Consider the following 115,343-nt stretch of genomic DNA (forward strand, 5'->3'; position numbering starts at 1 on the left):
CTTATTTTAACAAGGGAGCCGACTCTGTGGTACGCTTCCCTGTTTAAACTATGGGCGGGGATGACTAACAGCAAATACCACGTGCAGAACCACGTTAAAAGCATTAGGGAGAGACACTATGATTACCATGTCACAGTCGTTTAAAAATTTTTGGAAGAACTATTTTAATTTCACGGGCACTGCAACTCGTGCAGAATATTGGTGGATGGCTCTTTGGTCAATTATTATTAGCATTGTTTGGTTCATCGCAACAATAATAATCACTGTATTTTCTATCGCTAGCCAAGGTCATACAAATATAGAATTCAATACATTTACTGAATTCATCCGCCATATTCCAGTTGTTTTAATAGTATGGTGTTTGCTATCTTTGCTTATATTACTAGCGTTTGTTATCCCGACGTTATCTCTTTCAGTAAGACGTTATCGTGATAGCGGTTTAAACGAAGTATCAGTGTGGATACTATTTGCATTATCATTACTTTCAGGATGGGGTACACCATCAAATGATTCTTCAAATACTTTCTTTTCTATTTCATTTTCAATTATGGGAATCGTATCTATAATTGAACTTATCATCACTGTATTACCAACTAGTCAACTTGCGAACAAAAAAGTTATCGGTAAAAACAAGTAATATCAAAACAGCTAACTACAAGTTGGCTGTTTTTTAATGCGAAAAAATGTAGTATTTGGTGGGACTTTTTACTCATTGAGGAAAAAACTCCAAAAAGTACGCGAAGGTCGTAACACTAAACGTAACCTTTTTTGTAACAAGGTTTGTAACGCCTTGCGTAGTTATTTATAGCAATGGTTACACGCTTATGTATGTAAGTATTTTTTGGTATTTACATGCTAGTAAATGCTAGTATGAATGTTGGAAAATGTTGGAGTTGCATGCTGACATTTGCTAACATTTTTGTAACCTTTAATGCTTGCTTTTGCTTGCATATTTGTACCATTGGATATTGTCAATTCATCCCCATATATAATAAAAAACCACGTTCTAGGTTTAATCTATGTCGTGGTTTTTTATTATTAACTTTTTTTGTGCGTGGCTAACAGTAGATACATAACAGCCAATGTGGTAACTAAAGAAACAAAATATGTAATATCAACATTCCTCTTAACTAAGAGCCATAATATAAATACAGAAACATATAACAAGTAATCCCACCAAGCTAGTTTTACATTGCTATACTTATGATTTTTATAAATCAACAAAGCACCAACTAAAATCAATATTACAACAACTAGCCAATAGATAATATTCAACATCATAATACTTTCTTACTCACAATTTTATTCTTAATACAGTATACATTAAAATTTACCTCTACTGAATGCTGTGAGAGCCATTTTAAGCGTTGTTAATTGTTTTAGTATAAATATACCCGTTTATATATTAAACTCTATACTTAACCCAGCGTGCGTTGAATATCAGCAAATATACTATACAGACGTGTTCGGGTGAGAGTGCTGTTTTGAAGAATATATAAAAACCCACACTTTATATACGGTGTGGGTTTTTGTTTACTTATCTTTTTGTACAATATCTTTTGTTGCTTTAATCTGTTTATCTTTCCATTCAACAACACCTTTGATAACAAGTTTTTCTATCGAGCAAATATAGTGATTAATAAATTCATAGTCCGGTTGCTTGTCAGATTTAACAGGAAGTTTGATAGTAAAGTTTAATGTTTTTGAACTCCGTAGTTTATGACCATAATCATACTTACCAGCTAATGCTTTACCAATCGCGGTTCCAAAATAGAGCATAGTGAATTTTGATAATTCATTCTTTTCATTCCAATAAGCGCCAGTATCATCTCCCATACCATATATGTAGTTTCTATAGAATACCGAACCAAAAATATCAATGGTTAAACTGTTTTTCGGAAAAATCCGTGTATCATTACCAATATTGCCGACAATTCCACTATTAGTTGTACCTGACATGACGAATGGGAGATTGCCAGCAATTTGGTCATCTTTTTTCAGGCGACGACCCTGCACGATATGGTCGAATAAGTCTTTGTAGGCAAAATCGCGAAACTCAATATTGTTATTTCGAAAATCAGCAAGTACTTTTTCTTCCTCAGCATTCAATACATAATCATCTAATCCTGTAGCGACTAAGTAAGCTTCAAGCTCCTTGATGCGTTCAGCTTCAAGCTCCTTGATGTAGGCTTCCATGTAGTCAAAAGCAATCATCCCGTTTGAACTAAATGGTAGATCGATATCCAACTTTTTTAATTTGGCAACTGAAACAGGATTATTATAACCAAAGGGTCCCATTTTTTTATTAATTGCGCTTGCTAAATATAATCCTTGACTATCAGTAATTTGAAAATCACTTTCCAAAACTAATACACCATCAGTAGTCATAAACGTCTCAGGTTGATAGTAAACCCAGCCAGTTTGCCTACCAATAATAATTGATTGCGCTTTAAAGATTCGGTTCTCGCCTAGTTCAAAGTTTCCTGAATAACCGTTATCTACATTTTTTTGAACAATTAGATTTACTCCATTTTTGGATGGGACTAAATCTTTCTGCCGAGATATGTTTCCACGACCAATTTTATTAAATATCTGTTTCAATAGAATCTTCTTAATCTCAATATCAGGATACTTAGCCCTAACTCTTTTCTCAACATCCGAATTAGGGCTACTTAAAAATCCTGATTTTCTCCTTTAAGAATTTGTGACACTTCCCAACTCAAATAGTCACTAACCGTTTTCTTAAAATCTGCTTCTATTGGTGTAGTATCAATCTTCTTGCTGTAATTCCAATCTTTCCCGCTGTTTGGGTCGATAGTGCCTTTGTAATAGTTATCGTTTTCTATAAAGTAATTGGTTTTCTTAGCTTTATCTAAAATAATGTCAATGACTTCTTGATAATGTCCCTTGGCATCATTTGAATTGAACAGGTTATTTTTTGCTTTTTTGCGATTAGTACGTGTATAGCCGTCTTCACGTAGGTCAACAAAATAAACATTGTCATCAGCCTTATGTGGTTTTCCTACTTCAAATAAGTAAATAGATGTTTGTACACTGGCTTTAAATAAATCAATCGGCATTTTTATACTAGCTTTTAATCGATTGTTTTTTAAAATCCGTTTGTTAATTTCTGTGGCTTTACCACTACCTGCACTATCTTGTATAATGACAGCACCATAACCCTTACATTGCTTTTCAAAAGCCTTCTCAACGAATATCATGCCATTACCCTCAGCTGAGTATGGCGGGTTTAATAAGAATACATCAGCAGGGAAAGGGTCCTCATTGTAAGCATATTTACCTTCATAATGAGTCAAAGAGTTGTCATTAACAATATTTGATGAACCATCCCCCATGAGTATCATGTTCAATACGGCTAACATATAAACATTTGATAATAATTCTACACCAAGTAGTTGTTTTGTTTTAATACTTTCAATTTTTTCATATTGCTTGGTTAAATTATTGGCATAATGAGTCTGTGCGTCCTGTATCATCAAGTTCATAGCACTAATTAAAAAGCCTCCTGATCCAAGCGCCCAATCCCACACATAACTATCCTGATTAGTTTGTGTCAATTCTGCCATAAAATTAGTGATATATCTTGGTGTTAATACAACATCATTAGCGCCCCCATCAGGTACATCTACCCAAGCATTCATGACGTTAAATAATTTACCCGTAAAGTCGTTAATACCTGTCACATCATAGATTGGTATTAGTTTTTCATATATTTCTTGATAAATCGTTTTAATAGGTGTTTGCGTTTCTTTAGCTGTTTTATGATTTAAGTTGTTGTCGACAAAATTACTACGTAACACATTCAAAATTTGTCTTTGCTTTGGCTCAGGTAACTGTCTGTTTTTCAAAAAATTCTTAATTTTGTTAATGATTTTTTCGCCATCAGTGTTGCCATCCTCTGCTGAACCTAAAAGGTCTGATGGCTTTAATCTGGAAACTATCCAATCACCTTCAATGTTTTTAACACCGACCGCTGCCATTAATGATCCCGCTACAATGTTAATTCTTTGACTAGGTATGATTTGGTGTTCATCGTGAATTTTTTGGTTTAATTCTTGTAATACAGCCTCAATCTTTGCATCATCACGTATTGCTCTTTGTTCTAATTCTTTAGGGTCTGTTTGAACATCGGCTATTTTGTTAAACAATCGTGTTTTCTGTTGCTCACTGTTTTTTAAAAAATCAAAGTCGGGATAAGTTCCTAAATCAATCGGTAATTCCGAATCACTTTTGTTTAACACATAAGCATGTATTTCATATTGGATTTCTCCACTACTATCCTCACTACCGTTAACCCCTACCGCTATAGCTTCTTGATAGTTGGTATCTTTCACAACGTTCATCGCATAATAAGACGCACCGTTAACAGCATATTTTGGAATAGCTAGTTTAAAATCAAACTCGCCATAATCTGTGCGCAATACAACCAAACCTTGCTTATCAAGTTTTTCAAGTTTACCCTTAGAGCCCTTATATTCAATAAATACCGGAATTGTTTTATCTCCATCAGAAACAATAACAGTATAATCTGGTCTACCACCACCAGTACCACCCGATTTTGAAGGATTGTTTTTAAGTGATTCATCAATAACTTTATCAGCAGTTTCATTCTCGGAAGCAATGATTTGCCAACCTAATTGACGAATTTTATCATCTGCCCATTGCTTAACACTTGTTTCTATACTAGCAACCATAATATTTACCATCCATATTTTTACATAACTTCTTCTATAATCACATATTTTTAGATATAACGGTTATTTTTATAAAAAAATTATGTCTTATTTAATTATTGTATATGTCTTACTTATTTTGCTTATTTTAGCGCTGTGACAGCCGTTTTAAGCGTTATTAATTGTTTTAGTATAAATGTACCCGTCTATATATTAAACTCTATATTTAACCTAGCGTGCGTTGAATATCAGCAAATATACCATACAGACGTGTTCGGGGATGAAACTTATTAAATGTATTACGATTCAATATGAACAACCGTAGTTTTACCTACACTGCTCGCTGTCAATCTGATTGACCTCGCTATCAATTATATTGATAACGGATTTCGTTATCGTTTCAAACGATAGCGAGTAGTTTGCTAATCAGGTTAGCTAAATACAAAATACCCCCGCCCTTGTTCGTCAAATTAAAGAGCGCTCACATATCGTCGTCTCATAAAAATGTTGAATTTTGAAAACTTTTTTATAGGGGGGCTATGCCACAAACGTTGATATAATAGCGTTTATAAAATCTACTATGAAATACAGAAATGCCTTTATATCAACGTTTACAGCTTACTTATTTCTAAAACGGGCACAGTTTGACACTACAGCCACAAGGGTTTAAGACACTTTACACGCAAACTACCGTAAAAAGTACCCCTTATTCCTACCCTACTTTTACAACTATGTGCGTCATCCTCTAAACAAAAAGTTATATCAAAATCAATAATTTAGTGGTATGTTTGTGCTACCCTTAAACGCCTATTTTTGATTAGAAATACAGTTATATCAACATTCTATATTCAAAAAATGACCCTATAAAAAGTTTTGATTTCTGCATTCGTAAGACTTCAGGACGCCACCTTGTGACGCTCCCTCCCACAGCATAGGGGCGGGGGGGTTTTTATTGTAAACAAAAAAGCACTACGCTTGTAATGCTTACTGTGTAGCTATAACATTGCGTGATAGCGATTTCCTTGTCGTTCACGACGATCACGAACTATGCTATGCGTATAAACGTTGTTTTGGGCGTTCTATCTTGCTGACTAATGCGTTTAATTCTTTGTTTAAAGCCATAACCAGTCGGTGCTACAACATTGTAAAACTCTATAAACGGCTTATTATCTCTATACTTAGCTACATACATATTCTTTAACTCTGGCGTTAGTTATTTACAGAACTCATCCAGTACTCGCTTAATCTCTTGAACAAATACCATGTTCTCATGTCTATATTTATTGGCACGCTCTGAGTCCTGTTCTATTAACTCACATTCTAAATCTGTCATCCCCCTAAAATAGCTTTTTAATATTTCACGATTAGTCCATGTGGTCGCCATATACGCTCCTATTTATCTTTTATGTATATATGCAATTATAACAACTATTTATGCGTATATTAACTGTTAATATGCAATTAATACAGAGATATGACTTTATGTACTGTTTTTGTACCTTTTCTCCAAATAAAAAACGGCTTAAATGCCGTTACACTGCCTACTTGCCTATTTAAAATGTTTCCCTAAAAGTTTCCCATTTTGTGTGAAATGCTATGAAATACAGTGCAACGTTTTTCATAAGAAAAGGCGCTACATCAAGGCTTTTAAGACCTTATGCAACACCTTGAAATACTTAATAGCGCTAGAGGGAGTCGAACCCTCGATTTCGGCCTGAGAAGCCGACGTCTTAACCACTTGACCATAGCGCCATAACAAGATATAAGTATACAGAAAAAAATACTTTTCGTCAACAAATAAAATAATAAGTAATCTATTTAATATTAGTAAAACGACCAACATCAATCATATAATGTTGGTCGTTTTATTAAAAAACTGTAGTGGTTTAATGTAAAATCTGTTCTACTTCTACCTTAATTTCATCCCCACTCATTGTTTTAAAGGCATTCATGTGCTTCAAAGTTGATAAGGTATCCTTATGGCTTTCATTCATATAATGATTCCATAAGACATCACGTAATGGGGTTTTGTCCTCACTCCAATCAAACACTTCATTCATCGGAAGATCTAACATTTGATATTTTTCATCTGCCATTTTTGTGGCCCCCTTTTTTCTTACACCTCTGTTATAGTTCTTTTCGTTAAAAATTACAATCATCAATGAGATTAAAGTGGTAATTTTACTTTTATTGTACAGCCTGCTATACTTAATTTTGTAAAGTAAACTATACTTTATGATGATAAAATCGAGGTATATTTATGAAAACGCGGATTCAAGAACTTCGAAAAGCGCGTCACATGACTCAGGCTGATTTAGCTAAAGCATTAAAAGTCACCAGGCAAACAATTATTTCTTTAGAAAAAGAAAAATATAATGCTTCATTATTTTTAGCTTATGACATTGCACATTTTTTTGGTTTGTCAATTGAAGAAGTTTTTATTTTTGATAAAGGAGTAATACATGAGACAAAAAATCCTCACCAAGATTACACCGAAAATGCCTGATTAGCCTTATCAAGAAATAATTCTTGAGATATTATTTATCGTATGCGATATTTTAATGATTATTAGTAAAAATATCATGACGCATTACTTTGTTGGTTCTAATTTAATCTTTCTATCCAATACATTAAGAGCCACTCTGCGCTTGTTACTCAAAAAATTACTATAAGGAGACTAAAATGATTCAACTCACTAACCTTAACAAAACATTTGGTGATAAAATTGCCGTTAACAATTTAAATATGACATTAGAACCAGGTAAAGTCATGGGGTTAATTGGCCAAAATGGCGCTGGTAAAACCACAACTTTTCGGATGATTTTAAACTTTATTGCACCAACATCTGGATCTATTACATGGAATGGTCATCCCATTACACAAAACGACAAACAAAAGATTGGTTTTTTACCAGAAGAACGTGGTCTCTATCAAAAATTAACCATTGAAGAACAAATTTTATATTTTGCTGAATTGCATGGTATGTCTCGTAGCAACGCTAAAAGTGCTTTGACTGATTGGTTAAAGAGACTAGATGTTGTGGGTAAAGCTACAGATAAAGTGCAATCTTTATCCAAGGGTAATGCTCAAAAAGTTCAAATGATTGCATCACTGATTTTTAATCCCGAATTTATTATTCTAGACGAACCTTTTTCTGGTTTGGATCCAGTGAATACCAGTGTGATAATGTCAGAAATTACGCGTATGCGTGATCAAGGTGCAATGATTATTTTCTCAAGTCACGATATGAATAATGTCACTAAGATTTCTGATAATTTGACAATGCTAAAACAAGGTCAGGTTGTACTACAAGGTGGGGTTCAAGAAATCAGAGAGCAATTTGGTCGCACAAAAGTCTACGTTGAAGGTCCCTTCTCGTTGAATGAGTTAGCACATTTAGAGGGCGTACTCAATGTGAATGTCCAAGGTGCTGGATTTAATTTAACAATAGCAGATGACAAAACTGGTCATGCAATATTCAAATACGTGACACGAAATGGCTACATTCCTGCTTTTTCACAGCAACCACCCACACTCGATGATATTTTCCGACAGGAGGTCGCCCATAATGTCTAAACAACTCATAATTGTCATCAAACAAACTTATCGCTCACATTTTAAATCACGAGGCTATTGGTTACTCGTTTTATCCCCACTCATTATCTCTATGGTCATTGGTTCTGTGACTTATGGTATCTCAAAAATGCAAGGCAATACAACACCAACAATAGCCATCGTTGGTGACCCATCTGTTCGTACTATTTTAAAACAGCAAGAAAAAGCATTAGATCTACATGTTTCTAAAATAACAGAAGCAAAAGAAGCAAATCAAAAACTGTCAAATCATGACTTAGATGGTGTTTTATTAATTCAAAACAATTCATCAACGTTGACAACTCAACCTAAAAGCAACACGATAAATAAAACAGCACTTTCGGCTATTTTAGGTGATTTATATCGAAGTCAAAAGGCTAGTGGCTATGGTTTAACTGCTGAACAAACTCAGACACTCATCAAGCCTTATAATTTAAAAACAGTGGTTAAACAATCAGCAAATAAATCGACAGATGGTGATAATTCAAGTATGTCCAATTATGGTATTGCTGTAGCCATTGGTGTGATTACAACGATGATTGTGATGTGGTATGCTTCAATGATTGCAACTGAAATCGCTAACGAAAAATCTTCCCGTATCATGGAAACATTATTGGCTGCTACCTCATCAAATATTCAATATTTTGGAAAAATAATTGGTATTTTTGCACTAACTCTGACACACATTGGTTTATACGTTGTTGTTGCAAGCATCACTTATTTTAGTTTTAAAACCAATGCTATTGTGATTAGTTTATCTAAAAATTTCTCAGGTTTAACTTTAAGTTTCAGTATTTATGCAGTTAGTTTTATATTAATTGCAGTAGCTTTGTATCTCGTTTTGACAGCACTCATTGCATCATTAATTAATGATAATTCTCAAGTACAACAAGCTGTACAACCAATTACATTTCTTGCTATGGTAGGCTACTTATTTAGTTTTATTATGACTAGCATGCCTAATAACTTAGCAATTAAGATGTTAAGCTATGTGCCATTCATTTCACAGAGTATGATGCCGGTACGACTTGTTACAAAAGTTGAAACATGGCCATCAGCCATCATTTCACTATTAATTTCAGTATTTACCTTAATTTTACTAGCTTGGTTTGGTAAAAGGATATATGCCAAAAATGTTTTGTCATACAGTGATGATAAAATTCTATCTCAGTTTGTTAAAAATATTAAAAACAAGAACTAATTCATAAAGGTCCCTATAATTATGACAGATACACCGCTTTTCTTAACTAACTCAAAATGGTATCACTACGAAGAAAGACAAAACAAAGATGGTGTTTATTTTCAGAGATTTGAACTGACTAATAAAGCGCCGAAAGCTGCAATTGATAGTTTTAAAACAACGATGATTATGATTGGCCCCGATTGCAAAATAGACCCAAATAACTTAAACCGCTTTCAACAAGCATTAGGGTTTGCTGCACGACAACATTTTTTCAGTGAACAACATGGATTAAGCAATAATGATTTATCAAAAGAACTGGTATTTATCAGTTATGCCATTCGTTCTTATCAACTGTTAGATGATAATTTGTCAGCACCTAACACATTAATTTTCAAAAAACGCATTGCTACCTTATATCGTAAATTTTTAAAAGAACATAAAACACGTATAAACGATGAAGCACTTAATCAATGGATTGTTGAACAAGATAACAAAATATCATAAAAAAAACGATGAATTTATCATCGTTTTTTTATTCATACCAACTATTTGCTAACTTCTGATGTGACTTTAACCAGTCGTTAGCAGCATCTTCAGGTGACTTACCATTTTGAATAGCAAACATAACACTTTCCATGTCATCTTTGCTCCAATGGAAGTTTGCCAAAATCTTTGAAAGCTTTGGATCATCTGATTTCAAACCTTTTCGAGCAAAAGTTTTTATATTTTCACCTTTACCCATTGTCTGTTTTGGATCTTCAAGATACTTTAAATGATACTTACTAAACATCCAATGTGGTGACCAACCTGTGACAATAATATCCTTTTTAGCTTTATAAGCCTTGTCTAAAGCAATAGCCATTGCTCCTGATGATGAGTCTTGCAACTGCCACCCATCTAAATTAGCATAACTAGCTAGCGTCTTCTTTGCTGAAGCCATCTCTCCAGCACCAGGCTCGATACCTGTCACTGTTTTATCTGCTTCATTTGTTAAATCAGCAATTGAATTGACTTTCATATAATCTGGGACAACCAGTCCTGTCTTTGCACCAGTTAAATTTGTACCTAAAATATCTACATCATTTTTAAACTTGTCATATAACACTTTGTGAGTATAGGGTAACCAAGCACTAACCGAAGCATCTACTTGTCCCTTAGCAATAGATTGCCACAAAACAGCAACATCAAGTGGGGTCATAGTAACATTGTATCCATGCTGTTTTAAAGATTGTGCTAGAACGTTTGTTGAGGCAACTTCAGAATCCCATTCAACATACCCTAAATTTATACGTTGCCCTGAGTCTTTTTTAGTCGTAACAGCATTGACGATACCACCACCAATCATAACAATCACTGTCGCCATAATGGTCCAACGTTTCCAAGGTTTCGTTTTTGTTTTCTGTCCTGGCTTAGTATTTAACTTTTGCGTAAAACGATCAATAATAATCGCTAAAATGACTAATCCTAATCCGTTAACAAAACCTGAACCAATATTAGCGTGTTGCACGGCTGAAAGTACACCACGTCCAAGTCCCGGTGCGCCAATCATCGATGCAGTTACGACCATTGATAATGCCAACATTATGGTTTGGTTAGCACCAGCCAAAATAGTATTTCTAGCATTAGGCAGTTCCAGTTTGATTAATTTTTGCCAGGTTGTTGACCCAAATGAGTCTGCAGCCTCAACTAGCGCTACAGGTACTTGACGAATACCCAAATCTGTCATGCGTACCATAGGCGGTAAAGCAAATATAATTGAGGCAAATACCCCTGGTACCACACCGATACCAAAGAATGCAACTGCCGGAATTAAATAAACGAATCCAGGCATGGTTTGCATAAAGTCCAAAATGGGTTTAACTACCGCAGCTGTTTTGGGTGACTTAGCAGTGATAATCCCTAAAGGTATACCGATAATTAATGAGATAACTGACGCCATGATAACTAATGTCAGTGTATTCATCAAATCATCCCATAAATTTTGGTTAGCAATTAAAACCAGTCCAATGAACGTAAATATTGGGAAACCATACTTTTTAGGGGTTGTTAACACAGCAATCAACGTGATACCCAAAATCATTAAAGGCATTGGAATAGCAACTAACCCATTTGTTATCCCGTCCATTACTGACTGCCCAATATGTTGAATTAAACTAAATAGTCCAGACAAGTTGTTTGTGAGCCAATTAACTACCTTTGTTACAATATCTTCTAATGGTAATTTGGGTATATTAAGCATTTTCAACCTCTCCTTCCGTATCTGCCAATGCCTCAATTACTGCACCACGAATAATAACACCTCGAACACGATTGTTATTATCAGTCACAGCAACTGGTGTTTGAGAATCATAAATAATTGGCATAATATCAGCAATTAGTGTATCTAGTGACACAGTTGGCATTTCTGCTACAACATCAGACAAAGGCTTATGTTCACGTCGTGCAGTAACAGCAGCATCAGATGATAAATAGCCTAAAAGTTGACGACTACGGTCAACTGCCACTAAACCAGAAACCTCTTCATCAGACATCTTGCGCAAAGCAACTGTTGGACCGTCTGCAGATACATTAGTTGTTAATGCGGGAATCATAATACTTTCGGCAGTCAACACTTTCGTACGATCAACACCACCGATAAATGTTTCAACATAGTCATTTGCTGGATTGGTTAAAATTTCTTCACCAGTCCCAACCTGTTGAAGTTGACCATCTTTCATGATTGCAATATGATCACCTATATGTAACGCTTCATTTAAATCATGAGTAATAAATATAATTGTTTTTTTAACATTAGCCTGCAGTTCTAGTAATTCTTCTTGCATTTCACCACGAACTAACGGATCTAGTGCAGAAAACGCTTCATCCATCAATAAAATATCAGGATCATTAGTTAATGCACGAGCTAATCCTACACGTTGTTGCATACCACCAGATAATTGACTTGGATATTGATCTTTGAAACTTAGAAGCTTTGCATTATCTAATGCTTTTTCAGCACGTTTACGACGTTCAGCCTTATCAACACCTTGTATTTCTAGACCATACTCCGTATTTTCTAACAATGTTCTATGTGGAAAAAGTCCAAAATTTTGAAATACCATGCTCATTTTTTTACGTCGAATATCCAGCATTTGTTTTTTTGTCAAATGTGTAATTTCTTCACCGTCGATAAACAATTGACCATCAGTCGGTTCAATTAAACGATTTAATAATCTAATAAGTGTTGATTTTCCGGAACCTGATAGACCCATAATAACGAAGATTTCGCCTTCATCAATAGTCATATTAATGTCATAGACACCTACAGTACTTCCAGTTTTTTCAACAATTTCATTTTTACTTTTGTTTTGTTTCACCATTTTTAGCGCTGTTTTAGGGCGCTTTCCAAATATTTTTGTGAGATGCTTAATCTCTACCTTAGCCATGAAATCCTCCACTTCGTTTAAAATAGGTTATAAAATAGACTAAACTTGAATTATTCCCTACTTCCCATTGACTCTGTTTACGATTTATTTTATACTTCAAAGTGACCACTTGTTATAAAAAACAAATTGCCTCTTAAGTGGTGTCTTATATTTTTTCACAAGTTGTCACTTTTGTCAAATCGTCATATTGATGGAGAAAATTTATGAAGACAATTAGAGAACCGCGATATCGAAAAATTGCTTACGATATCGCTCAAAAAATTGCTGATAATGATTATGCTGTGGGTACCAAACTCCATGCAAGATCAACGTTATCAGTTGCTTTTGGAGTTTCATCAGAAACTGCAAGAAAGGCTGTAAGTTTACTGGCTGACTTAGAAATCGTAAAACTAGTGCATGGTAGTGGTGTCGAGGTATTGTCACGAGAAAAAGCCAAAAACTTTTTAAGCCAATCAGAAAAAAGTTCTAACATTAAAACTATCCATGCCCAAATAAACGACACGCTACAGCATCAAAAAGAAGATATGAAAACATTAGAAAATGCATTATCTTTATTATTTGATCAGACCCAAAGAATTCAAACGCACAGCCCACTAAGTCCATATGAACTTCAATTGACAAAAGAAAGCGACAAATTTGGACAATCTATAGGTAACTTAAACTTGTGGCAGTCAACTGGTGGCACGATTGTTGCCATCTTACATAATGAAGAACTCGTTGTTTCACCAGGCCCCTACGCGGTGATTGAGCAAGGCGATACCTTATACTTTGTTGGTAACGAAACAGTTGTTCAAATGATCGAAAATTTTTTTTACGAAACTTAAAGCTGATTACAAAAGTAGTCAGTTTTTTTTATTGACAAGTTTCTCAAAGGATCGTAAACTTATTCAAGTAAAAAAGTTTACAAAAGGAAGAATTATGAAAACTCAAAAATTAACTGTCTCTGTTGCGGTAATTGCTATCATCATCGTTATGGCATATATACCATCTATTCCAGTGGGTATTGTCCCTATTGTCGTTCAAAATATGGGAATAATGTTAGCCGGTGCGCTATTAGGTGGTCGTAATGGCTTTGTAGCTATTGTCGTCTGGTTATTAATGGCGGCAGTCGGTCTACCAGTTTTGGTCGGTGGCGCTGGTGGTTTTGCACACTTTTTCGGTGCGACTGCCGGTTATCTATGGTCATATCCATTCGCAGCCTTATTTATCGGTCTAACAGTTCAATATCTTGATCGTAATCATTATCTTAATTTCGTCACACTATTGTTAACAATTATTCTTTTCGGTGTGATATTGATTGATGTTTCTGGCGCCTTTGGTTTGCATATTGTTACCCACATGCCTTTATCAAAAGCATTACTCATGCAATTAACTTTTATCCCTGGTGATATTGTTAAGACAATCTTAGCAACTATTATTACATTGGCACTACGCAAGCGTTTTAGTATTGTTCACAATGCCTAAAATTAATGGTATTAATGTAGATGATTTTGGTCGATGCTCTCACTGGCATCAAGAGTTTGATGTTATTGCTAATAAATGTAATCAGTGCCAACATTATTTTGCTTGCTATCTATGTCATAACAGTACATGTGATCATGAATTTGTACCTGCACCTCACTCAAATATTAGTGTCATGTGTGGTGTATGTCACTTAGAGATGTCCGGTAGCACTTACCAAACACTATCACAATGCCCTAATTGTCAACATGCATTTAATCCGCGGTGTCATTTACATCAAGATATCTATTTCTGCTAAAATAAAAGCATGACAACAACAGCAGAAAAACTTCTAAATATTTTTATTTCCAATGAAAATCAGTGGGTGTCAGGTGAATCTTTAGCTCACGAATTGTCTGTCACACGAGCAGCTGTTTGGAAAGCCATTAATAAATTAAGCGATCTTGGTTTTAAAATAGAAAGTCAACGTGGTCTTGGTTATCGTTACACCGCAAATGAAAAAATGAGTGTTAAAGGTATCCAGCATTTATTAACATCCCCTTTATCTATTCGTGTTTTTGACACACTAGAATCAACTAATAAACAAGGTAAAATAGGATTAGTATCTGGTGATATTACTGAGCCAACAGTCATTATTTCAAATATTCAGACACATGGGGTGGGTCACTTAGGTCGTACATTCTTTTCTCCAAGCCAAACTGGTTTATACATGAGCATCGCACTGCCAGTTAGTGTTCAAACCCAAGTAATGCCGAATTTACTGACACTTGGTACAGCTATTTCGGTTGCTAAAAGCATCCATAATTTATTTGGTAAAACAATTCAATTTAAATGGATGAATAACTTATGTTTAGAAAACAAAAAAATTGGTGGTATTTTAACTGAAGGTATGATTAGTTTTGAAACAAATACTTATTCTGGTATTGTGGTCGGCATAGGTTTAAATTTAGTCCCAACTCATGAAATATCGTCAACAAAAATTAACGCCATTACGGATAAACTCACAATATCTCGTAATCAGATTGCTGCTACTATCATCCAAGATTTTTTCGATATGTATAATGATTATAAGACAGGCTACTTTTTAACGGATTATCGGCAAAAACTGATTGGCTTAGGTCAGTTCGTTTCTATTCAAACACCAACTGGTGAAATTAGTGGTACACTTTCAACAGTCACTAATGAAGGTACCCTTATATTAGAAACAAAAGATGGCACAATCACCTTTAATAACGGCGAAATGCTTTAAAAAAAACTCAGATGAATTCATCTGAGTTTTTTTAATAGTTTTCAGCTAAAGTTACTGTGTTTTCTAGTAATGTTGCAATTGTCATTGGCCCAACACCACCAGGAACCGGTGTAATGAAGCTCGCAATCTCTTGTACTGATTCAAAATCAACATCACCAACTGCTTTTCCATCAACATAATTCATACCAACATCAACAACGACAGCACCTTGCTTAAGATCTGAACCTTGAATAAAGTTTGGAATACCAACACCGACAACGACAATGTCAGCATTTTTAAGATATGCTTTTAAATTTTCTGCCGGTGTATATCGGTGTGCTAAAGTTACTGTTGCATCTGCGTTGTTTAATAGCGCAAACATTGGACGTCCAAATAGTTGAGAGCGCCCAACAACTACAGCTTGTTTCCCATAAGTTTCAATATTGTAATGTTTTAACAACGTCATCACGCCTTGTGGTGTTGCAGCTACTGTATACTCTTCTAATGCATCTGCAAAAAGCATCCCTTGTACTGTAGCGCCTAAACCATCTGCGTCTTTATGTGGTGCGACTGCAGAAAAAATTTGACGTTCTTTAACACCTTTTGCCAAGGGGCTTTGAACTAAAATGCCAGTAATCGACTCATCATTATTTAATTCTTCTACTATTTTGAGGACGCTCTCTGTTGTTGCGTTTTTATCCGTTGGGATGTCTTTTGTCTGAATACCTAATGCAGCAGCCTTTTTGGACTTCATACCCACATATAAACGACTACCATCATTTTCTGGATCATAAATGACAGCTAATGTCACCGGTTTCTCTAATTTCGCCACGCGTTCAGCAGTTTTTTCATTAGTTAGTTTAGCAACTGCTGCACCATCAAGTAATTCAGTCATCAAAAGCTCCTTGTGTGTTCATAGTTATGTGTCTGTGTTATATTTTTCTTAGTAATAATTTTATTGGAGTCTAAATATGTCAGAAAACCGTATCAGTTGGGATCAATATTTTATCGCTCAAGCTGCTATCCTATCAACCCGTTCAACATGCACACGTTTACATGTGGGGGCAATTATTGTGCAAAATAATCGCATCATTGCTAGCGGATATAATGGGTCCGTTTCAGGCACCCCTCATTGTACCGAAGTTGGTGACTTAATTGTCGATGGTCACTGTGTACGTGCTGTACATGCTGAACAAAATGCTCTTATGCAAGCTGCCCAAATGGGTATTCGTGTTGATGGATCAGAGGTTTATGTTACGGACGTACCATGTGTCCATTGCACCAAGCTGCTATTACAAGCTGGCATTAAGAAAATTAATTTCATGCGTAACTATCGCAATGATCCATTTGCCATGGCATTGCTTGAAGAAAAACAAGTTTTACTTCAACAAGTCCCATTTTTAGCTGAAACTGCACAACAAATTAACTGGCAACAATTTATAACAACTTAATAATATCAAAGAAAAACAAAATAAAAATAGTTCAATAACGAATTATTTTTATTTTATCACATTTAAATTGCTTGTAAAACGAATATTTTAGCAATTTATTATTATGTTACAATTGAATAGAACAAATTACTCTGCAATAAGTTTTTGTATTGCCATTTATTGCAAAATATAGAAGGGATTTGTGTGAATAAATATCACACAGTATAGTTATGTCAAAAAGTGAACAACAATATCTTGATTTAGCACAAAATATCTTAACTAATGGTAGTCTCAAAGGAGATCGTACTGGTACTGGGACACACTCTATTTTTGGTACGCAAATGCGTTTTGATCTAACGGAAGGATTTCCTTTATTAACCACCAAGAAAGTATTTTTTGGCTTAATTAAGTCTGAGCTACTTTGGTTTTTACGTGGTGATAACAATATTAGATTCTTACTTCAACATAATAACCATATTTGGGATGAATGGGCTTTTAAAAGCTGGGTTGAATCTGATGAATATGATGGACCCGACATGACTAATTTTGGTCTACGTGCTTTAGAAGATGCTGAATTTTCAAAAATATATCAAGAACAAAAAAACATCTTTGTTGATAAAATTTTAAATGATGATATATTCATGGAAAAGTTTGGTTATGTGGGTGATGTTTATGGTAAGCTTTGGCGTCATTGGCAATCGGATGATGGTCAAGAAGTTGACCAAGTCGCTCGATTGATTGCGCAAATTAAAGAAAATCCTAACTCTCGACGCTTAATTCTAACAGCTTGGGATGCCAAAAAGACCCCACAAGCCCCTCTTCCATCTTGCCATGTGCTTAGTCAATTTTATGTTTCAGATGGTAAATTAAGCTTACAACTATATCAAAGATCTGGCGATTTCTTCTTAGGTGTACCCTTTAATATTGCTTCTTATTCTTTGCTTTTACACATGGTTGCTGCACAAACAGGTTATGAAGTAGGTGACTTTGTTCATACAATTGGTGATACACATATTTATAACAATCATATCGACCAAATATCTGAACAAATTTCTCGACCAATGCATGCCCTGCCTAAATTATGGCTAAATCCTGAGGTAAAATCATTGTTTGATTATACAATGGATGATATCAAAGTAATCGGTTATGATAGTGAACCAGCTATTAAAGCCCCTGTTGCAGTTTAAAACGAAATTTACGGATGAAAGGAATTTAAATGAAAATTAGACCACTTGAAAAAAGAGATTTACCCTATATTTACCAACAGGAGAATTCTCGTAAAGTAATGGCGCTTTGGTTTCAAGAGGCTTACACTTCTTTTGATGAGCTGCAATTACTCTATGAACGTCACGTACTTGATCAAACTGAACGTCGCTTCGTTGTTGAAGATGATGAGCAATTTATTGGTGTTGTTGAGTTGATGTATATTGATGTCTTACATCGTCACACGGAAATTCAGGTTATTATTCATCCAGACCATCAAGGGCGTGGTTATGCACAATCAGCAATCAAGGCGGGTATTGAATATGCTTTCAAAGTATTGAATATGCACAAAGTATACTTGTATGTCGATGTTGATAATGCAGCAGCTATTCATATTTACAAAAAAGTCGGATTTACAGAAGAAGGCATTTTACGTGGACATTTCTTTGCTGAAGGTAAATATCATGATAGTATGATGATGGGGATTTTAGCTAGTGAATTCATTCAATAAAAAAGGTTGGCACAAATAAATGTGCCAACCTTTTTTAATCTAGCAAATCCATGTCCAAATCACGTAAACTCGTTAATTTAGGTTGGTGTAAACCTGCAGCGTACTCAATGTCGGGATTAAAGAAAATACCACGCCAAATGCCACGCACAATCATACCAAGCTTCTTAGCTCTAAATGGAATATTTCGTTTTAACAACGTACGACGCCAATCATAGATAAATGCATTAATAATAACTTTAATCATTTCTTTAGTTGAAATACGTCGTGCCGTTAAGACACGATTGCGATATTCATAATCATATCGCCAAAGACGCGTTGCATCTTTTTCAGCTAAAATGTCCCCAGGCTTAGTGTTTTCTTTTGACTTGTGAACAGCAATCGAATCAATGACCATATAACCACGCTTAATGTCAGCGATACGGTTTGTATATTCCATGTCATCTCCCCAAATAAAGTATTCTTTTTGGGGCAATCCAACCATAGCAACCATTTCACGAGCAAACATAACAGATACAAATGTCGAATTAACAACCTCTATCCCGAGAATTTCAGAATTTGCGAGATAGCGCTGCCACGTAAATGCTCTAGGGGCTGTGACATTCATCCAAGACGGATTTCCTGTAACAGATCCCCATCTTACTTGTGAATTAACAAATCCAGCATCAGGATGTAACTCAGAAAAATCCACCAAATGTTCTAGGGCATCTTTCTCTGGAATTGTATCATCATCCATTAGCCAAACATAATCATCTTGTAACTGTTCACCAAATAAACGAACTGCTTGGTTAAATCCACCAGCACCACCTAAATTTTCACTGGCATGATACGCAATAACACGCTCATCAGTCAAACTATCCAAATATTCTTTCGTTCCGTCATCTGATAAGTTGTTAACCACAATGACGTGCGATAAATATTTAGTTTGCGCCAACACAGCAGCGAGAGATTCTTTCAATAGTGGCAATCGATTGTAAGTTACAATCGCAGCAGCTACAGTTTTTTCAGTCATATTTTTCTTTCCTTAATAGCGTTTCAATAAGGTAATTATACCTTAATATACAATATTGGTAACTAGATAATTATGTTTTATTTTCACCAAAAATATTTTAAAAACTTACAGTACTTATAATTTTGAATTGAATATAAAACATTAAAAATTATGATAAGCAATAATAATACCATGCTATATTTCGTCCAGTTTGATATTTTTAGTACTGAATTATTTCGCAATATAGTAGTTAAAACAATTATTCCAAATTGTCCCATATAAATAAAACTTGATATGTTTCGTAAATACTTACTATTAGGTATCAAAATTTTTTTACTAACTTTATTAATTGACACTAATAATGCTACAACGGCTAACATATCTGAAAATAATAAATTTTCCAAAGAATTACTATTCCCTTTAAGTTGCCAAAAATGAAATTCACTAACTACTAACATTATAGAAAGTAATGCAGCAACTATTAAAATACGAAATGGTATTTTTTGTAAAGAATTTTCAAATTTTTCAATTATTTTTCCAAAAATTATAAATGGCACTGCAATAAGAAAAGATTCAGCAGGCATAAAATTGTTGAAATGATGTAACAATTTTTCAATTAATAAAAAGTGTTTTCCATAAAGCAACACAATTAAGAGCAAAGTTAACCATACTATCCCAATAGCAAACTGAATAACCCAATTAATTTTTCTAAAGATAATAAAAACAAAAATTACACCAATAATAGTAGCCGAAATATACCAAGAGCCTAAAAAAGTGCTGCCGTAAAAAAAGTTAAGAAAATATTTTTTCAGTACTTCTGCAAATAAGTTTGAAACAGAGGAATATTGTATCGATATTTTTCCTTGCCAATTTAGAGGAATTAACCATAAATAAATTAACCACCAAGCAAAATAAAATTTTAAAAGCCTTAATATATATTTAAAAAGGTAGTGTTTCTGATTTTCCCAATTTCCAATACTTGTTAATTTTTTTTGTACTAAAAAACCAGTGGATAACAAGAACAAAGGAACGGCAAATCTTCCTATTGATGAAAATAACACTATGTTACTATTATAGTCTGGTAATGGCCAAGAATGTATTCCTACCACAAAAATAGCCGCTACTACTTTAAATACATCTAATACATCATATTTTTCTTGCATTGCACATTATTCTCTTTTTTCTCAAACAAAAATACAAAATAATTATCATAATAGTTAAATATGGTACTACTCTTGATAAATTAAGCCAATTTGGTTCCTCAAAGTTAATCACAGCTATATTTTGACCTTTTTGACCTTTCAAATTAAGCAAGCCGTTTTTGTCTACGCTAATTTTTACTTTTTCACCATTTAATCTTACTTTTGTCTGCTTGTATCCCGCAACAGGTAACTGGACATCGCTTTCACTTTTTTGTTGCCATGAGACTTTCAGGTTTCCAGATTTTAATACTTCTTTTTGAAAACCTTTAGCCAGCACTATGTTATTAATAACTGATGTATATTGCCTTCCAGAAAAAATAACAGATCCAGATCCTTGTAAATAATCCGGTGCAATAAAGTCAACAACAGATATACTTTTATCAAAATTTTGATTTCTATAACCTAAAATTTTCCCAGCAACATGTGAATTATCTTTTAATCCAACAGTTAATTTGGATGCTAGAATATCTGAATTTTTTGAATAATTATTATTTATTTCTTGATTAGTCTTGAAAAAAGAGATTATAGACGGACCAGATATGATAATCAAAGCCACTGATATAGCAAATATAGATTTAAATTGTATTTTGTTATGTTCAAAAAATTTACGCATATTACTGATTACAAATATTGAAAGTAGATAAATACTTGGCATTGTAAAGCGCATGGGAAATTGAGCTATTTTAAAGAAACTGATATTATTCCAAAAAATTGCAATTATTGGTGGACATGATGCTATAAAAGCAAACCCCATACCTAATAATACTAGACTCCATTCATAAATTACTAATCTTTTAAATTCAGATATAATAAAAAATAGTGACATAATGATAAGCCAAAATGTTAATCCTTCTGATAACTTGGTAGATAAATTACTTGGATTATTATTAACAAAAGGAGAAAAAATAGATTGAGTTTTGGTAATGTAAAAATAGTTAATCCAGTAATTAAACGTTAAACTACAACAAATAATAGCTGATAAAACCGTTTTTTTGAAAATTAACCATCTGTCATTACGAGATATCATCGCTACACTGAAGAAAACTGCGATAATTAGTACAGCAAAAACAAATGATAATGTATGGCATTCCAAAATAAGTGACATAACTATGCCTAATCTTAAAAGGCGTACTGGGTTAGTATTATTGGATATCATTTGTATACTTGCATCAATAACAAATGGCAACAGCATCATTCCCCATGGCATACCTCCAGAACTTCGATACCAATAAGCTAACGACCAATAAGTTGTTAAAGAAATCATTATAGAAAATGATAGACTTAAGAGTCGTTGTTTAGAATATTTATTAAATAACCAATAACTAAAACTCAAAGTTCCTATAGTTAAAATGAAATTTGATATCAGCTGAAATTTAAACCATGATTTTGTTAACAATAAAATCAATCCAAAACAATATCCCAATCCTGGACCATAAAACTCGTTAATAATTCTCCCTGATTGGTTAAAACCGTAAAGTGACATATCCAAATTATTAAAATTAACATATTTCAATCGATTCATAGCTTCAAACGCCCTATTGAAATGAAACGACGTATCGGCACCTATATACATACCTCTGTATTTTAATTGTGGCCAAGCTAAAAAAATACCAATAAGTATTATAATTAAATAAGGATAATATTTGTAAATTTTTTGTTTAATCATCATATTTTTTCTTACCATGATTTGTGAAAATAGATTCTACTATTTGTGCGCTTGCGTTCCCCTTATCATACTGAATAAACTTATTCTCAAATCTCTTTATTTTATCTGAATAAATTTCACGGTTCTGCTCAACATTTTGTAAAGCATCTATCAACTCTTCTTGAGAGTATACTAGGGGACCTGGTGCATCGTTTTTAAAGTCAAAGTTTAATCCACGTGAAGCAATATATTCTTCATAATCATAAACATAAAAAATCATAGGCTTTTTTAGCAAAGCAAAATCAAACATTGTCGAAGAATAGTCAGTAATCATCACATCTGAAACTTTATAATAATCTTCGATAGTAAATTGATCATCGGCTAACTGAATATTGTTACATACCGGTACGTCTATTATAGTGTTTAAATGGTGTCCTTTGATGATTAACAAACTATCTTTCGGTAATTGCTCATTTAATTGATTATAATCAAAATCAAATGACACAGGACCCTTTTTACGCCAAGTAGGTGCATACAATATTATTTTTTTATCAGTTGGTAAATGCATTCTATTTTTAAGATCAATTAATGCTTTTTGACTCGTATTTCTAAACAAAGTGTCATTTCTTGGGTAACCAAATTTCAAAACTTCTGCGTTATGTCGATAGGATTCTTTTGCTATCTCAGCAACAAAATCTGATGGTACAGTTAAGTAATCCCAATTTCTATTCTTTTTTAGATAACGTTCATATCCTGCAGATGACCAATCTGTTGTCACATTAAATCCCATACTCTTTAATGGGGTTCCATGCATTGTTTGCAACTCAATTTGTTCAGGTCGCTTAATGCGCTCATTTTCTTCAAAGTTAACATTATTTACAAAATATTTAGCTCGAGCTAAGTAATACCAATACTCCTTTGTATCAAATGAGACAAATTTAGCGTTTGGTAATGTTTCATCCGTAATCACATTTTTCAAGACAATGATATGTTCAAATTCTGGATAATGACTTTGTAAGTAATCATAAATCGCACGAGGATTGTCATTAAATTTATCTCCCCAAAGCGAAGCATAGACAACCGTCTTTTCCAAAATTGGCTCTTTTAGATACTTTAAGTAATCTTCTTGCCAGAAAGCCACTTTTTCACCCATAAATTCAAAACCTAATCTATTGGCACTTTGTTGCACTATAACTTGACGGTGTTCTTCCTTATCATTAGCCTTAAATCGCCATGTTAGTTTGTTTAAATGTAATGGCTGATTTAATAGACTATGCTCTGACTTTCCCCAACGCAGTGGCATAGTAAAATCTTCTCGGTGATCAAAATGAAAGGCAATTTCAGGATGAAGTAATAGCTTATCTTCGTACAAACCAAATGACAACGGCATATCAACTTCCCATAAATATCGATCTCCAAAACCAAAAATATGGGTCAATTTCTTGGCAGCATATCTATTAGGCAACTTATCAGATTCAAATGTTAAATCAACCTTATTCGCTGTTTTAGTCCAACCACCGATCCAAAATTGAATCTTAGCATGATTATCGACTATGTTTACTGATTTAACAATCGGATATTCCCAAGATAAAGCTAGCGTGGCTACATGATTAGACACATGGAACACACTCATATTTGAACCTAAAGTATGTGGTTTTGATTCGATTGGTTGAGTCATACGAACCATGTCATACTGACTGACATCTGAAATATCATCAGTTGTGATTATTTGCCACCAACGTTTTGCATCAGGTGTAGGTTCTCCTAATCTTACCTTATCATCGCTAGATAACGAGTATCGGTTGCCAACCTGTTCTAAGGTAATCGTATCATGCGATCTTTTATCCCACAACGCCACAATTTTTTTAGCATGATGAACTTCAAAGAAATAATTATTATGCTTATATTTGTAATTCACAACAACTGGTGCATTAATAAAACGCTCTATTTTAAAACGCCAATCAGATGAATAATTCGGTAGGAGAAAATCATTCTCATATACATACCCTTCTGGACGAGGGTCATCTCCTGGTAGAGGTTCAGCAATGACCGCTTTCAATGTTAGACCATGAATTTTTTGATTAATTTGAATATATGCGGTTTCTGTTAATTTAGACAAATCATCAAATGGTAATGATATACGATAATGACTAAATTTGTAGTAATGAGCAGGTTCCTCGACTTTAGTCTGCGTATTATCAAAACCAGCATACGCAGTAATATCATCATCATCTGTAAATTCTATAGTGCCTGTAAACGGTGTCATAATTTGACTATCTTTATTAACAAATTCAACATTCACTTCTGTTCTATCATGACTATCATTAATATCCAGATAGCCATAATATAAGTGTCCTTCAAGAATTAGATTGTTCCCTTCACGCGAGACAGAATAAAGCCTAGTTCGACTTTCAAAATCTGATACAAACGTTGGTAACTCAAAATTAAAATCATCTTGAAAACTACTATGTAACAACTGTGTTTTTTGATCAAAAGTAATATGAAACTCTCGCTTAGCATAAGTTTCAATCGCTTTTTCAACAACATTTTTGGGTTCTCTAAGCCAAATTGTATATAATGCCCTATACCAATACCTTGCTTGATTAAATTGTTCAGTTGTCAGCATGTCTAGGAAAGATTTAACATTTGTGTAGATGGCATCTTTATACGATTGATCTAACACAAGATAATTGTCATAAGTAAATGGCAAAGTTAAATCAAAATCAAGCATTTTATGTAGTTGTTCATCTTGCGCTTTTTGCGGTGCATCATAGGCTGTCAAACTATTTAAAATAATTTTCATGCCTTTTATGCGATCCGTGAAATTTTTGATTTGACCTGTTGACTGTGTAATTGATGGCGCTCCCGCATCACGTGCTCGCCAAAGATAAATAATTTCATCTAAAATATCAATTTTTTTTGCCAAACTATACATTGGTACAACTGTCGGCATATCTTCGTAAAGCATTTTTTCTGGAAAGTACAAACTATATTTCAGAATAAACTCTAACCGATATATTTTATTCCAAGCTGTTGAATCCCAAACCATCTCAGGATGTTCTTCTAAAGTCGTTGCCTCGTAGCTATCATGGTAAGCCTGGTTATGGACGTAAGAAGTCCACGTCTCACCTTTACTGTTAAATCGTCTAACAGCGCCACCAATTAAATCTGATCCAGTTCTTGTAATAATAGACAACATCTTACGATAGGAATAATCAACGACAATATCATCTGGATCAACGTAGGTAATAAACTCACCTTCAGCTAAGTTAGTCCCACGATTTCGTGCAGCACCTAAACCGCCATTTTCAAACAAGTAAAGTTCAAAAATATTTGGATACTTATCGACATATTCTCGTGCAATATCAGGAGTCGTGTCTTTAGAACCGTCATCAATTAAAATAACTTGATAATTTGTATCAATGCCTTGTCTCAAAAGAGAGTCTAATGCTTCGCGCAAAAAAAGCGCAACATTATACATTGGTACAATGACACTTAATTTGGTTGAGTCACGATGACTTTTTTTAACTATTGTAACGGGTACATCATTATTTTTAGGTATATGAACAATATTTTTAATCATTTGTGCAATAAGCTCCTTTTATAATAAAAAAGATACAGACAAAGTGCTGTACCTTCCTTTTTTTAAACAAGATCCGCAAAATATGCGCGGAATTTCAAATGTAAATGTGACCCTAGCAGTAATACAACAAGTACAAATGACCAGAAGGCAATATTTTGTGATGGATGATCCCAAATCCAACCTGTGCTCAAGAATGAGTCACGAACACCTGAAATTAGATAATAGAATGGATTCATTTCAATAAGACGACCAATACGCGCATGAGAAGGTCCCAATTTTTGTGCAATATCTATTACTGCTCCTGAGAACCAAAATACGAATCGCATAATCGTTTGAATTAACTGCTGATAATCTGGGAAAAGAACTGTGATTGTTGCATTGAAAATGCCTAATGCATGTAAAAATACTAACATAGCAAAAAAATAGTAAATAAACTGCCAAGCATGCATTGTCAAATGTACACCTGAAACAACAGCAATTGCGACACCTACTCCTAAAGTAATAAAAAATGGAATAACATTAATCCATGTTCTGACACTCGGCATGATACTAATAGGAAAGTTCATTTTTGAAACTTGGCGTACATTGTTACGAATACTCCATGTAGCATCCATAAATGATGTGTTTAAAAACAACCATGCAGCCTGTCCAATAACTAACCATCCAATATAAGGAATACCGTTAGTCGCACCACCTTGTCGTAAGCCAACTCCAAAGACTAACCAGTAAGTTGCAATTTGCATAACTGGATTAATAATGTCCCATAAGACACCTAATGAATGATCCATGTATTTAGCACGCGTTTCATAGCGTGCTAAACGCAGAATAACGGGAAAGTATTTTATTTGCTCCCGTAGCACAAGCCATATTTGTTTCATAGTTTTAGTTACCGTCCAAGATACATATAGAGATACACTGCATAAATCATGACTCCTGTACCAGAAAATGCAATTAACCAGTTCCACCAACTTAAGCGTCCACCTACAGCATTGTCACGTGCTATTTTTTTCTTTTCACCATCTGATAGATGACGATCTGCTGCAATACGTTCGGCTAATTGATCACGATTAAAATCATTTTGAGCTTGTTTTCTTGCATCCACGTATGACTTTTTGACGTCATCGTCTAGTTGGTTATACCATTTTGTCCAATCTTTATACTCTTGCAAAATTGTCTTAGTATCACCATATGCTCGTAATTCGCCGTATTGAATCCACATTGTTTTATCCGTGAATTCTTCAATTTGTCCCAAAGCATGTGAAACGAAAAATATTGTTTTACCTGCTGCTTTGAATTCTTTCATTTTATTCAACGCTTTGCGGGTGAAAGTCTGATCGCCAACTGACAAGGCTTCGTCAATAATCATAATATCTGGATCTTGATGGACTGCAATTGAAAAACCAAGTTTTGAGCGCATCCCCGAAGAATAATTTTTAACAGGTTGTTTAATAAACTTTCCTAATTCAGAAAATTCTGCAATATCGTCAATTTGATTATCGATTTCTTTATTGGATAACCCCATCATAAGTGACTTTAGACGGATATTTTCTAGTCCAGTCAAATTATCTCTCAAACCGTCCCAGACAGATAGCAATGACGTTTGCCCTTTAATCTTTAGTCGACCAGATGTTTCAACCAAAGCACCACTTAAAATGTTGAGAAGCGTTGATTTACCGGAACCATTCACCCCGACTACACCCACAACATCCCCTTCGTACACATCAAATGAAATGCCCTTTAGACCCCAAAACTTCTCTTTATTAGCCTTAATTGGATTTAAAATTGCCTGAATTTTCTCATTACGAGAAGTGCCCATATCATATTCTTTTGTGATATAACGACCACTCACTTTTAATGGACTATTTAAAGTATTTTGATTTCCTGGTAAATCTAGCTGTTTGGCCACAGACACAGGTAAGAAGGGTTCATTCAACCCACGTGGATCGTTGGGTTCATAAACCGCTGTCTTCATATCTTCAGTCATGTCTTTCCTCCGACTAAATATAGATGTGGAAAAATTTTTCCAATACTTAACCATTATACCCTATTTGTAGCTGATTATCGAATAATGCCAATTTGGTTGTTGTTCAAAAAAGACAGCTAATCAATGAGCTGTCTTTTTTTCATTGTTCGAATATTCATCTGACCAGTTTACAATGCTTTTTTGCCTTAGGGATGCTGGAACATCAATAATACGCTGATTGGAAGATCCCTTAAATCGCAAAGTTAAATCCATTAATCCCTGTATAAATCGACCATCGACTAAAACATCAATTTCGTTTAACAGTGCTAATTTATCTTCTGACTCTAACATGAGTTCTTCCCATGTATAACCCGTCCAAGACCAAATGTCTTTTTGATTACCAAATTCCGATCTCACACGACGTGTGAGTTGAAGTGCAACTGTAGTATTTAAAAACGGCTCTCCACCCAAAAGAGTCAATCCTTGGATATATGGATTACTTAAATCGTCTATAATTTGGTCTTCAAGTTCCTGTGTATAGGCTGTACCATAATGAAAATTTTGAGCTGCCACATTGTAGCACCCTGGACATAAAAACTTGCAACCAGATAAATAAATAGCACATCTTATACCTGGACCATCAACCATGACAAAGGGTTTGTAATCGGCAACATAATTAAGAGAAAGATCCTTAGATTGCCACTCCTTGTTTTCCGGAACAGTAATGCCATTAGCTAATTTTTTTGACATATCACTAATTCAGCTCTCTTTCAGATATATTTTTAACTCGAGATATAATCTCTTTGTGTCTACCATGAATCATTGGTCTAGCTTGCGGATTGCCAAGATACCCACATGTTCGTTTAACCACATCACAAGTTTTTGGATCATGATTGCCGCATTCTGGACAACAAAACCCACGAGCTGTTGGTTTAAATTCACCCTCGTATCCACACTTAAAGCATTGATCAATTGGTGTATTAGTGCCTAAATATCCCACGTGATTATACGCAAAGTCCCAAACAGCTTCTAAAGCAGCGGGGTTTTGCTTAAGGTTAGGATATTCACAATAGTGAATAAAACCACCACTAGCAAAATAAGGATAAGGTTCTTCAAACAAGAGTTTTTCAAATGGATTGGGATGTTTCCTCACATCATAATGGAAAGAATTAGTATAGTAATCTTTATCTGTAACACCACTGACTATGCCAAATTTTTCTTTATCTAGTTCACAAAATTTATCAGTTAATGATTCTGCAGGTGTTGAATAGACTGAATAATGATAGCCATCTTCCTTCTCCCATTCATGACATGCCTGATTCAATCGTTTAACAATATCTAATGTAAAGGCTCTAGCCTCATCATTACTTTCCCAATCTTGTCCGAAGAAATAGGCGCCCACTTCATATAATCCAATATATCCAACTGAAACTGTTGCACGTCCATTTTTAAATAGCTCATCAACATGTTGTGTTGTTTGACTACCAAATGCGCCACTTTGATAAAGAATCGGTGCATTTTCCGGTTTGGCATTTTTGGTTCGCTTAACTCTAAATTGTAAAGCCAGTTTTGTCAACGATAGCCGATCAGCCAAAATTTTCCAGAATAAATTAATATTGCCATGCGAGGATAAAGCAATTCTGGGTATATTAATCGTCACAACCCCTAGGTTCATTCGTCCTTCATTGACTTCATTTCCTGCTGCATCTCGCCAACCTTGTAAAAATGAACGACACCCCATAGGCGCCTTAAAAGATCCCGTAATATCAATAATCTTGTCATAATTTAAAACATCTGGGTACATTCTTTTTGTTGCACATTCAATTGCAAGCTTTTTAATATCATAATTAGGATCACCACTATCTAAATTAGTGCCTTTTTTTAATGAGAAAACCAACTTTGGAAAAATAGCTGTACGATGTTCTGGTCCAATACCTTTAATTCTAATGTTTAGAATGGCTTTTTGAATTGTTCTTGACAACCAATCTGTTCCTAAACCAAAAGCTAACGTCGTAAAAGGTGTTTGTCCTTGAGCAGATGATAGCGTATTGATTTCATATTCTAAGGCTTCCATCGCATTATAAATATCTTTTTTAGTTTGCTCGGTAGCAAACTTTTTTTGTTGTGATTCAGGCATATACTCTTTTGACTGCTTCAAATATTTTTTATAATTCATAGCAGCATAAGGTGCTAATAACTCATCGGCACGATTAATTGAAATACCACCATACTGGCATGATGCAATATTAGCAATAATTTGTGCCATTTGTGCAGTAGCTGTGCCGATAGATTTTGGTGTATCAACGTATGCGTTTCCCATTTTATAGCCATATTCAAACATGTGTTTAAAATCAACTAAACAACAATTTGTCATCGGACTCAAAGGTGAATAATCTAAATCATGCCAATGAATATCACCTCGGAGATGAGCTTTTGCAACACGTTCTGGTAACATTTTAAGACCTAAAGACTTGCCCACCATGCCAGCCGTAAGATCTCTAAACGTATTAAACACTTCGGCATCTTTATTTGCATTCTCATGCATAATATCTTCTTCATGTGATATCAGCTGACCAATTTTATACGTAGGATCAGTTGCCAATTGCCATTCATCTTTAGCCTCAATATGTTTCTTTTCAAAGATAGCTGCTTTTGACAAATCAAAACGCTTTAAAGCTTTTAAAATAAGATTATAAATCATCGCTGTCGTTATCTCTTGATCATTTTGTAACTTATCAATCTCAAGCAAGATTCTATCTTCTTGTTCCACAGTTAACGCTAATAGATTCAATATTAACTGAATTTTATACCGTTTGAATGGCACTTCCTCCCCTGATTGCTTAAAAATTGTTTGCTTTGTTACAATGGTTGACATTTTGTTCCCCTTAGTTAATCAAATTTCATAACTGATGATGAATTATCACAATAAGATTATGAACTTTTTCACTATGTCATGTCAAACACATGTTCTATGTATAAATAAAACGAACTTTATTAAGTTTGATACGCTAATCTATCTATCTTAGTTTTATTGAGATAGTTTAATGAGATTTTATCACACGTCTATTTATTCATAACTTTTTGTAAGTATCTCATAAACAAGCGATTTATAACAATCAAATATTGTATATCTTTACACATAACATTATGATTACAAAATAAAAAAGCATACGTTATCGTATGCTTTTTGTTAACCTTCGCTTTGAATCAACTTGTCACCCAATTCATAGTTATGTGAATAGTCCACTGGGATGTCAACCACAACTGGTCCCTTAGTATTAAAGGCTTCATCTAATACAGATTCTAGTTCATCCGGTGTATTGACACGTAATCCTTTGGCACCGAAACTTTCAGCATATTTAACTAAATCAATATTACCGAAATCAACACCTGCAGATTCACCATCATACTTCATTTCTTCTTGAAATTTGACCATGTCATAGTGCGCATTATCATTCCAAACAATGTGTACTGTGTCAAGATTCAAACGCACAGCTGTCTCTAATTCCATAGCTGAAAAGAAGAATCCCCCATCTCCCGAAACAGAAATAGACTTAGCATTTGGACGTACCATTGCTGCCGTAATAGCCCATGGTAAGCCAACACCTAATGTTTGCATACCATTTGAAATCAAGAAGTGACGAGCCACATATGACTTAAAATGACGAGCCATCCAAATGTAGTGAGATCCAATATCAGTAGAAACAGTCATATCATCAGTTACACGTTGTTGAATTGCTTTAATAACATTCAAAGGATGATTTAAGTTCCCTTCAGCTGGTGTATAGGTAGGTTCGTCTGATGCGTTTAAGTCATCTTTTAACTGTTTTAAAGTCGCACGACTTTCATCTGGTAACTTGTAACCCTTTAGTTGTTCTGACAAAATTGATAAGCTTTGTGCTATATCCCCAACAAGTTGACGTTGCGGTACAAAGTTGTTATCAATTTGGACAGGTGCTGTATCAAGCGCAACAATATTTAACTGATTTTCCTTGTTCCAGTTACGTGGTTCATATTCTATCGCATCATAACCAACTGTAATGACTAAATCAGATTGCTTAAGTAGTTTGTCCCCCGTTTGGTTTCGGAACAATCCAATACGGCCAAAGAAAGTCGCTTCTTCAAGGTCTCTTGAAATAACACCCGCTCCTTGGAATGTTTCAACTACTGGCAAAGGTGTCTCTCCCAATAACTGATGCAATGCCTCTACAGTCATATCATCAGAACCACGAGCACCAACTAACAATACTGGTAGCTTTGCTTCTCTAATTTGTGCGGCAAGCCACTCCAAATCAGCAATTGATGCTGCACCTTGTTTAGCTTCAGCAACTTGAGGTAGCGCTTCAATAGTAACAGGTGCATCATCAACATCCTGTGGCAAAGATACAAATGCAGCACCTTTTTTAGCACCATTTGCTGCTGAAAACGCATTAGCAATAATTTCAGAAATGTTGTTAGGATCTTGAATTTCTGAACTAAAATTAGTAATTGGATTAAATAGAGCAACAGAATTGGTTGATTGATGTGTTAAACGATATAGATCACGTCGTGGCACTTGACCACCAATAGCAACAACAGGGTCACTTTCAGCACTTGCGGTCATCAAACCAGTTGCTAAGTTACCAACACCTGGTCCAGAAGTCACTACAACAACACCTGTTTTACCAGTGATTCGAGCAAATGCTTGTGCCATGAAAGCTGCATTTTGTTCATGGCGTGTCACAATAAGCTTGGGTGCTTTTCTCCCCTCCGCTGTATGTTCCAATGATTCAAACAAACGATCAATTTTTGCACCTGGAATACCAAATACCAAATCCACACCGTGATTGTTCAAACTCTCTACAACAAGATCTGCACCGTACTTTTGTTCTGCCATTTTATATTAAGGAGTGTGCGCTGCGTATATGAGATATAATACGTGGTGTCACTCATTTCCTCCATATTTATTAATACACATATCATAGCACTTTTTATCAAATATTTCTAAGCTAAAGATTGTGAAGAATATCTCTATATCAACTTTTAGGCCTTCACAATATCAAAAAGCAACCTAATGAAAGGTTGCTTTTCTTATTTAATCACTAAATTCAAAGACAAAGTCTGAGTTATTAATTCTAACGTCATCTCCATCCTTAGCACCTGCTTCACGCAAAGCGTCATCAACACCCATGTGTCGTAATTGACGACCAAATCTCATGATAGTTGCATCTCGTTGGATATTTGTCATTAAGAATAACTTTTCGACTTCAGCACCGCCAACAATCCACTCTTCAGTTTCTTCAGACCATTCAACTGTAAATTCATGATGTTCCGGTGTAAATTCATAAGTTTTTTCACTTGCATTATCGATTACCACTTCAGTACGATAACTTTCAGGTGCTGGCGCTGTGGCCAGCATATCTGCAGTCACATGCATTAGTTCTTTTACACCATCACGCGTCAAAGCAGAAATAGGCATAATCAATGGTTGCTCAGGTAATCCCGAATCAACAGCTACCTGTTCACGAAAAGCTACCAAGTTTTCTGCTGAGTCCGGCATATCCATTTTTGTTGGCACAACGATTTGTGGGCGACTTAAAATTGTTTCATCATATTGTTTTAACTCGTCCAAAATTTTACGATACTGTGTGTAGGGATCTGTACCTTCTATACCAGACATATCTACAAGGTGCAATACAACACGTGTTCTCTCAACATGTCGTAAAAATTGGAAACCAAGACCGATACCTTGTGATGCACCTTCAATCAAACCAGGTAAATCAGCCATTACGAAATCACGGTCATCATCTAATCTTACCATGCCAATATTTGGTGCTAATGTTGTAAAATGATACGCTGCTACTTTTGGTTTAGCATTAGATACTACAGACAATAATGTTGACTTACCAGCTGAGGGAAAACCAACTAGTCCGACATCGGCTAACACTTTCAATTCTAATTTAATTTTTTTAATCTCACCTGGTTCACCATTTTCAGATAACTCTGGTGCTGGATTAGCTGGGGTAGCAAATCGAATGTTCCCTCTACCACCACGTCCACCTTTAGCGATAACTAGTTCTTGTCCGTGTTCTAACAAGTCACCTAGTACCTCGCCGGTTTCAGCATCTTTAACAGTGGTGCCTTGTGGCACTTTAATATAGCGATCATCTGCTGATGCGCCTGTCATTCCTTTGGTACCACCATTGCCACCTGGTTGTGCCTTGAAATGCCGATTATAACGAAAGTCCATTAACGTTCTTAAACCTTCATCGACTCTAAAAATGATTGAACCACCATGTCCACCATCCCCACCAAAAGGGCCACCCATGGCAACAAATTTTTCATGTCGAAAAGACACTATGCCGTCGCCACCTTTACCGGCTTTTACTTCTATTTCAGCTTGATCTACAAATGCCATAATTAATTTTGTGCGCGTGGTGGTCAACTTTAAAACTACATAGGTTTCTAAATTGAAAGCCCAACTAGCGCCTTTCTCCTTGTCTGCTCAATAATTGAGCTTACGATGCTTTTAATAATCCAGTTTACCATAATTTAATCTATTATGCTATCACTCAGTTTTTAACCTTTTACTTGTAAACTCATATGAATTACTCGTGCTAATTTCTCGTTTATCCCTATCGCCTGTAATTCTGAAATTGTTGCATTAGCAATTTTTGGTAATGACCCGAACTCTCTTAATAATTTTTGCCGTGTTTTGGGTCCAACACCATCAATCATATCTAATCGACTCGCCAACGAATTCTTACTTCTCAACTGTCTATGAAAATTAATTGCAAACCGATGCACTTCTTCTTGGACACGTTGAATCAAGAAAAAGCCTTCAGATTGTTTATTCAATGAGATTATTTGGTCTGTCTTGCCGTCAATGAGTTCAGCAGTTTTATGCTTATTATTTTTAACCATTGCTGCAATTGGTAATTTGGTTAACCCTAATTCATCTACTAAAACTTCTTGCGCAGCATGTAGTTGTATTTCACCACCATCCATCAAAATTAAGTCTGGTAGCTCACCACCTTCTTTTAATAATCGTGAATAGCGTCTGCGAATAACTTCTTGAGTTTCACGCCACTCATCGGCATGGTTAACTGACTTGATTTTATATTTGCGATACAAGTCTTTATTCGGCATACCATCATCAAATACAACCATGGCACTAACAATTTCGACACCCTGTGTATGAGAATGATCAAATGCTTCAATACGTTTTCCCATTGGAATATTTAGTGCATCAGTAATTTCTCGCATAGCACCAGTTGTTTTCTTTTCATTTAATTGCATTAAACGAAACTTTTCTTCCAAAGCAATTTGAGCATTTTTACCAGCAAGATCTAGTAAATCTCGTTTTTCACCTCGAACTGGTATGCGCACTGAGACACCCAAAATATCGCTTAGTGCTTCCGTATTGATACCTTTTGGCACTAACACTTCGCTTGGCTTTTGTATATTTCGCTGGGCATAAAACTGTTGAATAAAACTCGTTATTTCTTCATCTTCCGCACCGACAACCGAAAATGTTTGCTTGAATTGACGAATTAATCGCGCCTGTCTGAGGAAAAATACTTCAACAGTCATCCAACCTTTATCCAAATAATAATTGAATAAATCTCTGGGTGTTGTATCCTTTGATAAAACACGTTGACTTTCAACAGTCTCGTCAATATATTTTAATTGATCTCTTAAATCTGCAGCCAGTTCAAACTCTAAAGTCTCTGCAGCATGTTGCATCTTTTTAGCAATTTGTTTCTTGACAATGGTTGTATCGCCATCTAAAAATCTTTTGATACGTTTCACTTGTTCATCATATTCCGAAACTGGTACTTCATGCCAACATGCCCCCAGACACTGTCCCATATTGTAATATAAACATGGACGGCCCTGAAAACCATTGCAGCGTCTTAAAGGATAGTTTTTTTCTAAGAATCTTAAGGTTTCCTGAGCTGCAAAAACGTTAGGATAAGGTCCAAAATAAAAGCCACCATCCTTTTTGACTTCACTGACCATCACCATTTTTGGGTCACGCTCATGAGTTATTTTGATATAGGGATATCCTGTACCGTATTTTAATCGAATGTTATAGTATGGTTTATATTTTTTGATTAATTCATTTTCTAAAAGAAAAGCTTCTTTATCAGAATTAGTCACAATATAATCAAAATCTGCAATGTTTTGAACCAGTTCAGCTGTTTTACCTGTATGTTCTTGTTTAAAATAAGAACGTACACGATTTTTCAAGTTTTTGGCTTTACCAACGTAAATGATTTTACCGTTCTTATCTTTCATCTGATATGACCCGGGTTCTGACGGAAGTAAGGCAAGTTTTTGTTCAATGTGTTTTGATTGGTTTCTTAGCATGTTCTTATTATACCAAGCTACTAACTGATTATGTGTAACAAAAAAACATGCGTTCGCATGTTTTCAAAAATAATTAAGATTGATGTTTCAATGCGTAAGCAATGAAGTCATGATATAAACCTTCTGGTCGTTCAGGTCTTGATAAGAATTCAGGATGATACTGCGCAGCAATGAAGAAATCATTTTGAGGATACTCAATTACTTCCATCAAACGGTTATCTGGGGATGTTGCTGAAAATACCATCCCAGCTTTTTCAAATTCTTCACGGAATTTAGTATTAAATTCATAGCGATGACGATGACGTTGTTCAACTTCTTCAACATCCCCATACGCATGAGCTGTTTTTGTACCTTTAACAAGCATTGCAGGATATAATCCCAAACGTAATGTGCCACCTAGGTTTTCTACATTTTCTTGATCTTTCATTAAATCAATAATAGGTGCGTTTGTTTCTGGATTCAATTCAGTTGAATTAGCATCTTCATAACCTAACACATGGCGAGCAAATTCTACTGAAGCTAATTGCATACCTAAACAAACACCTAAGAACGGAATATTAGATTCACGCGCAAAGCGTATGGCTTGAATTTTACCTTCAGTACCTCTTTCACCGAACCCACCAGGAACCATAATACCGTCAACATCTGAAAGCAAGTCTGCTACATTATCTGCAGTAACTGTTTCTGATTTGATATGGTTAATGTTAACATCAGCATTTTGAGCATAACCCGCATGCTTTAACGCCTCATTGACTGATATATAAGCATCAGGTAAGTCGGTATATTTACCTACTAATGCAATGTTAACTTTTCTTTTTGGATGCTTGATATTGTCAACCATTGCTGACCAATCTTGCATATTAGCCTTTGGCGCGCTAACTTGTAACTTATTTAACACAACATCATCCATACCTTGAGCCTGCATGTTTAGCGGAATATCATAAAGTGTCTCAACATCACGTGATTCAATAACTGCATTTTCATTTACATCAGTAAAAGTTGATATTTTCTTTTTTAGTCCGTCTTCAAGTGGCTCAGATGTTCTTAGAACAATCATGTCTGGTTGTATACCCAATGAGCGTAATTGCGCAACAGAATGTTGAGTTGGCTTTGTTTTTGCTTCACCAGCGGCAGTCAAATATATAATTAAGCTTGTATGAATATAGAAAACATTTTCACTTCCTAAATCAGACTTCATTTGGCGCAATGCCTCTATGAAAGGCAAACTTTCTATATCGCCAACAGTTCCACCAACTTCAACAATAACAACGTCAGCATCGGTTGACTCTGCCGCTTTTTTCATCTTATCTTTGATAGAATCTGTAATATGTGGAATAACTTGAACTGTCCCACCATTATAATCACCACGACGCTCTTTTGCCAAAACTTCTGAATAAATACGTCCAGTGGTAACGTTAGAATACATATTGGTATTAATATCCATGAAACGCTCATAGTGTCCCATGTCCAAATCAGTTTCTAAACCATCTCCAGTAACAAATGTTTCACCGTGTTGATAAGGTGACATTGTTCCCGGATCAATGTTGATATATGGATCAAGCTTTTGTATTGCTAACTTTAAACCACGATTTTTTAACAAACGGCCAAGTGAGGCCGCAACAATACCTTTTCCAAGTGACGATACTACACCACCTGTTACAAATATATACTTCACTTGTTTTTCTGCCATGATGCCTCCTCATGAATAAGCGTCTATACGCATGCGATAAAATTAGGGGGAATAATTAAAATAGAAAAACTCCCAAGTTAAACTTGGGAGCTGTTAACGTCTGTCCCAACAAATGGGAGCCCTAATATATATTACAGAGTATCACTATTTTTGTCAAACAAATTATTTAAAACATTAAGCCTGTTTTTTAAATACTGTTACCGTTTCAACATGAGTCGTTTGCGGGAATTGATCAAGTGGTTGAACCGGTCCATCTATTTCAAATCCTTCCGCAATAATTTCAACTGCATCACGTGCTAAAGTAGCAGGATTACAACTAATGTAAACAAATGTTTCTGGATTCATCGCACTAACTGCTTGTATTAATTCAGATGTTAAGCCTTTCCGCGGTGGATCCACAAAGACAACATTTGGCTTCAAACCTTCTGCCGCCCATTTCATCATTTGCTCAGGTGCATCAGCTTTAATAAATTCAACATTCTTGATTTGGTTATGACGGGCATTTTTTTCAGCATCTTCAACTGCTTCTTCAACAACTTCGACGCCATATACCTTTTGGACCTGGTCAGCTACTGATAATGTAATTGTTCCAATACCAGAATAGGCATCAACAACTAGGTCTGTACTACTCAATTCTGCTTTTTCAGCTGCTAATGTGTATAACTTAGCAGTTGTTTGTGGATTAACTTGATAGAACGAATTTGGTCCGATAACAAAGTCTTTATTCATTAACTGATCATGAATTTCATCAGCACCCCAAATGGTCTCGTTCCATTGTCCCATAATCACATTTGTATCATGATTATTAATATTGTGGATAAAACTCTTTAATTCGGGAAGTTTTGCCCTTAATTTTTCAGCAATTGTTTCAGCTTCAGGTAAACGTTTAGTATTTGTCACAATAACTACCATAAGCTCATGTGAATAAAATCCACGACGAGCCATAATGTGACGCACAACACCTCTTTTTGTTTCTTCGTTATAAGCAGATATATTTAATTCACGTAAAATATCACGCGTAATTGTGACTGCCTCATCCACTTTAGGATCTTGAATGTAGAAATGTTCAACTGGCACTAAATGATGAGAACCGCGACGGTAAAATCCTGTTTCCAAACGACCATTTACTTCTTGAACCGGTACTTGGGCCTTATTTCGATATTCAGTAGGATTTTCCATACCAATTGTTGGATTAACCGTCACATCAAGATTCACTTTTTTGAATAGTTGTTCGACTTGCTGCTGTTTGAAAGCTAGTTGCGCTTCATATTTCAAATTAGCTAATGGTGCAATCCCTGTGGTAATTGCAACTTGATCAACTTCCTTCACGCGATTAGGTGATTCTTTTAAACGTGTTACAACACGTCCAAAAGCAAAGTTTTTTTGAACTTTTGTAATCCCTACTTTAACAACTTCACCTGGTATTGCATCAGAAACAAATATTGGGAAATTTTCAATTTTGACAACACCCATTCCTTGATAAGTGATATCAACGACTTCACCTTCAATTTCCTGATTTTTCGTCACAGGTGCTTTTGTGTAATAAACTCGATTGGCTTTTGCCATAGCATTTCGCTCACTTTCTTTTTTGCGCCTTTTGATACGCACTTTAAAACATTATTTAACGTCGAGTTTTTCGACGTCTGCCATAAATCTTTTCTTAGTACGATCAGATATTGTAGCTGCTTCTGGCATTCCAGAACGATTTGCAACAAATTCAATATGTTGTTGTAAGTCTGTAAATAACATTGGCGCATCTCCACCATACTCGCCATCTAAATTAACTTTAAGTTGATCGTCATCAAGAGGAATAATCTCGACTTTATTGGTCTTTTTATAGATCAATTGAGCATTATCAACATGCTTACCACCGTTCAACATTTGTGCAACCATTTGCAAGATTTGCGCTAAATTGGATTCTTTAATGATTAACAAAGTGAATTTACCATCATCTAATTTTGCGTCAGGTACAATTGATTCAAAACCGCCAACTGAATTAGTCAACGCCAAAAAAATCATAGAAATACGGCCAGCATACTCCCCATCGTCAAATACTACACGTGCGTTAACTGGCTTAATCCGTGTAATTAATTCAGCCCCTTTAACTAAGTATGCTAAATATCCGTATAGAGACTTCATTAATGAAGGTACCGCATAAGTTACCTCACTTATAGTACCTAATGCTGCAATATTCATAAAATATTTGGTTTGTCCATATTGGTCAATTTTACCAATATCCATCTTAATTGTTTCATTTTGTAAGATAATTTTGGCTGATTCTAAAGGCTCATCTCTCGGTAATTTTAATGCTCTGGCATAGTCGTTTGTTGTTCCTGCTGGTATAACAGCCATCATAGGTCTGTTTTCAAGTGGCGCTAGACCATTAACAACTTCATTGATTGTGCCATCTCCTCCTGCAGCAACAATTAAGTCAAACCCTGCTTCAGCAGCACGCTTTGCTTCTTTAGCAGCAGACAAAGGTTCCGCTGTCGTAGCAAAAGCAGACGTTTCATACCCAGCTTCTTCATAGACATGTAGAATATCAAGCATCTCACGTTTAATGGCTTCTCTTCCAGAAGTTGGATTATAAATAATTCTTGCTCTCATTTTTAGTATGTCATCAGTAACTGAATTGGAATCAAGTATTAGACTGTTACTTCGATTGACATAATCCTTTCATAAAACTTATGTACACAGGCATCAGCCTGCTGTTAACTAGCTAAAATGTTATTTAAAAATTTAGTCTATTCTAAAAATGGTTTCTTTTATCGCTTAGCTAATTCTTCTAGCAACATTTTGTTCATAATCCCTGGATTAGCCTGTCCCTTAGACATTTTCATTAATTGACCAATCAAGTAGCCAGTTGCTCGATCTTTTCCACCCTTGAAGTCTTCAATTGATTGTGGGTTATTATCCAATACCTCAGTAATCCAACCAAGGAGAATATCAGGGTCACTAATTTGTACCAAGCCATTTTTCTTAGCAAAAGCTTCAGGCTCTTCACCAGCCATAATCGCTTCAAAAACTTGCTTAGCTTGCTTAGTGGAAATAGTACCTGCTTCGATTAATTTAATCATTCCTGCCAAGTGTTGTGGTGTTAGTTTTGTTTCTTGTAATTCTACTTGATGCTTATTCATATAGGCATTAACATCGCCAATCAAATAATTGGCTGCACGTTTGGCGTCAGCACCCGCTAAGATTGTTGCATCATAGAAATCGGCCATAGCTAACGTCTGAGTTAAGACCTCGGCGTCATATTGTTCAATTCCAAGACGCGAGACATAATCATTTTGACGTTCAAAAGCAGACTTTGGTAATTCGGCTGCCACATGATCAATCCATTCTTGATCAATAACTACTGGTGATAGATCGGGTTCTGGGAAATAACGGTAATCATCAGCGCCTTCTTTGACACGCATCAAAATTGTTGATTTTGTTGGTTCATTATATCGTCGAGTTTCTTGTTGAATGACACCACCCGAACGTAATACTTCTGCTTGTCTTTTTTCTTCAAAAATCAAGGCATTACGTACGTAATTGAATGAGTTAATATTTTTCATTTCAACTTTAGTGCCGTATTCTTTAGAACCGTAAGGACGAATAGAAATGTTAACGTCTGCACGCATTTGTCCTTCTTGCATCTTTGCTTCTGAAATACCAGTAAACAAGATAGCTTGTCGTAACTGTTCCAAGTAAGCATATGCCTCATCTGGTGAACTAATATCAGGTTCAGACACAATTTCAATTAATGGTGTACCCTGTCTATTCAAATCCACATAGGAATATCCATCTGTCCCATGAGTATTTTTTCCAGCGTCTTCTTCAACGTGCATTTCTTTAATACGAATTCTTTTAACTGTACCATCTTCTAGGTTAACATCTAAATAACCATTCGTACCAATAGGCGTTTGAGATTGAGTTGTCTGATACGCTTTTGGATTATCCGGGTAAAAATAATTTTTACGATCCCACCGAATGTATGGTGAAATTGTTGCATTTAATGCTAATGCTGCACGCATACCAAATTCTAGTGCACCTTTATTTGCCACAGGTAACACACCTGGATAACCAAAATCAATAACGTTTGTATTCTCGTTAGGTTGGTCTCCATAATGTACTGGTGAGGGTGACAAAAGTTTTGAGTTGGTTTGCATTTCAACGTGAACTTCAAGTCCAATAGTTGTTTCAAAGTTTCCTGTTCCCATTGTTAAGTGTCCCCTTTAATAATCTTTTGCTAAATCTGGTAATGTTTCAAACAAACGACTAGCCTGTTCAAAAGCATAACCTGTTTGGTAAACTGTTGCCTCATCAAATGGCTTACCAATAATTTGTAGACCAACTGGTAATCCATCAACAAAACCAGCATTGACAGAGAGTCCAGGTAATCCAGCAAGATTTACTGGAATAGTCAACACATCAGCTAAATACATTGCTGTTGGATCGTCAACTTCTTCACCAATACCATAGGCAACAGTCGGTGCTGTTGGTCCAACGATAACGTCATAATCAGCAAACACTTTATTAAAATCTTCAATTAATAATGTACGTATCTTAGCTGCTTTTTTAAAGAAAGCATCATAGGCACCCGCAGAAAGTGAAAATGTACCTAGCATGATGCGACGTTTCACTTCATCACCAAAACCTTCTGAACGTGTTTTAATATACAAATCTTCTAGATTTTTTACATCATCCGCTCTATAACCATAACGCACACCGTCATAACGTTGTAGGTTTGATGATGCTTCTGAAGCCATAATAATGTAATAGGCAGCAACACCATATTTTGTATGTGGCAAACTGACTTCATCAACAGTTGCCCCCATCGCTTCTAATTGTGCAATAGCAGCTTTTACGGTTGCTGCAACCTTAGAATCAATCCCTTCACCAAAGTACTCCTTTGGTACAGCTATTTTGAGTCCTTTAACATCACCAGTTAATTTAGAGGTAAAATCAGGTACTTCTTCATTTGAAGATGTTGAGTCCTTCTCATCAAATCCTGCAATGGTATTCAATACCTGAGCATTATCTAACACTTTGCGCGTGAATGGGCCTACTTGATCAAGTGATGATGCCATAGCAAACAATCCCCAACGTGATACACGTCCGTAGGTAGGTTTCATACCAACAATCCCATTAAATGCAGCAGGTTGACGAATTGATCCCCCTGTATCAGATCCCAATGCAAATGGGACTAGTCCAGCAGCTACGGCAGCAGCTGATCCGCCAGATGATCCGCCTGGTACTTTTGTTTGATCCCACGCATTGGCAGTTGTTTTGTAATAAGACGTTTCAGTTGATCCGCCCATCGCAAATTCATCCATATTGGCTTTTCCAACTGAAATTGCACCAGCTTGACTAAGCTTCTCGACTACAGTTGCATCATACACTGGTTTAAATCCTTCTAGTATATGTGATGCACCAGTTGTTTGAATACCTTTAGTTGATAAATTATCTTTTAAAGCTAATGGTATACCAGTTAATAAGTGACTAAAATCCTGCTTATCATCTATTACTTTTGCTTGTTTTAGTGCTTCTTCTGGATTAGTGATTATAAACGCATTTAACTTGTTATCAACTTTGTCAATGTTATTTAATGTCGCCTCAGTTACTTCTGTAGCAGTAATTTCTTTATTGGCTAAAGCTTTATTTAAAGCGATAATGTCTTTTTCAAAATAATTAATTGTCATATTATTCTCCCTCGCCATCTAAAATAGCCGGAACTTTAATTAACCCTGCAGATGAGAGTGGTGCATTTGAAAGTAATTCTTGTTTTTGTTCCCAGTTATTTGCAATATCATTTCGGAGATGATTTACATTTTTGGTTACTGAATAAGTTGGTTGAACATCATCAGTATTCACTTCAGCTAATGTATTAAAAATATTTAAAATATCACCTAATTGTGTGGTGAACTGTACTAATTCATCATCATTGAAAGCTAGTTTTGCTAAACTAGCCACGTGAGCAACTTCTTCTTTTGAAATAGTTGTATCTGACATTAATCTACTCCTCTATCTTTACGCTTTGTATGTCCTAAAAAGCTGTTGGACTCCTGTATGTACACTAATTTATTTTACCATAACTTAGGCTGCCTCTACTCTTGCATTTTATAAACATGAGCGTATAATGAATCATGTTGTATAAACGACATGACCAATAACTTTGTTTAGCGTCTCACCGTCGCTCTACACAGCTATTGGCGACATTTTAGAAAGGTGGATATGATTATGGCCCTTACACAAGAACGTAAGAACGAAATCATCAAAGCATATGCTCGCCACGAAGGCGATACTGGTTCAGCTGAAGTACAAATCGCAGTTTTAACTGCTGATATTAACGAGTTGAACGTACACATGGCAGCTCACAAGCATGATTTCCACTCACAACGTGGTTTGATGAAGAAGATTGGTAGCCGTCGTAACTTATTACGTTACCTCCGCAATACTGATATTCAACGCTATCGTGAACTAATCCAACGCTTAGGTTTGCGTCGTTAATCTTAAGATTATCTGAAAACCTCGTATCAAATTTAAGGAGAAAAGACATATGCCTGTTATTGAATCAGCAATTCAACGTGTTCGTCTTACAAAGAAGCAACACGATCGTAACGAACCTCAGACAAGTGCTTACCGTACAGCTGTAAAGCGTTTTGAAAAAGCTGCAGCTGCTGGTGAAGAAAACTTGGCAGAATTGTACAAGACTGCTTCTTCTGCTGTTGATCGCGCCTACTCAAAAGGCTTGATTAAGAAGAACAAGGCTTCACGTGAAAAGTCACGTTTAGCTAAGTACGTTAAGTAACAAAAAAGACTTGGAATTCATGAATTCCAAGTCTTTTTTGTTACTTAATGTTTAATATAAATCTTTCAAATAATAACTCTGGATCTTGACTAGTAGATTTTAATTTAATTTCAATATTAACCATACCTAAAAAGCCATCTCTTAACATTTTAAGTGGATATTTTTTTATTGCTTGCCTTGCTAATTTTATACGATAAGGATGGACACCACCGAGTTGCTGACTAACTTCCTGATCAGTCCCTCTTAAAGCCGCGACTTGCAATAATAATCTAAATTGGCCAGTTAAAACAGCATTAACTCTAAGTGGTTGTTCGCCATTTTGCAATAATTCTCTATAGATCATTAACGCTTGTTTCACTTGATTACTCATAACAGCATCTACTAAATCAAAAACATTGGCAATTAATGTTTTAGGAACCAATTCATCTATTGCAATAATATCAATTTTTTTATCTTTTGTCGCATATGCCATTAATTTTGGCAACTCATGCAACATAGTGGTGTAGTGAGCATTAGTTCGCAATAAAAATTCTTGCATTGCATCATTATTCATACTGTAGCCGTATTGACTCAAATATTCCATAACTGCTTGTCTAGCTGCTTGTTCGCCTAGTGCTGGCAGCTCTATATTTTCAGCATTTTTTAATATAGTTTTTGTTATTTTTTTGCGTTTGTCAATTTTTAAATCATTAATCAAAAAAACAACAATATTTTCAGCCACAGGTTTATCTAATAAAGATAATAACTGATTTTGATTCTGCTCACTGAGTTTGCCTTTTGAGGTTAAAAAATCCGGATTTTTAATCATGACAACACGACGCTCTCCAAAAAAAGGCATAGACATGGCATCGCTCATCGCTAAATCAAATTCTTGTTGCGTTAAATCAAATTCAGAATAATTCATATCCCTGTCCTCTGGCAATATCATTTCTTTAAAACTACGATGTGCGCGTTGGACGAGAATCTCTTCATTTCCGGTGATAGTATAGAAATTTGCTAGAGCATTATTTTTAATTTGTTGCTGAAGTTGGTTTAAGTTCATGAACCAGTTTTACCTCAAAATGACCTTTTTCTTTATAATATATATATTTAATCATGCCATGCGTCTGTGTATTAAAACAGAATATCCTGTTTTCTTGACAAGTAGATATTGTCTCTTGATGAGGATGATTATACCTATTTTGACGCCCAGCAGAAATTATACCATACTGTGGTTGCCATTTTTTTATGGTTTCCGGATTGGTCGATGTTTTTGACCCATGATGACCTAACTTTAAAATATTTACAACTAAATTAGGATAATATTCACTGATTGCCTTTTCCCCATTTTGATCTAAGTCCCCTGCAGTCAGTATATATTTGCCCCCAACACGCCCATACAAGGCAATTGAATCTTCATTTTCACCAACACCATTATTGAATGGATGTAAAACTTTTAATGGCAGTTTGGGTATTTTATCCCCAGCCGTTACTTCATGAACTTTGGCATTACGAATGTAAGGTAATATTTCACGTTTAAATGCTAACTGTGATTCCATACCCTTTGGTATAACAACATTTTCCACTCTAATATGTTTTAAAATGTATTTAGCGTTACCGATATGATCAAAATCTTGATGCGTCAGAACTAAATTATTTATCTTATGAATGCCAAGACTATGTAAATAACGTACAACAACTTGTTCGCCACTATTATAGTCAACCTGATTTTTTTGCCAATCTTTTTTCTGAACAAAAGACAACTTACCACCTGTATCAATCAAAGAAACAGATTTATTAAATGGTTCACGAATTAAAGCTGCATCCCCTTGCCCTATATCAAACGTGGTAAATTCACCATTAAACGGCAGATGAATAATAGCAAAAGAAATCATTAAATTAAAAAGCCACACGTTTCGCGCATACTTAGTAATTTTCTTTTCACGATCAAATAACATCACAGCTGTTATAAACAATATACTTGCTGACAACCAATGCATTCTCCCAAAAACAATATTACCTGGAAACTGAGATAAAGCATTTAAACTACTAGTAAATAAACTAATCACCATATTCATCGTTTCAACTATTGAACAAAAAGATTGTCCCAAAAAACCAATGATGGCTGCCGGCACGATTAGAACACTAAAAATTGGTATCGCTGCAAAATTGACAAAAGTCTGTAAGATGTGCCAATGATATTGTTGAGAAAGAATTAAAGGCATACTAACAATACTCAATAAACAATTGGTTTGCCAAAAATTGATGTGTCTACTAAATAATAAGCAAAATGTCATCGCAAATGATAATTGCCCACCCAAAGTCAACAAAATACATGGTTCATAAATCAGACTTCCTAATAAGCTAATCGACCAAGTATTCATGGCTTTTATTCTTTTAAAACCCATTAAGTTTGTCATTCTCAAAAATCCTGATATGATTGCTCTTGCTAGAACTGCTTGTTCTCCAGCAAAAATAAAATAACAAAACAGCACAAACATACTAATCCCGGCAACAATCTCTTTTGGCACATATAACCGTCTTAAAAATCCTTTAATAAATCTAAGTACATAATTAACATGAAATCCAGAAACGCTAAATAAATGAATTAATCCTAAAACTTGAACACCTGGATTATGATCGTAAAAACTCACGGGTGTAGTACCAAAAATAATTGACTGTGTGTATTCTCCAAGTGGATTAGGCAATCGACTAGCGTTCATTATTCCTAAACAATGCCACTGTCTAATATGCCAACAAAAAACTTCGATACAATTTTTTGGTTGAGCTACCATTATTCGAATTGATTTAACATCAATTTGATGTGTAATATGCTTATTATCATAATGTGTTTGTAAATCAAATTGACTAAAATTAGTCGCACATGGTATTCGTTTAAAATCACCAACTGCTTCAACATGGATTGTTTGAGCTATCTTTTGCCAATGCCTCTTTTCTGATTTATTTTCTAATGTCTTAAATACTCTAATAGTCTGTCCATCATTATCTTGTTTGAGATGGCACCTTAATTTATCACCGTCAATAGCAATAGTATCAGGTAAAATCAAGCCACAAATTTCTTTGTTTGATATATCTAACTGATTTTTTTGTAGATGTAATTGATAGGCATCCAAAGAAAAATAAACTATAAAGGGAATTGCTAGTAAAAGTAATAGTTTAATTAATTTATATTGAAAGTTAATAATAATAATCAATAAAATAGAGATAAAAATTGTAAATGTTAAACTATTGCAATGATAAATTAATAAAGCAGTTGCAGCAATAAACAACGTTGAAAGAAGTAAATTATTATTTTTCATCAAACAGTTAATCGATCTTTTAACGTCTCAAATCTTTTTTCCCCAATACCTGAGATCATCTTCAAATCATCTATTTGTTTGAATTGCCCATGTTCTTCTCGATAAGCAATAATCTGTTCAGCTTTCTTACTACCTATTCCCTCTAGATTTTGTAACTCCGAAGAATTTGCTGTATTAAGATTAACTTTGTTCTCTCCCTTACCATCTTCTCCATTTTTTTGTGTATAGTTGGGTGATATTTCTCCCTTTACCGGTATATAAATGATGCCACCATCATTTTGCTTTTGTGCTAAGTTAACTTGACTAATATCTGCATTTTCTACAACCCCACCTGCTTTTGCCAAAGCTACTTGTGTCCGAGGGTTATCTGTTATATCGTAAACACCTGGTTTATTCACAGCCCCTTTAACATCAACTAAAATTACCATTTTTTCGGATTTGTGATTACTTCCACTACTCGATTCTTTAAATGATATATTTTGTTGATTATCTACCACTGCTGTGCCAGATTCATTTTTTTTAGTCCCATTAACTGTGATTATAAAAGCCAAAACTATAAGTAAAAATACTATGAAAAAACTGCTCACCAAAATTTTATAGTGTTTAATGAGTTGTTGAATAAATTCGATTTTCTCCGCCATTGTATTGTACCTCTTGAGCATAATACGTCATTTCATTAAAAACACTAAAAAACACCTAACCGAAGTTAGGTGTTAGTTTGGCATGTAAGATTCGCTCTTACGGGCGATTATTGGTTGTCACACCAATAACAAAGTCGCGTCACCTCAGTGCAAGCACTGTTAGTCATGGTGAGAAAATAGGGCTCCACAACCTCTATTAACACCTGCATCTATACGAGACTTACGATTTAACGTAGCAGGCCGCCTTCGGCGCTAATTTTTCAAGCGCTTCGACTCATCGCATAAGTAATATTATACCAACTAAATAGTAAAAAGTCAAATCATTTATCGTCTAAACTAGTAATGAAATCATGTCACTATTCAATTTAACAAAATGACTATATAATAATTAGTATGATAAAAATAACTACTATTGAACAATACGTTGTTGGCAAGTGTGCCAATCCTAAAAAATATCAACTTGAAGATGTCTTCATTTCCGAATTCCACGTTAACTCTAAACGAGACATTGCTCAATTCTTAATTGATTCTTACTCACTTGGTGAACTAACAAGCATAAAACACACTTCTTCAAAACATATTTTAGAGTTTACCACTCAATTATTTGATCAATCTATTCAACTAAGAGCCAATATTATTTATGACGTTTAAAAAGAGTAGTGCCTAATAAAGGACTACTCTTTTTGTTCAGAATCTTTTTCAACTTCGGCAATCTTCTCTAGTTGATCAGTAAACCACTGAGAAATTTTATTTTTAACACTGTCTGGATCATCAATAAATGCGGCAACAGTACTAGCTATTTTAATGACTAAACTAGACTTGCTCACATAAGGACTCTCGACAATCATATAGAGATTAACAACATCCTCTTGATTTTCTGGTAATATGATTTTTTTTAATTGATTCACATATCTCAATGGTAAATTGATAATATTTGTCTCTAGAATTAACTTTGTATCTAAGTCATCGATCCCATCGCCAATATTGAGCTCAATATGCATAAATTGCTTATTGTCAACTTGTTTCTCAAGTGCCGAAAATAGCTCATCTAACGCAATATCTTTTTCTGGTAAGACATTGATTACTTTTTGATAATAATTGTCATCAACAATATTATTGAGTGCTTCTTGGCTAGTGATTTTCATGTCATTGCCACCTTGTCTTACTTTTCTTTATGAGGCATACGTTCCCAAAAATCTGCTTTGTTAACTTGACGCGAGCGTGCTATTCCCATTGCATGCATTGGAATATCTTTTGTAATTGTTGATCCTGCAGCTGTGATGGTCTCATTTTCTATAGTTACTGGCGCAACAATTTTAGTATTAGAACCAATAAATACATTATCTCCGACTTTAGTGTGGTATTTATTCACACCATCATAATTAACAAAAATAGTTCCTGCACCAACATTGACATCTGATCCAACTTCAGCATTGCCAATGTAGGTTAAATGCCCGGCTTTTGTGTTTTTCGCTAGCATTGCTTGTTTGACTTCCACAAAGTTACCAATGTGCACATTATCCTTCAAAATTGTATCAGGTCTTAAGTGCGCATACGGACCGATGGTAACGTTATTTTCAATAATCGTATTTTCTATATGTGATGTTGTAATAACATTGCCATCCCCAATTTCACTATTACTAATACGTGAACCACTGGTAATCAGATTATCTCGACCAATAACTGTGTGTCCTAGGATAGTAACCCCACCTTCAACTACAGTGTCTTGCCCAATCACGACATCCGCATCAATATAGGTATTTTGGGAATCCATTAATTCTACACCACTTACCATGAGTTCATGATTAATTCTTGAATACATAACACGGTTAGCAACCGACAATGCTACTCGATCATTAACACCTAATGACTCTGTAAAGTCCTGCAATGTATGCGCACCAATCTGATGACCAGATTTTCTCAAAATATCGAGCGTATCAGGCAAATAATACTCACCTTGGGCATTATTATTCTTCACTTGAGCAAGTGCTTCAAAAAGCAATTGATTATCGAAAACATAAACACCAGTATTAATTTCTTGAATGCGCCTTTCCGTAACACTAGCATCTTTTTGTTCTACAATCTTCAAAACAGTGTCATCATCTGCTCTAACAATTCTACCATAGCCCGTAGGATTATCTGCCATAGCTGTCAAAACAGTCACTGCATTATTAGACTTCTGATGTTCTTTAACAAATTCTGCCAATGTATCAGAGCGAAACATGGGTGTATCCCCAGACATAATCAACGTGACTCCTACCTTATCGGCCAATCTCTCTTGAGCCTGTTGCACCGCATGTCCAGTTCCTAATTGTTTTGTTTGCAAAACAAATTCACTATGATCGCCGACATGTTTAGCCACACTTTCAGCACCAACACCTATAACTGTAACTGGTTTGTTGTCTGTAAGTGGTTTAACTGCATCAATCACCCAATCAATCATTGCCCTACCAGCAACTGAATGTAATACTTTAGGTACACTAGATTTCATACGTGAACCATGACCAGCAGCTAAGACTAAAACATTTACTTCTTCATTCATTAAAACTAATCCTCATGCTTATAAATTTCTGTCAAATAATTACCAGCAGTAACTAGTATAGGATCCCCGTTTTTAAGATTTGTATCAACATGTAATAATGATGTAAAACGATCCAATAATCTAGTAGTAGAACGACCTTCTGCAAATACAGCAGTGCCAACGACTGTTCCGTCAAACTCGCTGACAAGAGTTTGCATACCTTGAATTGTGCCGCCTGCTTTCATAAAATCATCAACAATAAGAACACGTGATCCAGTTCTTAATGAGCGACGTGACAATTCCATTTTTTCAACTCTCTTAGAGGACCCTGTTAAATAATTAACAGAAACTGTTGGTCCCTCAGTTACTTTAGCATCATCACGAACAATCACAAAAGGTACATTAAGTTGTTCCGCAACAGCTTGAGCTAGAGGAATTCCCTTTGTTGCGGCAGTCATAACAGCATCGATATTATCTCTTAGATACTGTGTCGCAATTAAACGCCCTGCTTGTCTCAATACATCTGGTCTACCTAGCAAATCTGATAAATAAACATAACCACCTGGTAATACACGAGTTTCATCATTGACATCACTGCGAATTTGTTCAATGAACTCTTTAGCTTCATCTTCAGCCATATAAGGTACAAATCTTGCCCCACCAGCAGCTCCCGGAACGGTCTCTAAAAGACCGGTTCCACGTTCCCTAAAGGTTCTTTTTAGAATGGATAAATCCTCAGAAATGGATGATTTTGCAGAATCATAGCGTCTAGCAAAATAGGACAAGGAAATAAGGGTGCGCGGACGTTCTAGCATATATCTAGCCATATCCACAAGGCGATCCGAACGACGTGTTTTCATATTACATTAACGTACTAAATAGTTTTTAGCACGTGTTCTCCTTTAATTATTAATCATTAAGTTCCATTATATCACTAGCAGAACATTAACGTTCGGTATTAAGCTTTTTTTTGAAATTGCCAAACTGATAGTAAATAAATCAACACTTCAATAACAGCTATAAAGAAACTTGTTGGCAAATTTGTTAAATACGCTATTGTCAAGCCAACCCAAGTACCAAATAAAGCAAAGGCAACTGCCAAGCCCATAAGTTTTAGTGTACTTGTTACATAATATTTTGCACTAGCTGCAGGCAAGGTCACTAAAACAAATATCAATAGTGAACCGACTAGCTGTGACGAAATACTAACTGATATGGCAATAATCACCAAGAAAATATAGCGCACCATCTTTTGCGAATTGCTCTGTAAGAACATGCCTGCTTCATCAAAAGAGAGTTGTCTTAACGCACGATAATTAAATAGCAGCACCAAAATCACAATAAATGCCAGTATCACTAGCAACAGTAAGTCTTGATGACTGATACCTAAAACAGACCCAAATAATATTCCAGTGGCTGCAGTGGTACTAGTATGTCCAAGCGCTAAAAATAGTATGCCCATTCCAATAGCTAATGCCGATACTGCGCTTGTCACATTATCACGCTTAGTATAGCCAGATTCTAGTGCGCCAATTAAAAGAGAGGCACTACTTGTTGCTAACATCATACCCAGTAGTGCTGGCCAGCCAACAAATAATCCAAATGTAGCACCAGCAAATCCAATCTCGCTTAAAGAATGTGTTAAAAATGCATAATTTCGTGCCACTACAAATGTGCCAACTATTCCTGCAATTAGGCTAACTACCGTTCCCGCCATAAATGCATTTTGCATAAAATCATAATTAAACATTTCTGACCTCATCTTCATCGTGTCTGTGTGTCATCTCTAAGGTTAACACATTTAAATCCTCTGCTTCACCTTGTGACACTGTCCCATTTTTAAACAGTAAATAGCCATCTGCAAACTGTGAAACTAACTTTAGCTCATGCGTAATGAACAGAATAGTTAAATTATGAGCCTTCTGTAGTGCTGTCACATTTTGAAGCAATGCCACTTTATGCTCGTGATCAAGACTAGCCGTTGATTCATCCAATATAAGTAATTCAGGCGATTTGACTAAAGCTTGTGCAACATAGGCTCGTTGTTGCTGTCCTCCAGAAGCTAACCCCAATCTTTTATCAGCAATATCAGCTAAATCCATTCTAGTTAATGATTCAGAAATACGCTTTTTTTCTTGATTGGAAAGCCAAAAACGCCACCCTGAATTGTAGCTCAAACTAACAAACTCAGAAATACTTAAAGGGTAATCCCTACTGATGTCACGAAATTGTGGCACAAAACCTATTAGAGTCGTATTGACTAATAATTCTCCTGTGGTCTGTTGGTTTTGTCCTATGATTGATTTTATAAAAGTTGTCTTGCCTGCGCCATTTTCTCCCAATAACGCAAAAAAGCGTCCTGCTGGTACGTCAATATTGACATCCGACAAGACTACTCTTTCACCATAACGGATACCAAAATTTTTTGTCTCAATTATTCCCATTATTTATCACTTTCTGTTACTTCTAATGCTTTTTTTAGCTGTTCAACTAATCCAAACTGCCAATCCAAAATATTTTGATTACTTGGCAGAACTTGATTAAATGTCACTACTGGCAACTTTAAATCTGTTGCCAGTTTGATCAATCTTTTATCATTGTCACTCTGATCTTGTGGCGCAGTTAGTATGAAGTTGATTTTTTTATTTCTAATATCTTCTTCAATCTTTTTGAAGTCATTGTCTGTAGCTGTTTCTATATTTAACCACTTACATTTATAATTCAACTGAGACATAAAAATTTGTTGTGCATTATTCGTCGCAATAAACTGAACATTACTTTTGGATTTTAGATTATTAATATCTTCTATTAATAATCTATTATGAGATAACAAATTTTGACTATTATGAATATAAAAATCTCTATTTTGAGGATCAAAATCGCTCAATAAATCCGACAATTTAGAAATAGTTTTAGTTGTTATTTCAGGACTTAGCCAATAATTGCTCCCATTTTGATCAGATACAACATCGCTTGCCACCAAAAGCTTAGCATGCGACTTTAACTTACTTCGTTGTACTAATAATTGGTCACGATGATTGTCAGCTATAATAATTTCAGCGTGCTTGAAAGCTTTTTGATCCTCATGTGTTTTTAAATCACTACTCACTAATCTCACCTGTCCACTATCACTAGTAACAGCTTCCGCAATTTGTTGATAGACAACATTATCAGTCACTATTTTTACTGGAACATGTTTTGGAGGTGGTGTCCCAACCGTCATATTGATAAAAATCAAAAAAATACCAATAGGAATTAATAAAATTGTTAATATAGCGTAAATAACTTGCTTATTCATTATTAAATTTATCTCACAAATATAAAAAAAGCCCATATGGGCAAATGATTGTTAATCGGTAAACGTAATATCAATATTATTAGTTAAAATATCTGTATAGCTATATGACGCACGTTCGAAATTAGCATCATCTAGCTCAACAACGAATAGTGATGGAAATGTCGAACGTAGTACACCACTACGTTCTGTTATTTTTTTTCGACCTGCTTGAGCAACAACAGTTACTGCTTCACCCACGTGGGCTTCTATTTTAGTCTTAATGTCTTGTAAACTACTTGGCATTTTTATACCACCTTTCGTGAAAAACTTACCTAATTATACCATAGATATGCGTTATCCACAAGCAAGACTGTATACTAATGCTAAATTATGAAATATTATGCGAAAATTAAATCAACCCTTCTGATTCAAGTTTTAAATAAAGTGTTGTTAGTTCGGTCAAAGAAAGTCGTTCCGCACGTATTGAAGGTTCAATATTAGCTTTCTCTAAGGCCTCTCGTATGTGAGTTTTTGTTTCTTCTGTTTTACCAAAAGTCTGTATCATATTATTCCAGAGACTTTTACGACGATGAGAAAAACTACCCTTAACAACTTGAAACAGTTTTTCAGGTTTATCAACCATTATTTCAGGTGTTAGCGGTGTCAGTTTGACAACTGCAGAGTCGACATTGGGAGCAGGATTAAAGGAACTAGCAGGCACTTTAATAGCTAATTGAGCTTCAGCAAAATATTGTACAGTTAATGTCAAAACACCATATGCTTTAGTGCCTACTTCAGCATTTAGCCGATCTGCTACCTCTTTTTGCATCATAACTACAATATTTTCCCATGAAATATTGGCACGTAGTAACTGCAGCAAGATCGGTGTTGTAATATAGTATGGTAAGTTAGCCACAATTTTAACAGAAGATTGTTGACCAAATTCGGCATCGATTATGTCTGATAAGTTAACAGTTAAAATATCAGCCTCAATGATTTTTACGTTGTCATATGGCAATAATGTTTCGGATAACACATTAACCATTTGTGGATCAATTTCAAAAGCAACAACTTTCTTAGCTGATTTTGCCAACTGCTCCGTTAACGCACCAATACCTGGTCCAATTTCAATAACATAATCCTCTGAGGTAATTTCTGCTGCTGACACGATACCATGTAAGACGTTAAGATCTGTCAAAAAATTTTGACCAAATTTCTTCTTTGCTCGTAAATTGTATTGATTAAGTATTGCCTGAGTACGGGTAGGATTCGCAATATCGATTATTTCTGCCATAAGTTATTTTCCTTTTCTAAAGCCTCTAAAATATCCGATTTGGTAATGCCAAACTGGTGTATTCGATTAAACAATTGTTTACCATTTGTATAACCAATATGTAATATTTCCCCAATTAGTTCACGTTTCTTCCGAGACTCCTGGCTATTAAGTAAGCCGTTATCTAACAAAAAAGAACGATCAACATCACTAGTAATCATATTTTTAGGTGTCATAACTGCCAGAAGTGCGGCTTGAATGACTTCTGGTCTAGCATGTTCAACACCCAACGATTTATGTGGATTATCTTTATGAGCACGACCATCCTGTTGTGAAATATAAGCGTGTTTTGCTTCTGGAATTTCTCTTGCAACTATTTGTCTAATGCGTTGCCCATTATAATCAGGATCTGTTAAAATAATGAGCCCACGATTCCGTGCCCCTTGTTTAGCAAGTACAAGTGCATTTTTATTTATTGCACTGCCACCCGTTTCAATTGTATCTGCTATCACAGCACGTTTTATATTTTCAGTGTCAGACTTACCTTCCACAAGAATAAATTCATTAATTTTTGGTTTAATCATGGTTTAAAAATAGACGATGGGCATTTTCTCTGGTAATGTCAGAAAGTTCTTTAGGTGATAAATCCAATGTATCTGCTAGGGAATCAATAACATATTTCACAAAGGCAGGCTCGTTATCTTTTCCTCTAAAAGGCGTAGGCGCTAAATAAGGTGCATCCGTTTCTACTAAAATACGTTCTAGTGGTACAGCTTTAGCAGATTCACGAACATCATCAGCTTTTTTAAATGTGACAACACCACTAAAAGAAATATACATTCCTAGATCCAAAAATGCTTTTGCTTGATCTGGTGTCCCAGAAAAGCTATGCATTACGCCTTTTTTGACACCACTTTTTTTCAGTATCTCATATACATCTTCAAAAGCATCACGATTATGAATAATCACTGGTAAATCGTATTGTTTCGCTAATTGAAGATGTTTTTCAAATGCTTTTTTTTGTATGTCACGTGAGGGTGTATCCCAATAATAATCTAATCCTGTCTCACCTACTCCAACAACTTTGCTTTGTTTCAACTGTTCAGCTAATAATTTTTCAGCGTTTTCATCAAATGCTGCTGTATCCTCAGGTTGGAATCCAAGAACAGCATAGATATTATCATGTGCATTCGCAATTTCCAAAGCGCGCTCGTTACCTTTAGCATCATAACCAACGATATTCATTTCCATCACGCGTAATTCATTGGCACGACCAATATATGCTGGTACATCATGAAAAAGTTTATCATCATTAAGATGAGTATGCGTGTCGAAACTATCTGCCGGTGTTTTTGTTAAATCATAAATTGCCATTTGTTATTATTTTTATATACTTACTAAAAAGTGCATTTAATAAAGTATCATTCTCCTTAATGAGTTTTATTTCTAATTATCATGTTTCAGTATAACACAACAAAAAAAGCCCCTAAACACCTGTTAATCAATCTTTGGTGTTTCATTAGGAGCAAAATTTTTTAAAATACCATTAACAAATTTGCGATCATCTTCATCAGCAAAAGTTTTTGCTAAAATCAAAGCTTCATCTATTGCCACTTTGTATGGTACAAGTTGATTATTCAACTCATAAGTTGCCAATCGTAAAATGACCAAATCAGCTTTATTTATACGTTTGATTGACCACCCATCTGCTAAAAACTTGGCAATTTGTTCGTCTAACTCACTTTTATTACCGAGTATGCCGTTAACTAGGCGAGGTAAATAATCGTCAAATTGTTTACCGTCAAGTACGATATTATATAGTGTATCAATATTATTGTTTTGTGGCTCTTTTTCAAGCGCAAACAATATTTGAAAAGCTGCTTGCCTTGATTCGTGTCGCGTTAAATTTGCCATTAATTAGATTCCTCAGATGATGTTACTGTATCAAATAGATTATTTGGATCAATTTTATTGAGTACTTTTTCAGGAATAATGCCACTCACGTGAACATTAGTTTGTGCGATATGTAAATCTGTCATTGACGAGATTTGAGATTTGATAGCATTTTGAATTGCCAAAGCAACTCTAGGGACAGCAACACCATATTGTAAAAATACATAGGCATCTATAACTAAACCATCCTCAGATTGTGTTAACTCAACACCTTTACCGCGAGAATTTGTGCCAAATGCGCTTGTAAAACGATCCGATAATTTACCACGCATTGAGTACACACCATCGACTTCTTGTGTAGCAATTTGTGCAATAATTTCGATAACTTCTGGTGCAATTTGTGTTGCACCTTCCAAATGACTATCCGTATCTAAAATAATGTTTTTATGGTTTGCTTTACTACGTTTTATTTCTTTGGCCATCATCTCTACTCCTCGAAAATATTCTTTAAAATAAAAAGTTCCCTAAGGAACTTTTATTTTGTGTTCCCTTTAACTACGCTCATTATCATTTTATTAAATAATGACTATATGCTCGTATGAGTTCACACTGTATAATTAAGCGCGGCCCTTGTATGAACCATCTTCTGTATTCACAAGAATTGTTTCACCTTCGTTAATGAAGTCAGGAACTGTAATTGTAGCACCTGTTTCAACAGTAGCTGGCTTTCCTGAACCTGTTGCCGTTGCGCCTTTGATTCCAGGTTGTGTTTCAGTTACCTTGATTGCAATTGTTGATGGTAATTCAGCACCTAAAATTTCGTTACCAAACATTGTAATTTTAACTTCCATACCTTCAAGCAAAAACTTCAATGCTGAAGCAATCTTATCATCAGGCAAGTTGACTTGTTCATAAGTCTCAACATCCATGAAGACACGACCGTCATTTTCAGCAAACAAGTATGACATAGGGCGTGTTGTAATATCAGCTTGTTCAAACTTATCTCCTGGACGGAAAGTTACTTCGTTAACAGCTCCTGTGCGTAGGTTCTTCAACTTTGAACGAACAAACGCACCACCTTTTCCTGGCTTAACGTGTTGGAAGTCAAGAACACGCCAAATTGAGTTTGAATACTCAATTGTTAAACCATTTTTCAAATCATTCATGCCAATTGCCATGATAATATCCTCTTTTATTAAATAATATAGTTTATTATAACAGAAAGTAACTGTCTCTGCAGTAGTAAAACAATTTGTAATTGTATCATATAAATATATAGATATCAATCATCATGTGTATCTAATTCTGGTTTGACAATCAGCGTTTCAAGACGTCTGAGTTGATTAAGTAGTAATTCCCCCTCTTCCAAACCATAAACCGATAACCACTTATCAAAACGTTCAACAACACGATTTGTGATTGCCTTTTCAACTTCTTTTCCTTTATCAGTCAACGATAACAATACACGACGCCGATCTTTTTTATCCGGTATCTGCTCAATGTACGCTAAAGCAACTAGAGGCTTTAGCTGCCTTGCCACAGCGCCTTTTGTAACATTACGATCTGTAGCAATCTCAGTCATAGTTAATTTTGACTCATTTTTGGCAACTGCCGACATAATTAACCATTGCTCAAATGAAATACCATAAACATTTGTCGGTTGTGAAATTAATTTTTCTAAGTGTTTCAAAGATGCCATATAAACATTGATAAAATCATTCATCAAATCAATTTTGGTCATACTTTTCCCTCTAAAACGTCATTGGTAACCTGAGACTCATTATCAAGTAAATAAGCCATTGCATCTTCCGGTGTGTCAACCATGATAATATTTTTAATATCATTATATGTCACAAAACCAGTTTTAACACACGACACTAACCAACGCCATAAATCATCATAAAAACCATCAATATTTAACAAGAGCATTGGTTTATGATGCAATCCTATTTTGGACCAGCTAATGACTTGTGCAATTTCCTCTAATGTTCCAAAACCACCAGGTAAAGCAATAAAAGCTTCGCCATAAGCCATAAGCAATTCCTTACGCGAATCCATACCGTCTACTTCAATCAACTCGTTAATTTCACTGGCATCAATGGCTTCTTCGGCTAAATTATGTGGTGTAATGCCGATAACTTTACCACCAGATGCCATAGCATGTCGCGCTGTGATCCCCATTAGCCCATCATGGCTACCACCATAGACCATTGTAATATTATTTTTTGCAATGAGTTGTCCTAGAGATTCTGCTGTTTTCGTATAAATTTCCTTATCTCCGCTTTGAGACCCCATAAATACTGTGATTTTTTTTAATACCATTGAATTTATCCTTTCTACAAATCTATCAATATTAAGGATTTTTATCAAGTAATATTTAGACAATTTAACCGTTTTAAGACGCTATGTGGTACACTAGAATATAGGTTTTCGTCCGTGACAAAGAAAAAATTAAAATATTATTATTGGAGGCATTTATGATTTATAAAGTTTATTACCAAGAACACCCAGAACGTAACCCAAAGCGAGAGACTACTCTTTCAATGTATATCAACGCTGAAAGCTTACCACAAGCTCGAGAAATTATCGAAGAAAACACAACATATAACATTGAATTTATAGAAGAGTTGTCTGACAAGGCCGTAACTTACGAAAAGGCCAATCCAAATTTCAAAATGACGACGTTTTAATTCATGACATATTCTGTAGATATTAAACCTAACGAAGTCGCTGTATATGCTCTAGGTGGTCTAGGCGAAGTCGGAAAAAATACATACGGTATCGAGTATCAAAACGAAATCATCGTTGTCGACGCGGGTATTAAGTTCCCTGAAGACGAATTACTTGGTATTGATTATGTTATTCCCGATTATACTTATCTTGTTGATAATATTGATCGCGTTAAGGCACTGGTTATTACTCACGGACATGAGGACCATATCGGTGCTATCGCCTACTTCCTACAATCAGTTAATGTACCAGTTTATGCCGGTCCTTTAGCAATGGCGTTAATTAAAAACAAGCTTGAAGAAAAGCAAATGTTAAATCGTGTTGAACTACATGAAATAACTGACGGCTCAACTTTAGAATTTGATAAATTAAGTGTTGAGTTTTTCCGTACGACACATTCAATACCTGATGTTTTCGGAGTTGCGATTCACACGCCTGTTGGTACAATCGTTGAAACAGGTGATTTTAAGTTCGATTTGACACCAACAACTAAGCAGCCACCTAATTTATGGTCAATGGCTCGTCTAGGAGAACAAGGTGTCTTACTTATGATGAGTGACTCAACCAATGCTGAACGTCCTGAATGGACAAAGTCTGAAGCTTGGGTTGCAAAGTCAGTTAATCGTATCTTCGATAAAATTGAGCATGGTCGTATAATTTTTGCTACTTTTGCATCTAATATGAATCGTGTACGGATGGCAACAGATGCCGCTATTGCTCATGGGCGTAAAATAGCTGTATTTGGTCGATCAATGGAATCAGCTGTTACAAACGGCCGTGCTCTTGGGTATTTAAATATTCCCGATGACATGCTTGTTGAACAATCTGAAATCAAAAATATTCCTGACGACGAATTATTAATTTTGTCAACTGGTTCTCAAGGAGAACCTATGGCTGCTTTAGCACGTATTGCTGAAGGTACCCATAAACAAATTCGTCTAAAACCTAAAGACAATGTCATCTTTTCTTCTTCACCTATTCCTGGCAATACTGCCTCTGTGAATCAAGTAATTAATAAGCTTGAAGAAGGTGGTGCTAATGTTATTTATGGAAAAGTAAACAACATTCATACTTCTGGGCACGGTGGTCAAGAAGAACAGAAACTAATGCTAGCCCTAATGAAGCCAAAATACTTTATGCCTGTTCACGGTGAATATCGCATGCTTAAAGTTCATGCTTCTTTAGCTCATGAATTAGATATTCCTGAAGACCATACCTTTATTTTAGAAAATGGTGATGTTTTGGCTCTTGACGGTGAAAACGCACGTATGGCAGGCCATTTTCCTGGTGAGGACACTTATATTGATGGTTCAGGTATTGGTGATATTGGTGCTGTTGTCTTACATGATCGTCAAAAACTGTCCCAAGATGGTTTGGTGGTTGTCACAGCAACAATTGATCTGAAAAAGAAGGAAATTTTATCTGGTCCAGATATTTTATCTCGCGGATTTGTTTATATGCGTGAGTCAGGTGAACTCATTAATGAAGGTCGTCGCATTATATTTGGTACTATGCGTCGCATTATGAATAATGCAAATGCAAGTGAATCTGATATCAGACAAGCTGTCATTGATGATTTATCCCGTTTCTTGTACAAAGAAACCGCTCGTAAACCAATGATTTTACCAATGTTAATTATGCTTTAAAAAGCCAAAGACGTATTGTCTTTGGCTTTTTCACGAACATTTTTTGAAATCACTATCTTACAAACGTATAAAACTGGACATTAAGATTTTTAAAAACGTTTCAATATGCTAAAATAGTCTCAGTACATAACAAAGGAGCTATCATGACAGAAAGAAAAATCCCAACAATTATGGGCACGCAACATCCAGATAACGCTAACGCACCCTTCTGGGATTCTTCTCAGCAACCGTTTATAAGCGCCTATCGCGAAATGAATGAAGCATTTGAAAATTTTAGTGAACTAGAAGTCGACGAATATATGTGGGACTGGGAAGGTAAGCATGCAGATGCTGCGGTTATCGATCGTCTATTTAGCACAGAATATGATTACTTTAAAGAGCATCAGATTGGTCGCGATAAATTTTTAACCTTTCGTTTTCCCAATATTTGGGAAGAAAAAGGCTATAACCTCATGCAAGCTATGACCGCTATTCTCAGTTCTGAAGATTTTGCTCATGATCTTGGATTTGACCAACGCCCATTGTTTGAAACGATTTTACCAATGGCAAAACGTGCTGATCAACTCATTGAAATGCAAGAGTTATTTGAAAAACTTGCTCATTTTAAGTCAATAGAATTTACCAAATCAGACAAAAATACCCCTTATATTGAAATGATTCCACTATTTGAAGATTTCAATACACAATTACATGCTCCTGAAATTTTAAAAGAATACTTAAAACTTCATGAAGAACATTTCGGATTCCGACCAAAGTATTTACGTGTTTTCTTAGCTGGCTCTGATTCTGCTTTAACTGCTGGATTTATGAGCTCTATCACAGGTAACAAATTAGCAATTGCACGATTGCATGAATTTGCCCGTGAAGAAAATATCGAAATTTATCCTATTTCTGGTACTGGCTCTGCCATTTTCCGAGGTGGTTTATCCCCAAAGCGTATTGGTCGTTATGTCACTGAGTTTGCTGGTGTTAGAACAGCTACGGTACAATCAGCATTCCGCTACGACTTTCCTATCCACGAAGTCACAGATGCCATTGAAGAGTTAAAAAATAAACTGCCGTTTGCTGAACCTTTACGTATTTCTGCTGAGGATCAAAAAATTCTAGCAGAAGTTGCAGAAGAATCTGCACAATTCTATACCCAAACGCTTGATCAATTAATTCCTGATGTACACCCCATCTTTAAAGCTTTTCCAAAGCGTCGTGATCGTCGTCAACACGTTGGTGTACTTGGTTATTCTCGTTCAGTTGATGGTATTGAACTGCCAAGAGCTATTAACTTTACAGGTGCATTTTATTCAATCGGTGTACCACCTGAATTTATTGGATTTGGACGGGCATTAGAAAACTTAAATGCAGACCATCTTTCGGTGTTTGTCCGTAACTATCCTAGCATGAAACAAGATTTCAAAGAATTAGCTCATTACGTTAATATGGATGCTCTCGAAATTCTTAAAACACAAAGCCCCGCATGGGCAGATGTTGAACGTGACATCTTAATTCTTAAAGATGTTTTCGACCTTGAAATTGGTCCTAAAACTAGAGAAGAACAGCAACACGCAGAAATTGCACTTCAAGTTGTTCAAATTAAAGATGGTGCATCAATTGCTGTCACAGCTTTAATTAATAGAATGGCTCAATTGAGACATTTCTTAGGTTAAAGATACGAATAGCCCTTACGGGCTTTTTTTGTTACAATAAGACTAGTTTTTATTGAAAGACACACTTATGCCTAACTTTTATGTAATCCACAATTCCTATGCCGGCAAGGACCGTAATAATACCAATATTGTTAATGACATTCGCAAACTACATCATATCATTAACTGGTTTGACACAGAATACGTCGGACATGCTACTTATCTAGCAAAGAACCTGGCAAAAACTTTAGTTGACTCAGATGCCGTAGTGTTGGTCATTGGGGGTGACGGCACTTTAAATGATGTACTAAATGGCTTATTAGCAGTAGAACGTCAAACAGCTCTCCCAATTGCGTATATTCCTACTGGCACTGGAAACGACTTTGCGCGAGGTGCTTCACTTGGATCTGCTTCAGACGCCTTATTTCGTTTAAAACATACGAATCAAGTAAAGAACCTTTCTATTGGTAAGATCATTGTTGAGTCTCCTCATCAAACCACACGCTATTTTGTCAATAGCGTCGGTGTTGGTTTTGATGCTAACGTTGTTATCATGACAGAGCAATCGAATCTCAAAAAAATGCTCAACAAATTCAATCTTGGTTCTTACGCTTATTTACTGACCGCAATAACTGCTTTTTTCAATCAGAATGCTTTCCAGTTGACGTTAACAAACGGTGAAAAATATAAACACATCCCAGAAATAATGCTCGCTACTATTGTAAATCACCCTTTCTTTGGCGGTGGTATTCCAATACTACCATCAGCAGATTTATCTAAATTCGAATTAGAGCTTTTAGTTATCGAAAAAGTTTCTTTTTTTGGTTTTCTAAAATTACTATTTGATTTAAAGCGAAATAGTAGTCACTTAAATCACAAGAAAGTTCATCGATATATGCTTGCAAAAGGGGCACAAATTCATATTCATGATATACAACCTGGACAAATAGATGGAGAAACATTAGGTAATGGTAGTTTTGTGTTGACAACAACTTGTCAAAGCTACCCTTTCTGGATTAATTAAAAAGGATGATTACAATTAAGTAATCATCCTTTTTAATTAAAATGCCCTAAACGTTCTGCTTGTTTGGTTACCGTTGTGATTAATTTACTGGATACCAAGTGTGACGCAGCCTGAATCACAAGATCTTCTTGATATACAATTGCAGCAATGGCACTAACAACTGTTGGTACAACATTATTAACATGACCATGCAAAAAAGCGTTATGCATTGCTTCTGTATAACTGTCACTATTAAGTAACGACCATATAATAGCTTCTAAAGTACTAGCACTACGACCATCTAACGTAATATTGTTGATTGGAATATTAGCAAAATCAGGTAAGTTAAGTTCTTCAAATGCTGATAATTCTTCTTTGAAAACTTTATGACGTGAATAATATTCAAATCCAAACGCTAGACCATTTTCAACGGCATCACGGATTGATTGTTTTTCTAAGAGTTGACTTAAAATTAAACTCAACATTCCAACAGTAACTAATACACCCTCATCGTTGTGTGTTAAACCTGTTATGCGATGAAGAGTCATCATAGCTACTTCATCATTAATGAAACTAACACCATATTCATGATGCAAATATAAGGCTACCGGTAACATTCTTACTAACACATCATCACTGTCTGCTGAATCTTCCAAAACACCTGAAGCCAATATATCTTTATTTTTAGTATAATTATCCATTGCTTTCTTGGTAATCGCATCAATTCGTTGTAATGTTTGATCTGGTGCAAATTGATTTCGTTTATACCAATTCTGGAAATGATTCATCACATCAGATAATTGGTAACCATGTGACAAACTGGCAACGGTAGTAAGTGACATACTGGTTTGGGTACCCCACTTAAGTTCATCAGAAAAATTTAAAGAGTCTGATAACAGTTGATCTTGTTGACCATTAGATAACTGTGTCATACTTTCTCCAATGGCAATACCGAGTATTAAAAATTGAATAAGTGATTGCTTTTTTGACATACCCTATTTTATCATACGTACCATCTGATTTTTATAGTAAAGCTTTAATATCTGCTACACGATCTAACTGTTCCCAAGGCAATTCAATGTCTGTACGTCCAAAATGACCAAATGCGGCAGTCTGTTTATAGATTGGTCGACGTAAGTCCAATGTATTAATAATGGCTAATGGACGAAAATCAAATAGTTGTGATGTTATTTCACGTATTTTTGCTTCATCAATTTTTGCTGTACCAAATGTTTCAATATTTAACGAAACAGGTTGTGCTACACCAATTGCATAGGCAATCTGCAATTCTAATTTGTCTGCTACCCCTGCTGCCACAAGGTTTTTAGCAACGTAACGAGCAAAATATGCCGCAGAACGATCAACTTTAGTAGCATCTTTTCCAGAAAAGGCACCACCACCGTGATGTGCAGCACCACCATAAGTATCTACAATAATTTTACGACCAGTTAATCCAGAATCAGCTTGCGGTCCGCCTAATACAAATCGACCTGATGGATTAATATAATAAATTGTTTGGTCATCTACTAACTCTTGTGGCAAAACTTGATCAATGACTAAACTACGCATATCCGTTCTTAATTGATCTAATGTTACGTTCTCATCATGTTGCGTTGATAAGACAACAGCAGCAATACGTGTTATCTCATTTTCATCATTAAGTTCAACACTCACTTCAGCTTTTGCATCTGGTCTTAAGTAAGTTACTAATTCAGCTTCTCGAACATCACGAATTTTACGCATTAAGCGGTGAGACAAGGCTAACGTGAGTGGTAAATAACTATCGGTTTCGTTCGTAGCGTAACCAAACACCATACCTTGATCCCCTGCCCCTAACTGTTCAGGATCATCATCAGCATTATCCACTGCTTGAGCGATATCTCCTGATTGTTCAACAATTTTGTTTGATACATTTACTGAATCTGCTGTAAAACCAAGTTCTGCGTGATTATAGCCGATTTCACGAATCGTTTCTGTCGCAATTTCTCTTACGTTAACATATGCGGAAGTTGACAACTCACCAAATATTGAAACATCTCCAGTAGATGTTGTAACCTCAATTGCAGCACGTGCATGTGGATCTTGAGCCAATACAGCATCCAAAATGGCATCAGCAATTTGGTCAGCAATTTTATCTGGGTGTCCTGCAGAAACTGATTCGGACGTGAAATACTTTGTCATGATTAAACATGACCTCCTTCATAATTCAAAATAAAAAGCTAATGGTCGCAAATTAAAAGCGCACCCCATGACTGATTAGTCGGGACGCGCTTAACGTGACGACTATCTGTACAGATGGACCACCGTGACATCATACATGAGTATCCGCCGGTTGGTGCAGGGTCAAAGTGCTGTATCACTCGCCTGCTCTTGATAGCTGTTTTAAATTGTATATTCAGAATATCAGACGTTTTAAAAAAATGCAAATTCTAATGTAACTATCAGATAGCGTTTAAGGTACAATGTTATATATGAACAATACATATCGACAATTACACAATAAATTACCAGATGGTCGTGACATGCCAAGCCGTTTTTCGACTAACCCTCAAGACAAAAGAAATTTTGAAAACTTTACACAAACGCATTTCTTTGATTGGCGGCGTTGGATACCACTAACTATTATAGTGTTAAGTTTAAACTTTACTTGGTGGTACCAACCACTGTTACATTCAACATCTCTGACAGGTATGGGATCAACTTGGCATACTTTACCATTGTTTGTTTACAGTATTATGGTATCAATAGGCTTAACCTTAGTTATCACTCAAAATTTTCGTAGTCTAATAAGCTATTTATTTTTTGGCATCAGTTTGTTATTAACATTGACATCATTTATCCAATCACGTCATGAAATTTTCATATTGTTAGGTCTATTAAGTATCTTCTTTATTCTTATTCAACAGCCAATAATAGGTTTACAGAATTGGTTGGGATTAGTTGTTTTAAGTGTTTTAGCGACATTTAGCATTCCAGTAGCAATATTTTATATTTCTAATAACTTTGTGACCCAACGTTTCCTATGGCAATTAGTTCCGATGCTGTTTGGCTTTGGCTTTTATTTTACACCAATATTGATGCCAAACCCCGATGGCCGTAAATTAAGTATTTTAACACTTGGTTTGTTTTTAGTTGCTGTATTGAGTCATCAAATTGGGTTAGGTACACCATTAATCATTATATTTTGCTTACTAGGTTTCATTTTACAATTTGTCAAAGCAAAAATTGGCAACTGGCAAAATATGGGCTATATTCTTCTACTTGCCCTTTCAATGTTCATTATATATTAAAAAGCATGTGTCTAATCTAAGACACATGCTTTTTAATGAGCTAATACTTTATATATATCGTGTAGTTGTTCAAAAGCTGTTAAAATCACTTGTTCATCATCATAAGCATCATCCTGATATTTTTGTTTATCAATAACAATACCTATAAGCACTTCACTATGCTTAACTTGTTCAAACCTAGTAACTGCTTGATCATAATTAGTTGGTGTGAGTAATTCATTACGATTAACCATATGATCTGTGCTTAAAACAAACTGTTTAGGTAATATTGCGATCAAATCAGATGCTTTTCTCAATCTGCTAACAATATCTGCTGTTTGAGAAGGTTTCATATTTTCCTCTACGGCTAAATAAAAATACACATGATCTTCCCAAAGTCCTATTTCATAATGTGGCAACATTTTATAACCACGTTTGTTAGGTGCTAGTGCAACCCAAGTATTGTCTGGTGCATTTGTTGTCCGTCGCAGATGCTTGGCAACATGAGCAAACCAACTTTGATCATTATGATTTAAAATTGCTAATAATTTATCAGATAATTCAACAAATTTTGGATCAATAATTGTACGAATTTTAGCCATGCGCTCATCTAGACTTTTTGCATTAAACACATCAAAATCTTGTCGTTCAAAAACCATCATTTTCTCCTTTAATTTTCTTACTACCATTATTTAAAATAGTAAGCCACTGAATTAAAACATAACCACTTACTAAAACAGTAGCTATTAAATTCAACCAAATTAATAACACAATAATAGATCCTATTGACTGATAAAAATCATATTGTTTTAAACCAAGTTTCGCATAAAAAGTGAAACCAACATTTAACGCATTTAGCATTAACAATTCAACAAAACTACCAATAGCAACAAGCTTTAGTGGTGTCTGAGCAGCTTTTGTCGGTAAAAAATAATTTAGCATAATTAATGCAAGAAACATAGCTATCCAAATTACCCAACGAGATTGACTAGTAATAAAACCAGTCCACGGACCAGCTGGTAATTGATTTATCACTAATGACAACACATTACTAGCAATCATCAAAACACCAAACATAGCGATAATAATGAGTAACCATAGGAAAGACCAAACACGTGTTAATAAATTACTAATTCGCTCTTCAGCATCAGCAATACGATTAAAAGATTGTCTAAATACTGCAATGACTCTTGAAACCGTCCACAATGTGAATGGTACAGAAAAAGACAAAATCGATAATTGCTTTTTTGAAAGCACTGATTGTAATATTGGCATTAAAATTTTTTCAATATCATGAGGTAAATTGTCTCTAGCAACGTTTATAATCGCTGCTTGATCTAGGCTAGTCATCGATATAATCATAACAATTGACATAATTGTTGGAAATATCGTTAATAAACTATAATAGGCAAACGTTGGTCCAACATAATTAATTTGTGCGCGTGAAAATAACATACCGAGCGTTTTTAAATCATAACGCTCACTGATTACTTTGATAAATTGTTTTAATCGATTTAACATATTTCTATTATGCCAAATAATAACAATTTCTGTTTAATTTATTTTAGAAAAGTTTTCCAATGACATAGTGGATTGCAATTGTAAGTAAACCAATAATAATATTACGAATCATGGCTCGTTTTTTCAAACCGTTTGATAATTGAGCACTGAGCAAACCAGTTAACGCAACTGCGACTACTGTTGCACCAATTGTTGCAATAAACTGATAACGCGTAGGTGCTAAGATAAGTGCTGCCAGTGGAAATACACCACCAATTGCGGCACTAAATAAAGATGCCCATGCTGCCGACCATGGATTCATGTAATGCCCTAACGTGATATCATATTTTATACTTAACATAGTTTCTAATGGTTTTTTACTAAGTAGTTCATCCGCTATTGATTTAGCAGTTGTTCTGGTAACCCCACGATCAACATAGAAATTTTCGACTACAAGGTGTTCCCCTTTAAAGTCATTTTTGAGTAGTTCACGCTCTTGTTCAACAACAACTTTTTCACTATCTGATTGCGAACTCACCGAAGCATATTCTCCAGATGCCATTGATAATGCACAAGCCATTAAATCTGCTAACCCCGCAATAAAGATAGCAAAGTTATTTGTTGTGGCAGCAGCAACCGAAAACAATACCCCAACAACGGTTAAAATACCATCATTTGATCCTAAAACGCCTGCTCTGATCGCATTGAGTCTTTCATCCATCGTGGCTTGTTCTTTTTTAGTTGACGTTTCTTTTTTTAACTTAATATCCATTGATTTATTGATGAATTCACAAATGTAAGTTCATCATTCCCCCTTTATCTGAATAATGATCCAATAGCGTATGTCACAATCATCGTAAACATACCAGCAACAATATTTCTAATGGATGCCTTTTTCTTATCAGCACCATTCAGTGAAGCTGTTACATACCCTGTAATTGCCAAGGCAATTACAACAGCGATAAATGTCGCTACCTCACGCATATTTTGTGGTGACACAGAGATAGCTACCATTGGCAAGATTGATCCTATTGGAAAACTGATTAAGGAAGCTAATGCAGCTCCTCCTGCACTTAATTCATGATCTAAAGAAAAACCATAGCGCTCACGGACAGTGGTTGTCAGTGCATCTTTGTTCATCATTTCTTCAGTCGCCTGTGTTGCAAGTTGTGTTGAAATACCATCTGCAATATATTTTTCTTTAACATATTCAAATTCTGATTTATAATCTTCAGATAGGGCTTTTGTTTGAATATGTTTCACTTTTTCTTGAGCATCATGTTGTGAACTAACAGATACATATTCACCCATTGCCATTGAAACCGTACCAGCTAACATTCCTGCAAAACCAGCTAGCAATATGGTACCAGTATTACTAGTGGCACCTGCAACACCTAAAATAATACCTGAAACAGATAAAATACCATCATTGGCACCCATAACACCTGCACGAATTAAATTATTTCGTTGCATTAAACTTTGCTTGTCCATCTCGCACCTCTTTTAGAATTATTCTAATTAGTTATATCAAATTAAGGCAATAAAATCAAGTTAATTAGAAACATTCTACTTTACATGTTATAATATTATTATAGATAATAAGGAGACTAATATGGCAGAACATGAATTACGTGACATATTGCAAAGTCATGGGTTAAAAGCAACTTCTCACAGATTAACAATACTTGACTATCTCATGACACACGAAACTCACCCAACAGCTGAGATGATTCATGCAGATTTGTCAGCAATTAGTCTTGCTACAATATACAACACATTAGAAAAATTAGTAGCATCAGGTATTGTTATTGTGATTGATACACAACGTGATGACAAAAGGCACTATGATTTTTATGGGGAACCGCACTATCATATTATTAATAGTCGTACAAATGAAATTATTGATGCTGACAACTTTGATGTGACGCCCTTGGTTGATGCCGCAAGAGATGCGAGTGGCCTTAATATTACAGGGTTTCATATTGAAGTCTATGGTGTTAATCCTGACGATGCCATATAAAAAAAGTTCTTGAACTTAAAATGTTCAAGAACTTTTTTTATATGGCTGAGTTCATAATTTTTGAAACAGCAGCATGAATTTTTTCAAGATATATACCTTGTTCTTCTTCAGAGTGTGCATACTTTTCCGAATCAACGGATTGCTTAGTTACATTGACTGCATCGGCCATGATTTCCGTTGCAGCAGCATATTTTGTATAAGCACTCGCTAGCGATTTGTGTACACCTAATAAACGAACTGGTGCTGATGCAGCATTCAACTTAGATGCATTCGCCTTATAACTTGCCACTGCATCTTCAAACTCTGCTTTAATTTCAGCAAACTCAGCTGATGGGATTTCAGAAATTTTATCTGCTTCTTTTGCATCGTCAAGCTTTGTGAAGAATGGTGTCACTCTATTTGCTATTTCTTCTGTATTTGTTAAGACATCTTGCAAAGTCTTAACATAAATTTGACCTTGCTTTGGATTAAATTTTACCAATGATCTATTATCCTTTTTTGAAAATTTTGCGCTGTACTAATTTTACCAGTTCAACAATAATAATGATACTCATTCCAGCCAGAAGAACAATTGCCCATTGATATCCATCTAAGTGTGACACATGGAAAATTGGGTTTAACGGTGTAATAACAACCACCGCTGACATAGCAATTAGCGAACCTAACAGTGCCCAATTAAATAGTTTATTTTGGAAAGCCTGTGGTCCAAACATTGAACCGTATACTGATTTTACGTTGATCGCATTAAACATTTGCATTAACCCTAACGTCATAAATGACATAGTTAACGCATCACGATGTGCTTCTGCAACTGCAGCATGTACAGGATAAGCTAACGCAAAACCATATACTGTTAGCACAATGGCAGCTTGCAACATACCTTGCCAAATTATAGCTGTCCCTACACCACCAGAAAGGAAACTTGCATCGCGTCCTCTTGGCTTTTGTGACATAATACCTTTCTGAGCAGGCTCTACACCCAAGGCAATAGCAGGCAACGTATCGGTTACCAGATTAATCCATAGAATCATAATTGGTGCTAAAATGTTCCATCCTAACAAAGTCATTACAAAAATTGATATTACCTCAGCCAGGTTTGACGCCAGTAAATACTGCAAAGCTTTTTGGATATTAGCAAAAACCTTTCTACCTTCTTCTACAGCATGAACAATAGTAGCAAAGTTATCATCAGCCAATACAATATCTGATGCCCCTTTAGATACTTCAGTTCCAGTAATACCCATTGCAACACCAATATCAGCAGCTTTTAAGGCAGGGGCATCATTAACACCATCCCCTGTCATCGCAACTACTTTACCTTTTTGTTGCCAAGCGTTGACAATCTTAACTTTATGTTCTGGTGCAACACGCGCATAAACATTGTACTTGTCTACATTAGCCAAGAATTCGTCATCAGTCATATTATCTAAATCAGACCCAGAAATAACTGCACTCTCTTTATCAGCCTCATCTAAAATACCTAAACGAACCGCAATTGCTGCTGCTGTATCTCGATGATCACCAGTAATCATCATCGGACGAATACCTGCTGCTTTAGCCTCTGACACAGCTTGGGCAACCTCGGGACGTTCTGGATCAATCATACCCACAAAACCTACAAAGACCAGATCATTTTCTAATGATTGCGAAGTTATTGTAGCAGGCATTTCTGGCGATAGTTTGTATCCGAATCCCAATACACGCAATGCTTGCGTTGCTAATTCTGAATTAATGCCTAATAGTTTATTTCGGATATCATCTGTGAGTGTCGTAATTTCATTATTTATTTCAATTTGGGTCGCACGGTTTAACAATTCGTCTGGTGCACCTTTGACTGTGATGATATAACCCTCTGGCGCTGGATGAATTGTTGACATCAACTTACGATCCGAATCAAAAGGTAGTTCAGCAACACGAGGCATCTCACTGAATAACGTATCAATATCTCGACCATGATTTTCATTAAATGCAATTAATGCGGTCTCCGTTGGATCGCCAATATAGCCATCTTCAGTACGCTTTGTATCATTATTTAATGCTAATATATCAGCGAGTCTAGCATACGTACCGGTTAACTGGGCTGTTGTATTGACCTCTTCTATCTGCGCATTTACCACAATCTTTTCGACTGTCATCTTATTTTGTGTTAATGTACCAGTTTTGTCTGATCCAATAATATCTGTCGATCCTAAAGTTTCAACCGCTGGCAACTTTCTAATCAATGCTTGACGGGCAGCCATGCGAGTTGTTCCTAGTGCCAACGTAATTGTAACAATGGCCGGTAATCCTTCTGGTATTGCTGCCACAGCCAAAGAAATTGAGGTTAGTAGCATATCAATGATAGTTTCTTTTCCTCTAGCCAGTCCTACGACAAAGGTAACTGCTGCAATGCCCAAAATCAAGTAGGTTAACACACGACCAAGTTTTATAAGATTGTCTTGTAATGGTGTCTTAGTTTCATCTGCTGCTTCCAACATACCCGCAATGTGTCCTATTTCAGTTGACATTCCGGTATTGACAACAACTGCGACACCTCGACCATAAGTAACATTGGTGTTCATAAATCCTAAGTTGGTACGATCTCCCAAAGGCAAATCAGTATCATCCAAGGTCATTGATACTTTATCAACCGGAACGGATTCGCCAGTAAGAGAAGCCTCTTCAATCTGTAAGGAAGCCGACTCAATAAATCGTACATCAGCTGGGACAATATCGCCTGCTTCCAAACGGACAATGTCTCCCACAACTAAATTGGTTGATTTGACTGACATATCCTTACCATCTCGGATAATATTTGCGTTAGGCGTTGACATCTCTTTTAATGCATTAATAGCATCTTCTGCTTTGGCTTCTTGGAAAACACCAAATACGGCATTAATAATCACAATTGCCAAAATAAAAATTGCATCAACTAATTCACCAGTAAATGCAGCAACCACTGCAGCAACCAACAAAATAGCAATCATAAAATCTTTAAATTGGTTAATAAATTTTTGAAAAAGTGTCGTCGAAGCTGCCTCATTGAGTTGATTGTAGCCGTTTACTTCAAGCCTCTTTTGCGCCTCAATCTGCGTTAATCCAACCTTAGAATCCGTTTTCAAATTAGATAAAATCTCTGTGACGTCTTGATTGTACAACGACTGTTTTGACATCTTATTCCTCCCACGCAATCATTGCGTTAAACATTCTTGTGTCTCACTATGAAACAAAAAGACTCATGCAAAATAACTGAGTGAACGTACGTCAGTCATTTACATGAGTCTCACTGTTTAAGATAGTACCGGAACAAATTGAATTATTCGATATAAGCATCATCTTTGACTCTGCTCGCTTTGACGGTATTATCACGGAATGTCCGCCAGTTACTCCCTCAGGAATGTCTCTTTATTACTTTCATTCTACCAAAGTGGTGGTTGAGTAGCAAGTCTTGATCGTTGATCTCATGAATAGACTTTCTAAAAGGCACCGCCACCGCCTCCGCCGCCACCAGAAAAACCACCACCAGAAAAATTGCCACCATTCCCAGATACATTACTTTGGAAGCCGATATCTGCTTGCACATGTTGTACTAGTTCGTTAGCCCATTGATTACCAAATTGCGTATAAATTAGCAATAGTGGTAGATTAACCATTGGTAAGTGTGCTTCATCTGCTAATAACTTAAGTGTTTTAGCCACCTGTTTAGCTTCCCCAAAGATAACTGCATATGCTAGTAGTTTATCCCATAACTGGCTATCCCGTACGTTTTTTTGTCTAACTTAGCGATATCATGCAACATGAGTTTAAACCCATCCCATGTCCATTTTTCTTCAAATCCTGTTGGTATGGTATAAAAAATACTCGATTGCTTCAAGATAACATAATAGCTGAGTCCACTAACGACTATTTCACCAATCGCTACTAGCCAAAACTGCCAAATATCACTGTAATTAGCCATTACAATATCCGCAACTAATGTTCCAATAATCATGAAACTTAAAATTGTGATCAACATTTTCTTACGATTAGTTAATTGATTCGTTTTCTGTTCATCTATTAATTCAGAACTCAAAGGATTTTGTTTAATTTGTTTTAAAAATAATGGTAACCCTAAACGGATCCCCTTAGCTAAAGCCGAGTCCGTTTGTTTGAATTCTTTTTGCGTCACAATACGTCTATTTTTCCCAAATATCATATGTATCAATTGCTTTTCAAAATTCATCAACCCTGTTTCATCTTTTACCTAATAAGTTACCTGATCAACTTTTACAACATCAGTATAAGACAAAACTACTTTGTGCCTAGCAATCAAATCCATTAACGTAGCAACAATTAAATTTGCATGTGTAGCTTTCCCCCGAATACGTGAATTAACAATTGCTGGACCTAAATCATTGGGTATATCATAAATATGAACTATTGATTTATCTACGCCACTTCTTTGTCGGGCAAACTTTAGTTGTTGTCTTGTACGCAGTGTCATTATAATTGAAAAAATAGCAATAACTAAGATGACAAGAGGTAATACAATCAACCCAATGATTGCGATGCGTTTTAATTTAGCATTGTTTTTAACAACGATAGCCCCTTCTTGGTTAGAGATTATTTGTGCGCGTTTCCCTGGTTGCTTATTTTGATTTAAAGGCGTTTGAGAATTACTAAAATAAGTCCGCAACTCTAATCGTTCATTCTTACTGATTTTATTTGTCGTAACTATTAACTTAGCATTTTTTTGATCAACACGAACATGCCCACTGTAAATATCTCGATTATGCACCCATGCTTTTAAAACTCTGTCTGGCTTTTGAGGTAATGTTAGGGTTATGTTTACGTGGTTTAATGCCACATCCCAGTTAGTTATCATTAGCCAGTTAATTTCAGATACATCATCCCAATTTGTTACCACATTATTAATTTGATAACGATAAGTAACCTGAATATTATTATGCTTTTTAATCGGATAATATACTTTTTCTTTGACCTGATTAGGACTAAGAGATTCAACATAACCAATACTTTCATTACCACTTCTAGGACTGATTAGTTGAGGTTTTTCACCATTACGTGATACTGTAATACTTTGCAAGCCACCCCAAGTATAATTCTGTTGACTATTTGCTGGTGCATTTAGTCCTTCTTTAAGGTAAATACCATTCATATTGTCATCAAAAGAATAGGTAATTTCTTTTGTGACTAATGCATTACCATCAGATTGTATTTGAATATTTTGTTGGTAATTAGAAATTTTGTAATCTGCTTGAACCAGCTCAATGCTAAACATGAAACTGGCGATGATTGTCAACGATACTATCACATATTTATGCATCTTGCTCTCCCTTTTATAATTATTATTTTAACAAACATCGGACATATCACAAAAAATAGCGTAAAATTAAAAGATAACTTTATTGTAGGAGCAACACATAAAATTCGATTCAATGTTAATCGATGTGTCAACATGATTATGCTAGAAATTAATAAACACCCCGTCCATGAGCGTCTCCCAATTGCACTACTACTCGCAATGAACTCTGGATTTGCCGATGCTTATACTTTTCAACATCAAGATGATCGTTTTGCTAGTTTGCAGACAGGAAATATTATTCAAGCTGGTATCGCCATAGCCAAAGGTAATATATCAGAAACGCTTAGCTTTGTGTTACCCATACTCTTCTTCATATTGGGTGCATGTTTTAATGGCTTTTTAAAACACAACTTTAAAGCAGGTAAGCTGTCAACACAGCAACATAGCATTTTAGTACAAATACTAGGTATTACCACTGTTAATTTGATTAGTAATCAAATTTCAAGTACAGCAGTCATTACCCTACTATCTTTTTTCTTTGCTATTCAATTAGATGCTTTCCCAAAAGTTCGCGGTTTGCCCTTCACTAGCGTCATGTCTACAGGTAATTTAAGAAGTATTGGTGCCAATCTGGCCACCTATTTTTATAAAAAAGATCAACAAACACGACAAAATATTATTCTCTTTTCACTGATTGTCTTATCCTTTTTATTTGGTGCACTAGTGTCAACACTACTATCATATTTTTTGCATAATTCAACATTATTGGGTTCTAGTGTGATTCTCATTGTAATTTTCTTATTAATTTTTGATTTTTCTAAACAAAATAGTTGACAAATATAAAAGCAGTATGTATTATTAGGTTTAACGATTTTAGAAATAAACAAGTTGAACAGAAAAGTAATAGTTGAACAAAGCAAAGAAAGCTAATGGTTGATGTAAATTAGCATGCGTAAAACTACGAAAATGACCTGTGATTGGTGTTAGCGAATTGGTTTACCATTTAGTTAACAACGGATTGGCCTTCGTTACTAGGCACACCATTCGGCTAGGATCATCTCCCGATGCCCGATGGTTAGTGAGCAGACTATTAGTAATAATAGTCTAAAACTCAGAATGGTAACGCGCTATTTCAGCCGCTTCTGTATTTAAGTATACAGAGGCGGTTTTTTTGTTTCTACCACTATTTCTAAAGTCGTGCAGTAGAAAATGTATTTCAGGAGAAGATGAATGAGTCAGGCAAAAAAGTGGATTATTGGTGGCATTGCAGTTGTGGTTATTGGCGGAATCGGCTATGCCAGTTTTGGTAATCATACTTCAGAAAATAAAGACGATAAACTTGTTAAAGTTGGTATTATGTCAGGATCGAAACAGGATACTGAAATCTGGGATTCTGTTGCTAAAACAGCTAAATCGAAATACGGTATTACATTGAAATTTAAGCAATTTTCAGATTATAACCAACCTAACAAAGCCTTATCTGAGGGTGACATTGATATTAATGCTTTTCAACACTACGCCTTTCTCGATGCCTCAAATAAATCAACTGGAAACAAAATTATTAGCTTAGGTGATACCGTTATTTCACCTATTCGACTTTACTCAAATAGCTATAAGCATGTCGATGATTTCAAAAATGGTGACACAATCTCTGTTCCAAATGATGCTTCAAACGAAAGCCGTGCACTGTATGTTCTTAAGGCAGCTGGACTGATTGATTTAAAGTCAGGACTAAAAACCGCGACCATCAAGGACATTACAAAAAACCCTAAGTCGTTGAAAATTAAAGAGTTAGCTGCAGATCAAACTGCTCGATCATTGTCAGATGTTCAAGGTGCTGTAGTCAACGGTACGTATGCCGATACCGCTGGATTAGATTATAAGAAAGCAATCTTTGTTGAACCCATTAACAAAGACTCACATCAATGGGTCAATATTATTGCTGCTAATAACAAAGATAAAGATAAACAAACACTAAAAGATGTTGTGAAAGCATATCAAACGCAAACTACAAAAGATGTTATTAATAAAGTTTATAACGGTGCTGAGTTACCAGCATGGGATGCAAAATTTGATAAATAATTTAAGATGATCAATGAATAGTAGTTCATTGATATCAGATTTGAACATAAAGTCAAATTTGATATCAGCGAATTAATCGCTATAAAAGAAAACGGGAGATTAACATTATGAGTAAAAAAACGAATTGGATTATTGGTGGTGTTGCGGTAGTTGTCATTGCAGCAAGTGCCTACTTTAGCTTTGGCGGTGGACAAACAAAATCCGCTGACAAAACGGTCACAATCGGTGTTATTGCTGGTGACAAAAATGAAGATGAAATTTGGAAATCTGTCGCTGAAACTGCAAAAGACAAATATGGCATTACTTTGAAAACTAAAAAGTTTACAGATTACCTACAACCAAACAAAGCCCTATCTGCTGGGGATGTCGATTTAAATGCTTTCCAAAACTATCCTTTCTTAGATAATTGGAACAAACAGTACAAAACAGATATTGTTTCAATCGGTGATACATGGACAACACCATTGCGTATCTACTCTGATAAGTATAAAAATGTTTCTGAGCTAAAAGATGGTGATCAGGTCACAATTGCTAATGATCCAACAAACGAAGATCGTGGTCTCCACTTACTAGCCTCTGCTGGTCTGATCAAACTTAAAGATACTAACAAAGCAACACCAAAAGATGTTACTGATAATCCTAAAAATTTGAAGATTACACCTGTTGATGGTTCTCAAACCGCTTCATCATTGAAAGATCCCACGGTTGGCGCTGCTGTTGTTAATACAAACTTTGCAAAGTCTGCCAAGTTAGATATTGATTCTGCAATTTATATTGAAAGCTTAAATAAGAGTTCTGAACAATACTTTAACTTCATTGCTGCCAACAAAAAGGATAAAGATAAGCAAGTGTACAAAGATGTTGTCAAGTCTTTACAAACACAAAAGACAAAAGATTTAGTTAAGAAGTATTATGGCACAGCTGAAATTACAGTATGGGACTATAAAAAGTAACTCACGGTTAAAATCTGCAATTTTGATTGCAGGTACATAATTTTACAGGAGAAAAGAATGACCTTACGGCAATATTATTTAGAATTATTAGAAAAACTAATTGCTATTCCTAGTATCTCTGCTCAAGCAGCAAACTTACCAGAAGCTGCTCAACTCATTGTTAATTCTTTTTCAGAATTAGGCGCTGACATAACCTATGACGACCAATTTTTTGCCCCATTTATATTAGCTAAATTTGACAGTTCATTGCCAAATGCAAAAACACTCGTTATTTATAATCATTATGATGTTCAACCAGCAGAACCTCTGTCACTTTGGCATTCTGATCCTTGGCAGTTATTAAACAAAGACGGTAAACTCTATGGACGTGGTGTCAATGATGATAAAGGTAACTTAACAGCACGACTAACAGCTATCGCAGAATATTTAGACGAAAACAACCAGCAATTACCAGTTAACATTATTTTTGTGATTGAAGGTGCAGAAGAAAGCGCGTCACAATATTTAGAAAACTACTTGACACAACATGTAATCGACCAAGAGAGTAGCTTAATTATTTGGGAATCAGGTGGTAAAAATGCACAAGAATCATTAGAAATTTTTGGCGGAAATAAAGGTATTGTCACTTTTGAACTCAGTGTAACTACTGCTGCTAACGACCTACACTCTTCATTAGCAGCAGTAGTTGACTCTGCCCCCATTAGACTATCACGAGCTATCGCGTCACTTTTTGATCAAAAAGGAAATATCGCTGTACCGTTGTTTGATGAAGATGTCTTATTACCAAATGAACGAGAAAAAAGCCTTGTTGCTAGTCTCCCAATAACACAAGATGCTCTGATTAAACAACACGACTTAAAAGTGTCTCTCTACTCTGACAGAAATAACACTGATTTTAAGGAAAGTCTTTATTTCAAACCCACCATTAATGTGGAAGGTATTATTTCAGGGTATAATGGCTCAGGCGTTAAAACAGTGCTCCCTGCTCAAGCTTCCGCTAAATTAGAAGCACGTCTAGTACCTAACATGTCACCAGACAAAACATTACAACTTATAACAGAACATTTAACAAAACAAGGATTTTCTGATATTGTTGTTAAGAAGACTTTAGGATTATCGGGGTACCGAAGTGACATGTCTGATCCTGAAATTGTGAGAGTCATAGGCACTGTAACAGATTACTATCACAAAGAGCCTAGTGTCTTACCAACTTCACCTGGTACCGGCCCAATGGCAATCGTGCAAAATATTTTTCAAGCCCCTGTTGCTAGTTTTGGCGTTGGTTACTCACAAACTAATGATCACGCACCCAATGAAAATATTCGTCTGATTGACTATTACCAACATATTGATGTTATCAAAGCATTAATTGACAGCTACAAAACTAAAATTGAGAAGTAACAAAGAGGAGTATACTATATGACCAATCCAATTATCGCGCTAGATAATATTAATGTGACGTTTCATCAAAAGAAACGCAAAATTCGCGCTGTAAAAAATGTTTCCGTACATATTGAAAAAGGAGATGTCTATGGTATCGTAGGCTATTCTGGTGCTGGAAAATCAACATTAGTTCGTGTTATTAACCTTCTACAAGAACCTACAAGTGGGTCAGTTGTAGTCAATAACGAAACTTTTTTTAAAGCTGATTCAGAAAATAGTCCTAAAAATCGTATAGCAACTAAAGATTTACGTAATCGCCGTCGTAAAATTGGTATGATTTTTCAACATTTCAATTTACTTAACGAACGTACTGTTACCGAAAATGTTGCATTTGCACTACAACACAGTTCACTATCTCAGGCTCAAAAAGATGCTAAAGTGAAGGAATTATTAGAATTGGTTGATTTATCAGACCGTGCTGAGCAGTATCCTTCACAACTTTCTGGTGGACAAAAACAACGTGTTGCTATTGCCCGTGCACTTGCCAATGATCCTGAAATATTAATATCTGATGAAGCAACATCAGCACTGGATCCTAAAACAACAAATCAGATTCTAGCGTTACTTAAAAAATTAAACTCTGAATTAGGATTAACTATTGTTTTAATCACACATGAAATGCAAGCTGTTAAAGAAGTCGCTAACAAAGTTGCTGTGATGCAAGATGGCGAAATCATCGAACGCGGTTCTCTATTGGACATTTTTGCACAACCAAAAGAACAATTAACCAAAGAGTTTATTGAAACTGCTACAAATATTGACAAAGCAATTGAAACTATTTCTGCACAATCTTTGGTACAACAACTAAGTGCAAACGAAGTTTTTGTGCGTTTATCTTATGTTGGTGATACTACCGATGAGCCATTAATTGCCAGCTTATTTAAAGAATTTAATGTTACGGCTAACATTTTATATGGCAATATTGAAGTATTACAAGGTACTTCAGTTGGTTCGTTACTAGTAATACTTTCAGGTAATGCTGAGCAAATTAAATCTGCTAGTGCTTCACTTACATCTCATCATGTTAAAATCGATGTACTCAAAGGAGGTCAAATCTTATGAATGAATGGTTCTCTCAAACATTTCCTAACGTTGTTTACCAAGGTTGGACAGGCGATACAGGCTGGCTAACTGCAATCACACAAACATTATTTATGACGTTTTGGTCAGCTATTTTTGGCGGCTTATTAGGCCTGATTTTTGGTATTGGTTTAGTTATTACAGCGCCAAATGGTATTGCCCCAAATCGCACAGCATTTTGGCTTTTTGATAAAATAGTTTCCATTTTCCGTGCTGTGCCATTCATTATTTTACTAGCTGCCATTGCGCCATTTACAAAAATACTTGTCGGGACACAAATCGGTACAACCGCTGCATTAGTTCCGCTATCTCTTGGTGTTTTTCCTTTTTACGCACGACAAGTTCAAGTCGCACTAGCTGAAGTTGATAGTGGTATCGTTGAAGCTGCCCAAGCTGTTGGTTCCTCTTTTTGGGATATCGTTTTTGGTGTTTACTTACGTGAAGGTCGTTCTGAAATTATCCGTGTCTCAACTGTCACGCTCATTAGTTTGATTGGTTTGACTGCAATGGCAGGTGCCATTGGTGCTGGTGGGTTAGGAAACATGGCGATTTCGTATGGCTATAATCGTTTTGCTTCTGACACAACTTGGGTCGCAACAATTCTCGTATTAATATTCGTATTAATTGTTCAGCTAGTCGGTGATTTTCTAGCTAAAAAGTTAAGCCATAAATAAAAAGCTTTGGTAATATGCCAAAGCTTTTTTAACGCATTAATTTAAATTCAAATCTATCCCCTACATAAGATGACCGCACATATTCAAAAGGGACATCATTTTGATCAAAAGAGACTTGACGGACATTTAAAATAGCCTCACCACGTTTGATCTGCAATAATTCAGCTAGACGTTCATTTGCTAGACTAGCAGATATTGTTTGTTGTGCACGACCAGGAATAATGCCTACTTTTTCTAAAGTCAAATAGAGTGATTCAGTTAAGTCAGTTCGTGAAAAACTGCTGACAAGTTTAGCTGGTAAAGTAGCTCGCTCGATTAATATTGGTTCATTATCCCCTAATCGCAAGCGTTCCATAACCAATACTTCATCATTTTCTGACAAATTAAGTTGTGCCATTTCAGAGTTGGACGGCAAAGTAAACTTATAGCTGATCAATTGAGTCGTTGCAACACGACCCGTTTCGGCCATTAATTCTGTGAAACTCGTCATCCCTAAAGCGCTTTCCGACACTTTTTGTTCAGCAACATAAGTACCAGAGCCGACTTTACGTTCAAGAATACCTTCGTCAACGAGTGTTTGAATTGCCTGTCTCAAGGTCATTCGTGATACATTAAACGTTTCGGCTAGATCACGCTCGGCTGGTAACCTTTTATCAGTTTGCCATTCACCCGCTTCAATCCTTGATTTTATTTGGTTATGAATTTGAATATATCTTGGTACAGCGGACTTTGTCATTGTTACTCCCTTACAAAGCGTCTTCCCATTGAATAAGTTGACTGCAATTGCATATCTTTTTTATTGAAAATATTAAGATCAGCATCTTTACCTATGGCAATGTGACCTTTTTGTGTCAGACCAAACTCTAGCGCTTGATTGACTGAGCTCATTTGAACAGCATCTTCAATATTCGCCGAGGTCATCGTCTGAATATTACGAAAAGCATCATCATAGGACAACACTGAACCAGCTAAGTGTCCATTATCCAAGCGCGCTTGCTTTTCTTTAACTGTTACTTTTTGACCACCTAATTCAGAAATACCATCACCTAACCCTTCTGCTCTCATAGAATCGGTAATAAGCTCTAACCGTTGAGATCCCTTCAAACGGAATGCTAACTCAAGCATATCCGGCTTAATGTGAAAACCATCAGCGATTAATTCCCCAGTAATTGATGGCTCTATCATACCATGCCCAGTAACACCTGGTTCACGATGATGAAGCGGACGTTGTGCATTATATAGATGTGTAATATGTGTTGCTCTAGAATGCAACAGTTGCTCTCGCGTGGCATTAGAATGACCAATAGATGGCACAATATTATGTGCTAACATAAATGACTCAAACTCTGGTATGCCACCATTTTCTGGCGCATAGGTTACTAATCTAATACGTTCTCCAGACAAAGCATACCATTTTTTTAATAGATTAGTATCGGGATTAATAATATATTTTTCAGGCTGTGCACCCATAAAAACTTTATTAATAAAAGGTCCTTCTAAATGAATACCCTGAATAACCGGATTATACTGTGCAACTTGATTAATTGTGATTAATGCGCGTTCAATGTTTTCTGGTGATTGCGTAATAGTTGTCGGAAAAAGGGAAGTAATACCCTCTGTAACCATCAGATTAACCATTTTATTGAGTTTGTCAGGATCACCATCCATTGTATCTAATCCATAACCACCGTGTTTGTGAACATCAATAAATCCAGGTACTACTAAACGGCCTAAGGCTTCTTCAATAACTTCATCATCTGGCTGTTCAGAAAACGTATCCATGTACCCAACATCTTGAATGACATCTGTAAAACGTACATAAGCATTAGCCATATGTTGATAGCCAGTGTATAAATCGATATTTTTCAGTAGTTTTGCCATGATTAGTTACGAGGTAGTCTAACTAATTGTCAGTAGCACATTGTTGCTGACTTATTAAAGACACTTGTATACCTCTCCTCCTTATACATCTACTTACCATTATAATTGGTATAGACCGATTTTGCAAATTTAAAAATAAAAAACGCCGTAGCGTTTTAGCATTGTTATATTAATTTACTATCATTTATCCCAGAAGCATACTTATGGGCTACCTTAGAAGCAGCAGCAGCAGCTAATGCACCGACAATATCATCTGCAAATGTTGTCACAGCAGCAGTTGCTTTCCCTTTTCTATCTAGTTCACCGACTAACCCTATTTTAAGTTTATCAATATATCCATAATTGGTAACACCAATCGTATCATAGGACATTGCAATCGCAGTAGCAAGTGTTTCATCAACTCCAAACAAAGAATCATCATTTGCAACTAAATCTTGTAAGGGAGATTCAAGTAGTCCTGCTTCTGCAAGTCTATCAAGCTCTAATGCGACCCAAATTTGATGTTGAACAACACGTTTATGCAAAATACTTATAACAGCTTCTTCAACTTGTATAATCGATAATTCTGGTAGGTAGGCTTTTTCGCTGTCATAAGCAATTTGCGCGATTGCACGAATATCGATATGATGTCGCTTTAACTTTTCAACTGTATTTTCATAGGTTGCGTATTGCATAGTATCCCCCTTATTATGTCACTAAGTATAACTAAAAAACATTTGTTTATCAAAGCTAATTTTTCAACTTGCAATCTGCAATGTAACACTGTAAAATATATAGAGTAATTGCCCCTTGGCCAAGCGGTAAGGCGGTGGCTTCTGGTGCCACTATGCGTTGGTTCGAATCCAACAGGGGCAATTTCTAAACAGTCTGTAGACTGTTTTTTTTATACGAAAAATCAATTATAGTGCCACTTGGGGGTTATAAGATGTCAATTAAACTCGAACCATTTTCAGAAGCCACTATTAAATATGTATATGAAGTCAAGTATGGGACATCATCTGATAAAGAATGGATGGCTTTTAATGGTCCCTACTTTAATGATCCAGTACCTAGTTGGTCTCAATTTAACAGTAATCGTTCACATCTTTTCAACGATCACCATCGTTTAATCTGGTCAAATCAAGAAATTGTTGGTGAAGTATCAGCGTATTAGGTAGATGGTCACTTAGAATACTGGTTGGAGATTGGCATTTTAATTTACCAGAAACACAACTGGGATCAGGGCATTGCTACAATAGCAATCAAGCAATGGTTATCAGAATTATTTAACCTTCACAAAGACTTACCACATATCGGATTAACGACCTGGTCTGGCAATCAAGGTATGCTTAAAGTTAGTGAAAAAGCTGGTTTAGTTCATGAAGGTAGTATTCGTCAGGTTCGTTATTGGCAAGGTCAATACTATGATTCTGTTAAGTACGGTATATTACGATCTGAACAATAATTTAACATTGAGTTTAATAAAAAAATTGCATCTCTCGACAACATGTGTTAAATTTAACCTGTAGTTTAATATTTGACAATCTGGGGTGCCATTTGGCTGAGATAAAACCCATTGAACCTGATCTGGTTAGTACCAGCGCAGGGAGCATTGCGCTTTAATGTGTATTTTAGCAAACGCTTGGTTCATAAATAACCGAGCGTTTTTATTTTGTCTAAAATACAGATGACTATTGCACTTTGCCAGACATAAAATACAAACTACAAATAATTTTATGGAGGCATATTTATATGCAAACTGTTTCAAAATCAAAGCGAACACGCTGGGCGTTACGTGATGTATTACTTCTGGCTTTTGTCGCTGTCTTTATTGGATTTATATTCTGGATACTTGGCCCAGTATATAATATTTTATCAGCAGCACTCACACCATTTGGATTAGCACCATTTGCCAATGATATGATACTAGGTGGTTGGATGATGGCTGCTCCTTTAGCCAGTATTTTAATTCGCCAAGCTGGGGCTGGTATTCTTGGTGAAGTGTTTGCTGCAGCAGTAGAAATGTTGATTGGCGGTCAATGGGGTGTTGCTACCCTTTTGTCAGGCCTTGTTCAAGGTATCGGTTCAGAAGCTGGATTTGCGCTACTAGGTTATAAAGACTGGCATTGGCGTGGTATCTTTGTCTCTGCTTTTACTGGAGCAGTTATAACCTTTGTTTGGTCTTTATTCCGTGATGGTTATGCATCATATCATATTGGATTACTGATCGGGCTATTTTTAACTCGTTTTGTCTCTCTATTATTTTTTGGTGGTGTACTAGTTATTGCTATTCAAAAACTAATCGAAAAATCTGGTGTGCTAAAACGTGGCTAATTTTAAAATTGATCAAGTGACTTTTGCCTACAATGATCATCCAATCTTAAAGAACGTTACTTTACAACTCAAGCCGGGGTCGTTTAATTTGTTAGTTGGGCCAAGTGGTAGTGGCAAATCAACGTTGTTAAAGCTCTTATCAGGTCTTTATCCCACTTTTAGTGGTGGGCAGCTGTCTGGTACATTAACTTTAGATGGCTATTCAGTTGATGATATTGTCCCTTTTCAACGTGTCACACACATTGGCTATTTATTTCAAAACCCTTCACGTCAATTTGTAATGGAAACACCTTTTGAAGAGTTGCAGTTCACACTTGAGAATTTACAAATTGACGCTAACGAAATTCCTAATCGCATTGAAAAAGCTATCACTCAGGTTGGCATGCAAGATTTCATGTTTCATGATTTAATGACTTTATCTGGCGGTGAAAAACAAAAAATTGCTTTGGCGGCAGTTTTAGCTGCTGACAGTGACTATTTATTACTAGACGAGCCTTTTGCCAATGTTGATCTTGCAGCAAGATTGGACTTAATCCAACTAATTAAAAAATATCAACTTAAAGGTAAAACAGTCCTGATTGCTGATCATGATTGGAGTGGTTATGCAGATATTATTGATGATATATTCATCCTGTCTGTAGGAGAATTACATCAAGCCAATGCAACTGAACGGACTCATATTTTATCTCAATCAACGATTACCCCAAAAGTTGTCACTTCATTGCCTATGCAAACTGAATCTATTATTGACTTATCATCTGTTCAAATTAAAAATGGTGAGCGTTTGTTACTTGATTCTGCTACTTTATCTTTTTTTAAAGGTAAAAAAACACTGATAACTGGTCCTAATGGTGTTGGTAAATCAACATTATTTAATGCATTGGTCAAATTATATCCTTATAGTGGTAAAATATTTTTCCAATCACAAGATATTGCTAAACGAAAAAACAAATATCATGTTCGAGATGTCGCATTAGTATTTCAAAATGCAGAACAACAATTCCTTGCAATGACAGTTGAAGAAGAACTCAAACAGGCCCAAAAAACAAGTTTACAACCAAAGTTATGGTCAAATGAACAACTAAGTAGTTTACTGAAACGTTTAGACTTAGCAGGCCTTGAAAATCATATTGTTTATCAATTATCTGGTGGGCAACAAAAAAAACTTCAAGTTTTACTCATGTTAATGACTAATTCACCTGTGTTGCTATTTGATGAACCTTTAGCGGGATTAGATAGCCTATCTCAACAAAACTTGTTAGCTGTTATTGATGAAGTTACCCGACAACAAAATCAAACTATCATCGTCATCAGCCATCAGTTACATGTTGTAACACATTGGTTTGATTACCATCTATCGTTTGATCATCAACAACTCATTTATCGAGGTACCAAATCATGAATCCTTTAATTAAATTTGGCACAATCATGATCATCGCTTTAGAGTTAACATTTATTAAAAGTGTCACAATTAATTTGATACTTGTCTGCATCAGTGCCCTTCTTTACCTTGTTTTAAAAATTAATTGGCGTCAATGGCTTTGGCTAGTTCTGCTCCCCATTTTGCCTGGATTAGGCTCATGGTTTTCGCTAATGTATTTTGGTACTGGTGATCATGTGCATATGGCTTGGGTCATGTTAACACGTGTCTTTGCCTATCTATGGTTAGGTGGATTGTTTACCCTAAAGTTAACTGATGAACGTACATTATTTTTAGAAACGTTAGCACAACGCGCACATTTGAGTACAACATTTGTTTATGCCTTAGTTGGGGTACTCAATTTTATTCCAGCTGTCAACCAGCAAATCAAAACTATTAGAATAGCCGCACAAATGCGTGGGAATACCTTGCATATATGGCATCCACAGCTTTACTTTAAAGCTATTTTATCAGCCATTCGCTGGTCACAAAATTTAGCTGAAGGTATGGTTAGCCATGGTTTTACGGAAGGCGCTCGCAGAACACACCTCACAGTAGTGCATATTAAAAAACACGATTGGATTATCGCTACTATTATTCTTGTCGCTTTCCAAATATTATTACTACCGCATTGGTATTAAGGAGTATCGTCATGTCTTTTTCTGATAAATTACTTAAACAAGCACAACCCATTATGGATGCTATCATGGTACATCCATTTGTTGAAGCAATCGGTAATGGTCATGTGCCCGATAACGTTTTAAATTATTATGTTGAACAAGATGAACACTATCTGAAAGATTATTTACGCGTTACTGCATTAGCCATAACAAAAGCAACATGCTCAGAAGATATCGATAATTTTCTAGCAACAGCTCAATTTGTCCAAAATGAGTCACGTGCACACCAGATTATACTCGATATCACAGGACATCAAGTTGAAAATTGGCGATGTGAACCTGAAACAAAACGCTATACAGATCACATGTACACAGCTGCATATCATGGTACTTATGCCGATACAATTGCAGCTCTTTTACCTTGCGCATGGAGCTATGCTATAATTGGCGAAAAGCTTGTCTCACGTGGTGCTAATCATGCTAATAATCCATTAAAAGAATGGATTGAACTTTATGCACCACAATTTAATACAGAAATGCCTGATTACAATGATTGGCGTTTTAAATCTCTCAATCGTGCAGTAGAAAGTCTTAGTGCTATCGAAAAAGAACAGGTCACTCAGACATTCTTGTTTAGTTTAGAAATGGAATGGCACTTTTGGAACGCAGCTTGGTATCAAAATCATTGGCAATTTGAATTCTAATAATAAAAAAGGATAGCTATTCAGTCTATCCTTTTTTATTATTCACTTTTATTTTTTAACTGCATCCCTAGTATAATGCCTAATACTGGTACGATAACAAACCATGCACTTGTCTTCATTAATGATGAACCAATTGTTTTATTCGTATCAAAATAGGTAATCAATAATGAAGCAACTACCACACTACCTGCCCCAATGACTTGACGCATTGTCGTAATTAATGCTGTACCGTGACTGACTAATGATTTAGGTAATACATTATTAGCAGCTGTCACAGCTGGCATCATAACAAAGGCATTACCCCCTTCAAGAAGCATGGCGGCCACAAGGCCAATTAACCAAGACTTTATCCCAACTAAGGCTAATAAACCATATCCTACAATCATCATAATCATACCGATATAAACTAACTTTTTTAACCCAATTTGATTTAATAATTTACCTGTCCGTGGATTTAATTGACTTAGAAAAACTGCAGCAGGCACCATTAACAAACCAGACCATAATGGTGTCAAATGAAACACTTGTTGATAAAATAGTGGCATTAACACTGTTGCGATGATTAAGCCTGAATATGAAACACCAGTTAACAGTAATCCTGGCAAATACCCTTTATACGTTAACACTTTTAAATCTAAAAAGGGGGTGTTTAACTTAAACTGACGTACCACAAAGATAAATAACAAAAATACACTAATGACCATAATAGTCCACCAAATTGCATTAATACCCATGCTTTTTAGACTTGAAATATCATATAAAATACCGCCAAAACCAATTAAAGTAATAGCTGATGTCCAGTCAAACTGAGATGGTTTCATCTCATGTGTATTTTCAATTAAATGTTGGCAACTCAAGATTATAGTGACTAAAATAACTAAGAATAATGCAAAAAGCGCACGCCAAGATACCCATTGTAAAACGACACCAGAAATAATTGGTCCTACAGCAAGTGCTGACCCCATAACTAACCCAACAACACCCATTGTAACCCCACGCTTTTCTTTGCTGGTATTTTCTATGATCACACTTTGAAAAGTGGGAAATAAGGCACCGACAGCCATCCCCTCCAATAAACGACCAATAATGATACCTAGAAAATTAGGTGTCAGCATGGCAATCAAAGTCCCTAATAAAAATAATCCAACGATGGCATTGAGAAGTATTTTCAATTTAACATTATTTAACAACCATGGACTCAAAGGCATAACTAAAGTCATGGCAACCATGAAACCGGTTGTTAACCACTGCACTGTACTCGCATCAACATGAAAGCTAGACATTAATATTGGATACGCTGTTGTCATTGTTGATTGACTAATTGACATTGTAAATGATATCGCTAGTAATACTAGTGAAAACGGTGTCAACTGTCTCACATTTTTAAACATAAAATAACCTCCTTTATTTATAATCATTCTAAACTATTTGCGAATTTTTTGCCAATCAATAAAAAAACACAGTCATCACAACTATGCTCGTCTTGGTTTCGGATTTAATTTAAACCCATAAAATGTGGTACCTTTAAACGTTTGTTTTGCTAATTTTCCAGTTGCTATGTAGCTTGCCCCACGTTTTGATTTTGCTGAAAAACTAATCTCTTTCCCTTCAATTAATTGTTTGAGTTCATCATCAGTAAAAGTATGATTCCCCCATACTTTGGCAAAACTAATCGTTTCTCCTTTAAATTCTGCTGTAACTTTCTCAGTTATCGGCTTTTTAGCTACGGCTTTTGGTTTCCCTAACAATAATTCTAGTTGTTCAGCATTAGCCAACATAATTGGCATATCATGTTCAACAACTTTTGTAACAGATGATAATAAATTAGGCATTGTTAAATCAAATTGACCAACTTGATCCATCATTTCAAACAATCGTTTGGTAATTTTAGGTGAAGCAATCCAAGTATCTTTTACCATAACCGCAGAAACATTACCGGTTTCTGTTAATGTTAATTTACCTCGTGCTTCTTTAATCATCGCTTTTGTACCGCGTGACATTTCGGACAATGTTGATACACGTGTAGCACCTGTTCCAACATTATGTTTTTCTAAAAATGCCATAATCCATTTTGTTGTGGGCGCTTGCGGCTTCTTATTAGCCCCTTCGTGGAGATAAGGCTTCGCTATCGGACCTAATGAACCAGTTGTGACACTATCGTCTTCTTCCTCTTCTTTAATTGCTCGTTGCGCATCATATACTGCCTTAAAATTTAATGCAATAGGGACATTGTAAGCCGTCTTAAATACAGGATAGTCTTGTAAATCAGCAGTAACATGATCGTAAATATAGTCTTCAGCCAGCATAGCTAAATAATTTTTTGCCAAGACACGATATATTTCTTGGGCACTATCCCCAAATTTAGATAAACTAGCTAACTCATTTGGCACATTTTCGCCAGGACGGTTCGCACCGTGAGCACCTTGCGGTTTAACATGCGTTTTCCTCGGTTGTCGATGCCTTAAAAGAGCTGTATCAACACCGACAACACGCGCAATTTGATCAATTTTAGGCAATAACTCATTGAATTGTTCCGGTGTCACAGTTTTGTCTTCAGTTCTTGGGTAAGAGACAATTTGCGCTTCATACATTTTTTGATAAGTGCTTAATACTTCTTTTGAAGAAAATCCTTTTGGCGCTAAAATAGCTGCTAACCCGGCTAAATCTAATAATTTAGCTGGCGCTTGCGTTCGTGTCTGGTGTTTTTCATTGACTACCGCACTATCATGATAGTGCAATATATCTTTTTCAGCTTCTGATTTGTTATCAAAACGAAACGGTACTACTTCGCCATCAGGTGTTATACGCCCAAAAACGTGCCCAGCAGCATCTTTAAATTTAACTTCAAAATAAGGCTTTTTAACATATTGCTTAATGGCTGCCAATTGTTGATAAATTTGCCAAATAATAACAGATTTTAGGCGTCCTTGACGTGCCACAACTTTAAATCCTTGTTTTTTTGCGGCAGTTGTGGCAATTCTTGTTAACTGCATGGAAGCGAAATCCCAGCGATTCCGACTTTCCCCTTTGATGTAATCACCATCTTGAAACTTGTCAGAAACGTCTCGTAAGTTATGCATAGCAGTTTGAATGCCTTTGACAGATTCATCCATAAAATTAGCACGTAGCACCTGTCCTTGCCACTTGATCGCATCTAGCGCTTCCCAAGCTAATAATTCTCCTTCCCCAGAAGGATCAGTATCTGTAGCAATGATAATGGCATCGTAACCGGACTGAGCTTCTTTTTTTAAATCATCAATAATTTTTTTCGTGGACTCTGTTTTTCCAGTTCGCATATTACGTTGCCGAATGTAAGTACGTTGCCAAGAAAAATCATCCAAATTCCAAGGTAAATGCTTCACTAACCAAGATTTGTATTGTTTTTTCAACGCTTCCGACACCATTTCTTCGGGATCTTTTAATGTCATAACATGTCCACGTAAATTAGTGATGGTGTATGAAAAGTCATTAAAAACACCTTTTTTACCGCCAAGCGCTTTTGCAAAGTTTGCGGCAGCAGAGGGTTTTTCAGTTAATATCAAATAATTTGGCATGACGATTTTGTCTTTCTTAGAGAGTTATCTCAACTATTTTAACAGATTGTGACGTTATCAAGAAATCAAACACAAAAAGACTGATAACTAAAAGTTATCAGTCTTTTTCTTATTCATCAGTTGTTGGTTAATTCGTCTAGCATTATCTTGGCTTTGCCATTTTGAATAAAGAAATATAACCACATAAATAATTAAAAATGACGGGAAGGCATTCATGACTATCTTTAACGAATCAAAACTCAACCAGATAAATAGAGCATAGGTTAGCATTTCTAAAATGAAATGACTAATAAAAACAACAAGATAAGATAACTTATCATATTTGAAAATGATTGAGATTAATCCCATCAAAGCACTCATTGTCATTAGCAATGCAAATTGTTGCATAGACAAATAGACTTGACTGACTGTAACAGATAATAGCGAAAAAAATGATCCAATCGCAATTCCGGTAAGTACATATTTTATTATCAGCTTAATTAAATTCATTTTCCAATCCCCCTTCTAATAAGTTCAAAATTGATTTGATATATCTTCGAGACACAGTTACCCGTGCGTCATTCACTAAGAATGCATAATAATTACCAGAAAAAGCGGCTTCCATTTTAGATAAGGCATTAATATTTAGTGCCATTGATTTTGAAATTTGAACAAATAAGTTGTTATGATCATCTTGTAAAAATTGTTTTAATGTTTTACGTGTGGTTAATTGCTGATCATTTTTTAACGTGAATACAAGATTATTACCAAAACTTTCAACCACTAAAATATCAGATTGTTTAACAAAATGAATATTGTCAGCCGCTTTAATGACTATTTTTGTAGCCTCTTTTTTCTTATTTTGCAACTGCTTGGCAATAGCACTCATTTTTTCAATATCATGGCCTGAAATAACCACAGTGATGTCTTCTAATGTATCATCAACATTGATTTTTATTTCCATAGTCCATCTCCGGCGACCCTACACAGTTATTAGACTGCGCATGTTTTAAATTGACGATAAGATTTTGTTACAACAAATAGTATAGCTGTTACGATTAAAAATACAACTAATTTGAACAATTCATCTTTGAAATCTAACAATGTACTAGTCTGCCAATGTGTTGTGAGTGTCTCGCGAATTACTTTAAACGGTATCCAATCTGTGACTTTTGTAACCGTACTAGGTAAATCAAATGATCCCATGCTTCCTGTTAAAAATGCAATACCAAAGTAAAATAACATGGCAATCCCTTGAATCATATTGAATCCTTGGAAAACCTGCGCAATTGAAAATGATAATAGAAATAAGGCTGCTGAAAGCATCATAACGCTAAGATAGATATTAATAAGACTTATGGCAGATAAACTCGGTAACGGCAACACATAAGTTAGCACAACACAGTAGATAGTTGTTGTCAAAATAACCAAAATCAAAACCGACACAAATTTAGCAATTAATTGTTTTGTCATCGTATAACCAAATAAGACTAATCTCATCGTCACACCATCCGAGACATCACGCCCAAAAGCAATGGTAAAAGGTAAAATGACTAATCCTAAAGAAATCATTGGTAATAACGTCGAGAAAAGACTCTTAGCAAGGGCTTGATTCGCCATAACATTACTGGTGTCATGGTAGTTACCAATAACCAATATGATTGGCAATAATCCACCCACAATCATTGCAATACTATAACCAATCGTATTTTTTAATTCAAACTTCATATAATGCCACATAATCACTCACCTATTCTTTCCGCTGATACAGCAGCTAAAGCATTCAGATATATTAGTGTCACACTATTTCGTGTTACGGAAAACGGTAACCCGTGTTGATTGAGTTCACTAATAATTGCTTGCTGAGTCTCAACGTCATCACAAGCAATCGCTGTTTGCTTTTTTTCACCAATAATAAATCGTGCACTATCAGGTAGAGACATGTTAATGTCTTCAGTTTCTATAAGAATAGCTGAATAGCCAACGTGCTTTTCAAATAATGCAACGGTGGTATCATAAGCGACTAACTGTCCTTTTTCAATAATCAATAATTTATTAGCTAATTGTTCTAGCTCATCAAAGTAATGTGTAATAATCAAAACCATAGCTGGTTTATTAGCGTACCAAGCTTTAATTTTTTGCATCAAATGATAACGTGTTTCAAAATCTAAGCCTGTACTCAATTCATCAAAACAGGTTAGTTCGGCATCTTGATATAACACCATAATAATGGCCAAACGTTGTTTTTGACCGCCCGAGAGTTGCGCAAATTTCTTACTAAGATTTTTTTCAAAATCAAAAAATGAACTAATTCTTTCAATTTTTCATCTTTCTTATAACTAGTTTGGAGTAACCCCTCCATGATTGTGAGGCAGTTCACGGTATTAGGATAACTATTTTCTTGTAAATGTACTGCTATTTTTGCTGGTTTCTCAATGGTCCCTTGAAAACTGACTTGATTAGTCAATGCCTTAATTAATGTTGATTTTCCAGAACCGTTGCTCCCAATGACGCCGACAGTATCGTTAGTATCGATGACTAATTCAGAATTTAATGCCAGTGCTGTGACATTTCCATAATTAACTTTGACACGATTAAGTTTAAGCATATCTTTTTTCTCCCCATCACTTTTAATGCTTTAACTATATGATTTTAAAACACAAAAAAACCGCTTTTGTGATAAGCGGTTTTTAAATTGCTATAAGATACTACTATTAGTCGTTTAATAGACAACTTTGATTCAATATTAGCCAAAGAAATTTGTGACGTATCTGCAAACCATAATGGCAATGCCTCATCAGCAACAGCTGCGCCAACTCCAAGTGGTGTCTGCCCTGCCCCTTTAATAGCCTGCACACCAGCAATGGCATCTTCCAAACCGATAATTTCATGAGGCGCTAATCCCAGAATGTCTCCTGCACGATTAAATATCTCAGGATCTGGTTTACCAAAGTATAATGTACTTGGGTCTACCACACCTTTAAAATAATCTGTCAATTCTAACTGTTTTAAAATGTTAGGGGCATTTTTTGATGCACTGGCAATGCTAGCAACATAACCTTTAACTCAAACAAGGACAACGACTCTGGCAACTTCTGAATACTTGCAATCACATCTTTTAAAACATAATCACGGTCAATAATAACTGGTTCGTCATCGAGATAGCGTACACGGGTAATCTCTGTTGCCGGTTGCCCAACAGTCTCTTTATTTTCAAATGTAGCTGGTACATCCGCATCCTGAATACTAATTAACTGGGTATGCTCTTTTAAATCTAAACGATTTGACAGTTCTCGATAACTTTCTACATGCGATATTGGAAATGAATAACGATTATGCTTAATCACAAAGGTGCCTTTCCCTTTTATTCTCATGGCATAACCTTCATCAACCAACATCGCACAAGCAACAAGCGATGCCAATATTCAACAACGTCTAATGACCTATGTCTCTGACCAACAACGTCGAGCAATCGAAACCATTTTAAATTTAAATCAATGAATTTTAAAAAAGGTATTGACGACCGTCTCAAAACTTGGTATTATATTATAGTTGTCTGATACAGATCAGACATCACTGACCATGGCTCGTTGGTCAAGTGGCTAAGACGCTGCCCTTTCACGGCGGAATCGAGAGTTCGATTCTCTCACGAGCTATATCAAGTCGCAACTTCGGTTGCGGCTTTTTATATTAAATTTGACGCTAAAAAAGCTGGTTAATTTATCATTAACCAGCTTTTTTCATGTATTTTACGAATCATCCTGTTGTATTTCGATTAACTTTTTTCTAAGCTGATCATTTACAGCATAGACATATACACCATGGACACCTCGCGTCAATAAGACATTAATAATATTTTTTAAATAAGCCTTATTTTCCATTGTGTTATATGTACCGTTTTGTTTTCTAAGTTTTGCATGATCACAAGATAAATCGGCATTGATATCTAAAGCATTCGTTTCGTCATTCCATATAACTGATGGCCCCAAAATGATACCTACGTAATTCAAATCAATACCTTGAACTGTGAAATCACTTCCAATTTCAGCAATGCTTTCTGGAATTTCTTGCCATGGAACTTGTTTTTTCTGAGCTTCCTGTACCTTTGACAATTCAAGATTCCACGGCACAACTTGATCTCCAAAAGTAACTGTCCAATATTCAGAATTTTTTGGTCGCGAACCTTGTGAATATTTCCAATCGTAAGTGGCTACCATTCGACTTAATCCTACGTCACGGTTTTGCTCTTCAATTGCTAGTTTGAACTCTTTTGCATTATCAAAAAACTTAATTTGATAATTATCATCAACTGGCGGTATCGTAAGAGAATTTTCTTTAAAATGGGCTAAATTTCCAATCCATTGCTGTGTTTCTTTATTAGCCTGTATACGCCATTGATTTTTTAAATAGAGCGTTTTGGTATCCGGTCCATTCACGATGTTGAATAACGTTTCATTACCGTCAATATTATTTCGAACAGATGTAACTTGCTTTGGATCATAAACTAATACCATTGTTCTCGCCAACTTATGCAATGCTATCAAGTCCGGCTGCCATTTATTTTTATTTACACGACCATAATTACCACTCCATAAAAGATGAGCTTCATCTACCAAAAGTACATCAACTTGTTTTCCAATACTGATAAACCGTGGTACATCCATTACAACGTCAATGCCCATGTTCAACTTCCGTGCAATCTGTTCGTAAGTTCGTCGTTGTTGTTCATGTCGGACTAACAAAACAATTGAAGCCTGGTGCTTTGTTTTTCTATCATAGTTTAATACTGGATATGGGTTTTTCCAAATTTCATAAAACAGCTGTGATAATAGTACCGTTTTTCCAGATCCTGCTAGTCCTTGCACTTTAATTACGCTGTTATTTAAACCATTAATTAACGTTTCTGCAATCATAAGACCAATAACGTTTTTTGCATGTTCTTGCTCGGAACTAAGAGATTTAAATGGGCTATTTGCAAAAAGAGCAGAATTTTGAACAGATTCCAGACTGGAAACAATGTTCTTTTGGTACAATCTATTCCAAATCTCAGAAAAAACACCTGAACGATAAGCCTCACGCTCATAGAAGTCATTAGACAGGCCATTATTACGACCATTGTAGATTTTTTCAAATTTTTCGTCACCGAGCAAATGATCCATAAACATTTGTTCAATTTCTAATGTCGCTGACTTATTAAATCTCGAATGTCCGATAATATATAAAGTTTCGCTTTGATCATCTGAATCATCTTTTATAGCGTTAAGCTTATCGCCTTGAGATTTTAAGTGTTGATTTGTTCTCCGAACAATAGAACTAGCTTCCCCAACATAAACTAATTGTTTTGCGACACCGGAATGTTGGTTTGTCTTTTTACCAATGCCTAAATAAACCGTTGGATAATTTGTAAGAATTGTATCCTCTGCTGTTTGAGCAAAATCATCAAGTGCTCGTTGCGAATAGTCAATCTCGGATAATTGTAAATTACCGTTATCAATAAATCCAAACACCGATAAAATTTCTTGCGCATTAAAACCAAGGAGTTCAAAATAGTCTGCCAATAATTCATTTGGAATCGCACGTTTATTCTTTTCCCAGTTCTGAACAGCCTGTCTTGTCACATTCAAAATCTGTGCAACATCATCTTGCGTATAGCCTTTTTCTTCTCTTTTTTGCCTAATTAGTTCATACAGTTTCATAGAATTATTATCTCAAACCACCCCAAAACAAAAAGCAACAAAACGTTGCTCTTCAAATAAAATATATGTCACGATTAAGTGAAATAAGTGTAATTTAATACCCCATTGCTTTTACTCTCCCCGAACCTCATCAAATTTCGCTTTCATTGTAGGATTGCCACGTGTTAATTTCTTAACACTGACATCTTCCAGTTTATTATTAGCTAGGCGTAGTTGATTTTCTGAAGTAGTTAATGCTTTCTTGACAGCTTCCATACGTGCAATTGACTTATCAATTTCATCAATAGCTTTTTTAAAATTAGTTGATGCACTTTCATAATTTTTACCAAAGGCATGTTTGAACTGCGTTAAATCACTTTCAAAATGTGTAATGTCGATATTTTGTTCCTTAACTTGCTCTAATTCTTTTCTATAACCCACTGAATTCAATGCTGCGTTGCGTAATACCCCAATGAATTGAATGAAAAATTGCGGACGAATAACGTACATCTTTTCATAATCTGGCACTTGAACAATGCCCGTGTTATACAAATCACTATCAGATTCTAACATTGAAACAAGTACGGCATATTCTGTGTTTTTCTCACGTCGATCTTTATCTAATTCCTTAAAGAAATCAGCATTTTTATGCTTACTTACTGTCGTATCCGCTTCATTTTTCATATCAAACATAATGCTGATAAACTCTAAGTCATCTTGATAATCTCGGAAAATAAAATCACCTTTTGAATTTGTTTCTGACAGCGTATTATCTTTTTCAAAATAAGCTTTTGGGAAAGCATACGGACGAATTTTATTGAATTCAGTCATGGCATATTGCTCAAGACTTTCTCCAATTTCTTTTGTCGATTGCCGTGCTTTAAAATCCTTGTAAAACTCAACCTGTTCATTAGCTGTCTTCAATTGTGCCTCATATTGGTTTTGCACATTGGCGAGCTGTAACTGCTTCTCTTGGTCCTTTAATTGCAACTGAGACTTCAGATCCGCTAATTCTTGATTGCGATTTGCCAAGTCACTTTGAATTGCTGCCTCTTTTTTAACTAACGCTGTCTCAAGTTCATTTTTACTCTGCTCTTTAACGGACTCAATTTTGACTTGTAATTGTGCAATCTCTGTTTCTTTTTTAGCAATGGTATCTTTTAAGTCTAACTCTTTTTGTGCTAACTTTGATTCCAATTCAGCTTTATTTTGTTCTGTGAGTGATACAATTTTGGTTTCTAAAGCAATGATTTGTGCTGCTTTCTCTGTAATTTTTTCTTGCAACGTTTGTTTTTGTGAATTGAGTTGATTTTCTAATTCAATTTTTGATTGTTTTTCTTGCTGTACTTGCCACTCTTCACGAGCTTGCAACAATTTATCGTCCAAAATGTCTGCAATTTTGCCATTTATAATACTAGTATCAATGTTTTGTTCATCAGTCAAATCAATGATATCTCCAACATGTGCATCTTGGTCAAGTACCAATTCTGTTTGTGATGCAATATGAAATTTAACTTTTGCCATGAATAAAATAACCCCCACACTCTAAATTAACGCTTGAATAAGCGCATACTAAGTTTATTATAACAACAAAAAAGCCTACAGACGTAGACTCAGTTCAACTTATTGACGTTTTTTCATGAAGTAATATAAAGGTAATCCAGCTAAAGTGGCGATCACACCAATCATAGCTAACTTAAACTCTGTTGCCAAAGTCATACCAATGATGAAGACACCACCTAAGATAGCCAGCCACAAGTGGTACAAATGGATAACCTGGTACACGATAAGGACGTTTCAAATCTGGTTCTGTTTTACGTAACTTAATCACAGCAACAAAGACCAATGTATAAAATAGCCAAATGACAAAGACCAGCATATCAGTTAATGTATCAAACCCACCAGCAAACATGAGTGCAATAGCAATTACTAATTCAAAGATACCAGCAACGTAAGGAATTTTGAAACGATTTAATTTAACGAGTTTGTTTGAAAATGGCAAAGCCTTTTCTAATGCCATGGCATAAGGTAAACGCATACCCGTCATAGTATACCCATTCAACGTACCATAAATTGAAATCAAGATGCCAATAGTAATTAACTTACCACCGATACCCCCAAAAATATGTTGTGCTGCATCCATAGCTGTGTTTTCATTACCTTGAATGGCATGGAATGGTAATGAATGCAAGAATACAAAGTTAACCAACAAATAAATTACCATGATGCCGATCAATCCACCAGCAATGGCACGTGGCAAATCACGACTTGGGTTCTTCATTTCACCAGCAATGTTTCCTACGTGAATCCAACCATCATACGCATACATTGTACCTAACAAACCAGCTCCCATTGCAGTAGCCCATGTTGCATCGTGACCTGGTGATACTGGGAATAGTGACACTTCAACGCCACCCGGTTGTAATAAGCCAAACACAATAATTAAAGCTAGTGGAATGAGCTTAAACACTAACGTAATTGACTGGAATTGCCCAGCAATCTTAGATCCTAACATATTAATCAATGCAACTGAGACTAAAGCAGCAATTCCTGATGGAATAATTGCCCCTGCCCCCCAATGCATAAGGTTAGCTACTTGTGTCCCAAAAATGACACCTTTAGCCGCAATACTGGCAGGAAAGTAAATAATAATTTGCGCCCATCCTAGTAAAAAGCTGGCAAGCTTCCCATAGGCACGTTCAATATAAACCAACATACCACCAGTTTGTGGTAAGGCAGCGGCTAATTCAGCTCCCGTCAATCCAGCAGCGAGACTAATCAGTCCACCAAATAGCCAAACGAACAACGACATACTTGTCGAACCTGTAGCTGTTGCGACAGTCGAAGCTTTATAAAAAACACCAGCGCCAATGACAGTACCTACAACTGTTGAGATTGCGGGTACCAATGTCATGGTGCGATTAAGATTTTGATCAGCAGCCATGTTTTTCCTCTATTTCTCCATTTAATGATTAAACATATCTTCTATAATAACAGTTTTTCACATCACAAACATACCTCTTTTCAGATTATTATCAAAACATTAATAGATTTTTTTAACGAAAGTTCGCTTTTTATACTATTTTTTTGTAAGTGTATTGACACGAATTTTGTTTGATGATACGCTGAATAGATATAAATAAATAATGATACGAACTTTTCGTATCTGCGTTATCCTGCAGTAGTGGATGTAGACTGGGCGTTGTCAATGCGACGTCCTCTTTTTTATACACTTTTTTACAAAACTGAAAAAGAGCGTGAAACAATTCATGACAACAATCCAAAAACGAGCGCTGGCTCTACTAGTTGGTTCTCAACTCTTAATTATGCTGGGTATTGGGTTAATCATCCCCGTTGAACCTTACATTAAAGACGATATGGGTCTTACGGCAACCGATATGGGTATTATGGCTGCTTTATTTGCTGCTGTACAGTTTATTGCTTCTCCTATTATTGGTAAAATCTCTGATAAATTTGAACGTGTCCCTTTAATCGCGGCTGGTTTGTTATTTTTTGCTATTTCTGAAGCCATATTTGCTTTTGGTATCGGAAACGGTCTGTGGCTCTTAAATTTAGCACGTGCCTTAGGTGGGTTATCTGCCGCTTTCTCTATCCCTTCAATTACAGCGCTTGCAGCTGACATGACCACAGATGAGAATCGTGCACGAGTGATTGGTTGGCTATCAGCCTCATTTAGTGGTGGTATCATTTTAGGTCCTGGAATTGGTGGTGTTTTAGCTAATATTAATCATACTTTACCATTTATCGGTTCAGCATTACTGGGCGCTGTTGCATTCTTTATCTTTATTATTTTCATGCCAAAAGATAAGGCATTGCGCATCACACATTCTAATGAAATATCCCATTCAAATACAAATGCGATTCGCAGTTGTTGGACACTAGCACTCGTTATGTTATTACTGATGATCTTTGTTGCGTCATTTGGCTTATCTGCATTTGAAAATATGTTTAGTCTATACTTCCACGATGTACGTGGCTTTAACTTAACTGAAATTGCTTGGTTCTTAGTCATTAATGGTGCTGTATCATTAATTTTCCAAGTAATTTTGTTTGAAAAATTAGTTGCTTTAGTTGGCGAACTCATGGTTATTCGGATTAGTTTTATAGCTGGTTTTTTCTCAATTTTATGGATTCTTTTCTCAGAAAGTAAATGGGAGGTTTTTATTGCCACCTTGATTATATTTGTTGGGTTTGATATTTTACGTCCTGCTATCACTACAATGCTTTCAAAGGTCGATCGTGAACAGCAAGGATTTATTAATGGATTAAACATGTCACTGACAAGTGTTGGTAATATTGTTGGTCCAGTTTTAGGTGGCGTACTACTCGATATCAATAATTTATTACCTTATAGTTTTGTTGCTGTTATCCTAGTTATCGCTAGCCTATTAACCTTTACTGTCAAGTTTAAAACATCGTAAACGATAAAACACCGTACAATTGCTTGTACGGTGTTTTTACTAGTATTTAACGTACCTGTCACGCCTTGGGCGCTTCGCTAAATCATGTATAATCATTTCAGTTTTTTTCATCATTGTAAGGACTTCATTGTCAACAACGGTAGCCTGATTTTGATATAGCATCGCCAGATGTTCACTAGTAAGTTCACTTGGATTAGTAGTTCTTTTTTACGTTTTAATATCGTTAAATCTTTTTGATAGGTTTTAATATATGGTATAAGTTTTTCTCTGTTTATCTCATTTTGATTGGCTTTAGCCTGTAATTTTAGCAATGATCGTTTAATGACTTTGTACAAATAATCGCTATTCATGCGCAGACTCTCTTTCAACAATTGCAGATTTGACTGATTTATCTTAATAGCAAACACAAATGGCAGAATTCGAAAAGAGTAATATATATTAAATGTATAAATCACATAATAATTGACCAGTTAAGTTGAATCGAGTGACATTAACCACCTATTTTTTTGATCGGAAATTCCTAGATGAAGATTCATTACTTTCTCTTGAGTCATATTCATTTTTGGTTGCCTCGAATGATTGTTCCAAGTTCATAATGACTAAGTAATAACTCATGTATCTATTGTTATTATAACAAAATAAAAAAGCAACTATGTGATTTTACATAGTTGCTTTTTATTTGATGCCGACGAGAGGATTCGAACCTCCGACCCCAGGTTTACGATACCCGTGCTCTACCAACTGAGCTACGTCGGCAAGTAGATAACGCTGAGGTTACCTGATCATTATAACTCCGACTGCCGGGCTCGAACCGGCGACAACCTGATTAACAGTCAGGTGCTCTACCAACTGAGCTAAGTCGGAATAATTGCTTAACACAACTATTTAATTATGCCAGTTTTGACTAAAAATGTCAACACTTTTTACGATAAAGATACCTATAAAAATGGCACAAAAAAAGCAAATCTTGAAAGATTTGCTTCTCATATAACTCCGACTGCCGGGCTCGAACCGGCGACAACCTGATTAACAGTCAGGTGCTCTACCAACTGAGCTAAGTCGGAATAATTGCTTAACACAACTTAATCATTATATCTAATAAGTGCTGTTTGTGTCAAGCTTTTTTCAAAACTTTTTTATTATCGCATTGTTGGGAACAACAAAACATCACGAATTGTATCTGAGTCTGTTAGTAACATAACCAAACGGTCAATTCCAATGCCCAAGCCACCCGTTGGTGGCATACCATATTCTAATGCTTCAATAAAGTCTTCATCAATATTTTCAGCTTCATCGTTACCATTTTCACGCTCGGCAACTTGTGCTTCAAATCGTCCACGTTGATCAATAGGATCGTTTAGCTCTGTGAAGGCATTACCATATTCACTACCCATGATGAATAGTTCAAATCGATCAGTAAAGCGCTTATCATCAGCATTACGCTTAGCTAATGGTGACACTTCAACTGGATGTCCATATACAAAAGTTGGTTGAATCAATGTATCTTCAACAAACTCTTCAAAGAACGCATTGATAATGTGTCCAACACCCCAATACTTTTCATATTTAACGTGCTTGTCATCAGCTAACTTTTGTGCGTCTTCAACAGACATTTCTTGCCAGAAATCAATGCCTGTTTGCTCTTTAATCAAATCTACCATATGTTTACGAGCAAACGTTGACCCTAGATCAATTTCTGTGCCTTGATATGTTACCTTAAGATCATCAGATACGACTGCAGCAGCAGCTTTGAAGATTCCTTCAGTCTCATCCATAACGTCTGTAAAGTCCATATATGCAGCATACGTCTCCATGGTAGTAAATTCGGGATTATGCTTTGGATCCATACCTTCGTTACGGAAAATACGACCAATTTCATATACTCGTTCAAAACCACCAACAACAAGACGCTTAAGGTAAAGCTCAGTTGCAATACGCATATACATATCGATATTCAATGCATTATGATGGGTAATAAATGGTCGGGCTGCAGCACCACCAGCTTCAGTTTGCAAAATAGGCGTCTCAACTTCCATGAAGTCTTGCGAATCCATATAAGCACGAATTGCTGAAATAATTTTTGAACGTAATTGAAACTTTTTAAATGATTCTTCGTTTGCAATCAAGTCTAAATAGCGCTTGCGGTAACGTGTCTCCACATCAGCAATACCATGAAACTTATCTGGCATGGGACGTAAAGCCTTAGTTAAATGCGTCAATTCTGTTGCCAAAACTGTTAATTCGCCAGCTTCAGTTTTCATCATGATACCTTTAATACCAAGAAAATCACCTAAATCGGCACGCTTAATAATAGGATAGTTTTCACCCAGATCATCACGTTTTGCATAGACTTGTATCTTTCCTGAAACATCGCGGAAATCAGCGAAGATAACTTTACCTGCACCACGCTTAGCAATCATACGACCAGCAATGATGACTTCATGCTGACCGGCTTCTAATTCTTCTAATGAACTATCATCATACAAATCATGTAATTCTTGTGCTTTGGCTGAACGTTCAAAACGCTTACCAAAAGGGTCCAAATGTAAATCATCAACAATTGTGGCTAATTTTTGACGTCTTGCCAACATTTGATCATTGAGGGCTTTTTCTTCTGCCATGTGTGTAGCGTGTTCTAAAAGAACACTTTCCTCCATTTTAATAAGATGTTAAACTCATTTTTAAAGTTTTTACCATTAATAACTATAACAAAAAATATTATGAAGCTCAAAGGTTACGCATCATCACTTTTTTGCCTAATGATTGCGATAATGTCATTTAATTCCTCGACTGTGAAAAAGTATCGCTTTCCCGAGAACTTTCCCACAACCTCAGCACCACCATCTTCGTCAATCATTGCTTGGATTTCTGATTCAGGCAATGTAGTCAACATTTCTTGATAAGCCTCTTTAGTTGGCTCGGCTGCAAGACCAACGCCTGCTACTTGTAATATCTCAACTTCGCCTTTTCCAAAAATTTCTTCTAAAACTTCTAATGGTGTATAACCATCTGTTAACATTTCAGATAATGGTTTCATATTTTTCAATGCTAATTCTAAGTCGTCAATCGCTTGTTCAGTAGCATCAGGTAAAGCTTGGACTAAAAAACCACCTGCAGCTTGCACTTGATCTTCATGATCCATATATACAGATACCCCAACAACAGAAGGAATTTGCTCAGATTGCGCCAAATAGTACGTGAAATCATCCCCAATTTCTCCAGATATTAATTGGCTTTGTCCAATATATGGATTGGAATATGGCGCAAATTTTGTAATTTGTAACGCACCATTTTTTCCGACAGCTTGAGCCACATCTAAGTTACCATTTTCATCAACAATAGCTTCTAGTTGAGGATTGGTAACATAACCACGCACACTACCTTTAGCATCTGCTTCGACAACAACATTACCAATCGGTCCACGCCCATTAATTTGAATGGCCATGCGTTCTTCACCTTTTAAAACCGATTGTGCTGTCAAAGTAGTCGCTAACATACCGCGTCCTAGAACGATAGATGCAAGTCGAGATGTTTCATGTGCAGCAGCTGCTTCTTGAACGAATTGTGTCCCATCAAGTGCAAATGCACGAAAGTATTTATTTTTTGTGATTGTTTTTATAAATTGATCTGACATAATGTACTTTCTTTTTTTCTTAGCTTTAAAATAAAAAAGTTGACGTTTCACGTCAACTCTTATTTTACTTATTTTTATCGTCTTTGTCATCAATTGGTGCATCATCAGGTGTTTCAACTTCTGATACTTCAGAATCATCACCATTTTTTGCTGCTTCATGATGTTCATAACGTTCTTCTGCTTCTGAATCTTTAGCATCAACAGCAGCTTTAGATTCTTCAAAAGACTTTGCAGTTGCTAATTCATCATCATCTTGAAGTTCTTTACGTGTGAAATGGCCAGTCTCATATATATCACGAATTTGTCGCTCATCCAGAGACTCAACTTCAAGCAATGCTTCAGCAATTGCGACTAGTTTATCCTTGTTTTCAGCTAAGATAGCAGAGGCATCATCAAAGGCTTCTTTGGTAATACGACGTACTTCTTCATCAATTAGACGAGCTGTTTCTTCAGAGTAACTACGGTTACCAGCTTGTTCAGCATAGCCAACACTAGCGTTACCTTCTAATTGAACCATTCCTAGCTTGTCAGACATACCAAAAGCTGTGACCATTTGACGTGCCAAACCTGTAGCTTGTTGGAAATCGTTTGAGGCGCCTGAACTTGCTTCATTAAACATGAATATTTCAGATGCACGACCACCCATCAAACCTGCAAGTTGCTCTTTAGCTTCAGAATAACGCAAATTATAACGATCCGCTTTAGGTGTCATCAAAGCATAGCCGCCAATACGACCACGTGGCACAATTGTTACCTTACGGACAACTGAGGCTTCAGAGCGTACCAAACCAACCAATGCATGACCCGCTTCGTGATAAGCCGTTGTCTTACGCTCTTGCTCTGACATTCCGCGATTAGTTTTAGCTGGTCCTTGGAAAATACGATCTTCCGCTTCATCAATATCAGCGGCATCAACTTTTTTCTTGTTACGACGAGCTGCAAGTAATGCTGCTTCGTTTAACAAGTTTTCCAGATCAGCGCCCACATATCCTGGTGTTTGTTGTGCAATCGCCTTCAAATCAACATTATCTGCCAATGGCTTATTCTTTGCATGGACATTTAAGATCGCTTCACGACCTTTAACATCCGGTGCACCAACTAATATCTTACGATCGAAACGACCTGAACGTAACAACGCAGGATCCAAAACATCTGAACGGTTCGTTGATGCTAAGATAATCACACCTTCGGAACCTTCGAAACCATCCATTTCAATCAAAATTTGATTTAATGTTTGTTCTCGTTCATCGTTTCCGCCACCCATTCCGGTACCGCGTCGACGACCAACGGCATCAATTTCATCGATGAAAATAATTGCAGGAGCAGACTTTTTAGCATTCTCGAATAAATCACGTACACGTGAAGCACCAACACCGACAAACATTTCAACGAAGTCTGATCCAGACATCGAGAAGAAAGGTACGTTGGCTTCACCAGCAACTGCTTTAGCAAGCAAAGTTTTACCAGTTCCGGGAGGTCCTTCAAGCAAAACACCCTTTGGTATACGTGCACCTAAGCTAACAAACTTCTTTGGTGACTTTAAAAATTCAACAACTTCAACAAGTTCTTGCTTTTCTTCTTCAGCACCAGCTACATTTGAGAAACGAACTTTGTTATCTTTGGGATCAGATGGCTTAGCTTTGGATTTACCAAAGCTCATCATACCACCTTGTCCGCCCTTACCACCGGCTTGACTCATCATAAGGTAGAACACACCAACAATAAGCAAAACAGGAATAAGTGAGACTAGGAGGTTTAACCAGAAACCAGAAGACTCTTGTTGCTTGGTGACCACATCAGTATCTGTGTCAGAAGCTGCTTGGGTAACTGATTTTAATGAAGCATCATTAGGCAACAAAGTTGATGTAAAACGTGTCACCTTCTGTGCTGGTTGTAAGATGTTTAACCCTTTATCACCTTTTGTACTTTGTGCTGAACGGTATTCTCCAGTAACATTATAAATACCGTTACCTGGTTGAACAGTGACTGACTTAAGTTCCTTGTCATTCAGTGCTTTCATAAATTCACTTGATGTCAATGTCTTTGAAGATGACTTATCGTTCCCAAAAAGACCATAAATCATGCCGACAACAGCAAGGAAAATGAAAATATAGAATACTGAACTCTTTAAGAAACCACCTTTGTTATTATTATTCATTAAGTTTCCTCAGTTTCTAGAAGTTAGTCTGAATAGACTTCTTTTTTTAAGATGCCTACATAAGGTAGGTTTCGATACATTTCTTTGTAATCAAGACCATAGCCGACAACAAATTCGTTTCGGACATCAAAGCCTACATAATCAGCTGTAATATCAACTTTACGACCTTCTTTTTTATCCAATAATGTCGCAACGCTGATCGATTTAGCCCCACGTTTGGCAAGTAATTCTTTCATGAAGAGTAATGATTGACCTGTGTCAACAATGTCTTCTAAAATCAGAACATGACGTCCTTTAATATCGGAACCTATATCTGTGACAAGTGTAATTTCATCAGTGCTTTTAACACCACCATGATAACTTGACACATTAATAAATTCTAAGTCTACGTATAAGTCCACTTCACGCAATAAATCGGCCGTCCATAAGTAGGCACCTTTGAGTACCGACAAAACAACGGGTCTTTCTCCTGCGTAGTCTTGTGTAATTTGTTTTCCTAAACGAACTGCTGCATCGTGTATGCTCGTTTGGTCAAACAATACTTCTTGTATATCGTTATCCACTATCTTTCCTCAATTCGCCATGCTAGCCAGTATAGCTTAGCATCTTGTTTGGTGACAAAATTTGTACTGATGCGCCAATGCTGGCGAACTTTAACTGCGATAATCTCATCATTTGGTGTGGATAAAACCACCATTTTTTGTCGCTCAGCTTGTGATAATTTTTCGTCAATTGCTAAACGTCTTAATTTTTTATGTCCGTTTATGATTGCAAGTTTATCACTTGCTTTTGCTGGACGCAAGTAAACAAATGGTTCATTAGTTATCATTGAAAATGGCAACTTTTCCACATTAAGATCAGAGTCATTATCCGTCCATTTGAACGCCTCATCTGCAAATTTTTGCCATTGATTTAATTTTAACATAACTGTTGGTAAAACTTGCATGGTATTTGTGATTTCTGATGTGTTTGTCAGATAAACTTGTTGATAACTTTTAACAAACATCAAATTTTTTGACAATTGCACAAAACCGTTTGTTTTTTTATTGTTTAGTAATAATAAATGAATCTGTTTAATTTGACTTTCTTTAAACTGATACAAACCTTTTTGCTGCAAATAAACCTTAATTGTTACAACTAACCATAGTTCAGGTACGCTGGTCCAATTCTTTTCAAATGCCTCAGCATACTGACTAGCTTGACTTTTAATAAGACGCTCTTGTTCAGCAATTTGTTTAGCAAAATCGTTGATATGGTAAACTACTTGCCGATTAATTGTTTTCAAATTAGGAATGATTTCATTACGAAGCAAGTTACGCGGTGTATAGCTCGGATCATGATTTGTCCTATCTTCTCGCCAAGATAGCCCCTTTTTTTGTGCATAATTTATGATTTCTTGCTTAGTTATCCCCAAAAACGGTCGAAAGATATTTTGATTACTACCATCCATACCAGATAGTTGTGATAATTGTCCTCCACGTACTAGTTTTAATAGAACTGTCTCAGCTTGGTCATCTGCATGGTGGGCAACAATAATTGTATGTGTCGAATATTTTTTTGCTAAATCTGAAAAGAATTGATAACGAAACTCACGCGCTTTTTTTTCAACTGATTTTTGAGGTATATCTAACCATTCAATTTGTTCAAATGTTGCATTGAATTTGTCTGCTAATTGCGCAACAAAACGCGCATCATCATCGCTTTCTGAGCGCAAATGATAATTAACGTGTGCAATTATAATATGCAATTTTGGCAATGCTTCACGCAGTGCATATAATAAAACAACAGAATCAACACCACCTGACACGGCAACAATTACGGTATTTTCCCAGTGATTTTTTTTAATTTGCTTGTCTATTTTGTCTGTCATGATAGAAAAAGCACCCTAAGGTGCCTTAGTTTTATTTTTCCGTAGGTAGATTGTAAATAATCTCATCCTGTTTTGTGTACCCGTATTTATCTCTTAAAATTTGCTGAAGATAAGAAGGATCATTCAGCCGCTTGCTATCTGCTTTTAAATTAGCATTTATTTTTTCAATATCTATCAGACGACTTTGCGTATTAGTTAACGATACATTAGCAGAATGTAATTTGAATTCGCTAACTAATAATTGCGCAGCAAATATAGCCGCTAAAATAGCCCCAAAAAACAAAATTCTTTTTTCTCGCGCTGCATGAGCTTTCATATAATGGCGTCTAGCTTTCATATTTTCCGGCTCAGAATTGCGAATAATTTGCTGAATTTGCGGATTAACACGTTGTCTATTCGATTGTCGTCTGTTTTGGCTTGACATATGAATTTAACCTAATGCTAGTGTGGCACGTTCTTATCATTTTTTCAACAATCTTTAAGAATGCTTAATCTTTGATACCGTCTTCATCCCCACCTTGTCTGTAATCGTTAGCATAACTTTCGCTAATGACTTCATACATATCAGCGGATTCTTCTTTTTTAGTTGTTTCTACAATTTTTAGCACGTTAACGGTTAATGTCTTATTTCCAAAACGTATTTCAAGTGTGTCGTTTGTCATAACGTCTGAAGAAGACTTCGCTACTTTATCATTAATTGAAATTCTGCCTTGATCAGCGATTTCCTTTGCAACTGTTCGACGTTTGATTAAACGTGATACTTTTAAAAATTTATCTAAACGCATATTTTTCTCTTTCTAGTTTAATTCAACTAATTGTTTCTTTGCTATTACCGTGATGAAATACTCTCTCAAAATATTAAGCCATATACTACTTTCAGCAACATCATTTACAGTTAATATAACTTGTAGATTACCAGATTCCGTTCTTACTGCAGCTTTGAGTGGTACGTTAGCTAACGTTTCAAACACTGCTTCTCCAGAAAGTTGCTGAGTAGCCTCTTGATTAAATTGGATAGTTAGTTGCTTCTTTTGTCTTCTAATATTAGTTATCTGGGCTTGATCCGCTAATTGTTTAATTTGCCCAACTAATAGCAAACGTGCGACTTCATCCGGCATCTCGCCAAAACGATCCAACATATCTGCTTCGATTTCTTCAAATTCAGCATCTGTTCTTGCTTGCCGAATACGAGTATAGAGTTCAATTTTTTGTGCATTATCTGGTACATATTCGTCAGGTAAGTATGCTAACACACCTAAAATAATTTCAGCATCTGTTTCATGATCTGTCTGAGGCATGACATGCCCTTGTTTTTTAGCAACTGCTTCTTTAAGCATTTCAGTATACATATCATAACCAACGGAGTCAATAAATCCATGTTGTTGCTTACCCAGCAAATCACCCGCACCACGAATACTTAAATCGCGCATAGCTATTCTAAATCCTGAACCTAGTTCTGTAAAATCTCGGATTGCTTCAAGACGTTTTTCTGCTTCTTCACTTGGTGTACGTGAAAAAGGATATGTAAAATAAGCATAAGCTAAACGTGTTGATCGTCCAACACGCCCTCTCAATTGATATAGTTGGGACAATCCCATGTGATCAGCATTTTCAACGATTAGTGTATTTGCATTAGGTATGTCAACACCTGTTTCTATAATCGTTGTTGTCACCAAAACATCATAGTTCCCATTTAAAAAATCATAGAGAACACTTTCTAATTGCGTTTCAGACATTTGACCGTGAATACTAGCCACTCTAGCAGATGGTACTAGATCTTCAATTTGACTAACAACTCGATCTAAATCAGCGACTCGATTATGTAAATAAAATACCTGACCATCTCGAGCTATTTCTTTCTCAATAGCATTACGAACTATTGCCCAATCTGCTTCTAAAACGTATGTTTGAATCGGATATCGGTTCGCTGGTGGTGTCTCAATAACTGATAAATCTCGTACGCCAACCATTGCCATATTTAACGTTCTTGGTATCGGTGTTGCTGTCAATGTTAACACATCTACACTATTTCGAAGTTGTTTGAGTTTTTCTTTATGCTTAACACCAAATCGCTGCTCTTCATCGATAATAAGTAGCCCCAGATCAGCAAAATCAACATCTTTGCTTAATAAACGATGTGTGCCCACAACAACATCAATTTCATTTGATTTTAACTTTTGTATGACTACTTTATTTTGTGCAACTGACTGGAATCGACTCAATACCCCAATTCTAATTTCTGGAAAATCACTAAACCGAGCTAACATCGTTTCATAATGTTGTTGCACTAGTATTGTAGTGGGTGCTAAGAAAGCGACCTGTTTTCCAGCATGGGCTGCTTTAAATACTGCTCTTAAAGCCACTTCCGTTTTACCAAAGCCAACATCTCCAACCAATAAACGATCCATCGGACGAGACTTTTGCATATCTGATTTTATTTCCTCAATTGAACGAATTTGATCAGGTGTTTCTGGATACCCAAAAGCTGTGTCAAACTTCAACTGTCCAGTATCATCAGGTGGATAGGCATAACCCAAGAGCGCTTCTCGTTGTGCGTACAAATCCAACAGATCATCTGCAATATCTTCTATTTTAGCCGCAACTTGACGTTTTGTTTTAGCCCATTCTGTTCCGCCTAATTTGTTTAGTTTAGGTGCTCGTGCCGCATCTGAAGCCCCAATATATTTTTGAATTAAATTTAACTGAGTAACTGGAATAAAAATTTTGGCATTTTTTTGGTAAGCAATTGAAAGATAATCCTGCTTACCCCCATCAACCGTCATCGTCGTGAGTCCTTCATATCGGCCAATACCATGGTTCACATGAACAACATAATCTCCAACATTAAGTTCGTTATATGTTTTTAGTCTCTCAGCGTTGGCAATTTTACGTTGACGTGGTGCTGATTTTCTCGATTTCGCAAATAACTCATGTTCCGTTAGAACAATTAAATGAAGTTTAGGCCATTCAAAACCAGCTGACAAACTACCGGTCATGAGCTGAATAGTATGTGGGTCAATGTCCCTTGTTTGCTTAATAGGTATCTTCGACTCTTGTAAAGATTGATAGAAATTAGCTCGTCGTTTATCATCTTCTATAAGCAAAATAACTGTATTGCCTGAATCATAGCTATATGTTAAATCACTCTGTAAAGCTGATAATTGTCCGTAATATTGATTCGCTGGTCTAGTAGTAACTTCGATCATGTTTGTAAACTTTAGTTTGTTAAGACCACGATTAAAATTCGCTAAATAAATTTTGGCACTATGCGTTTGTGATAATACGTCATCAATATCTGCACGTAGGTCTTGATTAGGTAATAATTTGTAAGACTCTAACTGACTGAATAACCAATCTTGATCAATAGATACTTGTTGATGCTTTGTTTCTTTTAGTCTTGTATATTCATCTATGATTATCACTGAATTGTCATCAAAATAATCTAACAGTGTATATTGTCCATTGAAGAAAAACTTTGCATAAGGTAGCAAATGATTACTTCGCTCATGGTTATTCAAAATAGATTGGGTTAATGCAAATCCATCTGTGGCATGTTTTTTACTCACTCCCGATAAAGTTGCTCGATAATTGTTAAAGCTTTTTTCTAGTGAAGATTTAGCAACATCATACTGATCCTCTGACACAATGAAATCTGTTGCTGGATCAATCGTGATTACTTGATGCGTATCAATACTTTTTTGTGTCGCCACATCAAAAGATTTCAGCTGATCTAATTCATCACCAAAAAAATCTAATCGCACGGGATTATCTTTAGTCAACGGATAGACATCAATAATTGAGCCACGATGTGCAAATTCACCTGGACCTTGAACTAATTTAGCCGGTTCATATCCCATCATCATTAAATGATCTTTAATAGTCGATATACGGTATTCAATCCCAACTTTCAAAGTTAA

106 protein-coding genes, 6 tRNA genes, 2 pseudogenes, 2 riboswitches and 1 other annotated feature (1 of these 117 running past the window's edge) are annotated in these 115,343 nt (G+C 35.7%); of the genes and pseudogenes, 35 read left to right on the top strand and 79 right to left on the bottom strand.

The features are described 5' to 3' along the window. Nucleotides 1–118: 118 nt before the first annotated feature. Nucleotides 119–637, top strand: a complete 519-nt coding sequence (locus K5Q12_RS00005; RefSeq protein WP_220741722.1) for a DUF805 domain-containing protein — start codon at nucleotides 119–121, stop codon at nucleotides 635–637. Between the two features lie 896 nt (nucleotides 638–1,533). On the opposite strand, the gene K5Q12_RS00010 is transcribed toward K5Q12_RS00005, so the two are convergent. The 4 genes from K5Q12_RS00010 to K5Q12_RS00025 all read right to left on the bottom strand — a co-directional run bounded on the left by K5Q12_RS00010 (nucleotide 1,534) and on the right by K5Q12_RS00025 (nucleotide 6,790). Further along, nucleotides 1,534–2,601 (bottom strand): restriction endonuclease subunit S, encoded by a 1,068-nt coding sequence (locus K5Q12_RS00010; RefSeq protein ID WP_220741723.1) that lies wholly within the window; start codon nucleotides 2,599–2,601, stop codon nucleotides 1,534–1,536. A 71-nt stretch (nucleotides 2,602–2,672) separates the two neighbouring features. Beyond that, complete coding sequence (locus tag K5Q12_RS00015) at nucleotides 2,673–4,715, bottom strand: HsdM family class I SAM-dependent methyltransferase (RefSeq protein ID WP_220741724.1); 2,043 nt, start codon at nucleotides 4,713–4,715, stop codon at nucleotides 2,673–2,675. A gap of 1,659 nt (nucleotides 4,716–6,374) precedes the next feature. Then, a tRNA-Glu gene (locus K5Q12_RS00020) sits at nucleotides 6,375–6,446 on the bottom strand. A 134-nt stretch (nucleotides 6,447–6,580) separates the two neighbouring features. Next, complete coding sequence (locus tag K5Q12_RS00025; protein ID WP_220741725.1) at nucleotides 6,581–6,790, bottom strand: P8 family protein; 210 nt, start codon at nucleotides 6,788–6,790, stop codon at nucleotides 6,581–6,583. Nucleotides 6,791–6,954: 164 nt separating this feature from the next. Here K5Q12_RS00025 and K5Q12_RS00030 point away from each other — a divergent pair, with 164 nt between their 5' ends. The 4 genes from K5Q12_RS00030 to K5Q12_RS00045 all read left to right on the top strand — a co-directional run bounded on the left by K5Q12_RS00030 (nucleotide 6,955) and on the right by K5Q12_RS00045 (nucleotide 9,975). Further along, nucleotides 6,955–7,200: a helix-turn-helix transcriptional regulator gene (locus tag K5Q12_RS00030; RefSeq protein ID WP_220741726.1), complete on the top strand. Its 246-nt coding sequence runs from the start codon at nucleotides 6,955–6,957 to the stop codon at nucleotides 7,198–7,200. 176 nt (nucleotides 7,201–7,376) lie between these two features. Next, complete coding sequence (locus K5Q12_RS00035; protein WP_220741727.1) at nucleotides 7,377–8,270, top strand: ABC transporter ATP-binding protein; 894 nt, start codon at nucleotides 7,377–7,379, stop codon at nucleotides 8,268–8,270. Beyond that, nucleotides 8,263–9,489 (top strand): ABC transporter permease, encoded by a 1,227-nt coding sequence (locus tag K5Q12_RS00040; protein ID WP_220741728.1) that lies wholly within the window; start codon nucleotides 8,263–8,265, stop codon nucleotides 9,487–9,489. Before K5Q12_RS00035 ends, K5Q12_RS00040 begins: the two co-directional genes overlap by 8 nt. Before the next feature lie 21 nt (nucleotides 9,490–9,510). Next, complete coding sequence (locus tag K5Q12_RS00045; RefSeq protein ID WP_220741729.1) at nucleotides 9,511–9,975, top strand: substrate-binding protein; 465 nt, start codon at nucleotides 9,511–9,513, stop codon at nucleotides 9,973–9,975. Between the two features lie 28 nt (nucleotides 9,976–10,003). On the opposite strand, the gene K5Q12_RS00050 is transcribed toward K5Q12_RS00045, so the two are convergent. Both K5Q12_RS00050 and K5Q12_RS00055 read right to left on the bottom strand, forming a co-directional pair. Beyond that, complete coding sequence (locus K5Q12_RS00050) at nucleotides 10,004–11,710, bottom strand: ABC transporter permease/substrate binding protein (RefSeq protein ID WP_220741730.1); 1,707 nt, start codon at nucleotides 11,708–11,710, stop codon at nucleotides 10,004–10,006. Continuing rightward, complete coding sequence (locus K5Q12_RS00055) at nucleotides 11,703–12,896, bottom strand: quaternary amine ABC transporter ATP-binding protein (protein WP_220741731.1); 1,194 nt, start codon at nucleotides 12,894–12,896, stop codon at nucleotides 11,703–11,705. Before K5Q12_RS00055 ends, K5Q12_RS00050 begins: the two co-directional genes overlap by 8 nt. Before the next feature lie 203 nt (nucleotides 12,897–13,099). Here K5Q12_RS00055 and K5Q12_RS00060 point away from each other — a divergent pair, with 203 nt between their 5' ends. The 3 genes from K5Q12_RS00060 (at nucleotide 13,100) to K5Q12_RS00070 (ending at nucleotide 15,606) form a co-directional block, all read left to right on the top strand. Continuing rightward, complete coding sequence (locus K5Q12_RS00060) at nucleotides 13,100–13,720, top strand: GntR family transcriptional regulator (RefSeq protein WP_220741732.1); 621 nt, start codon at nucleotides 13,100–13,102, stop codon at nucleotides 13,718–13,720. A gap of 94 nt (nucleotides 13,721–13,814) precedes the next feature. Continuing rightward, the gene (locus K5Q12_RS00065) at nucleotides 13,815–14,360 is read left to right on the top strand and encodes a biotin transporter BioY (RefSeq protein ID WP_220741733.1); all 546 of its coding nucleotides are present in this window, start codon (nucleotides 13,815–13,817) and stop codon (nucleotides 14,358–14,360) included. A 304-nt stretch (nucleotides 14,361–14,664) separates the two neighbouring features. Further along, nucleotides 14,665–15,606: a biotin--[acetyl-CoA-carboxylase] ligase gene (locus tag K5Q12_RS00070; protein ID WP_220741734.1), complete on the top strand. Its 942-nt coding sequence runs from the start codon at nucleotides 14,665–14,667 to the stop codon at nucleotides 15,604–15,606. 31 nt (nucleotides 15,607–15,637) lie between these two features. Here K5Q12_RS00070 and K5Q12_RS00075 read toward each other — a convergent pair whose 3' ends face one another. Beyond that, complete coding sequence (locus K5Q12_RS00075; RefSeq protein WP_220741735.1) at nucleotides 15,638–16,480, bottom strand: bifunctional 5,10-methylenetetrahydrofolate dehydrogenase/5,10-methenyltetrahydrofolate cyclohydrolase; 843 nt, start codon at nucleotides 16,478–16,480, stop codon at nucleotides 15,638–15,640. Nucleotides 16,481–16,556: 76 nt separating this feature from the next. Here K5Q12_RS00075 and K5Q12_RS00080 point away from each other — a divergent pair, with 76 nt between their 5' ends. The 3 genes from K5Q12_RS00080 to K5Q12_RS00090 all read left to right on the top strand — a co-directional run bounded on the left by K5Q12_RS00080 (nucleotide 16,557) and on the right by K5Q12_RS00090 (nucleotide 18,729). Then, nucleotides 16,557–17,036: a deaminase gene (locus K5Q12_RS00080; RefSeq protein ID WP_220741736.1), complete on the top strand. Its 480-nt coding sequence runs from the start codon at nucleotides 16,557–16,559 to the stop codon at nucleotides 17,034–17,036. A gap of 209 nt (nucleotides 17,037–17,245) precedes the next feature. Beyond that, nucleotides 17,246–18,202 (top strand): thymidylate synthase, encoded by a 957-nt coding sequence (locus K5Q12_RS00085; RefSeq protein WP_220741737.1) that lies wholly within the window; start codon nucleotides 17,246–17,248, stop codon nucleotides 18,200–18,202. Between the two features lie 29 nt (nucleotides 18,203–18,231). Continuing rightward, the gene (locus K5Q12_RS00090) at nucleotides 18,232–18,729 is read left to right on the top strand and encodes a GNAT family N-acetyltransferase (protein ID WP_220741738.1); all 498 of its coding nucleotides are present in this window, start codon (nucleotides 18,232–18,234) and stop codon (nucleotides 18,727–18,729) included. A gap of 34 nt (nucleotides 18,730–18,763) precedes the next feature. On the opposite strand, the gene K5Q12_RS00095 is transcribed toward K5Q12_RS00090, so the two are convergent. The 17 genes from K5Q12_RS00095 to gatC all read right to left on the bottom strand — a co-directional run bounded on the left by K5Q12_RS00095 (nucleotide 18,764) and on the right by gatC (nucleotide 44,149). Next, entirely contained in the window at nucleotides 18,764–19,738 is a 975-nt protein-coding gene (locus K5Q12_RS00095) for a glycosyltransferase family 2 protein (RefSeq protein WP_220741739.1), read from the bottom strand. 83 nt (nucleotides 19,739–19,821) lie between these two features. Beyond that, entirely contained in the window at nucleotides 19,822–20,880 is a 1,059-nt protein-coding gene (locus tag K5Q12_RS00100; RefSeq protein WP_220741740.1) for an acyltransferase family protein, read from the bottom strand. Continuing rightward, nucleotides 20,864–22,588 carry a putative glycosyltransferase family protein gene (locus tag K5Q12_RS00105; protein WP_220741741.1) on the bottom strand — a complete coding sequence of 575 codons (1,725 nt, stop codon included), beginning with the start codon at nucleotides 22,586–22,588 and terminating at the stop codon, nucleotides 20,864–20,866. The genes K5Q12_RS00100 and K5Q12_RS00105 overlap by 17 nt, the downstream gene beginning before the upstream one ends. Next, entirely contained in the window at nucleotides 22,578–26,147 is a 3,570-nt protein-coding gene (locus K5Q12_RS00110) for a bifunctional glycosyltransferase/CDP-glycerol:glycerophosphate glycerophosphotransferase (RefSeq protein WP_220741742.1), read from the bottom strand. The genes K5Q12_RS00105 and K5Q12_RS00110 overlap by 11 nt, the downstream gene beginning before the upstream one ends. Before the next feature lie 62 nt (nucleotides 26,148–26,209). Next, nucleotides 26,210–27,025 carry an ABC transporter permease gene (locus tag K5Q12_RS00115; protein WP_220741743.1) on the bottom strand — a complete coding sequence of 272 codons (816 nt, stop codon included), beginning with the start codon at nucleotides 27,023–27,025 and terminating at the stop codon, nucleotides 26,210–26,212. An 8-nt stretch (nucleotides 27,026–27,033) separates the two neighbouring features. After that, on the bottom strand, nucleotides 27,034–28,131 hold the full coding sequence (locus K5Q12_RS00120) for an ABC transporter ATP-binding protein (RefSeq protein ID WP_220741744.1): 1,098 nt from the start codon (nucleotides 28,129–28,131) through the stop codon (nucleotides 27,034–27,036). A 120-nt stretch (nucleotides 28,132–28,251) separates the two neighbouring features. Then, a complete protein-coding gene (gene nrdG, locus K5Q12_RS00125) occupies nucleotides 28,252–28,860 on the bottom strand; it encodes an anaerobic ribonucleoside-triphosphate reductase activating protein (protein WP_220741745.1) in 609 nt (202 codons plus the stop codon). A gap of 4 nt (nucleotides 28,861–28,864) precedes the next feature. Continuing rightward, complete coding sequence (nrdD, locus tag K5Q12_RS00130) at nucleotides 28,865–30,985, bottom strand: anaerobic ribonucleoside-triphosphate reductase (protein ID WP_220741746.1); 2,121 nt, start codon at nucleotides 30,983–30,985, stop codon at nucleotides 28,865–28,867. A 315-nt stretch (nucleotides 30,986–31,300) separates the two neighbouring features. Further along, a complete protein-coding gene (alsS, locus tag K5Q12_RS00135) occupies nucleotides 31,301–32,986 on the bottom strand; it encodes an acetolactate synthase AlsS (protein ID WP_220741747.1) in 1,686 nt (561 codons plus the stop codon). A gap of 198 nt (nucleotides 32,987–33,184) precedes the next feature. Further along, a complete protein-coding gene (gene obgE, locus K5Q12_RS00140) occupies nucleotides 33,185–34,507 on the bottom strand; it encodes a GTPase ObgE (RefSeq protein WP_220741748.1) in 1,323 nt (440 codons plus the stop codon). 161 nt (nucleotides 34,508–34,668) lie between these two features. After that, nucleotides 34,669–36,462: an excinuclease ABC subunit UvrC gene (gene uvrC / locus K5Q12_RS00145; protein ID WP_220741749.1), complete on the bottom strand. Its 1,794-nt coding sequence runs from the start codon at nucleotides 36,460–36,462 to the stop codon at nucleotides 34,669–34,671. A 73-nt stretch (nucleotides 36,463–36,535) separates the two neighbouring features. Then, nucleotides 36,536–38,152, bottom strand: coding sequence for a CTP synthase (gene pyrG / locus K5Q12_RS00150; RefSeq protein ID WP_220741750.1), 1,617 nt, complete (start codon nucleotides 38,150–38,152; stop codon nucleotides 36,536–36,538). Nucleotides 38,153–38,326: 174 nt separating this feature from the next. Further along, nucleotides 38,327–39,718 (bottom strand): 23S rRNA (uracil(1939)-C(5))-methyltransferase RlmD, encoded by a 1,392-nt coding sequence (gene rlmD / locus K5Q12_RS00155; protein WP_220741751.1) that lies wholly within the window; start codon nucleotides 39,716–39,718, stop codon nucleotides 38,327–38,329. Between the two features lie 51 nt (nucleotides 39,719–39,769). Further along, nucleotides 39,770–40,759: a diacylglycerol kinase family lipid kinase gene (locus K5Q12_RS00160; RefSeq protein WP_220741752.1), complete on the bottom strand. Its 990-nt coding sequence runs from the start codon at nucleotides 40,757–40,759 to the stop codon at nucleotides 39,770–39,772. A 158-nt stretch (nucleotides 40,760–40,917) separates the two neighbouring features. Beyond that, on the bottom strand, nucleotides 40,918–42,357 hold the full coding sequence (gatB, locus tag K5Q12_RS00165; RefSeq protein WP_220741753.1) for an Asp-tRNA(Asn)/Glu-tRNA(Gln) amidotransferase subunit GatB: 1,440 nt from the start codon (nucleotides 42,355–42,357) through the stop codon (nucleotides 40,918–40,920). 15 nt (nucleotides 42,358–42,372) lie between these two features. Then, nucleotides 42,373–43,839 carry an Asp-tRNA(Asn)/Glu-tRNA(Gln) amidotransferase subunit GatA gene (gene gatA / locus K5Q12_RS00170; protein ID WP_220741754.1) on the bottom strand — a complete coding sequence of 489 codons (1,467 nt, stop codon included), beginning with the start codon at nucleotides 43,837–43,839 and terminating at the stop codon, nucleotides 42,373–42,375. A gap of 1 nt (nucleotide 43,840) precedes the next feature. After that, nucleotides 43,841–44,149, bottom strand: coding sequence for an Asp-tRNA(Asn)/Glu-tRNA(Gln) amidotransferase subunit GatC (gene gatC, locus K5Q12_RS00175; protein WP_220741755.1), 309 nt, complete (start codon nucleotides 44,147–44,149; stop codon nucleotides 43,841–43,843). A gap of 228 nt (nucleotides 44,150–44,377) precedes the next feature. Between gatC and rpsO the strand changes: the two genes are divergently transcribed. Both rpsO and rpsT read left to right on the top strand, forming a co-directional pair. Beyond that, nucleotides 44,378–44,647 (top strand): 30S ribosomal protein S15, encoded by a 270-nt coding sequence (gene rpsO / locus K5Q12_RS00180; RefSeq protein ID WP_220741756.1) that lies wholly within the window; start codon nucleotides 44,378–44,380, stop codon nucleotides 44,645–44,647. A 49-nt stretch (nucleotides 44,648–44,696) separates the two neighbouring features. After that, nucleotides 44,697–44,948 carry a 30S ribosomal protein S20 gene (gene rpsT, locus K5Q12_RS00185; protein WP_220741757.1) on the top strand — a complete coding sequence of 84 codons (252 nt, stop codon included), beginning with the start codon at nucleotides 44,697–44,699 and terminating at the stop codon, nucleotides 44,946–44,948. Between the two features lie 40 nt (nucleotides 44,949–44,988). On the opposite strand, the gene holA is transcribed toward rpsT, so the two are convergent. Genes holA through K5Q12_RS00200 form a run of 3 tightly spaced genes read right to left on the bottom strand, consistent with a single transcriptional unit; the run spans nucleotide 44,989 to nucleotide 48,888 of the window. After that, entirely contained in the window at nucleotides 44,989–45,990 is a 1,002-nt protein-coding gene (gene holA / locus K5Q12_RS00190) for a DNA polymerase III subunit delta (RefSeq protein WP_220741758.1), read from the bottom strand. Continuing rightward, nucleotides 45,959–48,247, bottom strand: a complete 2,289-nt coding sequence (locus K5Q12_RS00195) for a DNA internalization-related competence protein ComEC/Rec2 (RefSeq protein ID WP_220741759.1) — start codon at nucleotides 48,245–48,247, stop codon at nucleotides 45,959–45,961. The genes holA and K5Q12_RS00195 overlap by 32 nt, the downstream gene beginning before the upstream one ends. After that, entirely contained in the window at nucleotides 48,247–48,888 is a 642-nt protein-coding gene (locus tag K5Q12_RS00200) for a helix-hairpin-helix domain-containing protein (protein WP_220741760.1), read from the bottom strand. Before K5Q12_RS00200 ends, K5Q12_RS00195 begins: the two co-directional genes overlap by 1 nt. 393 nt (nucleotides 48,889–49,281) lie before the next feature. Between K5Q12_RS00200 and K5Q12_RS00205 the strand changes: the two genes are divergently transcribed. Then, nucleotides 49,282–49,539, top strand: coding sequence for a hypothetical protein (locus tag K5Q12_RS00205; RefSeq protein ID WP_220741761.1), 258 nt, complete (start codon nucleotides 49,282–49,284; stop codon nucleotides 49,537–49,539). A 23-nt stretch (nucleotides 49,540–49,562) separates the two neighbouring features. Here the strand turns inward: K5Q12_RS00205 and K5Q12_RS00210 are convergent, their stop codons facing one another. The 15 genes from K5Q12_RS00210 to K5Q12_RS00280 form a co-directional block, all read right to left on the bottom strand. After that, nucleotides 49,563–50,033, bottom strand: a complete 471-nt coding sequence (locus tag K5Q12_RS00210) for a hypothetical protein (protein ID WP_220741762.1) — start codon at nucleotides 50,031–50,033, stop codon at nucleotides 49,563–49,565. 17 nt (nucleotides 50,034–50,050) lie between these two features. After that, nucleotides 50,051–51,430: a bifunctional UDP-N-acetylglucosamine diphosphorylase/glucosamine-1-phosphate N-acetyltransferase GlmU gene (gene glmU, locus K5Q12_RS00215; RefSeq protein WP_220741763.1), complete on the bottom strand. Its 1,380-nt coding sequence runs from the start codon at nucleotides 51,428–51,430 to the stop codon at nucleotides 50,051–50,053. Nucleotides 51,431–51,435: 5 nt separating this feature from the next. Then, the gene (purR, locus tag K5Q12_RS00220) at nucleotides 51,436–52,269 is read right to left on the bottom strand and encodes a pur operon repressor (RefSeq protein ID WP_220741764.1); all 834 of its coding nucleotides are present in this window, start codon (nucleotides 52,267–52,269) and stop codon (nucleotides 51,436–51,438) included. 98 nt (nucleotides 52,270–52,367) lie between these two features. Then, complete coding sequence (locus tag K5Q12_RS00225) at nucleotides 52,368–53,159, bottom strand: metal ABC transporter permease (protein ID WP_220741765.1); 792 nt, start codon at nucleotides 53,157–53,159, stop codon at nucleotides 52,368–52,370. After that, the gene (locus K5Q12_RS00230; RefSeq protein WP_220741766.1) at nucleotides 53,152–53,853 is read right to left on the bottom strand and encodes an ATP-binding cassette domain-containing protein; all 702 of its coding nucleotides are present in this window, start codon (nucleotides 53,851–53,853) and stop codon (nucleotides 53,152–53,154) included. The genes K5Q12_RS00225 and K5Q12_RS00230 overlap by 8 nt, the downstream gene beginning before the upstream one ends. Beyond that, a complete protein-coding gene (locus K5Q12_RS00235; RefSeq protein WP_220741767.1) occupies nucleotides 53,853–54,707 on the bottom strand; it encodes a metal ABC transporter solute-binding protein, Zn/Mn family in 855 nt (284 codons plus the stop codon). The genes K5Q12_RS00230 and K5Q12_RS00235 overlap by 1 nt, the downstream gene beginning before the upstream one ends. Nucleotides 54,708–54,758: 51 nt before the next feature. Further along, a complete protein-coding gene (locus K5Q12_RS00240; RefSeq protein WP_220741768.1) occupies nucleotides 54,759–54,989 on the bottom strand; it encodes a Veg family protein in 231 nt (76 codons plus the stop codon). A gap of 106 nt (nucleotides 54,990–55,095) precedes the next feature. Beyond that, on the bottom strand, nucleotides 55,096–55,980 hold the full coding sequence (gene rsmA / locus K5Q12_RS00245; protein WP_220741769.1) for a 16S rRNA (adenine(1518)-N(6)/adenine(1519)-N(6))-dimethyltransferase RsmA: 885 nt from the start codon (nucleotides 55,978–55,980) through the stop codon (nucleotides 55,096–55,098). Beyond that, nucleotides 55,968–56,543, bottom strand: coding sequence for a ribonuclease M5 (rnmV, locus tag K5Q12_RS00250; protein ID WP_220741770.1), 576 nt, complete (start codon nucleotides 56,541–56,543; stop codon nucleotides 55,968–55,970). The genes rsmA and rnmV overlap by 13 nt, the downstream gene beginning before the upstream one ends. Then, complete coding sequence (locus K5Q12_RS00255) at nucleotides 56,536–57,333, bottom strand: TatD family hydrolase (RefSeq protein WP_220741771.1); 798 nt, start codon at nucleotides 57,331–57,333, stop codon at nucleotides 56,536–56,538. Before K5Q12_RS00255 ends, rnmV begins: the two co-directional genes overlap by 8 nt. Before the next feature lie 123 nt (nucleotides 57,334–57,456). After that, nucleotides 57,457–57,873: a transcription antitermination factor NusB gene (nusB, locus tag K5Q12_RS00260; protein WP_220741772.1), complete on the bottom strand. Its 417-nt coding sequence runs from the start codon at nucleotides 57,871–57,873 to the stop codon at nucleotides 57,457–57,459. Then, on the bottom strand, nucleotides 57,873–58,334 hold the full coding sequence (locus K5Q12_RS00265) for an Asp23/Gls24 family envelope stress response protein (RefSeq protein ID WP_220741963.1): 462 nt from the start codon (nucleotides 58,332–58,334) through the stop codon (nucleotides 57,873–57,875). Before K5Q12_RS00265 ends, nusB begins: the two co-directional genes overlap by 1 nt. A 135-nt stretch (nucleotides 58,335–58,469) precedes the next feature. Further along, nucleotides 58,470–59,030 carry an elongation factor P gene (efp, locus tag K5Q12_RS00270; protein WP_220741773.1) on the bottom strand — a complete coding sequence of 187 codons (561 nt, stop codon included), beginning with the start codon at nucleotides 59,028–59,030 and terminating at the stop codon, nucleotides 58,470–58,472. A 104-nt stretch (nucleotides 59,031–59,134) separates the two neighbouring features. Continuing rightward, a complete protein-coding gene (locus K5Q12_RS00275; protein ID WP_220741774.1) occupies nucleotides 59,135–59,593 on the bottom strand; it encodes a MarR family winged helix-turn-helix transcriptional regulator in 459 nt (152 codons plus the stop codon). After that, a complete protein-coding gene (locus K5Q12_RS00280) occupies nucleotides 59,590–60,174 on the bottom strand; it encodes an LOG family protein (protein ID WP_220741775.1) in 585 nt (194 codons plus the stop codon). The genes K5Q12_RS00275 and K5Q12_RS00280 overlap by 4 nt, the downstream gene beginning before the upstream one ends. Before the next feature lie 155 nt (nucleotides 60,175–60,329). Here K5Q12_RS00280 and K5Q12_RS00285 point away from each other — a divergent pair, with 155 nt between their 5' ends. From K5Q12_RS00285 to K5Q12_RS00300, 4 genes are all read left to right on the top strand, one after another. Next, nucleotides 60,330–60,542 carry a DNA-dependent RNA polymerase subunit epsilon gene (locus tag K5Q12_RS00285; RefSeq protein WP_220741776.1) on the top strand — a complete coding sequence of 71 codons (213 nt, stop codon included), beginning with the start codon at nucleotides 60,330–60,332 and terminating at the stop codon, nucleotides 60,540–60,542. A gap of 3 nt (nucleotides 60,543–60,545) precedes the next feature. Continuing rightward, nucleotides 60,546–62,228, top strand: a complete 1,683-nt coding sequence (gene rnjA / locus K5Q12_RS00290) for a ribonuclease J1 (protein WP_220741777.1) — start codon at nucleotides 60,546–60,548, stop codon at nucleotides 62,226–62,228. A gap of 143 nt (nucleotides 62,229–62,371) precedes the next feature. After that, the gene (gene ppcA, locus K5Q12_RS00295; RefSeq protein WP_220741778.1) at nucleotides 62,372–63,889 is read left to right on the top strand and encodes a phosphoenolpyruvate carboxylase; all 1,518 of its coding nucleotides are present in this window, start codon (nucleotides 62,372–62,374) and stop codon (nucleotides 63,887–63,889) included. A 67-nt stretch (nucleotides 63,890–63,956) separates the two neighbouring features. Next, complete coding sequence (locus tag K5Q12_RS00300; RefSeq protein ID WP_220741779.1) at nucleotides 63,957–64,892, top strand: diacylglycerol/lipid kinase family protein; 936 nt, start codon at nucleotides 63,957–63,959, stop codon at nucleotides 64,890–64,892. Nucleotides 64,893–64,924: 32 nt separating this feature from the next. Here K5Q12_RS00300 and K5Q12_RS00305 read toward each other — a convergent pair whose 3' ends face one another. Further along, entirely contained in the window at nucleotides 64,925–65,863 is a 939-nt protein-coding gene (locus K5Q12_RS00305; RefSeq protein WP_220741780.1) for an ADP-ribosylglycohydrolase family protein, read from the bottom strand. Nucleotides 65,864–65,894: 31 nt separating this feature from the next. Next, nucleotides 65,895–67,052 (bottom strand): methionine adenosyltransferase, encoded by a 1,158-nt coding sequence (metK, locus tag K5Q12_RS00310; RefSeq protein WP_220741781.1) that lies wholly within the window; start codon nucleotides 67,050–67,052, stop codon nucleotides 65,895–65,897. A 99-nt stretch (nucleotides 67,053–67,151) separates the two neighbouring features. After that, a riboswitch (SAM riboswitch) is annotated at nucleotides 67,152–67,251 on the bottom strand. A gap of 91 nt (nucleotides 67,252–67,342) precedes the next feature. Here metK and K5Q12_RS00315 point away from each other — a divergent pair. Next, nucleotides 67,343–68,161, top strand: a complete 819-nt coding sequence (locus K5Q12_RS00315) for a hypothetical protein (RefSeq protein ID WP_220741782.1) — start codon at nucleotides 67,343–67,345, stop codon at nucleotides 68,159–68,161. Between the two features lie 32 nt (nucleotides 68,162–68,193). Here K5Q12_RS00315 and K5Q12_RS00320 read toward each other — a convergent pair whose 3' ends face one another. The 4 genes from K5Q12_RS00320 to K5Q12_RS00335 are packed head-to-tail and all read right to left on the bottom strand — an operon-like array spanning nucleotide 68,194 to nucleotide 71,131. Next, on the bottom strand, nucleotides 68,194–68,799 hold the full coding sequence (locus tag K5Q12_RS00320) for a DUF1054 family protein (protein WP_220741783.1): 606 nt from the start codon (nucleotides 68,797–68,799) through the stop codon (nucleotides 68,194–68,196). Further along, on the bottom strand, nucleotides 68,789–69,661 hold the full coding sequence (locus K5Q12_RS00325; protein ID WP_220741784.1) for a YihY/virulence factor BrkB family protein: 873 nt from the start codon (nucleotides 69,659–69,661) through the stop codon (nucleotides 68,789–68,791). Before K5Q12_RS00325 ends, K5Q12_RS00320 begins: the two co-directional genes overlap by 11 nt. Before the next feature lie 43 nt (nucleotides 69,662–69,704). Then, nucleotides 69,705–70,412 carry a VIT1/CCC1 transporter family protein gene (locus K5Q12_RS00330; protein WP_220741785.1) on the bottom strand — a complete coding sequence of 236 codons (708 nt, stop codon included), beginning with the start codon at nucleotides 70,410–70,412 and terminating at the stop codon, nucleotides 69,705–69,707. A gap of 44 nt (nucleotides 70,413–70,456) precedes the next feature. Further along, complete coding sequence (locus K5Q12_RS00335; protein WP_220741786.1) at nucleotides 70,457–71,131, bottom strand: VIT1/CCC1 transporter family protein; 675 nt, start codon at nucleotides 71,129–71,131, stop codon at nucleotides 70,457–70,459. Between the two features lie 121 nt (nucleotides 71,132–71,252). On the opposite strand from K5Q12_RS00335, the gene K5Q12_RS00340 reads away from it, so the two are divergent. After that, nucleotides 71,253–71,660: a Fur family transcriptional regulator gene (locus K5Q12_RS00340; RefSeq protein ID WP_220741787.1), complete on the top strand. Its 408-nt coding sequence runs from the start codon at nucleotides 71,253–71,255 to the stop codon at nucleotides 71,658–71,660. A gap of 37 nt (nucleotides 71,661–71,697) precedes the next feature. On the opposite strand, the gene K5Q12_RS00345 is transcribed toward K5Q12_RS00340, so the two are convergent. From K5Q12_RS00345 to K5Q12_RS00355, 5 genes are all read right to left on the bottom strand, one after another. Further along, nucleotides 71,698–72,141: a chemotaxis protein gene (locus K5Q12_RS00345; protein WP_220741788.1), complete on the bottom strand. Its 444-nt coding sequence runs from the start codon at nucleotides 72,139–72,141 to the stop codon at nucleotides 71,698–71,700. 7 nt (nucleotides 72,142–72,148) lie between these two features. Then, entirely contained in the window at nucleotides 72,149–74,812 is a 2,664-nt protein-coding gene (locus K5Q12_RS00350) for a cation-translocating P-type ATPase (RefSeq protein WP_220741789.1), read from the bottom strand. Between the two features lie 303 nt (nucleotides 74,813–75,115). Beyond that, nucleotides 75,116–75,337 (bottom strand): hypothetical protein, encoded by a 222-nt coding sequence (locus tag K5Q12_RS07095; RefSeq protein ID WP_246570411.1) that lies wholly within the window; start codon nucleotides 75,335–75,337, stop codon nucleotides 75,116–75,118. 32 nt (nucleotides 75,338–75,369) lie between these two features. Next, the gene (locus K5Q12_RS07225; RefSeq protein ID WP_373306128.1) at nucleotides 75,370–75,861 is read right to left on the bottom strand and encodes a DUF2207 domain-containing protein; all 492 of its coding nucleotides are present in this window, start codon (nucleotides 75,859–75,861) and stop codon (nucleotides 75,370–75,372) included. 21 nt (nucleotides 75,862–75,882) lie between these two features. Then, on the bottom strand, nucleotides 75,883–76,965 hold the full coding sequence (locus K5Q12_RS00355) for a DUF2207 domain-containing protein (RefSeq protein WP_373306129.1): 1,083 nt from the start codon (nucleotides 76,963–76,965) through the stop codon (nucleotides 75,883–75,885). A gap of 138 nt (nucleotides 76,966–77,103) precedes the next feature. Here K5Q12_RS00355 and K5Q12_RS00360 point away from each other — a divergent pair, with 138 nt between their 5' ends. From K5Q12_RS00360 to K5Q12_RS00385, 6 genes are all read left to right on the top strand, one after another. Next, entirely contained in the window at nucleotides 77,104–77,778 is a 675-nt protein-coding gene (locus K5Q12_RS00360) for a YoaK family protein (RefSeq protein ID WP_220741790.1), read from the top strand. A 45-nt stretch (nucleotides 77,779–77,823) separates the two neighbouring features. Beyond that, nucleotides 77,824–78,091: a binding site (T-box leader), on the top strand. A gap of 83 nt (nucleotides 78,092–78,174) precedes the next feature. Continuing rightward, nucleotides 78,175–79,026: a MetQ/NlpA family ABC transporter substrate-binding protein gene (locus K5Q12_RS00365; RefSeq protein ID WP_220741791.1), complete on the top strand. Its 852-nt coding sequence runs from the start codon at nucleotides 78,175–78,177 to the stop codon at nucleotides 79,024–79,026. Between the two features lie 107 nt (nucleotides 79,027–79,133). Then, entirely contained in the window at nucleotides 79,134–79,979 is an 846-nt protein-coding gene (locus K5Q12_RS00370; RefSeq protein WP_220741792.1) for a MetQ/NlpA family ABC transporter substrate-binding protein, read from the top strand. A 57-nt stretch (nucleotides 79,980–80,036) separates the two neighbouring features. Next, nucleotides 80,037–81,380, top strand: coding sequence for a M20/M25/M40 family metallo-hydrolase (locus K5Q12_RS00375; protein WP_220741793.1), 1,344 nt, complete (start codon nucleotides 80,037–80,039; stop codon nucleotides 81,378–81,380). Between the two features lie 18 nt (nucleotides 81,381–81,398). Beyond that, nucleotides 81,399–82,484 (top strand): methionine ABC transporter ATP-binding protein, encoded by a 1,086-nt coding sequence (locus tag K5Q12_RS00380; protein ID WP_220741794.1) that lies wholly within the window; start codon nucleotides 81,399–81,401, stop codon nucleotides 82,482–82,484. Beyond that, on the top strand, nucleotides 82,481–83,176 hold the full coding sequence (locus tag K5Q12_RS00385; protein WP_220741795.1) for a methionine ABC transporter permease: 696 nt from the start codon (nucleotides 82,481–82,483) through the stop codon (nucleotides 83,174–83,176). The genes K5Q12_RS00380 and K5Q12_RS00385 overlap by 4 nt, the downstream gene beginning before the upstream one ends. 28 nt (nucleotides 83,177–83,204) lie before the next feature. Here K5Q12_RS00385 and K5Q12_RS00390 read toward each other — a convergent pair whose 3' ends face one another. The 3 genes from K5Q12_RS00390 to K5Q12_RS00400 form a co-directional block, all read right to left on the bottom strand. After that, complete coding sequence (locus tag K5Q12_RS00390) at nucleotides 83,205–83,912, bottom strand: GntR family transcriptional regulator (RefSeq protein ID WP_220741796.1); 708 nt, start codon at nucleotides 83,910–83,912, stop codon at nucleotides 83,205–83,207. A 2-nt stretch (nucleotides 83,913–83,914) separates the two neighbouring features. After that, a complete protein-coding gene (gene nagA / locus K5Q12_RS00395; protein ID WP_220741797.1) occupies nucleotides 83,915–85,057 on the bottom strand; it encodes an N-acetylglucosamine-6-phosphate deacetylase in 1,143 nt (380 codons plus the stop codon). A 164-nt stretch (nucleotides 85,058–85,221) separates the two neighbouring features. Next, nucleotides 85,222–85,731 (bottom strand): phosphatidylglycerophosphatase A family protein, encoded by a 510-nt coding sequence (locus K5Q12_RS00400; RefSeq protein WP_220741798.1) that lies wholly within the window; start codon nucleotides 85,729–85,731, stop codon nucleotides 85,222–85,224. Nucleotides 85,732–85,840: 109 nt separating this feature from the next. On the opposite strand from K5Q12_RS00400, the gene K5Q12_RS00405 reads away from it, so the two are divergent. The 7 genes from K5Q12_RS00405 (at nucleotide 85,841) to tenA (ending at nucleotide 90,114) form a co-directional block, all read left to right on the top strand. Then, nucleotides 85,841–85,912 (top strand) — tRNA-Gln (locus K5Q12_RS00405). A 70-nt stretch (nucleotides 85,913–85,982) separates the two neighbouring features. Then, nucleotides 85,983–86,210: a hypothetical protein gene (locus K5Q12_RS07100; RefSeq protein ID WP_246570413.1), complete on the top strand. Its 228-nt coding sequence runs from the start codon at nucleotides 85,983–85,985 to the stop codon at nucleotides 86,208–86,210. 24 nt (nucleotides 86,211–86,234) lie between these two features. Next, nucleotides 86,235–86,501, top strand: a complete 267-nt coding sequence (locus tag K5Q12_RS07105; protein WP_246570415.1) for a GNAT family N-acetyltransferase — start codon at nucleotides 86,235–86,237, stop codon at nucleotides 86,499–86,501. Nucleotides 86,502–86,572: 71 nt separating this feature from the next. Further along, nucleotides 86,573–86,663: riboswitch (TPP riboswitch) on the top strand. A 125-nt stretch (nucleotides 86,664–86,788) separates the two neighbouring features. Continuing rightward, nucleotides 86,789–87,370: an ECF transporter S component gene (locus tag K5Q12_RS00415; protein ID WP_220741799.1), complete on the top strand. Its 582-nt coding sequence runs from the start codon at nucleotides 86,789–86,791 to the stop codon at nucleotides 87,368–87,370. Beyond that, nucleotides 87,363–88,772: an ABC transporter ATP-binding protein gene (locus K5Q12_RS00420; RefSeq protein WP_220741800.1), complete on the top strand. Its 1,410-nt coding sequence runs from the start codon at nucleotides 87,363–87,365 to the stop codon at nucleotides 88,770–88,772. The genes K5Q12_RS00415 and K5Q12_RS00420 overlap by 8 nt, the downstream gene beginning before the upstream one ends. Next, a complete protein-coding gene (locus tag K5Q12_RS00425) occupies nucleotides 88,769–89,431 on the top strand; it encodes an energy-coupling factor transporter transmembrane component T family protein (RefSeq protein WP_220741801.1) in 663 nt (220 codons plus the stop codon). Before K5Q12_RS00420 ends, K5Q12_RS00425 begins: the two co-directional genes overlap by 4 nt. Before the next feature lie 11 nt (nucleotides 89,432–89,442). Continuing rightward, the gene (gene tenA, locus K5Q12_RS00430) at nucleotides 89,443–90,114 is read left to right on the top strand and encodes a thiaminase II (protein WP_220741802.1); all 672 of its coding nucleotides are present in this window, start codon (nucleotides 89,443–89,445) and stop codon (nucleotides 90,112–90,114) included. Between the two features lie 38 nt (nucleotides 90,115–90,152). Here the strand turns inward: tenA and K5Q12_RS00435 are convergent, their stop codons facing one another. From K5Q12_RS00435 to K5Q12_RS00470, 9 genes and pseudogenes are all read right to left on the bottom strand, one after another. After that, nucleotides 90,153–91,505, bottom strand: a complete 1,353-nt coding sequence (locus tag K5Q12_RS00435) for an MFS transporter (protein ID WP_220741803.1) — start codon at nucleotides 91,503–91,505, stop codon at nucleotides 90,153–90,155. Nucleotides 91,506–91,586: 81 nt separating this feature from the next. Next, entirely contained in the window at nucleotides 91,587–93,668 is a 2,082-nt protein-coding gene (locus K5Q12_RS00440; protein WP_220741804.1) for a DNA topoisomerase, read from the bottom strand. 87 nt (nucleotides 93,669–93,755) lie between these two features. After that, nucleotides 93,756–94,157, bottom strand: coding sequence for a DUF3021 family protein (locus K5Q12_RS00445; RefSeq protein WP_220741805.1), 402 nt, complete (start codon nucleotides 94,155–94,157; stop codon nucleotides 93,756–93,758). After that, entirely contained in the window at nucleotides 94,144–94,611 is a 468-nt protein-coding gene (locus K5Q12_RS00450) for a LytTR family DNA-binding domain-containing protein (protein ID WP_220741806.1), read from the bottom strand. The genes K5Q12_RS00445 and K5Q12_RS00450 overlap by 14 nt, the downstream gene beginning before the upstream one ends. A 29-nt stretch (nucleotides 94,612–94,640) precedes the next feature. Next, the gene (locus K5Q12_RS00455) at nucleotides 94,641–95,387 is read right to left on the bottom strand and encodes an MFS transporter permease (RefSeq protein WP_220741807.1); all 747 of its coding nucleotides are present in this window, start codon (nucleotides 95,385–95,387) and stop codon (nucleotides 94,641–94,643) included. 2 nt (nucleotides 95,388–95,389) lie between these two features. Beyond that, the gene (locus K5Q12_RS07215) at nucleotides 95,390–95,959 is read right to left on the bottom strand and encodes an ATP-binding cassette domain-containing protein (RefSeq protein ID WP_505744180.1); all 570 of its coding nucleotides are present in this window, start codon (nucleotides 95,957–95,959) and stop codon (nucleotides 95,390–95,392) included. Then, complete coding sequence (locus K5Q12_RS07290; RefSeq protein WP_281418924.1) at nucleotides 95,845–96,255, bottom strand: ATP-binding cassette domain-containing protein; 411 nt, start codon at nucleotides 96,253–96,255, stop codon at nucleotides 95,845–95,847. The genes K5Q12_RS07215 and K5Q12_RS07290 overlap by 115 nt, the downstream gene beginning before the upstream one ends. Nucleotides 96,256–96,374: 119 nt before the next feature. Then, a pseudogene (locus tag K5Q12_RS00465) lies at nucleotides 96,375–96,707 on the bottom strand (HAD-IA family hydrolase); the annotation flags it as partial. Further along, on the bottom strand, nucleotides 96,656–97,045 hold the full coding sequence (locus tag K5Q12_RS00470; RefSeq protein ID WP_220741965.1) for a UTRA domain-containing protein: 390 nt from the start codon (nucleotides 97,043–97,045) through the stop codon (nucleotides 96,656–96,658). The pseudogene K5Q12_RS00465 and the gene K5Q12_RS00470, both read right to left, overlap by 52 nt. Nucleotides 97,046–97,231: 186 nt before the next feature. Here K5Q12_RS00470 and K5Q12_RS00475 point away from each other — a divergent pair. Next, nucleotides 97,232–97,303, top strand: a tRNA-Glu gene (locus K5Q12_RS00475). 93 nt (nucleotides 97,304–97,396) lie between these two features. Here K5Q12_RS00475 and K5Q12_RS00480 read toward each other — a convergent pair. The 3 genes and pseudogenes from K5Q12_RS00480 to K5Q12_RS00490 form a co-directional block, all read right to left on the bottom strand. Next, nucleotides 97,397–99,343, bottom strand: coding sequence for a DNA/RNA helicase domain-containing protein (locus K5Q12_RS00480; protein WP_220741808.1), 1,947 nt, complete (start codon nucleotides 99,341–99,343; stop codon nucleotides 97,397–97,399). Nucleotides 99,344–99,454: 111 nt separating this feature from the next. Then, nucleotides 99,455–100,846 carry a DUF2130 domain-containing protein gene (locus K5Q12_RS00485; RefSeq protein ID WP_220741809.1) on the bottom strand — a complete coding sequence of 464 codons (1,392 nt, stop codon included), beginning with the start codon at nucleotides 100,844–100,846 and terminating at the stop codon, nucleotides 99,455–99,457. Nucleotides 100,847–100,945: 99 nt separating this feature from the next. Further along, nucleotides 100,946–102,266 (bottom strand): annotated as a pseudogene (locus K5Q12_RS00490) (APC family permease). Between the two features lie 325 nt (nucleotides 102,267–102,591). On the opposite strand from K5Q12_RS00490, the gene K5Q12_RS00495 reads away from it, so the two are divergent. Further along, entirely contained in the window at nucleotides 102,592–103,764 is a 1,173-nt protein-coding gene (locus tag K5Q12_RS00495) for an MFS transporter (RefSeq protein ID WP_220741810.1), read from the top strand. Between the two features lie 683 nt (nucleotides 103,765–104,447). Here the strand turns inward: K5Q12_RS00495 and K5Q12_RS00500 are convergent. From K5Q12_RS00500 to mfd, 11 genes are all read right to left on the bottom strand, one after another. Then, nucleotides 104,448–104,520 (bottom strand) — tRNA-Thr (locus tag K5Q12_RS00500). A 35-nt stretch (nucleotides 104,521–104,555) separates the two neighbouring features. Beyond that, nucleotides 104,556–104,628 (bottom strand) — tRNA-Asn (locus K5Q12_RS00505). A 127-nt stretch (nucleotides 104,629–104,755) separates the two neighbouring features. Next, nucleotides 104,756–104,828, bottom strand: a tRNA-Asn gene (locus K5Q12_RS00510). Between the two features lie 75 nt (nucleotides 104,829–104,903). After that, entirely contained in the window at nucleotides 104,904–106,385 is a 1,482-nt protein-coding gene (gene lysS, locus K5Q12_RS00515; RefSeq protein WP_220741811.1) for a lysine--tRNA ligase, read from the bottom strand. 113 nt (nucleotides 106,386–106,498) lie between these two features. Beyond that, entirely contained in the window at nucleotides 106,499–107,398 is a 900-nt protein-coding gene (hslO, locus tag K5Q12_RS00520) for an Hsp33 family molecular chaperone HslO (protein ID WP_220741812.1), read from the bottom strand. 64 nt (nucleotides 107,399–107,462) lie between these two features. Then, complete coding sequence (gene ftsH / locus K5Q12_RS00525; RefSeq protein WP_220741813.1) at nucleotides 107,463–109,556, bottom strand: ATP-dependent zinc metalloprotease FtsH; 2,094 nt, start codon at nucleotides 109,554–109,556, stop codon at nucleotides 107,463–107,465. Between the two features lie 23 nt (nucleotides 109,557–109,579). Continuing rightward, nucleotides 109,580–110,119, bottom strand: coding sequence for a hypoxanthine phosphoribosyltransferase (gene hpt / locus K5Q12_RS00530; RefSeq protein ID WP_220741814.1), 540 nt, complete (start codon nucleotides 110,117–110,119; stop codon nucleotides 109,580–109,582). After that, nucleotides 110,119–111,426: a tRNA lysidine(34) synthetase TilS gene (tilS, locus tag K5Q12_RS00535; RefSeq protein ID WP_220741815.1), complete on the bottom strand. Its 1,308-nt coding sequence runs from the start codon at nucleotides 111,424–111,426 to the stop codon at nucleotides 110,119–110,121. Before tilS ends, hpt begins: the two co-directional genes overlap by 1 nt. Before the next feature lie 31 nt (nucleotides 111,427–111,457). Continuing rightward, nucleotides 111,458–111,850, bottom strand: coding sequence for an FtsB family cell division protein (locus K5Q12_RS00540; RefSeq protein WP_220741816.1), 393 nt, complete (start codon nucleotides 111,848–111,850; stop codon nucleotides 111,458–111,460). Between the two features lie 64 nt (nucleotides 111,851–111,914). Further along, nucleotides 111,915–112,211 (bottom strand): RNA-binding S4 domain-containing protein, encoded by a 297-nt coding sequence (locus K5Q12_RS00545; protein WP_220741817.1) that lies wholly within the window; start codon nucleotides 112,209–112,211, stop codon nucleotides 111,915–111,917. A 12-nt stretch (nucleotides 112,212–112,223) separates the two neighbouring features. Next, a protein-coding gene (gene mfd / locus K5Q12_RS00550) for a transcription-repair coupling factor (protein ID WP_220741818.1) crosses the window boundary here: on the bottom strand, nucleotides 112,224–115,343 show its 3' portion. Its footprint extends 402 nt past the window's final position; the window shows 3,120 of its 3,522 coding nt (coding positions 403–3,522); its start codon lies beyond the right edge, outside the window; it ends in the stop codon at nucleotides 112,224–112,226.

This window comes from Leuconostoc palmae, from assembly GCF_019656075.1.
Lineage (GTDB): Bacteria > Bacillota > Bacilli > Lactobacillales > Lactobacillaceae > Leuconostoc > Leuconostoc palmae.

What these genes read in the sequence shown, in the direction of transcription:
- K5Q12_RS07100 (WP_246570413.1), top strand. Translation starts at nt 85,983, where the DNA reads ATGTCAATTAAACTCGAACCATTTTCAGAAGCCACTATTAAATATGTA.
- rpsT (WP_220741757.1), top strand. Translation starts at nt 44,697, where the DNA reads ATGCCTGTTATTGAATCAGCAATTCAACGTGTTCGTCTTACAAAGAAG.
- ppcA (WP_220741778.1), top strand. Translation starts at nt 62,372, where the DNA reads ATGACAGAAAGAAAAATCCCAACAATTATGGGCACGCAACATCCAGAT.
- nusB (WP_220741772.1), bottom strand. Translation starts at nt 57,873, where the DNA reads ATGGCAAATTTAACGCGACACGAATCAAGGCAAGCAGCTTTTCAAATA.
- K5Q12_RS00195 (WP_220741759.1), bottom strand. Translation starts at nt 48,247, where the DNA reads ATGAAAAATAATAATTTACTTCTTTCAACGTTGTTTATTGCTGCAACT.
- K5Q12_RS00365 (WP_220741791.1), top strand. Translation starts at nt 78,175, where the DNA reads ATGAGTCAGGCAAAAAAGTGGATTATTGGTGGCATTGCAGTTGTGGTT.
- gatB (WP_220741753.1), bottom strand. Translation starts at nt 42,357, where the DNA reads ATGGGAACAGGAAACTTTGAAACAACTATTGGACTTGAAGTTCACGTT.
- purR (WP_220741764.1), bottom strand. Translation starts at nt 52,269, where the DNA reads ATGAAAACACGTCGTTCGGATCGCCTTGTGGATATGGCTAGATATATG.
- K5Q12_RS00240 (WP_220741768.1), bottom strand. Translation starts at nt 54,989, where the DNA reads ATGCCAAGTAGTTTACAAGACATTAAGACTAAAATAGAAGCCCACGTG.
- K5Q12_RS00350 (WP_220741789.1), bottom strand. Translation starts at nt 74,812, where the DNA reads ATGTCAAAACAGTCGTTGTACAATCAAGACGTCACAGAGATTTTATCT.
- nrdD (WP_220741746.1), bottom strand. Translation starts at nt 30,985, where the DNA reads ATGTCAACCATTGTAACAAAGCAAACAATTTTTAAGCAATCAGGGGAG.
- K5Q12_RS00315 (WP_220741782.1), top strand. Translation starts at nt 67,343, where the DNA reads ATGAACAATACATATCGACAATTACACAATAAATTACCAGATGGTCGT.
- K5Q12_RS00040 (WP_220741728.1), top strand. Translation starts at nt 8,263, where the DNA reads ATGTCTAAACAACTCATAATTGTCATCAAACAAACTTATCGCTCACAT.
- K5Q12_RS00200 (WP_220741760.1), bottom strand. Translation starts at nt 48,888, where the DNA reads ATGGCGGAGAAAATCGAATTTATTCAACAACTCATTAAACACTATAAA.
- K5Q12_RS00380 (WP_220741794.1), top strand. Translation starts at nt 81,399, where the DNA reads ATGACCAATCCAATTATCGCGCTAGATAATATTAATGTGACGTTTCAT.
- efp (WP_220741773.1), bottom strand. Translation starts at nt 59,030, where the DNA reads ATGGCAATTGGCATGAATGATTTGAAAAATGGTTTAACAATTGAGTAT.
- holA (WP_220741758.1), bottom strand. Translation starts at nt 45,990, where the DNA reads ATGAACTTAAACCAACTTCAGCAACAAATTAAAAATAATGCTCTAGCA.
- rsmA (WP_220741769.1), bottom strand. Translation starts at nt 55,980, where the DNA reads ATGGCAGAAATAATCGATATTGCGAATCCTACCCGTACTCAGGCAATA.
- rnmV (WP_220741770.1), bottom strand. Translation starts at nt 56,543, where the DNA reads ATGATTAAACCAAAAATTAATGAATTTATTCTTGTGGAAGGTAAGTCT.
- K5Q12_RS00435 (WP_220741803.1), bottom strand. Translation starts at nt 91,505, where the DNA reads ATGTTTAAAAATGTGAGACAGTTGACACCGTTTTCACTAGTATTACTA.
- alsS (WP_220741747.1), bottom strand. Translation starts at nt 32,986, where the DNA reads ATGGCAGAACAAAAGTACGGTGCAGATCTTGTTGTAGAGAGTTTGAAC.
- K5Q12_RS00425 (WP_220741801.1), top strand. Translation starts at nt 88,769, where the DNA reads ATGAATCCTTTAATTAAATTTGGCACAATCATGATCATCGCTTTAGAG.
- K5Q12_RS00030 (WP_220741726.1), top strand. Translation starts at nt 6,955, where the DNA reads ATGAAAACGCGGATTCAAGAACTTCGAAAAGCGCGTCACATGACTCAG.
- K5Q12_RS00115 (WP_220741743.1), bottom strand. Translation starts at nt 27,025, where the DNA reads ATGAAACAAATATGGCTTGTGCTACGGGAGCAAATAAAATACTTTCCC.
- K5Q12_RS00075 (WP_220741735.1), bottom strand. Translation starts at nt 16,480, where the DNA reads ATGACTGAATTACTTGATGGTGCAGCAGTTGCTAAACTAACTAATGAA.
- K5Q12_RS00110 (WP_220741742.1), bottom strand. Translation starts at nt 26,147, where the DNA reads ATGATTAAAAATATTGTTCATATACCTAAAAATAATGATGTACCCGTT.
- glmU (WP_220741763.1), bottom strand. Translation starts at nt 51,430, where the DNA reads ATGAATGAAGAAGTAAATGTTTTAGTCTTAGCTGCTGGTCATGGTTCA.
- K5Q12_RS00370 (WP_220741792.1), top strand. Translation starts at nt 79,134, where the DNA reads ATGAGTAAAAAAACGAATTGGATTATTGGTGGTGTTGCGGTAGTTGTC.
- K5Q12_RS00390 (WP_220741796.1), bottom strand. Translation starts at nt 83,912, where the DNA reads ATGACAAAGTCCGCTGTACCAAGATATATTCAAATTCATAACCAAATA.
- K5Q12_RS00440 (WP_220741804.1), bottom strand. Translation starts at nt 93,668, where the DNA reads ATGCCAAATTATTTGATATTAACTGAAAAACCCTCTGCTGCCGCAAAC.
- K5Q12_RS07225 (WP_373306128.1), bottom strand. Translation starts at nt 75,861, where the DNA reads ATGAATTTTGAAAAGCAATTGATACATATGATATTTGGGAAAAATAGA.
- K5Q12_RS00235 (WP_220741767.1), bottom strand. Translation starts at nt 54,707, where the DNA reads ATGAATAAGCAAGTTATTTACGCTATATTAACAATTTTATTAATTCCT.
- K5Q12_RS00470 (WP_220741965.1), bottom strand. Translation starts at nt 97,045, where the DNA reads ATGTTGGTTGATGAAGGTTATGCCATGAGAATAAAAGGGAAAGGCACC.
- K5Q12_RS00045 (WP_220741729.1), top strand. Translation starts at nt 9,511, where the DNA reads ATGACAGATACACCGCTTTTCTTAACTAACTCAAAATGGTATCACTAC.
- K5Q12_RS00480 (WP_220741808.1), bottom strand. Translation starts at nt 99,343, where the DNA reads ATGAAACTGTATGAACTAATTAGGCAAAAAAGAGAAGAAAAAGGCTAT.
- K5Q12_RS00070 (WP_220741734.1), top strand. Translation starts at nt 14,665, where the DNA reads ATGACAACAACAGCAGAAAAACTTCTAAATATTTTTATTTCCAATGAA.
- K5Q12_RS00230 (WP_220741766.1), bottom strand. Translation starts at nt 53,853, where the DNA reads ATGGGAATAATTGAGACAAAAAATTTTGGTATCCGTTATGGTGAAAGA.
- K5Q12_RS00055 (WP_220741731.1), bottom strand. Translation starts at nt 12,896, where the DNA reads ATGGCTAAGGTAGAGATTAAGCATCTCACAAAAATATTTGGAAAGCGC.
- K5Q12_RS00415 (WP_220741799.1), top strand. Translation starts at nt 86,789, where the DNA reads ATGCAAACTGTTTCAAAATCAAAGCGAACACGCTGGGCGTTACGTGAT.
- gatC (WP_220741755.1), bottom strand. Translation starts at nt 44,149, where the DNA reads ATGTCAGATACAACTATTTCAAAAGAAGAAGTTGCTCACGTGGCTAGT.
- K5Q12_RS00360 (WP_220741790.1), top strand. Translation starts at nt 77,104, where the DNA reads ATGCTAGAAATTAATAAACACCCCGTCCATGAGCGTCTCCCAATTGCA.
- K5Q12_RS00095 (WP_220741739.1), bottom strand. Translation starts at nt 19,738, where the DNA reads ATGACTGAAAAAACTGTAGCTGCTGCGATTGTAACTTACAATCGATTG.
- K5Q12_RS00355 (WP_373306129.1), bottom strand. Translation starts at nt 76,965, where the DNA reads ATGCATAAATATGTGATAGTATCGTTGACAATCATCGCCAGTTTCATG.
- K5Q12_RS00100 (WP_220741740.1), bottom strand. Translation starts at nt 20,880, where the DNA reads ATGCAAGAAAAATATGATGTATTAGATGTATTTAAAGTAGTAGCGGCT.
- ftsH (WP_220741813.1), bottom strand. Translation starts at nt 109,556, where the DNA reads ATGAATAATAATAACAAAGGTGGTTTCTTAAAGAGTTCAGTATTCTAT.
- K5Q12_RS00540 (WP_220741816.1), bottom strand. Translation starts at nt 111,850, where the DNA reads ATGTCAAGCCAAAACAGACGACAATCGAATAGACAACGTGTTAATCCG.
- rnjA (WP_220741777.1), top strand. Translation starts at nt 60,546, where the DNA reads ATGACATATTCTGTAGATATTAAACCTAACGAAGTCGCTGTATATGCT.
- K5Q12_RS00080 (WP_220741736.1), top strand. Translation starts at nt 16,557, where the DNA reads ATGTCAGAAAACCGTATCAGTTGGGATCAATATTTTATCGCTCAAGCT.
- K5Q12_RS00205 (WP_220741761.1), top strand. Translation starts at nt 49,282, where the DNA reads ATGATAAAAATAACTACTATTGAACAATACGTTGTTGGCAAGTGTGCC.
- nagA (WP_220741797.1), bottom strand. Translation starts at nt 85,057, where the DNA reads ATGGCAAAACTACTGAAAAATATCGATTTATACACTGGCTATCAACAT.
- K5Q12_RS00105 (WP_220741741.1), bottom strand. Translation starts at nt 22,588, where the DNA reads ATGATGATTAAACAAAAAATTTACAAATATTATCCTTATTTAATTATA.
- K5Q12_RS00265 (WP_220741963.1), bottom strand. Translation starts at nt 58,334, where the DNA reads ATGGCCAAAGAAATAAAACGTAGTAAAGCAAACCATAAAAACATTATT.
- K5Q12_RS00335 (WP_220741786.1), bottom strand. Translation starts at nt 71,131, where the DNA reads ATGGACAAGCAAAGTTTAATGCAACGAAATAATTTAATTCGTGCAGGT.
- uvrC (WP_220741749.1), bottom strand. Translation starts at nt 36,462, where the DNA reads ATGCTAAGAAACCAATCAAAACACATTGAACAAAAACTTGCCTTACTT.
- hslO (WP_220741812.1), bottom strand. Translation starts at nt 107,398, where the DNA reads ATGTCAGATCAATTTATAAAAACAATCACAAAAAATAAATACTTTCGT.
- K5Q12_RS00330 (WP_220741785.1), bottom strand. Translation starts at nt 70,412, where the DNA reads ATGGATATTAAGTTAAAAAAAGAAACGTCAACTAAAAAAGAACAAGCC.
- K5Q12_RS00385 (WP_220741795.1), top strand. Translation starts at nt 82,481, where the DNA reads ATGAATGAATGGTTCTCTCAAACATTTCCTAACGTTGTTTACCAAGGT.
- K5Q12_RS00325 (WP_220741784.1), bottom strand. Translation starts at nt 69,661, where the DNA reads ATGTTAAATCGATTAAAACAATTTATCAAAGTAATCAGTGAGCGTTAT.
- K5Q12_RS00225 (WP_220741765.1), bottom strand. Translation starts at nt 53,159, where the DNA reads ATGTTTAATTATGATTTTATGCAAAATGCATTTATGGCGGGAACGGTA.
- metK (WP_220741781.1), bottom strand. Translation starts at nt 67,052, where the DNA reads ATGACAAAGTATTTCACGTCCGAATCAGTTTCTGCAGGACACCCAGAT.
- K5Q12_RS00455 (WP_220741807.1), bottom strand. Translation starts at nt 95,387, where the DNA reads ATGTGGCATTATATGAAGTTTGAATTAAAAAATACGATTGGTTATAGT.
- K5Q12_RS00300 (WP_220741779.1), top strand. Translation starts at nt 63,957, where the DNA reads ATGCCTAACTTTTATGTAATCCACAATTCCTATGCCGGCAAGGACCGT.
- K5Q12_RS00085 (WP_220741737.1), top strand. Translation starts at nt 17,246, where the DNA reads ATGTCAAAAAGTGAACAACAATATCTTGATTTAGCACAAAATATCTTA.
- K5Q12_RS00545 (WP_220741817.1), bottom strand. Translation starts at nt 112,211, where the DNA reads ATGCGTTTAGATAAATTTTTAAAAGTATCACGTTTAATCAAACGTCGA.
- K5Q12_RS00005 (WP_220741722.1), top strand. Translation starts at nt 119, where the DNA reads ATGATTACCATGTCACAGTCGTTTAAAAATTTTTGGAAGAACTATTTT.
- tilS (WP_220741815.1), bottom strand. Translation starts at nt 111,426, where the DNA reads ATGACAGACAAAATAGACAAGCAAATTAAAAAAAATCACTGGGAAAAT.
- K5Q12_RS00160 (WP_220741752.1), bottom strand. Translation starts at nt 40,759, where the DNA reads ATGAGAGCAAGAATTATTTATAATCCAACTTCTGGAAGAGAAGCCATT.
- K5Q12_RS00450 (WP_220741806.1), bottom strand. Translation starts at nt 94,611, where the DNA reads ATGGAAATAAAAATCAATGTTGATGATACATTAGAAGACATCACTGTG.
- K5Q12_RS00065 (WP_220741733.1), top strand. Translation starts at nt 13,815, where the DNA reads ATGAAAACTCAAAAATTAACTGTCTCTGTTGCGGTAATTGCTATCATC.
- K5Q12_RS00060 (WP_220741732.1), top strand. Translation starts at nt 13,100, where the DNA reads ATGAAGACAATTAGAGAACCGCGATATCGAAAAATTGCTTACGATATC.
- K5Q12_RS00285 (WP_220741776.1), top strand. Translation starts at nt 60,330, where the DNA reads ATGATTTATAAAGTTTATTACCAAGAACACCCAGAACGTAACCCAAAG.
- lysS (WP_220741811.1), bottom strand. Translation starts at nt 106,385, where the DNA reads ATGGCAGAAGAAAAAGCCCTCAATGATCAAATGTTGGCAAGACGTCAA.
- K5Q12_RS00035 (WP_220741727.1), top strand. Translation starts at nt 7,377, where the DNA reads ATGATTCAACTCACTAACCTTAACAAAACATTTGGTGATAAAATTGCC.
- K5Q12_RS00320 (WP_220741783.1), bottom strand. Translation starts at nt 68,799, where the DNA reads ATGGTTTTTGAACGACAAGATTTTGATGTGTTTAATGCAAAAAGTCTA.
- K5Q12_RS00305 (WP_220741780.1), bottom strand. Translation starts at nt 65,863, where the DNA reads ATGTCAAAAAAGCAATCACTTATTCAATTTTTAATACTCGGTATTGCC.
- K5Q12_RS00210 (WP_220741762.1), bottom strand. Translation starts at nt 50,033, where the DNA reads ATGAAAATCACTAGCCAAGAAGCACTCAATAATATTGTTGATGACAAT.
- K5Q12_RS00485 (WP_220741809.1), bottom strand. Translation starts at nt 100,846, where the DNA reads ATGGCAAAAGTTAAATTTCATATTGCATCACAAACAGAATTGGTACTT.
- K5Q12_RS00090 (WP_220741738.1), top strand. Translation starts at nt 18,232, where the DNA reads ATGAAAATTAGACCACTTGAAAAAAGAGATTTACCCTATATTTACCAA.
- pyrG (WP_220741750.1), bottom strand. Translation starts at nt 38,152, where the DNA reads ATGGCAGAAAAACAAGTGAAGTATATATTTGTAACAGGTGGTGTAGTA.
- tenA (WP_220741802.1), top strand. Translation starts at nt 89,443, where the DNA reads ATGTCTTTTTCTGATAAATTACTTAAACAAGCACAACCCATTATGGAT.
- K5Q12_RS00495 (WP_220741810.1), top strand. Translation starts at nt 102,592, where the DNA reads ATGACAACAATCCAAAAACGAGCGCTGGCTCTACTAGTTGGTTCTCAA.
- gatA (WP_220741754.1), bottom strand. Translation starts at nt 43,839, where the DNA reads ATGACAATTAATTATTTTGAAAAAGACATTATCGCTTTAAATAAAGCT.
- K5Q12_RS00025 (WP_220741725.1), bottom strand. Translation starts at nt 6,790, where the DNA reads ATGGCAGATGAAAAATATCAAATGTTAGATCTTCCGATGAATGAAGTG.
- K5Q12_RS00375 (WP_220741793.1), top strand. Translation starts at nt 80,037, where the DNA reads ATGACCTTACGGCAATATTATTTAGAATTATTAGAAAAACTAATTGCT.
- K5Q12_RS00255 (WP_220741771.1), bottom strand. Translation starts at nt 57,333, where the DNA reads ATGGCAATTTATGATTTAACAAAAACACCGGCAGATAGTTTCGACACG.
- nrdG (WP_220741745.1), bottom strand. Translation starts at nt 28,860, where the DNA reads ATGTCAAAAAAATTAGCTAATGGCATTACTGTTCCGGAAAACAAGGAG.
- K5Q12_RS00445 (WP_220741805.1), bottom strand. Translation starts at nt 94,157, where the DNA reads ATGAATTTAATTAAGCTGATAATAAAATATGTACTTACCGGAATTGCG.
- K5Q12_RS07290 (WP_281418924.1), bottom strand. Translation starts at nt 96,255, where the DNA reads ATGCTTAAACTTAATCGTGTCAAAGTTAATTATGGAAATGTCACAGCA.
- K5Q12_RS00400 (WP_220741798.1), bottom strand. Translation starts at nt 85,731, where the DNA reads ATGCAATACGCAACCTATGAAAATACAGTTGAAAAGTTAAAGCGACAT.
- K5Q12_RS00050 (WP_220741730.1), bottom strand. Translation starts at nt 11,710, where the DNA reads ATGCTTAATATACCCAAATTACCATTAGAAGATATTGTAACAAAGGTA.
- obgE (WP_220741748.1), bottom strand. Translation starts at nt 34,507, where the DNA reads ATGGCATTTGTAGATCAAGCTGAAATAGAAGTAAAAGCCGGTAAAGGT.
- K5Q12_RS00280 (WP_220741775.1), bottom strand. Translation starts at nt 60,174, where the DNA reads ATGGTATTAAAAAAAATCACAGTATTTATGGGGTCTCAAAGCGGAGAT.
- K5Q12_RS00275 (WP_220741774.1), bottom strand. Translation starts at nt 59,593, where the DNA reads ATGACCAAAATTGATTTGATGAATGATTTTATCAATGTTTATATGGCA.
- K5Q12_RS00015 (WP_220741724.1), bottom strand. Translation starts at nt 4,715, where the DNA reads ATGGTTGCTAGTATAGAAACAAGTGTTAAGCAATGGGCAGATGATAAA.
- rpsO (WP_220741756.1), top strand. Translation starts at nt 44,378, where the DNA reads ATGGCCCTTACACAAGAACGTAAGAACGAAATCATCAAAGCATATGCT.
- K5Q12_RS00340 (WP_220741787.1), top strand. Translation starts at nt 71,253, where the DNA reads ATGGCAGAACATGAATTACGTGACATATTGCAAAGTCATGGGTTAAAA.
- rlmD (WP_220741751.1), bottom strand. Translation starts at nt 39,718, where the DNA reads ATGGCAAAAGCCAATCGAGTTTATTACACAAAAGCACCTGTGACGAAA.
- K5Q12_RS00120 (WP_220741744.1), bottom strand. Translation starts at nt 28,131, where the DNA reads ATGACTGAAGATATGAAGACAGCGGTTTATGAACCCAACGATCCACGT.